Origin of the sequence: Halobaculum rarum (assembly GCF_040025155.1) — an archaeon.
Classification (GTDB): domain Archaea; phylum Halobacteriota; class Halobacteria; order Halobacteriales; family Haloferacaceae; genus Halobaculum; species Halobaculum rarum.
The window spans coordinates 57,672-168,512 of sequence record NZ_CP157275.1; the positions used below are offsets into that span (position 1 = coordinate 57,672).

Below are 110,841 nucleotides of genomic sequence, written 5' to 3' on the forward strand. Positions count from 1 at the left end.
GACGAGCGGATGTCCCCGAACGCTTCGTCGGGGTCGACCGCGACGATCTTCATCGGGCGCGACTCCCGGAGCTCCACCAGACCACGGTCCGAGAGGCTCCGGACCGTGTCGTACACGCGCGGCTGCGGGATGTCGGTCTCGGTGGCGATCTCCGACGCCGTGAGTTCGCCGTGCTCCAACACCGCGAGGTAGGCGTCGATCTCGTACTCTCCGAGATTGAACCGCTCGCCGACCCGCTCCATCGTCGTCCTGAGATCGTCGGTCATACCTCCCTGTTTGCATCCGTCCCTAAGGGTTTTACTGAAGAACGAGTAGTACCCGTTTTCGAAAGGAGGTATGTTCGTGTCGGTCGGAGCACGGCATACTCCCCGGGTGGCACCCCGACTACATGAACATCCGGTCGGCCGGCTGTTCCTCGTCGGCGTGTTCCTCGAGTCGTTCGGCGAGGGTCCGGTAATACTCGCCGATCTGGTACGCGAACGCTTCGAGGGGACCGGTGTCGACGCCCAGCTCGTACACCTCCTCGACCGCCTCGACGAGCCGGACCGCTGCGTCGACGTCCGGGACCTGGGGGTGAACGGGCGTGACGTACACACAGCCGCGGAGATCGGACTCCATCGATCGAGCCATCAACGCCGCGTTCGTCCCGTCGAGAAAGCCGTTCGTCATCGGTTGGACGGTACCCGGATCCGCCGTGTCGGGCGTATCTGGTGCAGCAACTTCGGCGGGTTCGTCACCGGCGGCGGGATCCTTACTGGCGGCGGGTTCGTCACCGGTGGCGGGATCCTCACTGGCGGCTGGGTCCTCACTGACGGCGGGTTCGTCGTCGGGGAAGTGTTCGGCCCGGTAGTCGTCGCTGGCGACGTAGAACGCGCGGTGTTCCGCCGGGCCGTGCGGGAACGGCGCCCCCGACAGGACGGCGATCTCGTCGACGTTCGCCCGTTCGGTCCAGTCAAGGATGGTTCGCGAGAACGGCTCCGCGAGCGAGTTCGGAACGAACAGTTCCCCAACGAGGAACGTCACGTCGAGATCATCCCGGGAGAACAACCGTGTGGGATGTCGTGGGCGCCCGTTCTCGAACGGCGTGATCGTCGGGAGCCCCTCCGCGCCGAGGTGTCCGGTCTGTTCGAGTTCGAGGTGGTCGACGAGGAAGTCGGCGGCGGTCAGGCCCGCGAGACCGTACTGGGAGAACCCCGCGATGACGGTGCTTGCGGGCTCGCGGTCGGTCGCGACGTGGAACGTCGTCGGCTCGGTGTGACGGCTCATGTCACTGGATACGGTCGATTCCGTGTTAGCAGTACCGGGCATTCCGGCCCGGAGTCGATCGGTCACGCGGCGGTCGCCGCGCCGATCACGTGAGGGGAACGCTTTTTCGGGCCGGCGCCGACCCCCGCGGTATGCACTCGGGGACGACCGCGGTGATCGCGACCGTGACGCCGCTCGCGTCGGCCGTCACGAACCTGTTGGACGGGCTAGCCGACGCGTACCAGTCGGCGCTCGCCGTTCCCGGGGTCGCTATCGCCGTGGTCGTCCTGTTCCTCGCGTTCGGAGCGGTCGTCTCCACGTACGCCCTCCGCCTGCTGGGACGGCCCGTCGCCCGCCGGTTCGCACGCGAGTCGGTCGCGCACGTCGTTCTCAGGGGGATCCGCTTGGTGGTCATCCTGCTGTTCGGCGCGGCGGGCCTCTCCGCGGCGGGCGTGGAGTTGGGCAATATCGTCCTCTCGGTCACGGTGTTCTCGGCTGTCGTCGCCGTCGTCCTCGCCCCGATCGTGGGGTCGATCATCAGCGGCGTGTTCGTGCTCGCCGACCAGCCGTTCGAGATCGGCGACATGGTGGAACTCCCGGACGGAACGCGGGGCTTCGTCGACGACATCACCCTCCGCTACACGAAGGTGTTCACCGTCGACAACACCTTCGAGGTGATCCCCAACTCCTACATCCGCGACCATCGCGTCACGAACCTCTCGGCCGAGGACGAGCGCACGCGGCTCACGCTCCCGGTCGTCGTGACCTATGAGTCCGACATCAAACGCGCGCGGAGCCTGATCGAGCGCGCGGGCGCGTCCTGTGAGACGGTCATCGAGGGCGGACCGGACATCCGGATCGGCGTCGCGCGCTACCCCGCGAGGCCGACCTGCTACATCGACGCCTACGGCGACCACGGCGTCGAACTCAAGCTGCGCTACTGGGCGAAGAACCCGTTCAAGCCGCTGACCGTCCGGTCGCAGGTCCAGACCGCCGTCTGGGACATCCTCGAGGCCGACGACTCCATCGACGTGGAGTTCGCCTACCCCCACAGCCACCTCGTGTTCGACGACACGAGCGGCGTCGCACAGGTGGCGATGCGCGACGAGGGCGGCGTCTCACACGAGCGCGCAACCCACGAGTCACACACCGCGGCGGGGGAAGGCGGCGCCGCCGACGGCGCGGGCTCGGGACCTGAAGAGAACTGAGCGTCCGCGGGCGTTACTCCTGCAGTTCGAACGCGACCACGACCTCCGCCTGATACTGTCGCCCGTCCACGGAGGCGACCTCGACCCCGAACTCCTCCACCTCGACCCAGTGGACCTCGTCCAGCGTCTCCTCGGCGCGGTCGATCGCGTCGTCGGTGGCATCGTCGAAACTCTCTGTGCTCCGGCCGATCAGCGTGATCTTCTTGAAGACCATCTCACACGTCCGCTCTCCGCCGGGGCCCAAAAAAGTATCCGCGAGCGCGGTTCGCCCCCGAGGAATCCGGACCCAGACACACACCGTACCGGCGGCGTCGCGCCGGATCGTCCCGTCAGCGCGTACCGCGACGCCGGTCGATCCGCTCGGTCACCGCGCCGGCCACGTCGGTGAGGTGGGCGGTCCCCCAGACGGCGACGATCACGGCCCCGACCAGATCGAACACGAGGTCGTAGATCGTGTCCTCCAGCCCGTACTGGGTGAGCACGCTCCCGGAGCCGAGGGCGGCCGCGGCGCCGCCGATAGCGAACTCCAGCACTTCCCAGAACACGCCGAACGCGGCGACGAAGACCAGGATGAACACGAACATGAACCGCGGCGGGAGGTACACGTCCTCGGTGTGTTCGTCGATGGCCCGGGCGACGGTGTAGCCCACCGCCGCGACGACTGACGCCGACAGCGCGTGGGTGATGTGGTCCCAAAACGGGATCGGACTCCCGTCGGCGTAGAGGTTCCCGGTCAGTCCCGGCACCCCGGCGACGCCGAGCGCGTGTAGGAAGACGGCCGAGGTGATCCACAGCGTCAATCCGGCGTCCATCGGGAGGTCGTACTCGCGCTCCAGTGCCGCCGGGAGGAACGTCACCCCGAGCGCGACGAGGCCGTTGACGATCAGCCCCGTCGAGCCGCGCTCGATCCCGATCCCGAGGAACATCACCATCAGCACTTGCATGGCCCGGGTCGCTTGCTCCTGTCGCTCGGGTGATATCCCGACCAGGTCGCGGACTTTCACGCCTTGGTCACCTCGACGTCGACCCGATCGGCCCCCGCGGCGCGGCGACGGAAGTAGTACTCGAACAGCAAGCCGGCGAGGACGCCCGCGACGGTGGCCGCGACGAAGTCCCACATCATCGCCGTCTCGATCGCGTGTTCGGGACGCCCGTCGAGCATGTGCCGGGTGCCCAGAAGCGTGTCCGAAAAGTACCTGACGACCGCCCACACGCCCGCCGCGGCCATTGTCGCGATAGTCACGAAGAAGACGGCGAACGAGTGTGTCATGCGGACGGGAGTGAATACGTTCAGCTCGACGGCGACGATGAGTGCGACCGTCGCCACCGCGAGATACGTCGTCACCCGCCCGGAGAACGTGATCCCGCCGACGGTCTCCCCGACGATCAGCGTCCGGCCAACCGCCGGGAGCGATGCAAGCGCCAGCACCTCCCACGGCAGCATCGCGGTCGCGTTACGGAACACGACCGGAGGCACGACGGCGACGGCAACCAGCGCGAGCACGAGCGCTCCCCACACCTGTTCCCCCGAGACCAACTCTATCGCTCCGCTGACCGCGATGAACGCGAGGACCGCCCAGCCGATCACCGCGTTCGCCCGCCGGTCCTTGACGACGGTACGGAGTCCCGACTGCGTCATGGAACCCGCTATGCGGTGGCGGGGTGTAAAAGGGTCGACCCGCGTCTCGGGGTGGAGCCCCCTCCTCCGGATGCTCAGGCGATGCCCGCGAGGTACGCGAGCAGGTAGCCCAGCCACGCGAACGTCACCGCGGTCAACCCGGTGAACAGGGCGCGCTCGGCACCCGGGCGGGCGAACTCCGGCGAGAGCGCCGCGCGCCCCCGGCGGCGGATCCGCACCGGCGCGATCCCGACCGCGCCGACAGCCAGCACCGAGAAGACGAACGGGTACGAGAGGTCGAGCGTCGGCGCCGGAATGAGGAACGCGCCGGCGGCGTAGCCCGCGCCCGCGACGGCGAGCGGGTCGACCCGACGCGGAATATCGAGCACCCGGTTCGGCCGCCCGTCTCGTTCGGCACGGAGGCGGCTCCACACCAGCGCGGCCGCCCAGATGGTCGCCAATTCCAGCGCGAAGGTGCCCAGCAGATGAAGCGTCGGGTCCGCCGACAATGCCACCCGGGCGGTCACCACGTCGGCGGAGAGGGGGTAGAGGAACGCCGGCGGCTCCCCGGTGAACAGGTCGCCGAAGGGATGTGAGGCGAGGCCGGCGAGCGCGAGCGCGAACGTCGCCCGCGGCGTCAGGTCGGTCCGTCGCCGGACCCCCTCCGCCAGCGCGAGCGCGGTGGCGACGAAGGCGACCGTGACGAACGTGCCCAGCGCGCCGCTGACGGTCGCCGTAACCGCGACCAGCCCGGCGACGAGCGCGAGCGCGACAGCCCTGGCGCTCGCGCGGCCGTCGACCCACGCCGCGGCCGCGAGTGCGACGACGGGGGCGACGACCAGCGAGTGGGTCACCGCACGGTGGACGAGGTTCCCGGTCGACCAGAACGACTCGGCGAGTCCGAGCGCACCACCGCCGGCGCCGAACCCGGAGACGACGCCCACGAGCGCATAGCCGATGTCGACGTCGGGCGCGGCGGCGAACAGCGCCGCGACGACGCCGAACGTGAGCGCACGCGCGGGTCGCTCGCCGAGTCGGCGAGCGACGAGCGCGACGAGCGCGAACGCCGCAAGCGCGTGTCCCACAAACATAGGGAGTACTACCACCTCATCGGATTTAAACTCGCGGCAGAAACCATGACATGGTAACACGGCACAACTCGCCGAAGAGCTGATCGCGGCCGGGGCGACGATCGAGCCTCCCGTCACGCTCCGTCCGGAGTCGGCTCGGTCAGTCGCCCGCGGGTGACGGAGTCTCCTGATCTGTCACGGTATCGCCGATCTTCGTCCACTTCTTTTCGATCTCGGCGTTCCCGCGGACGACGGTGTCGTCGTCGACCGTGAGACGGGTCTTGCGCAGCTCGATCGACTGTACGACGCCGGTCGTACCGCCGATGTCGACGGTGTCGCCGGGGTTGAAGTCCACGTCACGCAGGAGATAGACGCCGGCGACGGCGTCGGCGATCATGTTGGAGGTGGCGTACGAGACCCCCAGCGCGAGAAAGCCCGCGGCGGTACCCAACGAGGTGGCGATGCCATCGAGCCCCACGACCGAGAGGAACGACAGCCCCACCCCGAACCACAGGAACACGGCGACGATGGTCGCGACGAACTGCCGGTAGACGGGCGACTCACCCGGCACCGTCCGTCGCAGCGCCGCACGCACGAGGGTCATGATCACCTTGACGCCGACACCGGCGATCATCAGGAAGACGATCCCGGCGATGATGTCCGGGAGCGCCTCGGAGACGTCCGCCACGAAGCGGTTGAGCGCCTCGGTGACGAGTCCGCGGGGCGACTGAAGAGGAAGCGTCGTCGACATGGGGCCGAATCCGGCCGGACGGGACTTAGTAGCCGCGGCAGTGCGACGGCGACGGTCGCCTCGGGGACGCTGTTCTTCTGGGCGGCTCGCCCACAAGCTCGCCGTCGTCTCGCTCCCTTCGGTCGCTTTGGGGACGCTATTCTTCTGGGCGGCTCGGCCCATAGACCTCGCCGCCGTGTCGCCGTCGTCTCGCTCCCTTCGGTCGCTCGACGACGCTACTCGTGGGCGGCGTCCCACTCATCGGGCTTGCGCATGTTGCCGCACTCGTTGCACTCGATGCGCCCCATCGAGTCCATCGCGTTGTTCACCGTCTCGCAGTTCCCGCAGAAGTATCCCCATCTGGTCTCGCCGGCATCGTCGACGTACACGTGGTAAAACGGTGCCTTCGAGCCGCGCTCGCCGCCGGCACGGTTGACGTACAGCTCGCCCGCGGCCGTTTCGACGGGATCGAGAGTCATACCCTACGGAGGCGACGCCGGCTGTTAAACCGTCTGGGTCGATCCTGACCCGGCAACGAAGGAGACCCGACCGGGCAGTGATCGGTGTCGACGCTGCTCGCGATAGCTCTACGGGCAGTCGAGGCGCTTCACGTCCGGAACGACTCGCCGCAGCCGCACTCCGCCTCCACGTTCGGGTTCTCGACGGTGAAGCCCGCCGCCTGCAGCCCGGACTCGTAATCGAGCGTCGACCCGCCGATGTAGTTCATCGACGCCGGGTCGACGAACACGCGCAGGCCGTGCTGTTCGGTCACGCGATCGTCCTCCTCGGGCTCGGTGTCGAAGCGCATGCCGTACGACAGTCCCGCGCAGCCGCCCTGCTGGACGAACAGGCGCAGGCCGCTGATATCCACGTCCATACCCTCGCCCTCCATGAGCGAGACCGCCTCTTCCGCTGCTGCCGGTGTGACCGTGACGGCGGTGTCGAGCTCGCCCCCTCCGGACGCGTCAGTACTCATGTGTAGTGGATCCCGGTACTCGGGTAAAACCTTGACGCCGACTCACACGGTTCGCCGGAATCGTGGTCGACACCGGCGCGTTATTCCCCGTCCTCGAAGCGCGTCCGGACGCTCTCGGCGTGCGCCTCCAGCCCCTCGGCCTCCGCGAGCGTCGTCACCGTCTCCGAGAGGTCGCGAAGGCCGTCCTCCGAGAGCCGCTGAACGGTCGACGAGCGCAGGAACGTGTCCGTCGACAGCCCGCCGAACGCCTTCGCGCCGCCGTTCGTCGGCAGCACGTGGTTCGTCCCGGAGGCGTAATCGCCGGCGGCGACGGGCGTGAAGCGGCCGAGGAACGCCGAGCCGACGTTCGATATCCGGTCGAGCAGCGCCTCGTCGTCGTCGGCCTGGATCGAGAGGTGTTCGGCGGCGTACTCCTCGGCGAACAGCACCGCCTCGGACATCGAGCGGGCGACGAGCACGCCGGAGGCGTCGTTGTCGAGGGCGGATTCGATCGTCTCAGTCCGCTCTCGCTCGGGCGTCCGCGCGTCGATCTCCGCACAGACGGCGTCGGCCGTGGCCTCGTCGTCCGTCACCGCCACCACGGAGGCGTTCGGGTCGTGCTCCGCCTGCGCGATCAGGTCGGCGGCGACCGCCGCGGGATCGGCCGTGTCGTCCGCGAGCACCAGCACCTCGGAGGGACCGGCGAGGAAGTCGATCTCCACGTCGCCGCGGACCTCTGCCTTCGCCGCGGTGACCCACTTGTTGCCCGGGCCGACGACCTTCCGCACGCGTGTCACCGTCTCGGTGCCGTACGCGAGCGCGGCGACGCCCTGGGCGCCGCCGACGGAGTAGACGGCGTCGGCGCCGGCCTCGTGAATCGCCGCCAGCGTCGCGGGGTTGATCTCCTCGGCGGGCGGGGTCACGACGGCGACGTGGTCGACACCGGCCACCGTCGCCGGCACGACGCCCATGATCGCCGACGACGGGTACGCGGCGGTGCCGCCGGGGACGTACACGCCGACGCGGTCGAGCGGCCGGAAGCGCTTGCCCAGCACGCGACCGTCGTCGAACTCGCGGGTCCAGTCCTCCGGCAGTTGCGCCTCGTGGAACTCGCGGACGTTCGCGATCGACTCGCGGATCGCCGCGAGCACGTCGTCGTCGACGGCGTCGACCGCGCGCTCGGCCCCGTCGGTGATGTCGATGTTCGCCACCTCGACGCCGTCGAACTCGCGGGAGAACTCCCGCACTGCGGCGTCGCCCTCGTCGCGGACGCGCTCGACGATGTCGCGCACGTCCCCGCGGACGGCGTCGACGCCGGCGTCGCGCTCGAAGAACGCCCGCCGCTCGTCCGGCGAGAGGTCGGCGACCTGTCTCGGATCCATGTGCGTGTTCTGGAGGGCCGGGGGTAAACCGTTCCCGGAACGCGTATCCGGGTCGCGCCGGCTGGTCGAGGTATGAGCGACGATCACGCCCCGGCCGCCGGCGACCTCGGAGTCGGTCCAGCGGGGGATCGCTCCGCCCGGGATCGAGCGCTGAATCAGGCGCCGGGATCGGGGTCCGGCCCGTCGCTCTCGGGCGGTCCGTCCGACACTTCTTCGGGCTCGGCCGCCTCGCTCACGTCGCGCCAGTAGAAGCGCGGCCCGAGGACGAGGTAGCCGAGCGCGAGAAACAGCAGGGCGAACGCGAACGACTCGCCGGCCATCCCCGCGAACAGGATCGCGCACGCCTGTACGACCCCCATCACGAGCGCGTCCTGCGGGTGGAGATCCGGGTACCGAACCGGCGTCACCATCAGCGGCGCCGACACGGCGGCGAGGCCGAGCACCACTGCAGGCGAGTCCAGCCCCGCGAGCACGGACGCGGCGATCACCGTCGCCGCGAGCGTCGTCTGGACGCCGTGGGTCGTTTTTGCCCCTTCGTCCTCGACGGTATAGACGGCGAGCCGGATCACCGCGAGCGCGACGTACGCCGCGGGCACGAGCATCCCCGCGACAAACAGGACGGGCGACGAGTCGAGCGGGTACGCGGCGGTCACCGTCGCGGCGACGATCAGCGCTGGGGCGACGCCGAAGGAGGCCACGTCCGCCAGCGAGTCGAGGTGGGGCCCGATCGCGGTCCCGCCGTACCGGCGCGCGAGCACGCCGTCGAGGCCGTCGGCGACCGCCCCGAGGAGGACCAGCCGCGCCGCCAGCGTCGGATCGAACGCCACCGCGGCGGCCGCGAGTGTTCCGAGGGCGGCGTTCCCGGCGGTGACGGCGTCGGCCAGCCCCAGCCGGGAGAGGAAACGCGGCCGGTCGGTCATGGTCTGGTCGGGCCGACGGCATCGCCGGTCGTATGGCTTTCCATCCGATTCGAGGCCCGGACCGATCGGCATAAAGCGATCCGCCCCCACCGTTCGATTATGGACCGACGCCGCTTCCTCGCGACCGCGGGTGCTGCCGCGTCGCTTTCGCTGGCCGGTTGTGCGGCCGTTCTCCCGGGATCCGCGAGCGACGACTACGACGTCGGCATGACTGCCGAGGCGTTCCGCCCGTACGAGATCACGGTGTCCGTCGGCGACACGGTGGTCTGGGAGAACACCTCGACGCGTGCCCACTCGGTGACGGCGTACGAGAACCAGATTCCCGAGGATGCCGACTACTTCGCCACCGGCGGGTACGACTCCGAGGCCGCCGCCGTGGACGCGTGGGACGGGAATCAGGGAGCGATCTCCGCGAACGAGCGCTTCGAGCACACCTTCGAGGTCCCCGGCGATTACACGTACTACTGCATCCCGCACGAGCAGGCGGGAATGATCGGTATCGTCCGCGTCGAGGGGTGACGCTCCGGGTCCGACGTTCCGGACTGCTGTTCCGACGTGACGGTCAACTGTGCCGATCGAGTCGAGAGACCGATCCGGCACAACGTGTTTATTCTATCGTGGCGATTGTTAACACGACTATGTCGATCGGGATCGTCGACCGTATCGCCACCCTGCTCGCGCCCGAGCGTGCGGACGTGTACCGGTGTCGCGGCTGCGACGAGCGTGTGAGGGCGCCGGTCGGCGCCGTCGTCGACGAATGCCCGAAGTGCGGATCAGCGGATGTCGCGCTCATCACCCGTCACGTGGCGCTGTGACCCGCGCACGTGGCGCGTGATCGAACGACGCACCACTGACCGGACTACGTGGCGCGTGATCGAACGACGCACCGCCGCGGCCGGACTAGGCGGCGCCGCGATCGCACGACGCATCGCTGTCCGAAGCGTCTCCGGCGGTGAAAAACGTCGATGGTCGGTCGCTTACTCGTCGACGGCGACGTCGTCGTCGTCCACGTCGACGGCGGTCTCCTCCTCGGCGGCGATCTCCTCGGGTCGCGCCTCGAGCGAGAGCTTCTGGATCTCGACGCGGCGAAGCGGGTACACCGTCTTCGCCTCGCCGTAGATCGCCGACGAGAGGCGACCCTCGACGACGGAGTCGATGAGCTCCGAGAACGAGCGGTCCTCGGCGGCCTGCTCGACCAGGTCGATCATGATCTGGCGGATGGCCTGCTCCTGCGAGCGGTCGGCCTTCTTCGTCGTGAACGCGACCGGGCTGACGCGGACGCGGTAGTCGTCGGTCGTGCGCACGGTGATGTGCAGGTCGATCTTCGAGGCGCCGCGGCGCACCATCGAGCGGAGGTAATCGCGCGTGAGTTCGTGCTGAATGAACTCGGTGTACGCGGCGTCCGACCCGACGTCCGTGATCTTGAACGTCAGCTTGACGTTGTCCTGTCCTTGGTCACCGGTGATCTCGCCCAGCGTGGTCTCGACCGTGCGGCCGACGACCTGATCGGGCTCCTCGGCCATCGTGTCGCCGAGCTCGGCTCGGTCGAACTGCTCGGGCGCGAGGACGGTGTACCAGCGTTTCCCCTGTCGTTGTCGTGAGACTGATCGTTCGCTCATGTGTCGTGTGTGTCTGCGTCTGCGGTGTCGCGTGTCTCGGCTGTGTCGCGGATACCGTCCGCGTCGTTGGTGTCGCGGATACCGTCCGCGTCGTTGGTGTCGCGGATACCGTCCGCGTCGTTCGTGTCGTCCTCCGTCCCCCGTCCCGTCGCGACCACGTCGTCGGCCACGCCGAGGTTCACGAGATAGTCGTCCACCGAGGCGAGGAAGCCGCCGGTCGTGTCCCGCGTGACACGGGTCGCGACCGTCGCTCCGTCCGCCTCCGTCCGGATGTCGTCCGTGTTGTCCGGCGAGATGGCCGCCGCGATCGTCGCCGCGGCCTCGGCGTCGGCGTGCGTCGTCTCGACAGTCGCAGTGCGCGCGAGGTCGTCCCCCGTCATCGCAGGGCCTCCCTGAACGCGCCGATGAACGCCTGCACGTCGCCGCCGGCGAAGCGCGCCTCGCCGAGCCTGTCGTCGCCGATGACATCGACCGACTCGTCGGTGTTGTCGATGTCATCGGTGCCGTCCGAAGCCGTCGTCGCCTCGACACCGGCTCGGAGCGCGGCGGTCACGTCGGCCGTCCCGTCGCCGGCGGCGGCGGCCGCGTCGTCGGAGACGACGAGTGCGACCGGCTCCGGCGAGGCGTAGCCGCGGACGAGTCGCGCGGCGGTGGCAAGCGCCGGCGCGTCGGCCGGCGGGGCCTCCACGCGGGCGACGAACGCGCCGTCGTACCGGCCCGTCGTCGGGTCCGCGAGCGCCTCGTGGACGCTGGCGGCGTGGTCGCGCCACGTCGCCAGCGCCGCGTCGGTCACGTCCGCGCCGAGCGCGAGCGCCACGCCGAGTCCCGGGCGCTCGCGTGCGAGCGCGTCGAGCACGTCGGCATAGCCTCCGAGCGTGGCAAACGGCCCCGTCGGCGTCTCGAACGGGCGTAGCGCCCGTTCGACGGCGGACACCGCGCGGTCGGGCGCGTCGGCGGTCGCGTCGAGCGCGACCGCGGAGGCGAGTCGGCGATGGTCGTCATCGTCGACCTCGTCTGGCCTGTCGGCCTCGGTGTCGATACCGAGATCTGCAAGCAGCGCGCTTGCGGCGTCCACGTCGCCGGAGTACGGCGTCCAGATCCGCGTCGAGTGCGCGAGCCCGTCGGCGAGATCCGCCGTGGGGACTGCCACGCCCGGGCGTCGATCAATGACGCCGCGGCGTTCGGCCTCCTCCAGCAGGCTCCCGCTGCCGCCGTCGCCCGGGACGGTCCCGGCGGCGACGACGCCCGCGAGCCCGACGATCGGGTCCGGCTCGATGCCGAGCGTGTCGACGACGGCGGCAGCGACGACCGACACCGGCCGCGAGCCGGGTTCGATTCCGGTCGCGTTCGGCGCAGTCCAGCCCAGCGCGAGCGCGGTCCCGTCACCGTCGGGGACCGCGCTGGCGCGTGTGGCGCGAACCTGGAACGGCGTGCCTCGCGCGTCGAGCGCGCGAGCGAGTACCCCCGCCGCGGCGAGCGCGTCGCCGGTGGGTCGGGGGTAGATCCGGACGAACTCCGCCGCCGCCAGCGCCGAGGCTACCCGTTCGGGGGTGGCCTCGGTCGGCTGGTCGGCAGCGGTGGACATTGGTGTGGTTCGTGGGTGGGGTCGGGTGTCTTACCGGTCGTCCGCGAGGAGGTCGACGGCGACGTCGTAGCTGTACCGGAAGTCCTCGTCGAGTTTGTCGCCGCGGTAGTAGTCCGCGAGGCGACGGATCTTGGACTCGGTGTTCTGGAGCGCGCGCTTGTTCTGCGCGTCCTGCTGGTTCTCCGCCATGTGCTCACGGAGGCGCACCGCGCGCTCCATGAGGTTGCGGATGTCCTCGGGCAGGTCGTTGCCGGCGTCGTGCTCCTCGAGGATCTCGGTGACCTTCTTGCCGGTCGCGAGCTTCACGTTCGGAACTGGCGTGCCCTTCACGCCCTCGTCGCGCAGTTTCAGGCCGATGACGCTCGGGTCGTGGCCCTGCTCGGCGAGTTCGACGACGCGTTCCTCGACGTCCTCGGTATCGACGGCGCTCCACTCCGGGGGTTCGTCTGCCGCGGGGTTGTCCGAACCGGACGACCCTCGACGGCGGGTATGCATTCGTGCCATTGTCTGAAGTTGGAACGTCGGCCGCAGAAGCGAGCCACCGCCGGCTGTCGCTCCCGAGCGCGCCTCCGGCGCGAACGGGCAGTCCGACGGGGGCACATCCGCAATCCCAAGCCCAACGCGGGCGAGTCAGAGTTGCGGCCGTGCTGTTCCCATCACAAGGGTCTCAGTCGCGGGCCTAAGGGCTTTCTATCCGTCTCTCGACCGTGGTGATCGGTAGCGGGGACGTGCGCAGTCGAAGCCCTTAACTATCGAACCGCGATATCAGGTAGTGCAGGCGGGCTCGTAGATCAGTGGTAGATCGTTCCCTTGGCAGGGGAAAGGCCGTGGGTTCAAATCCCACCGAGTCCACTCGGAATTTACTTCCTGGAGCGGGAGCAGTATCCCAGGGGATGGCAACTCTCAGGCCCACTACCGGAAGGGTTCTTGTGAGGGCCGCCCATCACGCGAGCGAATACCCTTCGGTTTTGGGTTCGGGTCGACGTAGTCCGTCGATCGTCGCAGGGGAGGTGTTCGCCGTGAGCTACTGTCCGAACTGCGGCACTCGACTCGTTACTCGGACACCGGCAGGAAGCGGGATCCCGCGTCGTGTCTGTCCGTTCCTCGTCGCGCTTCATCACGGGGACTCGGAGACGATGTGAACACGACATTTGCCTCGCGAGATCGTTCGGCTGTGCGTTCGAGAGCGGTACTCACCTGGAACAAAGCGACCCCCGATCTGGAACGATCCTATAAATATCAGATATGATTACTGAATCGGTCCACTTATGGTATGACGAGTCTACTCGCGTCCTGTACAGTACTGCCGGGGGGCGACTCCCTTCGGGGAGGACTGTGGAACAAAACAATGGATTTCAACGCACTCTTCGACGACGACCGTGCAGTCAGCCCGGTGATCGGCGTGATTTTGATGGTTGCGATCACGGTGATCCTCGCGGCTGTCATTGGTTCGTTCGTCCTCGGCCTGGGGAACAGCGTGCAGCAGACATCGCCGAACGCGAACTTCCAGTTCGACTACTCCGCGACTGGGGATAACTACGACGTTACAGCCACTCATACTGGGGGAGATACGATCCCCGACGGTGATACGCTGAATCTCACGGACGGTACTGATACCAATACGACGCCGTTCTCGAGTGGAGCCATGTCAGCCGGTGATTCGCTCAGTATCACTACGACTCCGGACACGACTGTCCGTGTCATCTGGACATCCGAGAGCGGCGACTCCTCGCAGGCGCTCGCGACCGGCGAGACGCCCTCGTAACGTCGCCGAACAACTTTTTCCGTTTTTCCCGGTCGGTACCGACTGGATCGACTACTCGCCCGATTACAGCGACTTCATCCCTGATACCACGGAACCAACCCTTATGCCCCTCCTATCCCTCCACCGAATGATGCCTACTTGGGGGGGTAACGACCAACGGGGGCAGGGCGACGTGATCGCCCTGATGCTCCTGCTCGCGATCACCGTCGTCGGCGCGTCGGCGATCGTCGCGTTCGGTGGGGACGCTATCGGCGGGATCCAATCGTCGGCGACCACCGGGGCCGCCGAGCAGTCGATGACGCAGTTCGACTCGAAGGCGAGCCTCGTCGCCCACGGCGACAGCGACGCCCAGCGTGTCCGACTCACGGGGAGCGGCAGCGCCACCCGGGCGGTCGAGGCCGACGCGGGGTGGATGAACGTCACGATACGGAACACGACCGACGACGAGGTGACGACGGTGTTGACGAACACGACGCTCGGCGCCGTCACCTACCGCGACGGCGACACGGTCGTCGCCTATCAGGGCGGCGGCGTCTGGCGCCGGACCGGCGGCGGAAGCACGATGGTGTCGCCGCCGGAGTTCCACTATCGCGGCACCACGCTGACGCTGCCGCTCGTGACCGTCTCCGGCGACGCCCGACTCGGCGAGTCGGTGCGCGTCACACGCTCCAACGACTCCACCGCCGTCTACCCGGACCCGAACGCGACGAACCGGACGAACCCGCTCGACGAGGGGAAGGTGGTGATCGTCGTTCGCAGCGAGTTCTACCGGGCGTGGGGGCAGTTCTTCGCCGAGCGGACCCGCGGGAGCGTCTCGATCGACGACGCCAACGGAACGGCGACGATCGAACTGCAGACGCCGACCGACCTGGAGCCGGTCCAGGCCGCGCTCACCTCACGGGCCGTCGGCGACGAGATCACCCTCAGCGGGACCGGAAACAGCAACGTCTGGATCGACAGCTACAACTCCTCAAACGGGCCGTACTCGGACTCCAGTAGTACGAACGGCACCGTCGTCACGGCCGGGAGTATCGACCTCTCAGCGAACGGGAAGATCCTGGGGAACGTCCGCTCGGGCGGGTCGGTGAACCTCCAAACGTCGAACGGCAACATCACGGGCACCGTCGAGCACACGACGGGATACAGCGCGAACAAGAACGCCGAGCCACAGCCAGACTCCGACCGGGTCTCACAGATCGACGGCGTCGCCGCCGGCGACGACCTCTCCCCGTTCGTCAGGTCCCGGCTCGACGCCATCGAGTCCGACAACGACAACGGGGACACGTCGGCGATCGCCGAGAACGGCGGCGAGTACTCGCTCAACTTCAGTGCGGACGACACCGCCACGCTCTCCGGCGAGGACGGGACGGACTACTACCTGTCGGACATCGACATGAGGAACGGCGAGGAGCTGGTGATCGACACGGCCGACGCCAGCGAGGTCGAGATCGCCGTCGGTCAGCGCGTCTCGCTCGCCGGGACGAAGATCCGGATCGAGGGGGGCGGGGTCGTTCGGTTCTACGTCACGGGCGACATCACGCTCGACGGCGCGAACGTCTCGGTCCCGAACGAGCGGTCGCGGCAACACTGGATGTACGGCACGAGCAACACCGACGTCGACATCTCCGGCGGAAGTCGGTTCGTCGGCGTGTTGTACGTCACCGGCGACGACGGCGGCGACAACGCCTTCACGATCAAGCAGTCCGACGTGTACGGCGGCGTCGTCGCCGGCGGGATGGACATCGAGAACGGCGGGACCGTCCACTACGACCGGGCGCTCGGCGTCGAGCAAGTCGTTCCCGTCGACGCCGACATCCCGCGGATCACGTACCTCCACGTGTCGATCACGGAGATCGAGGTCGACGACTGATCGGGCAACTGGGGACGACCGACGAAGCCGTTCTACCGTTCGAGTCTCACCCTGATCGTCGTCCTGGGGACGACTACGCGGTCGACCTCAACCTGGTAGGTTACGCTGTCGGCGCTTCCGTCCTCGGTCCCCTCGATGACGGTGCCGTCGTCGAGCGACTCGAAGTACCGCTCCCACGCGTCCGCCCGAGGCGACTCGACGGTGACGTTCACCCGGATCGGACCGTCCGATCCCGCGTCCAGCTCCCTCGCGATCCCGCGGGAGGTCGCGTCCATCGCGACGAGAACGGTCGAACTTCCGCCGATCGCGCTCCGGCTTCCCGGCCGCGTCGTGACTGTCAGCGGAAGCACCGCGCGTTCGTCGTCGACCAGCCAGCCGGGTCCGTCGCGCATCACCGCCGCGTCGCCGTCGCTTCGGATCACCGTGCCGAACGACGCGGCCACGGTCGTGTCGCCGTCGCTGTACGTGATCGGACGGGTAGCCGCGGTGACCGTGAAGTTCTCCGCGGTGTCGGATGTGTTCGTCGCCTCGACGGTCACGTTGGCCCGTCCCTCGACGGCGAGCGTCCCGCCGTTGAGCTTGATCTCCGTCGCGCGCCCCGGCGCGCCGTCGCGGACGATGTCGTCGACGTTGTCGTCCAGCACGTCGAACGCCCGCTCCATGTTCTCCAGCTGCTCGCCCGTCCTGAGGTCCGTCAACGCCGTGAACCCGGTCGCGTACACCGCACCGATCGTCAACGCGATGAGCGAGAACACGAGCACGAACCCGATCGCGTCGCTCTGGGCGCGGTTCACGCGGACCGCACCTCCAGTTGGTCCCCGGCGTACACGATCTCCACGTCGCCGCCCGAGAGGCTCGCGTTGGCGACCGTCTCCGTCGTCGCCGCCGTCACCGTGACGCTCACGTCGGTCACCGTCGCGCTCAACACGACCGTCGGTGGGGGCCCGGACCTGACCGCGATCGAGTACGTCGACCCGGCGACGCTGCGGGGATAGGAGCCACGGACGACCACGTCCGTCCCGTTCGCGCCGACGAGTCGATCGGCCGCCATCAGCCGGGCGGTCAGCTGCTGACCCACGACCTCCAGCGCCTCCCGAGTCGTGTCCTCCCGCTGCTGTTCGACGGTGTTGCCCGCGGCGATGAGCAGGCCGCTGATCAACAGCGCGGTGATACCGAGGGTGAGCACGTACGACAGCGCGGTCGCCGTCGCCCGGTCGCGATCGGCGTCGCCGGGAGTCCCTCGAGCGCGCCGCGACCGCGGGCGCTCACGCATCGCGCTCACCCGGAGCGACCCGGACGGTCGTTCGGTACTCCAGCTCGTTCGTCTCATACGTGATCGGGAGTCTAACGGCGTACACCGCGGGCACGTAGTACGGCGAGTCGGGGTCGTCAGTCGCCGTTCCGTTGTTGAGCGAGGACGTCTCCAGTATGTCCCTCGTTCCCCGGACGGTGAGGTTGTACGTCCCCCGTGCGTTCGACCCGTTCCGGTACTTCAGATCGTAGCTGGTCGTGACTCCCTCCCGCCAGTCGAGACCGGGACACGACTCACCCCCGAGTGACCCCTCGGTGAATCCGAGCGTCGCGTTCGCGGCGTCGACGGAACACACCTGGGTCGCGCTGCTCTCGCCCGCGGACCGCACGGCGACCGCGATGTCGCCTGTGGAGTCGTTCTCGTACACGTATGCCCGCCAGGCCTCCGTCGAACTGTTGCTCGCGACGACGACGGTGAACGCGCCGTCGACGGCGCTCGCGTTCGTCGTGGCCAGCGAGGAGTTCTCGACCGTCGCCTCGAACGCCCGAGTCCGGTTCGTGTCGTACAGGAGCGTCCAGTCGGCAGGTCCCGCCGCTGAGTCGAACTCCCGGCTGCCGTTCGTCTGCCGGACGAGGACACCGCCGGTGTACGTTTTCGCGGAGCGGTTCACGGTCGCGCTCGCCGATCGGCGCGCCGCCGACTCGCGCAACAGCGAGTCGAGTTCCGCCACCCCCGCCGAGACGTTCGCCTTCAGCGCCGCCCGGTCGTCGTACTCGGCGGCGTTCTCCCGGTCGACGATCCCGCCGACGCCGTCGACGACCGCCGCTCGGTAGCCCAGCGCTTCCGTCTCGCCGACGCCGTCGTCCCGGGTAGCGAGGTTCTCCGTGTAGATCGCCGTGTTCGTGACCAGTACCAGCGCGACCAACACCACCGCCAGCGCGAGTCCCGCAACGAGCACCAACTGTCCGCGGTCGCGGTCGCCTCCGTCGGCATCGCTCGCGTCGGATCGGTCGTCGCCCGCGGGGATCGTGTCGGTCATATCCGCCATACGACGATGCGCACCTCCATGACGCCGAACAGCGGGCCGTCCGGGTCCGAATCGTCGGCGTAGAAGCGGTCGGCGTCCGCGGCCGCGGAGACGTTCCCCGACCCGTCGGCCAGCGGGTCGTCATCGTAGAGCACGACCGACCGCGTCGCGGCGACGGCGTTGTCGCTGGGCGACCCCATGTACACCATTCGGGTGCGTCCCCGACTCCCGTCGGCGCGGCGATAGCCGACCTCGACGTTGAACGCGATGCGATCCTCACCGAACGTCTCGTTCAGCGTCGCCCCGAACGGGAGCGGCGGTCCTCCGGCCGCGTACACGCCGTCGTCGCCGCTGTGGTCGAACCGCTCGGTGGTTGTGTTCCAGTACAGCACTGCGGGGCGAAGCGTGCCGTTCGCCTCCGCCGCAGCCAGCGTCCCCTCGGCGACGGCCCCCTGCTGGTTCTCGATGTGCTGGTTCGACGTACTCGCCGTCAGTGGCGTTACCGCCGTCGCCTGAAGCGCGAACAGCACGCCGCTCAACAGGACGATCGCCGCCGCGAATCCCTCCAGGGTGTGGGCCTGTCCGCGCATGCTCACCACACCCTCACGAACACCGTCCAGTCGCGGTCGTCGAGCAGTACTGCCCGACGCGAGACCGACACGTCCGTCCCGCGCGACGGATCGGGCCCCACTGCCAGCTCCGTCCCGTCGAGCGTCCGGCTCCCCGCTCCGTCGACGATCGTCACGTTCACCGACCGCGTCGGGGAACCGATCCCGAGCGCGCCGTCGAGGTCGCTGGCGTTGGCGTCGTACCGGCAGCCGTCGACCGTCACGCTGTCGTCGAAGAAGCCGACGGTGCAGTCCGCGTCGAGCACCGACGGTCGCGTCGCGTCAGCGACGAGCAGGTCACGAGTCAGCCGGTCGGCCGCCCGGTCAGCTACGACTACCGCGTCCGTGGCGTCGTCGGTGAACGGGGTGATCAACGAAGGCACGAACGCGAACACGAACGCGACGACCAGTAGGAACACGCTCACACCGATGGCGTAGTCGATAGTTGTCTGCCCGCGGTCGCGGTTGCGGTTGGCGGCGTGGCCGGCTGCAGCGGTCGTTGTCGGGCCAGCGTCGTCGCTCACGCCACCACCACCCACACGCCGAGTGCGACGGTGAGCAACACGACGACGAATTTCATCCCGCTCACGATGTCGGCGCTGCGGATGTAGCCCGCGATGATCCCCGACAGCACCGCCTGGATCGTCACCGCGTGAAAGAACAGCACCGACAGGCGGTCGACGTCGACGCCGCCGCCGAACCCGCCGGAGCCGAGTCCGCCACCCCCGCCTCCGCCGGTCGCAGCGCCGCCCCCGCCACCGCCCGCCTGCGCGGTCAACCCTGCGAGCACGTCGAGGAACCGGAGCTTCAGGATGGCCATCACCGCAAGGAGCGTGAGGTACGTCATCAGGATGATCGCAACCTGCATCCGGGTCCGGGAGATCCGCTCGCGATCGATGTCGTCCTGGTTCTCCGAGGCCTGTGCGGCCGTCGTCAGCACGTCGGTGATCTGGCTGGACGCCTGCTGAGCCTCCGAGATGAGCTTCACCGTCCGCGCGAGCCGCGGGATATGGTATTTGTTGTTGAATTCAACCATGGCCTCCCGGAGGCTCATCCCGTAGTTCACCTTCGCGTACATCACCTCGAACTCCTCGGCGAGCTTCCCGCTCGAGGTGTCGGCGGTCGTTCGGATCGACTCCAACAGCGTCTGCCCGGTGTCGTTGGCCGAGGAGAGCTTCCGGAGGTTGTCCGAGAGCTTGCTGGTGATCCCGCCGCGTCGGATCTGGTGCCACTCGTAGAAGATCACGAGCGGGATCAGCGTGACGTACGCGGGCACGTACACCCACACGAACGTCGACCACACCGGGTTGTCGACGAACCCCTGAAACGTCAGCGGCGCGTTTCCGGAGGCGACCCCGAACCCGACCAGCACGAGCGCGGCGGGCCCGGTGAGCGCGAGCGTGAACAGGGGGTTATCCCGGAAGAACAGGTGCGGCGCCTTCAGCAGCTCCCCGGTCTTGTACGTCCCCTCGCGCGATCGGATCCGGTCGAACAGCGAGAACTCGCCCGTGAACGCCTCGACGAGCCCGAGGTGGAGCAACCCCTCGCGCTGTTGTTCCGCGAAGTGTTCGTCGATGCCGCCCGGGTCGAGGTAGCCGTCGCCGACTTCGTCCTGCTTGACCGTCGAGACGAGCACGAGGAATCCGACCCCGATGAGCGGCGTGAGGAGGTAGACGGTCGCCGTCAGGAGGAAGTCCTGTCCCTGTCCGAGCATCGACATGATGACGAGGATGATGATCAATAGGAGGGGAAACAGCGACAGCGTCATGTACATCTCGCCGAACAGCTCCAGTGTCTCCAGCGACAACTCCTGCTGCTGTTTCGACGTGCGGAGGTGCTTCTCCTTTTTGTCGTAGAGGAACCGTTCCATGTCGCCGCCGGAGTTGATGATCGACAGCATGTCGGTGAGGAACTGCGAGAACTCCTCGCTTGGCGTCTCGATGGACTGCTGGCGAACCGCGTTGCGGTAGTCGGTGCCGAAGTAGCTGGTCTCCTGCACGATGCTTTGGAACTCCTTTGCCACCTCGCCGTAGGTGTCGTCGGCCTCCGCCATCGACTCGAAGATCTCCAGTTGGTTCAGGCCGCCCACCGAGAGGGCGTACATGAACGAGACGGCGTCCGCGAGGAGCATGTTGATCTCGCGCTTGCGCGCGTTGGCCCGCTGGTAGGGGATCGCGAGCAGCGTGCCGAACCCGAGGCCGAACCCGATGCTCCCGAACACGACGCCGCTGACAAGCACGGCCGCAGGCTCGGTGAGCGACTCCAGCAGTGCCGCCTGTTCGGGGGAGCTCGCCGGGATCCCGAGTCCGATCGACTCCGCCTGGACGATCCCGAACGCGAACAGACTCCACCCCAGCAGCATCCCGACCACCCACAGCGTCAGCCCCACGAGCACGCCGACACCGAGGGCCTTGGAGACGTACAGCTCGACGGGCTGATTCATCCGCGCTTGGGTCAGCTTCGTATCGACGGTGTCGACGAAGTCCCCCTCCTGATCGAACACCCGCAGGAACAACGGATAGAACGCGTCCGCGAACCCCCGCGCGCTCCCGAAGCTCGTGTCGCTGTCGAGACTCATCTACTCCTCCTCTTCCCCCGCGTCGTCGTCGGCCGACGCCACTTCCCCGAATCCCCAGTCGTCGATCACCTCCTCGTCGGGGACTGTTTCCTCGTCGGGAGCGGGCTCGTCCAACGACGCGTCGCTTCGCGAGTGGTCCCCTTCGGAACCGGTTCCGGAAGGGTCGTCGTCGAACTGGTCGATCGCGTCGAACGGGTCGGCGGCCTCGCCGTTCGGGTCGGTCCCGCTGTTGTTCGCGTCGGCCTCGGTAGCGCCGCAGTCAGCGTCGTCATCGACGAGCCCATCGGCCGTGTCGACCGACCGGTCGATGTCGAGCGGTTCCGGGCCGATGCCGTCGAACGGCGCGCCGGTAGCGACGCCGTCCGCGTCTACACCCGCGTCGCCGGCGAGGGAATCCCCCACTCCGGGCTCGGCCGCGACATCGCCTGTCGGTTCGACCGTGCCCAAGGCGGCCGCCACGCCGTCGGTGCGCTCGCCGCGGAACTCATCGAGGATCGAGTCCGCCTCCTCGAGGATCGACTCCGCCTCCGCCGCCTGCGCCTCGGAGGGTTCCGGACGGGGCACCATCTCCTCTTTGTCCTCGTCGACGTCGATCAGCACCGACTCCATCTCGCGGAGGTCGTCGAGGCTCGCCTCCAGTCGCTCGTTTGCCATGAGCGAGAGGATCGTCTCGGGGTCGTTGATGAACGCCTGCAGCGTCGCCGCCACCTGCGTGTACGTGTTGAGGCCGCGGTCGATGAGGTACGCGATCACCGCGCGGCGCTTGAGCATTTCCTCCTCGAGCGTACCGACGCTCCAGCCGCGGTCGAACATGATCTCCTCCAGTGTGTTCGAATCCCCCATGTGGAGGAACTCGTCCGTCTCGGCCTGCCACTGGTACACGTCCTGGACGTTGATCTCGTCGTTCTCGGCGTCGTAGTGGTTGATCTCCGTGAGCGACTTGTTCCGGCGCACCTTCCGGCCCTGCACCCGCGTCGACGTCTGCACCGACACCAGGTCCAGCGCCGTGAACATCGTCTTCGAGACGTTGATCGGCTCGGTCGTGAACCGCTTGAGCACCTCCCCGACGTTGTCCGCGTGGAACGTCGTGTAGGTGGTGTGCCCGGTCGACATGACCTGAAAGAGGGTTCGTCCCTCCTCGCCGCGGATCTCGCCCATGACGATGTAGTCGGGGCGCTGGCGCAGCGCGGCCTCCAGCAGGTCGAACTCGTCGACGTCGCCGCCGTCGTCGTCGGCGAAGGAGGGACGGGTGACCGAGGCGATCCAGTTGCGCTGGGGGAGTTCGACCTCGCGGGTGTCCTCGATGGAGACGATCTTCGAGTTCGAGGGGATGAACAACGAGACGGCGTTCAGGCTCGTCGTCTTCCCGGAGGCGGTACCGCCCGCGAAGATCAGCGACTTGTGGTTCTCGATACACAACCACAGGAACGCCATCTCGTCGAGGCTGAACGTGTTCCAGTTGATGAGGTCGATGGGCGTGAAGGGGACGTCCTTGAACTGCCGGATCGTGTAGTTCGTCCCGTGATCCGACACCTCCTTGCCGAGGGTTAACTGCGCACGAGAGCCGTCGGGGAGCGTGGCGTCCACCTGGGGGCGACGCTTGGAGATCCCTTTTCCGGAGCGCTGTGCGAGCTTGACGACGAAGTCGTCGAGCTCCTGCTCGCCGTGGTACACGTTCGAGATGATCTGCTCGTAGTCGGAGTGATAGACGAAGACCGGCGAGTTGTAGCCGTCGACGGAGATGTCCTCGACGTTGATGTCGTGTTTGATGCCGTCGATGCGCTCGTAGCCGACGAAGTCACGTTCGAGGTAGTACAGCGCCTTCGTCACGGTGTACTCGGTGAGCGTATCGGGGTCCTCCGCGAGGACGGCCGGTTCGGGTCGCGCGGCGATCCCCTCGATCCCCCCGTCGGAAACCGCCGGTGCGACGCCGAGCGCACGGATCAGCCGCCCCGCGGCACCCTCGTCCTCGACATCAACACCGAACAGGTCCGCGAGCTTGTCGCCGAACTTCGGGCCGCCGTCGCGCGTGTAGAGGTCGTAGCGGTCGAGCAGGTCGTACGTCTCCTCGCGGATCGTCAGCTTGCGGTGGTCGTCGTCGGCCGCGACGGCCCCCTCGTCGGCGTACTTGATCGCCGAGCGCAGTTTCCCTTCGAGAAACTCGAAGAGGTCCGTCTCGATGGCGTTGCGGTACGGCTCGACCACGTAGTATTTCTTCTCGTTCTCCTTCGTCGAGTGGAAGATGATCACGAACGAGTACGGCTCGTTCACCCAGTAGCGCTCGACCTCGCGGAAGTGGCGCTTCTTCGGCATCGGAACCGCCTTCTCCAGATCGTAGCGGTTCGCGACCGTCGTCATGCCCGCGGCGTCGCTGAAGAACGCGTCCTCGTCGATGTCGTCGGCGATGTCGACGGTGCGCTCGTCGATCACCTCGTCCAGTTCAGGCGCGCGCTTCGCGAGGTGACCGAGCGTCTCCTCGACGCGGTTGGGGTCGAACCCGAGCGCCTCGGCCTTGTCGGCGTCGGTGAACTCCAGCGGTTCGTCCTCCTCATCCGTCGGTGGGTTCCCCTCCTCGTCGAGGAAGTACTCCTCGCGGTAGTCGTCCCACGTGTAGATGTCCTTCCAGACGGGGGTCTCGTCGTAGGCGAGCAGCGGGGAGCGATCCGCGATGGACTCGCCGAGCGCGCCGGCCGCACCGACGGTCGGCGACACGTCGCCGGGGTCCATGCCGAGCGCGTCGGCGGCGACCTCGGTGACGCCCAGCGCCGCCAGATCCTCCGCTGTCGCGGCGCGGACCTCGATCCGGACGATCTCCTCGCCGTCCTCGTCCTCCTCGACGACTTCCGTCCGGAGGCGCTCGGCGAGTTCGTCGGCCGCGTCCTCGCGACCGTGATCTCGCAGGAAGTCCGGCCACGTGTACTCCCCGACGACGACTGCATCCCCCGAAGCCGCCGCGGACACGGATTCGTCGTCGAATCCGGCGGCCGCGTCAGCGTCGTCGGTAGCCATTGAGTTGACTCAATCCGGGCGCCACGTTAAATGCTTGCCCTCCATATCACCGGTGAGAAAGTCCCCATAAAGTCGTGAGAGACCCGTCGTACCGGGAGAGATGTGACTCTTGTGTTCGGTTTGTACTGAACTTCTCAGCCTCGGAATCAATCCCTCGCTCGATCGAAACTCGTGGTCACGGGTCATGATGACGAGACGGTGCAGCAGTCTCGACTCACGAACGAGACGGGCGTGACGGGAGTCACGCGAGCGAACGCAGTGAGCGAGTGTGACTACGTCGCGGCCGTGAACGAGCGAAGCGAGCGAACGGGCGTGACGGGATTCGAACCCGCGATCTAGCGGTTAGGAACCGCTCGCCGTATCCGCTTGGCCACACGCCCCGCGGTGGGGAGTGCTCGGCGCGCAGGGAAAAGCGGTCCGGGACGGCGCCTTAGTTCTTCTCGGCGTCGGTCTCGAGAGCGGCGTTGTCAGTGTCGCCGGTCGAGTCGGCGTCGACGGTCGAATCGGTGTCGACGGTGGAGTCAGCGGCGATCTCGTCCTCGTCCTCGCGCTCGCCCTCCTGCATCTCCTGGAGTTCGTCCTCGACCTGCTCGCGGCCCTTCTTGAACTCGCCCATCGCCTGCCCGGTCGAGCGGGCCAGCTTGGGGATCTTGTTCGCCCCGAACAGCAGCACCAACACGAGCAGGATAATGAGCATCTCTGGACCGCCCGGGATGGCGCCGAACAGGGGTAGAGTGGTAGGCATCTCTACTCCGGGGTTACCCGGTGGCAATTATAGGCTTTTTGCTCTTCCGAGGTTCGCATTGTACGGCGGCTCACGACGCCGATCACGCAGGGAACGGGTCCCGAATCGGTCCCGGATCGGTCCCGGATCGGTCCCGGATCGCTTCCATTCGCCTTCGCTCGTTCCCAACGTACCCTTGAGTACGATCACACTTGCCACCGAATACGTCCGATCCGAACACGCGGCCGGCGCCGCTCGGTCCGATAGGCTGGCCGAGGCCTTTTGCGGTCGCCCCCCGTCCGCCGTGGTATGAGCGACAACGCCGGTTCGACGGGAACGGCTCGGGACGACCGACAGGACGACGACCCGAACGGGATGAGCGTCCAGCAGTACGACCCCGACGCCGAGCACGCGTTCCCCGACGAGCGCGTGAACGAGGTATTGGAGGTGATCGAATCCGACCCCGAGATCCAGACGTATCTCCGCGCGCAGAACGTCAACGCTGTCACGCGAAAGGGGTACAACGACCACGGGGCCAAGCACATCGAGATCGTCCGCAACCGGGCGCTGCGCCTGTACGAGCTCCTGAAACGCGGCGGCGTCGAATTCAACGGCGCGAGCCAACAGGGACTCGACGAGGCCGACGAGCCGGTCATCGTGGCGCTCGCGGCGACGCTTCACGACATCGGCCACGTCGTCCACCGGGACGAACACGCCTACTACTCGATCCCGCTGGCCGCCGACCTGCTGGATCGGTTGCTCCCCCAGTTCGACTACTACGGGACCGGGGAAACCGTCCGGGTGAAAGCCGAGATACTTCACGCCATCCTCTGTCACCACACCGAGGAGACGCCGCTCACCCGCGAGGCCGGCGTCATTCGCGTCGCCGACGCGCTCGACATGGAGCGCGGTCGCTCACGCATCCCGTACGAGAAGGGCGGCCGGGGCATCAACACCCTCTCGTCGCGGGCGATCAGCAACGTCGAACTCAAGCCCGGCAGCGAGGCGGACGGCCACGACGGCGACGCGATGCCTGTGCTGGTCGAGATCGAGATGGTGAACGCGGCGGGCGTCTATCAGGTCGACAATCTCCTGAAGGAGAAACTGCGCGACTCGCTCATCGAGGATCTCGTGCGGATCGTCGCGATCAACACGAAAAGCGATGACCAGCTCGTCGAGCGGATCGAACTCTGACGCCGTCGAACCGCGTCGCCGGCTGCCGGGAGCGCGCAGTCCCCGTGTGAGAACATCTCGTAGCTGGCCGGGATGAGGGAATTTAAGCGCCCGCTGCGTATTTCGGAACGTAACAGTGGTGCAGTTCGGCAACTCCGTCGCCCTCCTGCGCGACAAGGAGTTCTCGGCGCTGGCGGGCACGGCGTTCGCGCGGAGTCAGGCGTACTCGACGCTGCTCATCGCGCTGGCGCTGTACGCCGAGGACTTCGGAACGACCGGGACGGTCGAAGGACTGTTCGGCACCGCCTTCGCCGTCGTCCAACTGCTCATCGTCCTCCCGCTCGGCCGGAAAGTCGACACGAGTAACGCGAAACACTGGCTCCTGCTCGGGCTCGCGATCAACGTCGTCGTCTTCTTCGGGTTCATGCTCGTCGAGAGCGCGACCCACGTCATCCTCGTCCGGGTGCTTCAGGGCGTCGGCGCGTCCGTCCTCTGGATCACGGGCTCGACCGTCGTCGGTCACATCGCCCCGGACAACGAGAACGGGCGGTGGCTGGGGTCGTACAATCAGGTCGCGGCGTTCTCCAGCCTCGCGGGCGACGTGGTCGGCGGCTACCTCCTGTTCGCCGAGGGCTACACGTTCACCTACGTGGTCCTCACGGGGGTCACGATCCTCGCGTTCGTCCTCGTGCTTCTCAACCTCCGGGACGACCCCGGCGGCGGCACCGAGAACGACGCCGGCGGCGGCGTCGCGACCTTGAAGGCGCTGCTGGACCTCCCGATGATCCGCGCGCTCGTCGTCTTCCGGCTCGCCTTCTCGGTCGGCAAGATGGCCGTCATCATCTTCCTCCCCATCCTCGCGCGCACCGAGTTCGGCACGACCGCGTTCGCCATCGGCTGGATCCTCGCGGGCGGGAAGCTCACGAAGTCGATCACGCAGGGGTACGTCGGCGACCTCTCCGACCGCGTCGGCAACAAGGAGTACTTCGTCGTCGCCGGTGCGTTCCTGTACGGGATCGGCACCGCGCTCATCCCGCTGAGCTACTACTTCGAGGGAACGATCGACCCCGTCCGGTTCGTCGCGTTCGGGGGCGAGCAGACGCTCGGCGGCGCGTTCTTCAGCCTCTTCGGGGCGTACATGGTGCTCGGCATCGCCGACTCCATCCGCCTGCCCGCGTCGATGTCGCTGTTCGTCGAGGAGGGCGAACGGTACGACTCGGTCGCCTCCGCGATGAGCCTCCGGTCGATCTCGTGGAAGGTCGGACAGGTCGCCGGGCCGGTCGGCATCGGCGCCATCAAGCAGTACGTCTCGACGAGCGCCGCGTTCTACACGGCCGCGGGGTTCATCGTGGTCGCGTCCGGCGTCTTCTGGGTCGTGTTCCGCCGCGCGTCGGCACGGGAGGCGGCGCTGGCCGATGCGAACGCTGACCCGGCGGACGACTGACCGCGGCGCCGTCGCTGGCGGGTTGCGGTCCGGAAAACCATGCGCCGGCGGGGATTTGAACCACGCCCGGACGTGCTCGCTCCGCTGTGCGCGTCCGGTCTACTATCAAATCCCCTCGGGGGATTTTCGCCTCACTTCGCTCGGCAGAACATGCGCCGGCGGGGATTTGAACCCCGGTCGTTGGCTTGGAAGGCCAAAGTCATACCAGCTAGACCACCGGCGCGCTCGTCACTGCGTTCCTCGCGCGCCGTACCTCGCGAATCCGTCCGGATTCGCTCACCACCGGCGCACCGAGGGTACTCCCACGTACTCGGTGGGGGAATAAGGGGTTTACCGTTTCCGTCGGCGCGGACCGACGCGGGGCGAGGGAGAATCAGTCGTCGGCCGCCGCCTCGTCGCTCGCCACGTCCACGGCGTCCTCGCGCGGCCCCCCGGCGTGGCCCTCGTGGGCGACGGCGGTCGCCATGAGTTCGGGGGAGATGGCGGGCACCTCGGAGCCGTCGACGGGGCCCAGTTCGGCGATCTCGTCGGCCGAGCGCGGGAACGCGCGCATGTCCATGTGGATCGCGATGCCGCACTTGGCGCCCTCGCCCATCGCGACCGGGATCTGGTTGTGGCCGGGCGTCAGGTCGCCGACCGCGTACACGCCCTCGACGGAGGTTCGGCCGTGGTCGTCGACGGCGACCTCGCCGGAGTCCTCGCGATCCAGCCCGAGCGCGTCCGCGAGTTCGGCGTTGTAGTCGGAGCCGTACATCGGGAACCCGCCCTTGTACTCGCGGACGGTGCCGTCCTCGAACTCGAAGCTCTCCAGCCAGCCGTCGTCGTCCTTGTTCATCCCCGCGATCTCCTCGTGGATCACGTCGACCGGGTGGTTCTCCAGCAGCTCCGCGGTGTCGTCGGACCACTCGGGCTCTGCGCCGCGCAGGAGGACGTCCACCTCGTCGGTGAAGTTGAGCATGATCATCGCGACGTACGCGGCCGAGTCGTCCGTCCCCATCACGTACACCGACTCGTCGACGAACATGTAGGCGTCACAGTGAAGGCAGTAGTGGAGTCCCATCCCGGTCTGCGGCAGCGGCGGGTCGGGACGCCCGTCGGAGAAGCCGGTCGCGAGCACGACGCGGCGCGTCGTCAGCTCCTCATCCGCGGTGTCGACACGGAACCCGACGGCATCCTCGTCGCCGTCGTCGTCGCCGTTGCCGTCGACGTTGCCCCCATCGAGCGCCTCGATATCCTCCACGAAGCCGCGGCGGTACTCCCCGCCGTAGCTTTGCACCTGCTCCTGTGCGGTCTGGAGGAACTCGTTGCCCGAGGTCTCCTCGGTGACGCCGATCACGTTGTGCGTGTCACGCATCATCGCCGCGCGGCCGCCGCCGCGGTTCACGACGAGCGTATCGAGGCCGAGCCGAGTCGCGTACAGCGCGCTCGTCAGTCCCGCCGGGCCGCCGCCGACAACCGTCACGTCGTAGTCGAACTCGTCGTCCGTGGTCATCTATTCCGGTGTTGGGCCGGCCCCCGTATAAAAACGCGTCCGGTCGTGCGGCCGGCGTATCCACCCGGGAAGCGTTCACATACCGCTGTTCGCGTGCCGGGTTCACGGACCGTCGGATCGCTCGGGCTCGACGACCGCATAGCAGTTGCCGCTGGAGACGACCGAGTCGACGATCCGGAGGTCGCTCGCGACCAGATCGGCGTCGAACTCCCGCGGCGCGTAGATGTGGTAGAACCGCGGCACCGTCTCCCCGCCGGGAAGGGTCCAGTCGACCGTCGTGTCGAACCCGACCTCGGCGTCCGCGTCGGCGTCGAAGCGGTCGTGGGCGGTGCTCCACGCGCTCACGAGCGCCCGTCCGTCGGGTGCGAGCGCTCTGGCGAGTTCCGACAGCGAGGCGACGCGTCGCTCGCGCGGTCGGAGGTGATGAAGCGCGGCGACGTACACAGCCAGATCGACTCGGTCGTCGGCGACGGGGAGCGCGGCGGCGTCGCCACGGACGAACGAGACGGCCGGGTCGTACCCGCGCTCGCGGGCTCGTGCTCGCGCCTCACGCAACAGTCCCTCGCTCACGTCCACGCCGACCACCGCTTCGACCCGATCGCCGAGCGGCTCGCAGTGACGACCGTTCCCGCAACCGACGTCGATCCCGACCCCCCCGGAACGCCCGTCGAGGAAGGACTCCACCTCCGGCCAGGTGTGCTCGCGCGTCTTCGAGAAGTGGCCGGCGATGCGGTCGTACGTCGACGCGGTCGTCCGCGTCGTCGAGTCCGGATCGTCCCGCGTCATCCGACGATCACGAACGTGAGGTGCGCGAGCAGGAGCATCACGGTCGCGTGTTTCACGCCGTCGCTGACGCTTCCCTCGCCTAACTGTCCGGCGATGAGCCCCGACGCGACCCCCTGGATCGCCGCGGCGTGATAGAACAACAGGACGTAGCTGTCCGTTTCGACGCCGCCGATCCCCTCGAACACGCCGGTCGAGACGCCGGAGACGCCGCCGGGGGACGACAGCTGTGCCCCCTCGACGGCCGGGATGAACGCGACCGTCAGCGCCGCGATGATCCCGAGGAACACCGCAAAGGAGACGTAGATCACGAGCAGGTACGTCACCATGACCTGTCGACGCTCCCTACGGAGCCGCCGGGTCGAACGCGCCTCGTCGGCCGCGATCGCGAGCACCGGCGCCACGTCGCCGCTCGCCTCGACGGCGTTCGTGACGAGCGCGACCGCCCGCGACACCATCGGCGAGCGGATCCGCTGGCGGAACCGATCGAGCGCCGTCGTGACGGTCGCCCCCCACTCCACGTCCCGCCAGGTCCGCGCGATCTCCGGTGTGAGGTCGTCGAGGTCGGAGTCGGTGAGCCGACGCAGGCTCTCGATGATACTCATGCCGGCGTCGTTGATGCTCGCCATCCGATCGAGGAAGTCGGGGACCGCGCGTTCGATCGCCCGTATCCGCCGTTTCTCTATCTCGTAGGCGAGGCCGTAGGCGGCGAGCACCACCAGCGTCGCTTCGATCACCGGCGAATCGACGGCCCGGACGAACGGGAGCGGTTGGAGCGGCAGCGCCGGCGTCCGCATCCACACCCACCACAAGCCGGCCGGAACGGTGATACCCGCGGTCAACTCTGGCCGCTGGAGGAGGAGTTCGGCGGGGCGGTTCGCGGCGTCGAGCACGGCTTCGATCCGGTCGTACGCGGCCAGCCGTTCCCTGCTTAGGCCCCACCGATCGGTGTCCACGGCTGCGCCGTCGAGGCCCGCCGCGCCGCCATCCGCTCTGGCGTCCGAGGCACCGCTGAATCCGGCGACGCTCGACGGCGTCACCGCGAGAACGCGTGCGTCCCCCACCGGCTGCACCGATACGAGTGTGTCGCTCGTCGACCGAGTGATCGAGTCGATATAGACGACGAAGCCGAAGCTCGCAAGCGGGACCCCGAGGTAGACGACCGCGCGCAACACCGGGAGCGTGTCCGAGAGGACGATCCCGATGACGACGAGGATCGTGATGAAAAACAGCGGCCCCGCGACGAGCACCGTCACGTACGCCTCCGCGAACGTCGAGACGAGTTCGAGGTACTGCTCCTGCTGAGATTCGGCCTCCTCCTGGTACCGCTCGTACTGGTCGTGCAGGAACGCCGAGAGCTCCCGGCCGCTGCCGAGCACGGACGCGAGGTTCTCCCCGAACTCGGCCATGTTCTGCGAGGGCGTGCGTTCGGCCATCCGTTCGAGCGCGGTGATCACGTCCGTCCCGAACGTATCCATGTCGCGAACGGCGACGCCCAGCTCGCGGGCGGCCTCGCCGTACACGTCCTCGTTGCGCGACAGCGTCTCCAACACTGCGGGTAGCTCCATTCCCGAGCGCGACAGCGCGTACACGAACGCGACCGTCCGTGGGAGCGTCGCTTCGATCTGCGTCGCCCTGGCGTGGGCGCGCTGGTCGAGGATCTGCCACCGGAAGAGGTACACGCCGGCGGCCGACCCGATGCCCACCGTCGCGGAGGAGACGAGCAACAGCGGGAACAGGTCGGCGACGCCGAGCTCGCCGATTCGCGTGAGGTCCGCCAAAAAGCCCAGTGCGGCGGGCAACGCCGCCCGAATCGCTTCCCCGCCGATCCGAAGCAGCGCCAGCGCCCCCGCGGCAACGTACACGCCGAGGACGCTCCCCGAGACGCCGGCGACGGTAGCGTACAACAGTGTCTTCGACGCGTATAACCGGTGAGTGACGCCGACGTGTGCGGCCCGTAGCCGGTCGCGTTGGCGGCTCGCACGAGAGTGGTCGGCGACCACGTAGTCGCCGAAGGCGTGGACAGCAACCCGGGTGACGGCGAGGTCCGCCTCCCGGCTCACCGTCCCGGCGAGAACCGGCGCCAACAGGAGGAGCGCGCCGGCCAACGGGAGGAACGACAGCACCACCACTCAGCCCTCGTCGCCGAAGTCCGGATCGTCGGTGTCCTGGTCGTCCGATATCGTTTCGTCGGGGACGCTCTCGTCGACTACCGTCTCGTCGTACGCCGTCCGGTCTTCCGCATCGCGTTCGGCGGTCTCGATCCGATCCATCACGCGATCGGAGTCGGCGTAGTACTCGTTGACGAGTGCGGTGAAGCGACGATAGTCAGTGACGCCGTGGTCCTGGAGGTGTGCGAGGAACCGTCGCCGATCGCGAAGCTCCGACAGCAGCTCCGACCGGCTCCACCCTCGATCGGACTGGATCTCATCGAGCAGCGCCGAGTCCCGGCCGGTGAAGGTATCAGTTCCGGCGTCCCATTCGTACACCGAGGAGTAGTCCAGTTCCCCGGTCCGCTGGTCGATCCCGCCGATCTCGCCGACGGTCTTCGCGCGGCGCACGCGTCCGCCGTCGAAGCGGGCGAGCGTCTGGACCGACAGCAGGTCCAGCGATCGAACCATCGCCCGCGGGACGTTGATCGGTTCGTTCTCCAGGCGGTTGATCACCGTTTCGATGGAGTCGGCGTGCATCGTCGAGAACGTTGTGTGACCCGTGTTCATCGCCTGAAACAGGGTGAGCGCTTCGTCCCCGCGAACCTCGCCGACGATGATGTACTCCGGCCGGTGCCGGAGCGCGGAGCGCAGGAGGTCGTACATGTCGATGTCCTCGCCCTCGCCCATCTGCTCGCGGGTCACCGACGAGAGCCAGTTGTCGTGGTACAGCGACAGCTCGCGGGTGTCCTCGATGGTGAGCACCTTCGAGCGCGGCGGGATGAACATCGACACCGCGTTCATCGACGTGGTCTTCCCGGATGCGGTGCCGCCCGCGAAGATGAGGCTCTTGTTGTGCTCGATGCACAGCCAGAAGTACGCCATCTGCTCGATAGAGAACGTCCCGTACTCGATCAGGTCGATCGGCGTGAACGGCTCCTCCGCGTACTGGCGGATGGTGAACGCCGAGCCGCGGGGCGTGACTTCCTCGCCGAGCGCGAGCTCGGCGCGCGACCCGTCCGGCAGCGTCGTCCCGACGACCGGGTCGCCGACGGAGATATGCTGGCCGGACCGCTGGGCCAGTCTGATCACGAAGTTGTCCAGTTCGTCCGGCCCGAAGACGACGTTCGTCTCGATGTCGGTGTACGTGTCGTGATAGACGAATATCGGGAGGTCGTAGCCGTCACAGGAGATGTCCTCGATGTGGCGGTCCGACAGCAGGGCGTCGATCTTCCCGTATCCCCTGAAATCGCGCCGCAGATAGTACAGCAGACTGTGAAACGTCCGCATCGACGCGTCGACGCCGTACTGTTCGAGCAGCGCCGTCAGCTCGTCCCGAAGTTGGTCGTCGTCCGCCTCGCCGGGATCGTCGCGGTACAACAGCGGGTCGCGAATGTCGTCGACGACGCGCTGGAGCAGGTCGAACTCGAAGTCGTCGAGTTCGGGCTCGACGACGTGGTATACGTGGTTGTCCGACTCCGTGTCGTAGGTGACGACGACGTACGCGTACGGGGCGTTCACCCAATAGCGCTCGATTTCGTCGTGGTCGGCGGGCGGGTCGAACGACGCCAGCGGCCCGTCCTCTCCGGGAAGGAACGGCCGGACCTCGAGGTCGGCGCCGCGGAGCACCTCGAGCGTTCGCGCGAGGCGCCGCCTGAGCGTCGACAGGGGGCGGTCGTCGGCCGTCGTATCTGCGGCGTCCCCCGACATCGGTTACTGCAGGCCGTAGGGAAGTCCGATACTTAAGTTCACCACCAAGCGCCACAGTGGCGGGACCGCGCCAGACCGCCACAGCGGCTCGATCTTCGGCGACGCGCTTGCCCGGGGGGTCGACGCGCGCTCAGCTCACCCGCTCCGCGCGCAGGAGCACGCCACCGAGCACGAGTTGGAGGACGGCGCCGACCGGCAGTGACACGCCCGGGAACCCGCCGCCGACGCCGAAGCCGATCCCGAAGAAGCGCTCGGGGAACAGCACTGAGGCGACGAGAAACAACAGCGCGGAGACGACGAGCAGGCCGCCCAGCACGTCGACCGGGTCGGCGGTCCATGACTCCGCACGCTCCTCCTCGCGGTAGTAGTACACAGAGACCCCGAGCGCGACGAGGTACACGGCCGCGCCAACGAGCCACGCGGCGTACGCGATCTGGACGGAGGTCCCCGACTGCAGCAGGTACGCCGAGACCGGCGAGGAGACGCTCGTCGCGCGAACGAACGGGAGCCCGAACGCGTAGCGGATCTGAAACAGCGGGAAGCGGACGAACAGCACCGAACCCCCGGAGACGGCGCCGTAGAACACGTTCCACGGAAGCAGTGCCGCGACCCACGTGGACAGGACGGCGAGTTCACCCGTGTATTCCGACCGAACCCAAACCATGTTCCCCGGAGCACGGCGCGTCGGGATAAATCGATTGGACCGACGACTGCGGGTGCCTGCCGGTCCGTCGCCGCCGGGGGCGTTACGTACTTACACACCGATCCCCTACGGTCGTACACGGAATGAGGCGCGACTACTTCGAGTTGACTGTGGAGGACATCGATTGGGTCGAAACCGACGCGGATCCCGCCAAGCCGCACGTGTACATCGAGTTTCACGGCGCGGCGGACCTCCTCCGGGAGCGCCTCACCGGGACCGACGACGAGCTGCTCGACGCCGGAGAGACCGACGTGGCGTTCCGCCTGCAGTCTGATCACGAACACGACCCCGAGGCGACCGGCGTCGTCGGCGTGACGAACCGTCACACGGGCGATTTCGTCCTCGAGCTCAACGAATCCGCCGACGACGTGCTCCGATTCATTCGTGCGGCCCGCGAGTACGGCCGAGCCAGCGACGGCGACGGTCGCTACCGCGTCGAGATCGACGTCGACGGCGAGCCGCTGGTCGCCTACGAGAAGGAGACGTTCCTCGTGTACGACGCCGAGGGGAACCTGCTTCGCCACGAGAGCCTGATCCCCTCGGGCGTCGAGCTGTAGCGAGTCGCTGACCGTCGCAGACAGTGAATATGTCGCTGCCGTCCCCGTTCGGTCTGTCCTCCCTTCGACCTGTTCGGAAGCCACGCGATCGGGACCGAAACCGGTTTGCCCCGCTCGCGCCCAACAAGGTGCCGTGAAGAACGTCACCGACCGCGTGTCGAATCCCTTCGGACTGTCTCCCGAGTGCGATCGGTTCGTCCCCGGATACGGCGACGCGAACGCCGACTTCCACGTCATCGGGGATCATCCGGGCGTCCACGGCGGGCTCGAAACCGGCGTTCCGTTCACCGGCTCGGCCGCCGGCGAGCGCGTCCTCGACGCGCTGGTCCGCGCCGGACTGCTGGAGACGGCCGGCGACGCGCCGACGGTCGACTCGACGTTCCTCTCGTATCTCCACATGTGCGAGGCGACGGACGATCGACTCGGCCCTGACGGAACGCCGACGTCGGCGTCGTACGACGACATGGAGCGGTTCTTCGACGCGGAGGTGCGCGCCATCGCGGCTCACGTGCTGCTCCCGGTGGGCGAGCGCGCCACCCGGCACGTGCTGGAGCAGTACACCGCGCAGGCGCACAAGACCCAGATCCGGATGGACGACCTCCACGGCCGCGAGATCCGCGGCTCCGGCTGGCTCGTCCTCCCGATCAAAGACCCCGCGGAGTGGACCGAAACGAAAGACGCGACCGACGGCGGCGACGCCTCCGGCTCCACGGACGCGGACCGGCTGGTCGACGCGCTCGCGACGCTTCGCGCCACTGACTACCGTCGCGAGTCGGATCTCGGGCGGTTCATCGCCGGCTCGGACCCGTACCTCGTTCGGTGAACGCCGCTTCGGCGGGTACCGCTTCATTGCTCGCCGGGGCATCCGCAGAACGCTCACAGGTTCGGCTACTCCGTCTCGGTTGGCTACTCCACCCGGTTCGCTACTCCGGCGGGTCGGCGGCCGGGAACTCCACCGTGACCGCCGTCCCGGTCTCGTCCACGTCGAAGGAGACTCGTCCGCCCGACGCCTCCGTGATCCACACGACGAGCCACAGCCCCAGTCCCGACGAGTGGGTGACCGCCGTCTCGGCTTCGGTCTGGAACGTTTCCAGTTCCTGACTGGGGATCCCAGGGCCGTCGTCGGCGACCGTTACGGCGACACAGTCCGCCGACTCCGTGACGGTGATATCGATGGTCGGGCGCTCGTGGTGGCTGTGTTCGATCGCGTTTTCGAGGAGGTTATCGAACACGGTGTCGATCAGTCCGGTGGCGGTTATCCACGCGGAGTCCGGGGCGTCGACGGTGACCTGCGGGTCCACGGAGCGATAGTCCATAGCCAGTCCGTCGACGTGCGCGCGAACCAGCCCGACGACGTCGAGACGTGTTCGCGCCGACCCGTCCGTATCCAGGGTCGCCTCGACGTGACGGACGGTCTCGGCGCGGTCGAGCATCGTCTCCGCGGCGCCGGTGATCCGATCGAGCGCGGTCGTCGCCTCGTCGTCGGCCCCCGGGCCCCCCGGATCGGCCAGCTTCCGGAGCCGCTCATCGATCAGTTCGGCGTATCCAAGGACGACGTTCATCTCGTTCCGGAGATCGTGTCGAAGCAGCCGGTTCAACACGCCGATTCGTCGGCGCAGTCGATGCCTGTCGGTGACGTCACGCAGCGTGATGACCCGTCCGTGGAGTTCGGGTCGGTCGAACGAGCTGACCTGAACCTCGTAGTGGCGTTTTCCCTCGTTGGTTATTCGGGTGAGACGCGTTGTCCGTCCTGCATCTCCGGGTGCTTCGGCTGTCCCGGTCGCGCCTGTCCCGCCGATCGCGTCGTCCGTCACGAGTCGCTCGGGCTCGGAGGCGTTCACGGTAGCCGACCGTCCGCTGTCGGCGACCGAGTCTTCGATCAGGGCGGCCAGATCCGAGTCGAGTGCCTCGATCGGTTCGCCAACGGCGGCGTCCCGCGTGCGACCCAGCGCGTCGGCGGCGGCCGGATTGCAGTCGATGACGATGCCGTCCCCGTCGACGACGATCAACCCCTCCGTCGCGGCGTCGACCGCGACCTCGCGCGCGACTGGCGGGGCGGCTGCCCGCGACGGCGCGTCGTCGTCGCTGTACCGAACGGCGGCGGCCGACGCCCACGCGCCGACCGACGCCAAGGCCGCGGCGACTGCGTCCCTCGCGCGGTTTCGAAGCCGGCCGGGCACGAGCCCCAGTTCCAGCAGTCCGACGACCCCGCCGGCCAGCACGACGAACACCAGTCGACCGGACTGCCACGTCATCGACTTACCCCGCAGTACTCGACTGCGGCGCCTCGAACGGACCGGACGCGGCGAGAGCCGACGCGCTGTTCGGGGGACACTCGCGAGTATGTACGGAGTTCGCGTTGATGAAAACTTGTATGACGCGGCGAAGCTTCCGAACCGCGCGTACGTCGTGGCCGTCGCGCTCCGAGTCGGAAGGGTTCTTGCCACCCGAGGCGCATCGGTCGGTATGCAGCGGATCCGTCTCACGAACACCGTTTTCGAGGGGCTCAACAACGTCTACGTGCTCGACGGCACCGCCGACGGCGCCGACGCCGACGAACTCGTCCTCGTCGACGCCGGCGTCGCGCTCCCGGCCGTGCGCGAGCAGTTGGCGTCCGGGCTCGCGGATCTCGGCCACGACCTCGCGGACGTCGACCGCGTCCTCCTCACTCATTGGCACGCCGACCACGCCGGGCTCGCGGGCGCCATCCAGGCGGCCTCGGGTGCGACGATCCACGCCCACGAGGCCGACGCCCCCCTCGTCGCGGGCGACGAGGACAGCCTGCTCGAGGAGCAGCGGCTCCAGCGCGAGAAGTTCCGGGAGTGGGGAATGCCCGAGGAGACCCGCGCCGAACTCGTCGAGTTCCTCAACGATCACGGCGACCTCGGCGGCGAGCCGTGCGACGTGGAGTCGTTCGTCGACGGCGACGCCTTCGAGGTGAACGATCGGACCCTCGAAGCCGTCCACCTCCCCGGCCACGCCGCGGGGCTCACCGCCTTCCACGACGCCGCCGGCGACGAGGCGTTCGTCGGCGACGTGATCCTCCCGAAGTACACGCCGAACGTCGGCGGCGCCGACGTCCGCGTCGAGGACCCTCTCGGACGCTACGTCGAGAGCCTGCTGGACCTGATCGACCTCGACCCCGGAACGGCGTGGCCCGGTCACCGCGACCGCATCGACGACCCGGCTGGACGGGCGGCGACGATCCTCCGGCACCACGTCGAGCGCACGGAGAACGTCGTCGACGCGCTCGCCGATCTCGGCCCGTCGACGCCGTGGGAGATCAGTGCCGCGCTGTTCGGCGACCTCCACGGGATTCACGTGCTCCACGGTCCCGGGGAGGCGTACGCCCACCTCGATCACCTCGCGGGCGCCGGCGTTGTCGAACGTGACGGGTCCCGCTACGCGCTCGTCGACGCCGACCCCGACGTTGCGTCGCTGTTTCCCGACCCCGGGATCGACCGCGTGGTCCAGTGGACCGGCGAGTGAACGACACAGCTCCCGAGTGACCGCGACGGCGGGCTAATTCGCGGAACACAAGCTTGAAACGCGCCTGCGGCGAACGCTCCGGCAATGGAACTTCGCGTCATCGACAAGACGGACGAGGAACTCCGCATCGAGATCGCGGGCGAGGACCACACGTTCATGAACGTCCTCAAGGGACAACTGCTCAACACCGACGGCGTCGCGGCCGCGACGTACGACATGAACCCCGAGCAGTCCGGCGGCCAGACCGAGCCGATCCTCTCGATCAAGACCGAGGACGGGCTCGACCCCCTCGATGCGCTCGAACAGGCTGCGACGGGTATCTCGGACAGTCTCGAAACGCTCTACGACCGCGTCGAGGCCGCCTTCGACGACGCCGCGGCCGCCGAAGCCTGAGGCGGCACGCGCCCGCCAGGCCGTCATCTACACCGCTTTCCCACACCGTTCTCCCCGTCGCTACTCGTCCGACAGCGTCTCGCCCGCCGGGATCTCCACGTCGAGCCAGTTGCCCATCGGGACGAGCGGGCACTCGTAGGCCTCGCTGTACGCGCAGTAGGGGTTGTACGCCTCGTTGAAGTCCAGCACCCAGTCGCCGTCGTCGGTCCGGGCGTCCGGATCTTCCAGATCGAGGTACCGCCCGGCGGGGTACGTCCACTCGCCGTTCGTCTCGTCGCGGAACGGCACCCACAGGCGGTATTCGTCGCCGGGCGAGCGGTACGCCTGGACCGTCACGTCCTCGCCGTCGACGGTTATCCGGAACTCGCCGACGTTGTCGTACTCCCGGGCGCCGTCCTGGGTCGTCTCGACGGTGATCCGTTCGGGGTCGTCGTGCTCGTGCAACGTCGCCTCGAATCGGTACGCGGGATCCGGGTCGAAGTAGTTCAGGCCGGAGAACCCTGCCCGCTCGGACTGCGGGACCGGCGAACGCGGGTGTTCGGCGAAGAACTCGTCTTTCTTGCGGCGGTCCTCGCGAACGCGCTCGGCGTAGGCCTCGGGGTCGATGTCGGTGTCGCTGTCCGTGCTCATACTCAGCCCTTCGCCGGCCCGCGTGTTCAACGTTCAGCGGTCGTGTCCGATCCGCACAATTACGGGGGACCGGGACCGACGGTGGCCGCCGCCCGGCTCAGAGCCGAACGGGAAGCCCGTGTTCGTCGAGATAGCGCTTCACCTCGTCGATGCCGTACTCGTCGAAGTGGAAGATACTGGCCGCCAGCGCGGCGTCGGCGTTGGCCTCGACGAACACTTCTCGCATGTGCTCGGGACCGCCGGCACCGGAGGACGCGATCACCGGCGTCGACACGGCGTCGCACACCGCCTTCGTCACCGGGATGTCGTAGCCGTCCTTCGTCCCGTCGGCGTCGATGGAGTTGACGAACAGCTCCCCCGCGCCGCGCGCTTCGGCCTCCGTCGCCCAGGTGACCACGTCGAGGCCGGTCCCCTCCCGGCCGCCCTTGACGGTGCACTCGAACCAGCACTCCTCGGTCGTGCCGTCCTCGCGTTCGACCTCGACGTAGTGGTCGCCCTCGTCGTCGAAGCGTCGCCGCGCGTCGACGGAGATGACGATGCACTGGCTGCCGAAGGCGTCGGCGCCCTCGGTGATCAACTCGGGATTTTCGATGGCGCCGGAGTTGATCGACACCTTGTCGGCGCCCGCCCGCAGCGTCTCCTTGATGTCGGCTTTCGTTCGGATGCCGCCGCCGACGGTCAGCGGGATGAAACACTCGTCGGCGACTGCGGATACGGTGTCGAGCATCGTCTCACGCCCCTCAGCGGAGGCGGTGATGTCGAGGAAGACGAACTCGTCGGCGCCGGCCTCGTTGTACTTCTTGGCCATCTCGACGGGGTCGCCGGAGTACTCCAGGTTCTCGAAGTTGACGCCAGTGTAGACGGCGGCGTTCCCGTCGTCGTCGATATCGACGTCGATGCACGGGATGATCCGCTTCGTGAGAGTCATACGTTCGATAGCCCCGAACCGGGTTTCATCGTTTCGCCTGTCCGCGCGGGCGTCGCCACACCGGTCGCGGCGGCGACTACGCTCCCTTCATCGGTCGTCGGTTCACCTGGGTTCGGCTCTCCCGTTCACTGCTTCCAGCCGGCGACGGTGCCCCCGCCGTACAACCACGCTCGGATGCGGGTCACGACCGAGTGCAGCAGGACGAACAGCACGAACACGTACCCGAGGCCGACGACCGCCTGCGCCATCGGCTCGACTCGCGCGGTGACCGCCGGGAGGACGTACCGGAAGTAGAGGTATCCCCCGCCGACGACGCCGCCGAGGCTGATGCCGGCGACCGTGACGGCGTAGCACGCGAACACAGCCCACCAGATCCCCTCGGCGACGTACTCGTTTCGCTGTGCGGCACGCTGGACGCGTCGGAGGAGGGTCGTTTCGGTGTCGGAGACCATACCACGGGTCGTTCGCGGACGCCACTTAGCCGTTCGGGGGACGGGAGCGCTCACCGCCCGGTCACTGCAGCAGGTATACTCGCGCCTCCCACGGGCGGGCGACGTACGCCCCGACCGTGCTGGGTGACGGCGACTCCGGGTAGTTCGATAGCGCCAGCGTCGCCCCCTCGCCCGCCACGGCAGCGGGCGGGTCCACCTCGACGCGGTCGCCGCTCCAGTTGAGGGCGACGAACGCACGGTTCCGGCCCTCGGCTCGCGGGAGCGTCCGGCTGTAGGCCCACACCCGCTCGTCGTCGGGAGTGTGGTTCTCGTACTCGCCGTACACGAGCACGTCGTGGTCGTCGCGGAGGTCGATGAGCCGCCGGTAGTAGTGCCACACGGACTCCGGGTCCGCGCGCTCGACCTCGACGTTAACCGACTCGTGGTCCTCGTGGAGCCGGATCCAGGGCTCCCCGTCGGTGAACCCCGCGTTCGGCCCGGCCGTCCACTGCATCGGCGTCCGACTCGTGTCGCGGCTGTGGGCGTTGAGTCCCTCCCGGACCTCCTCGAAGGAGCCGACCTCGCCCGACTCGATGGCCTCCTCGACCGCCCGCACCGTCTCGACGTCGCGGAACTCCGAGAGCGACTCGAACGTCGGGTTCGTCATCCCCAGTTCCTCTCCCTGGTAGACGTACGGCGTCCCGCGGAGCGTGTGCAGCAGCGTGGCGATACACGTGGCCGACTCGGGGCGGAACTCGCCGTCGTCGCCGAACCGCGAGACGACGCGCGGCTGGTCGTGGTTGTTGAAGTAGAGGCTGTTCCACCCCCTCCCGTACAGGCCCTCCTGCCACCGGTCGAACACCGACTTGAGGTCGGTCAGCGACCAGTCGGTGCGGTCCCACAGGCGCTCGCCCCGGCCGATCCCGACGTGGTCGAAGTGGAAGATCATTCCCAGGCCGTCGCCGTCGGGGCCGACGTACCGGGCGGCCTCGTCGACGGAGGTCTCGCCGATGCACTCGCCCACGAGGAGCAGGTCCTCCCCGGCGAACGCGCGGTCGTGGAGCTCGGAGACGTACTCGTGGATGCGCGGGCCGTTCGGAACCGACAGCAGCGTCCCGCGGTACGGCCAGTCCGGGTCGCCCGACGGGAGGCCGTCCGGCTTCGAGAGCAGGTTCACCACGTCGAGCCTGAAGCCGTCGATCCCCTCGTCGACCCAGAACGCCATCTCGTCGGCGACCGCCTCGCGGACGGCCGGCTCCTCCCAGTTGAGGTCGGGCTGTCTGCGGTGGAACAGGTGGAGGTACCACTGGCCGCGCTCGGGATCGTAGCTCCACGCGGGGCCGCCGAAGAGGGACTGCCAGTTGTTCGGCGGTGCTTCCCCGTCCGGCCCGTCCTCGGCGTCCCATGCGACCTCGTCGGCGTCGACGCCGTCGCGCCAGTGGTACCAGTCGGCGGTCCGCCCTCGGCGGCGCGAGGCCTCGAACCACTCGTGCTCGTCGGAGGTGTGGTTCGGGACGAAATCCATCACGAGCCGGATGTCCCGCTCGTGGAGGGTGTCACGCACGCGTCGCCAGTCCGCCATGGTCCCGAACGTGTCGTCGATGGCCCGGTAGTCGGCGACGTCGTAGCCGTTGTCCGCCATCGGCGACTCGTAGACGGGGTTGAGCCACACCGCGTCGACGCCCAGATCCGCCAGGTAGTCCGCCCGCGACGCCAGCCCGGCGAGGTCGCCGACGCCGTCGCCGTCGCTGTCGGAGAAGCTCCGCGGATACACCTGATACACGGTCGCCTCCTTCCACCAAGCGCGGCGCTCGTCGTTCATACCCACACCACCGAGCCCGACGGGATAGGTGTTTTTTTGCCCCGCCGTCGCCGACACCAGCACATGGCCGACCACCACGACCACTACAAGGAGTTCGACTACGAGCGCGTCACCTCCCCGATGCAGGAGATCACGACCGGGCAGGCGGTCACCGGCGCGGTCATCGCGCTCGTCGGCATCCTCGTTGCCTTCGGACTGCCGCTTCTGCTGGTGTAACTGCGGATCACCCGCTTCCGTTCACGCGGACGGTGACCGCTCCATCGCGCCCGGACGCCGACGCGCGCGTCACGAACCGCTCGTCACCGAGCAGTAGCACGACCGTCTCCGGCGCGGGGCGCACGAGCCGGACCGTCGACGCGTTCGCCGGTCGAGCCTCGCGCCACGTCTCGAACGCCGCCGCGAACGCCGTCGCGTTGGCGTCGTCGTCGAATCGGATCGCCCACGCGTAGCCGGTTCGCGTCGACCCCGCTCCGTCGGCCGCGACGAATCGCCGTCGCACGTCGTTCCCCCAGCCGTGTGCGGCGTCCGCCGCCGTCGCCTCGCCGACCCCCGTTTCGAGCGTCACTCGGACGAACAGCTCCCCGTACGTGTCCGTCGCATCCGCACCGCTCGTCCAGTCGTCCCTCGGCGCGTCACGGACGGTCAGGGGGGCGACGGGTTCGCTCCCCGGCGGCCGGTCGTGGAGCAACTCCTCGGCGGTGCGCGGCGGGTCGTCGTACACCGCCCGCACCTCGCCGGGATCGGACACGCGCGCGTCGACGTATCGCGCTCCGGCGAGGTACGGCGCGACGCCGAGCCGCTCGGCGGGCGACCCGTTGGCCGTCCGTGTTCGCAGCGACTCGGTCGGCGACGCTGCCCCCGGCGCGTATCGGCGGACGTACTCCCCCTCCACGTACGTCGCCGACCCCTCGACGATCGCCGCCTGCAGCAGCCGCTCGGCGGTCGACCCCGACGGCGCCGCCGCGGTCCCGGCGAGCTGCTCGAACGCGCCGGTCCGGTACTGAACGACGTGGACCGACTCGTGAGCCAGCGTCGACTCCGCGCCCGCCTCGTCCGCGAGGATCGCCTCGTTGACGACGACCGCCTCGGGCGTCGCGACGTACGCCGCCGCGGTGAGCGCGCGCTCGCGATCCTCGCTCACGCGGAAGCCGAGCAGTCGGTAGAACTCGGGGTATTCGGCCCCACCCAACCCCATCGACTCGGTCGGCTCGATACGGACGACCGACGGCGGTTCGGCCGTCGGTCGATCCATCGCCACCGCCACGCGGGCGAACACCAACCCATATTCGACCGGGAGCGATCCGCCAGCGACGCGAACGTCGTACTCCTCGGCGAGCACCGGGGGCGACACGGAGGGGTCCGACGTGGTCGTCTCCGGTTCGCTCGTGCGTGGCGACGGCTGCGTCGACGGCGTCGAAACCGGTGTCGATTCCGTCGACGGTTCCGCAGAATCCCGCTCCGTCACCGCAGGCGACGGCCCGACAGGAGCCGCACAGCCGGCGACGACCAGCAGGACAGCGAGGAGGAGCGGTCGGAGGGACACGGTTTACTGTCAACGGAACAACGAAAAAGCGTTCGTTCGATTCTCACGGTTTCACACCCCTGGAACGGCCGGGTTCGCGACCGTGACCGTCAGTCCAATTCGTGCTCGATGACCGCCCGGCGGTCGCGGATCGACGCGGCGTCGTACTGGAGTTCAGTATCGCCGACTGTCAACGAGAGCGTTCCGTCGGCGGTCGCCTCGCCGAGCGTCTCGACCGGCGCGACGCCCTCGAAGGCGTCGCGAACCGCGTCGGGATCGGTCGTCTCGATCACCGCGCGGCCGGGGGTCTCGTCGAACAGCGCGAGCGCGTCGTCGAGCGCGACGTTCGCGCCCGCCTCGCCGGTCACCATCTCGGCGAGCGTGACCGCGAGGCCGCCGTGGCTCACGTCGTGGACCGCGAGGGTGCCGTCGCGGTCGGCGACGGCCGCGAGCGTCTCCACGACCGCCGGCGCGTTCTCCGGGAGCGCGGGGAAGCGGTCGCTTCCGCCCGCCTGTGCGAGGAACTCGGAGCCGCCCAGCGCGCCGCCGGCCTCGCCGACTGCGAGCACGGTCCCTTCCCCGTCGAACGCCGCCGGCGGCGCCGAGAATCCGGCCTTCGTCCCGATGACCGCCAACGTGGGCGTCGGCGGGATCGGGCCCGCGACGGAGTCGTTGTACAGCGAGACGTTACCGCCGACGACCGGAACCGAGAGGTCCGCGCACATATCCGCGAGCCCGTCGACGGCGGCCGCGAAGCCGCCGTACACGTTCGGTTTCTCGGGGTTCCCGCCGTTGAGACAGTCGACCGCCGCAAGCGGCGTCGCCCCCTTCGCCGCGAGGTTCGTGGCGTTCTCCAGTGCAACCGCGCGTGCGCCCTCGTACGGCGCCGCCTCGGTCCACCGGGGCTCGGATCCCGAGGACAGCGCCAGGCCGAGCGGCTCGCCCGCGTCGGTTTCGGCCTCGCGGATCGCCATCACGGCGGCGTCGTCGCCCGGGAGTACCGAGGTTCGAACGCCGACCTCGTGGTCGTACTGCCGGTATACCCAGCGCTTGCTCGCGGTGTTCGGGTGGCCGACGACAGCCTCGAACGCCTCGGCGAGCGCGTCGTCGTCGACGGTTCCGCGCGCCCCGTCGTCCTCACCACCGTCGCCGTCGCCGGGATCGACGAGCGTCGGAAGGTCGCGCTCGGGCTGACTCGGCTCCTCGCGGTCGAGGTCGTTCATCGGCGCGCCGTCGGCGAGGTACTCCGCGGGAGCGTCGACGACCGTCTCGTCCTCGAACGTGCACACGTAGTTCCCGTCGGTCACCTCGCCGATGACCGAGCAGCCGAGATCGAAGCGGTCGGCCAGCTCGGCGACGTGGTCGGTGTCCTCGGGTCGGACCTCGTACACCATGCGCTCCTGGCTCTCCGCGAGGAGGATCTCCATGGCGTTCATGTTCGGCTCGCGCTGGTGGACGCGGTCGAGCGCGATCTCGGCCCCGAGGCTACCTTTAGCGACCAACTCGGAGGACGCCCCGCCGAGCCCGGCCGCGCCGAGGTCGCGGGCGGCCACGAGCAGACCCTCGTCGACGAGGGCTTCGTTGCATTCGATGAGCCGCTTCTCGGCGTAGGGGTCGCCCACCTGTACCGCGGGGCGGTCCTCGGTCTCCGCGTCCTCCGCGAGGTCCTCGCTGGCGAAGGAGGCGCCGCCGAGGCCGTCCCGGCCGGTCGCGTTGCCGACGAGGACGAGCTTGTTGCCGGGTGTCTCGGCGGTCGCGGTGACGAGTCGGTCCGGCGTCGTCAGCCCGACGCAGGCGACGTTGACGAGGGGGTTCCCCTCGTAGCCGTCGTGGAACGCCACGGAGCCGGCGACCGTCGGGACGCCGATACAGTTGCCGTAGTGGCTGATTCCCTCGACGACGCCCTCGAACAGGTACTTCGAGTGCTCGCGGTCGAAGCCGCCGAAGTACAGCGAGTCCGCCAGCGCGATGGGATACGCGCCCATCGACATCGTGTCGCGGACGATGCCGCCGACGCCGGTTGCGGCGCCGTCGAAGGGGTCGACGTACGAGGGGTGGTTGTGGCTCTCGATGCCGAGTGTGGCGTACGTCTCATCGTCGAGCGCGACGACGGCCGCGTCGTCGCCCGGACCGATCACCACGTCGTCGGACTCGCTCTCGAAGGCGCCCAGCAGCGGACGCGACGAGCGGTATGCACAGTGCTCGCTCCAGAGGTTTTCGAACAGCGCGGACTCGGCCCGGGTCGGCTCCCGGCCGAGTTCCGCCTCCACCAGTTCCCGATCCGCGTCGGCGAGGGGCATTCACATGTGCGGTCAACACGACCGGCAAAATGGCTTTCTATATGCACGGTCGTGCCTATTCGCGTCGGCGTTGGCGGTGACTCCGATCGGACCGGGTCCCTTTTCTACGGTCCGCGAGTACGGTCGACTGTGCTATCGGTCGAGCTGCACAGTCACTCCGCGCTCTCGCACGACGGGCGGGACCCGGTCGATATGCTTCTCGAACAGGCGGCCGCCGTGGGCCTCGACGCGCTCGCGGTCACCGACCACGACGCGCTCGACGCGAGCCTGGAGGCTGCCGAGTTGGCGGACGACTACGGACTCGTCGGCATTCCCGGAATGGAGATCACGAGCGCCGCCGGCCACGTGCTCGCGTTCGGTATCGAGGAGCTGATCCCCGCCGGACTCGATTACGACGAGACGCTCGACCGGATCCACGAACAGGACGGCCTCGCGGTCGTTCCCCACCCGTTCCAGAAGTCGCGCCACGGCGTCGCGCCGCACATCACCGACGACCAACTGGCGAACGCGGACGCAATCGAGGTGTACAACTCGCGGCTGCTGACGGGGCGGTCGAATCGACAGGCGGAGTCGTTCGCGGTGGACCACGGGGTTCCGATGACGGCCGGGAGCGACGCGCACATCGCGGAGATGGTCGGACAGGCCGTTACCGAAGTCGGCGCCGAGGACCGCTCGGTCGACGCGATCCTCGACGCGATCCGCGACGGTCGCACGAGCGTCGTCGGCAAGCGGACGCCGTGGTACATCTCCTTCCGGCAGGCCGCCGGCGGCGCCAAGCGGCGTATCGGCCGCTGCGTCGACGAGCTCCTGTGAGCCGCGAGCGTCGACCCGAGGCGACGGACCTCGACGGCGACGTCGCCGATCCCGCCCTCGTCCGCGCCGCGATCGCGGCCGGGGACCCCTTGCCCGGAACTGGCGGGTTCGCGGGAATTCTCGACGGGACGCTCGTTCGGGACGTCCTCGGTCGACGACCCCTGTTCATCGACCGCGACGACCCCGACAACTGGAGCCGTACTCCTACCGACTTGAACCGTCCGCGCTCGTTGCCCGCGGGGTATGTGCTCGATGCTGACGGCGAGCGATGCGTCTGGTCGCTGCCCGATCCCGAGCCGTCTGCGGCCGAGCCCGCGCTCGGATCGGTCACCGACGCCGTCGAGACGAGCGTTCGCGCGGTCGACCCCGACGGGCTCGCGGTCGCGTTCTCCGGCGGCGTCGACTCGGCGGTCGTCGCCGCCGGCGTCCCCGAGGCGCCGCTGTACGTCGCCGGCTTCGAGGGCGCACACGACGTGGCTGCCGCTCGTGCGGCCGCCGAGGCGATGGACCGCGACCTGCGGGAGGTGTCCCTCTCGCACGCCGACCTCGAACGCGCCGTTCCCGAGATCGTCGCGGCGACCGGGCGGCGCAACCCGATGGATATCGCTATCGCGTTGCCGCTGTATATTGTCGGGGAACGCGCGGCCGTCGACGGCTACGACCGCCTCGCGGTCGGGCAGGGCGCCGATGAACTGTTCGGCGGCTACGCGAAGGTGGTCGCCCCGGCTGACGAGCATCGCGTCGAGGCCGACACCGTGCGCGGGGCCCGCCGCGAGACGGTCGCGACGCTCCCCGACCAACTGGAGCGTGACGTACTCGCGCTCCGGGCCGCCGGCGTCGAACCGGTCGCGCCGCTGCTACACGACCGCGTCGTGAGTTCCGCGTTGGCGCTGCCGGAACGCCTCCTCGTCGCCGACGGCGAGCGGAAGGTCGCGCTTCGCGCGGCCGCCGAGGGACTCGTCCCCGACCGGGTCCGCTCGGCGGAGAAGAAGGCGGTCCAGTACGGCACCTACGTCTCGCGCGAACTGGACCGCCTCGCGCGGCAGGCGGGGTTCAAGCGTCGGATGGACGACCACGTCGGGCGCTACATCGCCGATCTCTGCGGCGACGCGTACGGCCCGCGCGACGAGCGATAGCGCACGCTGGCGAAAGCAGTCGCTGGCAGAGGGAGTTTGCTGACAGGCGACACTGCCTCGCGGGCTCGCGCGGCCGACGCGGTGTCGCGCTCCCGCTGAGCGTCGGCCGTTCCCGGCTACTCGATGGGCGGCAATGCTCCCGGTTCGGTACCTAAAGATTCGGGAGGGGTTCGACCTCTCGGGCAGTTATCGGTCGGTGGCCGCACGAACCGTCCCGATCGCCTCGATCCCGATCTGCGTGGTGTCGCTGTCCACGTCGCTCCCGCGGAGATCCCCCGGCGTGTACCACGCCCACGCCTCGGCGCCGACCTCGTCGTCGCCGTCGGGATCGATCCTCCGGCCGTCGACGGCGGCGAAGTACACGTGGTCGATGTGCTGGTGGCCGACCGTGCCGTCGTCGTGAACGTTGATGTCGTACAGCATCGTGTGCCGGGGCGCGGGAAGCGTCTCGCCGGCCGGGGCCTCGATGTCGCGGGTGTCGTCGACGAGCGTGGGGTCGAGCCCGGTCTCCTCGCGGGCCTCCCGCAACCCCGCCTCGTGAGGGACTTCGCCGCGGTCGACGTGACCGCCGGGCGGGATCCGGATGCCGAGTTTCGGGTGTTCGTGTAGCGCGGTCGCGCCGTCGTGGACGAGATAGACGGTCGCGGTGAAGTGGCGCGTGGTCTCCATACGCGTGGCTGGTGGGTGCGTGGCTTCGGCGTTACGAAAGCGATGTCTCGCTCGAATGGCCGATCCGGATCAGCCGAGCTGTACCTGCTCTTCGGCTTCGAGCAGCTCGTGATACCGGTTTCGGATGGTGACTTCCGAGATGTTCGCCACCTCGCTCACCTCGCTTTGGGTCACCTTCTCGTTGGTGAGCAGCGACGCGGCGTAGACGGCCGCGGCCGCGAGGCCGACCGGCGACTTGCCGGAGTGGATGCCCTCCTGCTTGGCGCTCTGGAGGAGCTGGCGAGCTCGTCGCTCGGACTCGTCCGACAGCTGTAGGTCCGACGCGAACCGCGGGACGTAGCTCTCGGGGTCAGCCGGCTGGATCTCCAGCTTGAGCTCACGGACGACGTAGCGATACGTCCGTGCGATCTCGTCTTTCTCGACGCGCGAGACGTTCGCGATCTCGTCGAGGCTCCGGGGAGTTCCGGCCTGTCGAGCAGCCGCATAGAGGCTCGCGGTGGCCACGCCCTCGATGGAGCGGCCCGGCAGCAGGTCCTCATCGAGCGCGCGTCGATAGATGACCGAGGCGGTCTCACGGACGTTGTCCGGGAGGCCGAGCGCCGAGGCCATCCGGTCGATCTCGCCGAGCGCCTGCTTGAGGTTGCGTTCCTTGGAGTCGCGCGTTCGGAACCGCTCGTTCCACGTGCGCAGCCGCTGCATCTTCTCGCGCTGGCGGCCGGATAGCTGGTTACCGTAGGCGTCCTTGTTCTGCCAGCCGATGTTGGTCGACAGCCCCTTGTCGTGCATCATGTTCGTCGTCGGGGCGCCGACGCGGGACTTCTGATCTTTCTCCTTGGAATCGAACGCGCGCCACTCCGGCCCGTGATCGATCTCGTCCTCCTCGACGACGAGGCCGCAGTCACGACAGACTGTCTCGCCGCGTTCGGAGTCGTTCGTCAGCTTCCCGGCACATTCCGGGCATTCGAGCTGTTCTCCCCCCGACTCGGACGCTGTCTCGTCCTCGTCGGCGGTGGTGGTGCGCGATCGGTCGTCCGTGTAACTTCGGACGTTCTCACTCATTGTTAGGATGGATTGAAATCGGAGACTCAAGGCTCCGATGGGGGGTTCGCCGTACCAACTACACGGGCGGAAGCAACTTATATCTGCTGGCGGATTTCGCCGTCTTCGGGCGCGAATTCCGCCTAACGACGCCGGTTTGCATCTCGGATAGAGTCGGTACACAAGCGGTATCGAATTGTGGGAGCCGAGACGGAACGAACTCGAGACGATCCCAAAAACAGGGAGGCGACCAGCGTCGAGGAGGCCGAGGAGTCGGGGGTATCGAAACCCTTACTCGCGGTCCGGGGCACTCCCCGTACATGACAGCGACGGACGAAGGCGCCGAGTCGGAGGCCGACGCCGGCGTCGTCGACCCCGACGAGGTCCGCCACGTCGCCGACCTCGCGCGGGTCGACCTCGATGACGAGGAGGCGACGGCGTTCGCCGAGCAGTTCGCGGACGTGCTCGACTACTTCGCGGCGCTCGACGAGGTGCCCGAGGTCGAAGACGAGCCGGATCTGGTGAACGTGATGCGGGCCGACGAGGTCCGCGACGGCCTCTCCCAGGAGGAGGCACTCGCGAACGCGCCCGACTCGGAGGCGGGCTTCTTCAAGGGGCCGAAGGTCTCATGAGCGCCGACGACGCCCCCGACGCCGACGCGACCGATGACCTGAACGCGTTCGTCACCCGCGAGACCGTCGAAAGCGACGCCGACGGTCCGCTCGCCGGCAAGACGGTCGCCGTGAAGGACAACATCTCGACCGAGGGGATCCGCACGACCTGCGGCTCCGCGATGCTCGAGGAGTACGTGCCGCCGTACGACGCGACGGTCGTCGAGCGCCTGCGCGAGGCCGGCGCGACGATCGTCGGCAAGGCGAACATGGACGAGTTCGGCATGGGCGGGACCACGGAGACGTCGGCGTTCGGACCGGTGAAGAACCCCGTCGACCCCGAGCGCGTCCCGGGCGGCTCCTCGGGCGGCTCCGCGGCCGCCGTCGCCGCCGGCGAGGCGGATCTGGCGCTCGGCTCCGACACCGGCGGCTCGGTCCGCAACCCCGCCGCGTTCTGCGGCGTCGTCGGCATCAAGCCGACCTACGGGCTCGTCTCGCGGTACGGCCTCGTCGCGTACGCCAACTCGCTGGAACAGATCGGGCCGCTGGCGAACACCGTCGAGGACGCGGCCGCCCTGCTCGACGCCATCGCCGGCCCCGACGAGCGCGACGCGACGACTCGCTACGACGCCGCCGAGGGCGGCGCGCCCGGGGCGACCGACGTTCCGGACGACACCCATCCCGCCGACGCGACCGAGTACGCCGCGGCCGCCGACGGCGACGTGGAGGGCATGACAGTCGGCGTCCCGACGGAGTTAGTCGAGGGCGCCGACGACGAGGTCGTCGAGGTGTTCGAGGACGCGCTGGCTGAGCTGGAGGCGAAGGGGATCGAGACCGTCGAGGTGTCGCTCCCTTCCGTCGAACACGCGGTGCAGGCGTACTACGTCATCGCCATGTCGGAGGCGTCCTCGAACCTCGCGCGCTTCGACGGCGTTCGGTACGGAACTGAGGGCGGCGAGGGCAACTGGAACGAGTCGTTCGCGGCTGCCCGCGAGGAGGGCTTCGGCGACGAGGTGAAGCGCCGGATCCTGCTGGGGACCTACGCCCTCTCGGCGGGCTACCACGACAAGTACTACAAGAAGGCGCAGGACGCCCGCGCCTGGGTGAAGCAGGACTTCGACGAGGCGTTCACCGAGGCCGACGTGCTCGCGACGCCGACGATGCCCGTGCTCCCCCCGAAGCGCGGCGAGAGCCTCGACGACCCGCTCTCGCTGTACTTGATGGACGCGAATACGGTGCCGGTGAACCTCGCGAACCTCCCGGCGATCTCCGTGCCGGCGGGCGAGGCGGAGGGTCTCCCCGTCGGGATGCAGTTCGTCGGCCCCGCCTTCGGCGAGGAGGCGGTCATCCGCGCGGGCAGCGCCGTCGAGGAGTAGGAAACCTCCACCTCGACGCCGTGAAGCGTCGCCAGCGGATCGTGGTATTCTCGCGGCACCGTACGCGTTCGTTTCCCCTCAGATTCTCGTTCAGCTTCGGCGAGGGCGGCCTCTCGCGTCTCACCGCCGCCAGTACTCCGGCGTGAAACAGACGAGCACCGGGATGATCTCGAGGCGGCCGATCCACATCAGGAACACCATGTAGAGACGGCTCGCCTCGGTGAACCCGAGGTAGCTCCCCATCGGCCCGACGACCCCGAACCCGGGACCCACGTTCCCGAGGGTGGCCGCGACGGCGCTCATCGTCTCGAGGACCGAGAAGCTCTCCGGGAGCCGAGTGCCGTCGAGGAACAACAGCAGCGTCGAGATCAGGAACAACACGAGATACAGCAGGGTGAACGCGAAGATGCCGCGCACGCCGCGCTCGTCGAGGGCGCGGCCGTTGAGCCGGAGCGGCCGGACGGCGTCGGGGTGGGCCGTCGTGAACAGCTCCCGGCGAAGCGATTTCAGGATCACGACCCACCGGATCACCTTGATCCCGCCGCCGGTCGATCCGGCCGACCCGCCGATGAACATGGCGAACAACAGCGCGTACTGCGCCGGCGCGGACCAGGTGTTGAAGTCCATGCTCGCGTACCCGGTCGTCGTGACGATCGAGACCGTCTGGAACACCGCGTGTCGAAGCGAGGGTTCGAGGTTTCCCGAGATGGCAGTCGTGACCGCGGAGAGGTAGGCGGCGTCGTACGTCTCGCTCGCGGGGGCGACGGCGACGAACGCTCCGGCGAACAGCAGCGCCGTCACCAGTGCGGCGATCACGCCCATCGCCCCGACGTACGTCCGGAACTCCACGTCCCGGAGCATTCGCCGCGGGTCGCCCGTGATGACGCCCCAGAACAGCGCGAAGTTGACCCCGGCGGCGACCATGAACGGAACGATGACCCACTGCACGGCCGCGGAGAACGCCTCGATCGAGCGGGCCTCCGGCGAGAACCCGCCGGTCGGCATCGTCGTCAGGCCGTGGGCGACGGCGTTGTACAGCGTCATGTTCGGGGCGAGACCGGGCATCCCGAGCGCCGGGCCGGCGAGGTGCATCCCGTACAGGAGGAGGATCTCCAGCGCCGTGATCCCGGCGTAGACGCCCCACAGCACGCGGGCGGTCTCGGCGATCCGGGGCGTGAGCTTCTCGATACCCGGTCCAGGGGCCTCGGCGTCCATGAGCTGGGCGCCCCCGACCGACAACTGGGGGAGGATCGCGACCGCGAGGACGACGATCCCCATGCCGCCGAGCCACTGGGTGAGCTGGCGCCACAGCATGACTCCGCGGGTGTGTGATTCGAAGGAGATGTCGCCGAGGACGGTCGCCCCGGTCGTCGTGAAGCCCGACATCGCCTCGAATAAGGCGTTCACCGGGTTCGCGAGCGTCGACTCGGGATGGACCGCGGCGACGAGGCCGGGGATCCCGTGTGCCTCGATGAGATACGGGACGGACCCGACGACTGCGACGGCGAGCCAGGTCGCCGCGACCATGAGAAAGCCCTCCCGGGCGCCGATGTCCGGGTCGGGATCGAGCCGTTCGAGGCCGGTGCCGACGAGGACGGCGAGGAGGATCGTCGCGGCGAACGGCGCCACCGACTCACCGTAGTACAGCGAGACGACCAGCGGCGCGAGCAGGGGAACCGAGAGATAGCGGATGACGGTCCCGACGAGGCTCAGACTCGCCCGATACTCGACGCGAAGGTTCACTCTCGAAGCGGGCGGGCGCATCCAAGTTGAACGTACCGCTTCGATCGGCACACGGCGTAGATTCGGTCGGCACGAGGCGCGCAACCGTGAAGTCGCCGCGGCGTCACGCGTCGGTATGGACGCCCTGCTCCACGTCGCCCCCGGCGCCCACGGGGTCGCCTACGCGGTCGTCATCGCCCTCGGCGGCGTCGCCGGCGCGGGACTGCTCGGGCTCGGACTGGCGGCGTTTCTGCGCCGTCGGTCCCGGTCGTATCTGCTGGTCGCGCTCGCGCTCGGCGCGCTCGCGGCGCGGGCCGGTCTCGCGGCGGGCGCCGCCTTCGGCCTCGTCGGTATCGACGCCCACCACTTCGCCGAGCACCTCCTCGACGTGGTGATGGCGGCGCTCGTCGTCGCGGCGGTGTACTACGCGCGGACGGTCCGGACGGAGGTGTCCTCGTGACCGGCTCGGCCGAGCCGACCCGGGAGCGCATCGCCGGGTACGTGGCGACCAACCCGGGGATCCACTTCAACGAACTCGTCCGCAGGCTGGATCTCGCGCCCGGACAGGCCCAGTATCACCTCCGTCGGCTTGGCCGCGCCGACCGCGTCGTCGGCGAGGAGGTGTCCGGTCGAACCCACTACTTCGACCCCGCAGTCGATCCCACGGAGCGTCGGCGCCTCGCGCTGTTTCGCCGGGAGACGGCCCGCGACGCCGTGATCGAACTGCTCGACGGTCCTGCCGCCCCCGACGCGGTCGCGACCCGCATCGGCGTCGCCCGGAGCACGCTGGAGTGGCACCTGGACAACCTCGTCGCCGCCGGCGTCGTCGAGAAACGCCGGGACGAGCGCGGCCGCGTCACGCTCGCGCTCACGGACCCGGAGGCGACCGCCCGAAGCCTCCGGCGGATCGAGCCGTCGCTCCCGGATCGACTGCTCGACCGCTTCACGCGGCTCGTCGACGCGCTGCTGGAGTAGTCCGGACCACGGTCCCCGGCCGAACAGTTTTTGCCATCTCCGGGTCGAACCGGGCGATGTGCCCTCCGACGTAGCGCTCCGCCGCCGTGTACCGTCGGCGCTCCTCGCCGTGACCGTGTTCGTCGCCGCCGCTGTGGCCGCGTTCGCCGCCGGACTGCTCGGACTCGCCGTCCGTGGTCTGCCGGTCGGCGTCCTCCCGGGTGCGGTTCTGGCCGCGACGCTCGGGCAGTATCTCCACGCGCTGCTGCCGTTCGCGTTCGTCGCGCTCGCGTTCCGCCGTCGCGACGTGCAGCTCCCCTCGTCGGCCGGCGCCATCGCCGCCGGGTCGATCGTCGCCGGCATCGTCGGTCGGTACGTCGGAACCGCGATCGGCGCGCTCGTCCGCGGACGGGGCATCCCCTCGCCGCTCGTTCTCGCCAGTTCCGCCGACTTCGCAGCCCGGAGCTTCGGCCCGGTCCTGTGGGCCGCGGCGGTTCTCGGAGTCGTCGCCGCCGGGCTGTGGGCGCTCCTCGGCGCGTTCGCCGGGGTCGGGCTCCTCGGGATGACTGGACGGGTCGAGTGACCGTCACCGCGTTCGACGCCCGCACCACAACCCCCTTTTTCGCGACCGCGCTAGGGCGGGTATGACCGACACGGACGCCGGCGACTCCGCGGCCGCCGATGACTCCGCGGAGCCGTCACTCGACGGGCTGTCGCGGCGCGAGGCCCTCAAGGCCGCCGTCGCCGTCGGCGGCGCCGCCGGCCTCTCGGCTTGCGTCGACCGCCTCGACGGCGAGGAACCCGTCCCGGCCGGCGACGGCGCCGACGCTCACCCGGCGCGGCAGTACGCCTGGAACGACCACGTCCGGACCGACGACGCCGGGAACTGGCAGCTCCCTCGGCATCAGACGCTCCTGTACCTCTCGCTACCGGGCGATGGCTCGCCGAGTGCCGACGACCGTGAGACGGTCCGGGGCGCGCTCGACGCGCTCGACGAGGCGTTCGCCTGGAGCCACGAGGGGCTGCTTCACTCCGCGGCGTACTCCCCGTCGTACGTCGACCGCTTCGAGGCGGATCTGGCGGTCCCCGACGACGTGTCGCTCCCGGATCCGACGCCGCTCGCCGACTTCGAGACCCCGGAGTTCGACACGCAGGACGTGCTCGTCCACCTCGCCTCGGACCGGCCGGACGCGCTGTTGGCGGCCGAGGAGGCGCTCCTCGGCGAGGCGGGCGAGGCCAACGGCGTGTCGTTCCCGTCGGCGGTGACCGACGCGCTCGAACTCGACGACCGCCGGACGGGCTTCTTCGACCCGGGGATGCCCCACGAGAAGGCCGACGACCTCTCGGGGGTTCCCGAGCCGAACCCCGTTCCCGAGGACGCACCGCTGTTCATGGGATTCGTCGCGGGGTTCCGCGGGAACCAGGCGACCGAGGACGCGGTCGCCATCGGCGAGGGCCCGTTCGCCGAGGGGACGACCAAGTCCGTCGGCAACTGGCGACAGCGGCTCGACGACTGGTACGGCGAGCAGGACTTCGAGCAGCAGGTGATGGAGATGTACTCGCCGGGGCACGCGGCCGAGAACCTCGTCGAGGGGGTGGGCGCGAACCTCGGCGACGACTCGGGGATCGACCGCTTCCTCGACTCGGTGGTCGAGGACGCCAAGGAGTACGGCCGCGTCGGCCACGCACAGAAGGCCGCCAGGGAGAACCGCGACGCCGACGGGAACCCGCTGTTGCTTCGCCGCCACTTCGAGTCGGCCGACGACGACATCGCGAGCCTGCACTTCCCGTCGCTCCAGCGCTCCATCGACCAGTTCGAGACCGTCAGGCGGTCGATGAACGGCGTCGACGCGACGGACGCGACCCCGGCGGTCCGACAGCGCGTCAACAACGGCATCCTCGAGTACATCTTCCTGCGCCACCGCGGCTACTTCCTCGTCCCGCCGCGGTCGCTGCGCGCGCTGCCGACGCCCGACGGCAGCGAGGGGTGACCCCTCTCGGGTCGAACGCGGGGGCCGGCGCTGTGGACCGTTTCCCTCAGAGGAGGACGAACGCGACGATCGCCCCGATCGCGGTCAGTGCGGCGCCGACGGCGACGCCGACGCTGCGCGTGCGGTCGGTGACCGTGCCCTCGCGGGCGAGCAGCAGCGCTCCGGAAACCAGCAGCAGCCCGGCGAGTCCGATCCCGAGCCCGGTCGGGGACGCCCCGGCGAGCGGGCCGCTCGGGGTCGCAGTTGGGTGGCCCGGATGCGCGAGCGCGCGCCGGGGGAGCGACGCGACCGCGACCGCCGCCGCGAGCGCGGCGGCGAGGGATCTCCGTCTCATCGTTTGACTCGACAGTGGGCGCGCATAACACGGTTTCGACCCCGGATACCGTCGACGGTAGCGAGCGTTCGCCTCAACGACGGCGTTCGACGGCCTTGCCGGCGATCCAATGGCCGTGCCTCCGATTCGACGGCCGTACCAGAACCCCCTTTCGTCGCCGTCACGGATCCGGGATATGGACAGACGAACGTTCCTCCGGAGCGCGGCCGCGGCCGGCGCGGTAGCGGGCGCGGGGGGCCTCTCCGGGTGTCTCGGCTTCGAACTCTCCTCGAGCGACGGGATCGCCGGCGAGCCGCCGCTCGTCGAGGATCGCCCCGACGGCGTCTACCTCCCGAGTCACGTCGAGGGGATGACCATGGCCGGGATGGGCGAGGCCGGCGACTACCGCGTCGGCGTGTTCTACTCGTACGCACACCGGTTCTGGAACGTCAACGGCGAGTCGGTCGAACGGACGGACGTCGGGTCGGACGACGACGTACACCTCATGGCGAGCGTCTGGGACCCCGAAACGGGGACGGTCCTGCCCGAGACGGGGGTGTCGATCGAGATATCGAGGGACGGCTCGCTCGTCTCCCAGGAGGTGATCTACCCGATGCTCTCCCAGCCGATGGGCACCCACTACGGCGGGAACTTCGGGCTCGACGGCGACGGCACGTACACCGTCACCGTCTCGGTCGGAGGTGTCCGCACCCGCCGGACGGGCGCGTTCCGCGACCGATTCGAGGAACCGGCCGATATTCCGGTCGAGATGGGGTACAGCCAGTCGGAGCGCGACGAGATCCCCTTCCGGACGCTGGAGAACGCGGGCGAGCGGGACGCCGTCGACCCGATGGAGATGGAGACGATGCCCGACGCGACGGCGCCGCCGGTCGAGGAGCTGCCCGGCATGGTCCTCGGCGAGGTGAACAGCAACGACGCGGTCCTCGTCGCGACGGTCCTCGAGGAGTCCCCCGGGGGGATCGACGCCGACGGGCCGTACCTCGCGGTGTCGGCCCGCACGCCGTACAACCGGATGCTGATCCCGGCGATGGGGCTGGAGGGGACGCTGTCGCGCGACGGGGAGGACGCGTTCTCCGGGGAGCTCACCCGGACGCTCGACCCCGATCTGTCGTACCACTACGGCGCCGCGCTCGGCGACGCGAGCGTCGAGTCCGGCGACGAACTGACGCTGACGCCGACGGTGTGGCCGCAGATCGCCCGCCACGAGGGGTACGAGACGGCCTTCGGCGCGCTCATGGGCGGGATGCCCGAGCGAACGCTGACCGTGAAGTAGAGTCGACAGCGCAGGTCGACTGCCCGCCCAGATTACAGCTTCTCCGCGACCTCGTCGACGACGCGCTGCTCGAAGAAGACGACGACGTGGTCGCCCTCGCGGATCACGGTGTCGCCGCGGGGCGTGATGAGTTCCCCGCCGCGGGTGATCGCGCCGATGACGAGACAGGGCGGGAAGTCGTGGATGGACTCGCTGATCGGTCGGTCGACGAGCAGGGAGTCGGCGTCGATCTCGACTTCCATCACCTCCGCGCGGTCGTCCTCGATGAGCGCGACGTTCTCGGCGCCGCTTTCCTGAGTGAACCGGGTGATCTCCTCGGCGACGACCGCCCGCGGGCTGACGCCCACGTCGATGCCGACCGTCTCGAACAGGTCGACGTAGGCCGTCTGATCGACGACCGCGACGGTTCGCTCGATGCCGAGACGGGTCGCGAGCAGACACGAGAGGAGGTTCTTCTCGTCGGAGTCGAGCGTCGCGATCAGCACGTCCGCGTCGCCGACGCGTTCGCGTTCGAGGAACCCAACGTCCGTCGCGTCCGACTGCATGACGACCGTATCCGGGAGGTCCTCTGCCAGCTTCCGGGCGCGGTCCTCGTCCTGTTCGATCAGTCGGGGGGAGAAGCCCCGCTCACCCAGCAGGCGAGCGGTGTGGTAGCCGATCTCCGACCCGCCGACGATGACGACCTCCTCGCTGGTCCCGACGTGCTCTTCTGGCGCCACGTCGGCCGCGAAGCCGCGGACGCTCCCCGGTGACCCGATGACGACCGCCCGGTCGCCCGCCTCGATCGTCGTCTCGCCGCGCGGGATCACGACCTCGTGCTCGCGGATGATCGATGCGAACGTCAGCGAGTCGAACCGGTCGGCCTCGCTGACGGTCTGGCCGACGAGCGGGCTCTCCTCGCTCACCACGAACTCCGCCATCTGTACCTTGCCGTCGGCGAAAGGATCGACGTCGCGGGCGGCGGGCAGGCCGATGACCCGAACGATGGACTCGGCGGTGAGCAGGTTCGTACACACCATGAAGTCGATCCCGAACGCCTTGCGGGACCGTTCCCACGTCCGGAGGTACTCGGTGTGTTTGATCCGGGCGATCGTGAACGCGTCACAGACCGCCTTCGCCGTGGAGCAGGCGACGATGTTCGTCTCGTCGTCGTCGGTCGAGGCGACCACCATATCGGCGTCCCCGATCCCAGCCTCCTCCAGCGTCGAGACGGCAGTGCCGTCGCCGTTGATCGTCAGCACGTCCAGCGAGTACGTCAGCTCCTCGCAGCGCTCGGCGTCCCGTTCGACGATCACCACGTCGTGGGTGTCAGCTAGGTCCGCCGCGATGCTCTCGCCGACCTGTCCCGCGCCGATAATTAGGACTCGCACGGCGCGACCACCTGTTGCATAACCGCCCCTGTTCGTCGGAGGGGAATGAGCGTTCCGGAGTCTCGGCAGGAACGCGAACGGCGTATCAGCGCCGCTTACGGCGATTCCCGCGGGTACGGCGCCGCTACATCCTTCAAAGCGAGTCCGTGTGGTTGTGAACGTCGAGGCGCACGTCGCGCTCGCGGCCCTCCAGATCCGCGACCGCCCGGCGGACCACGCGCTCGGCCTCCTCAGTGACGAGGTCCTTCACCTTGTCCAGCACCCACCCGAACGAGACCAACGGCGGCAGCGACACCGACGAGGAGTCGGCCGAATCCGCGTCGAAGTTGATCTCCAGCGTCACTCGACACCCCTCCTCGGCGTCGTCGGGGGCGTCCGCCGGGAATTCCTCCAGCGGTTCGATCTGCCACGAGCCGTGCGCGCGAATGTCCTTCACGATCCGCCAGTCGATCCGCGTCGGCGGGTCCACATCGGTCACCTCCGAGCGGGCAGTGTAGGTGAGCTTCCACCACGCGAACCGGAGCGCGTAGCGGGATCCCGGGCCGCCGTCCCCGCGGGTGCGCGAGACGCGGTCGAGGTACTCGGTGTATCGTTCATAGCGTGGGAAGTCCGCGAGGAACTCGTACGCCTCCTCGGGGGCGACGTACACGTCCGTCGAGACGACGAGCTCGTCCATGCCACCGGATCCGCCGGCCGAGAGGTAAGGGTTCGGGCTGTGCGGGCGGCCGCCCGACGAGGTCATCAACGAGGAGCTCCTCCGGGACGTGTTCGGCGTGGAAGCCGAGGTCGGATTCGGCCCGAACGGCCCGCGCGTCACCCCGCGACGGGCGATCGACGAGTAACCCGCGGCGGCGGCCGAGGCTGTCCCGCCTCGCTTAGAACGCAACGGTAAACCGTCGCCACCGCGGAGTTCCGCCGACTCTCGTGTCCGTCGCCTCGAACCTCGCGTTCATGCTCGCGCTGCTGGGCGTGGGCGCGTCGCTGGTGCTCGACGGCGTCTCGATCGACTACCCGACCGTCGGTGCGGTGACTGGGACGAAGTTGCTCGCGATGCCGTCGATCGCGTTCGCCGTCTTCTCTGCACTCGGCGGCTCTCCCTCGACGGTCCGCGCCGGCGCCGTCATGTTCACGATGCCGACGGCCGCCTCGACGTTCGTGTACGCCAGCGCGCTCGGCGGCGACGACGGCCTCGCGTCGGTCAACGTGTTCGCGACGACCGTCGCCTCCGCGGGGACGCTGTTGCCCGTGCTGTGGCTGGTCTGCCCCTGATCCGGGCGGCGGCGGATCGGAACCGGACCGAGACGTCCGGGGTCGAACCGGGGACCGGACACCGGTTCGCCTAAGTCGCCCGCGTGGGTTTCGAATCGTAATGAGCGCCGAGGAGGAGAGCGCCTTCGACGTGTACCGTGACCGCGTCGACCGGCCGCTGTATCGCCTGTTCACCGAGTACGGCCTCGACAAGTGGCCGTGGCTCCTCGTCGGCATGACCGCGAACGTTATCGCCCGCGGCGCGAGCCTGCTGCCGCCGCTGGTACTGGGCGTCGCCATCGACGCCGCGTTCACCGGCGACCAACCGTACACGCTGCCGCTGGTGCCCGCGGCGTGGCTCCCGACGACCGCGCCGGACGTGGCGCAGTTCTGGTTCTCCGCGTGGCTGATCGTCGGCTCGTTCGCCGTGACCGCGGCGCTGACGTGGGTGTACGGCGTCGCCGCGAACAACTTCGCCCACCGCGTCATGCACGACGTTCGGACCGACTCGTACGCGAAGATGCAGGACCTCGACATGACGTTCTTCGACGACAAGCAGACCGGGGAGGTCATGTCCGTCCTCAACAACGACGCGACGAACCTCGAGCGGTTCCTCGACGACGCGCTCCAGAACTCCGTGCGGCTCGGCGTGATGCTGCTCGGGATCGGGATCGTCCTGTTCGAGCGCAACGCGCAGCTCGCGCTCGTGACGCTCGTCGTCGTCCCCGGGATGGTGCTGTTCACCTACTGGTTCATGAAGGCGGTCGAGCCGCGATACGCCGCCCAGCGCGAGGCCGTCGCCGACCTCAACACGCGACTGGAGAACGCCCTCGGGGGAATCCAGCTCGTGAAGACTACCGGCACCGAGGAGTACGAAACGAGCCGGGTCGAGGACACCTCCTACAACTACTTCCAAAAGACGCTCTCGATGCTGCGCCTGAACTACGTGTACCGCCCCGGGATGGAGCTGTTCGCCGGGATCGCGTTCGCGACGACGTTCGTGGTCGGCGGGCTGTGGATCGTCTCCGGAACGGCGCCGGGTCCGCTGACTGGCGAACTGCGCGCTGGGACGTTCGTCACCTTCCTGTTTCTCACCCAGCGGTTCGTCACGCCGCTTGCGGAGGTGTCGAACATCGTCTCGCAGTACGAGAACGCGAAGGCCTCCTGTGAGCGCGTGTTCGGCCTGCAGGACATCCCCGCGTCGGTCACGGAGGCGCCCGACGCGGTCGCCCTCGACGACGTCGACGGCGAGATCGAGTACGACCACGTCGACTTCGGGTACGAGGGCGAGGACGACCTCGTCCTCCGGGACGTGGATTTCGCCGTCGAGCCCGGCGAGACGGTCGCGCTCGTCGGACCCACCGGCGCCGGCAAGTCGACCCTGCTGAAGTTACTCATGCGTCTGTACGACGTGGACGACGGCGCGGTTCGCGTCGACGGGCACGACGTGCGCGAGGTGACGCTGCGGAGCCTCCGCGAGTCGGTCGGCTACGTCAGCCAGGACACCTACCTCTTCGACGCGACGGTTGCCGAGAACGTTCGCTACGGCCGCTTCGACGCGAGCGACGAGGCGGTTCGGGAAGCTGCGAAGGCCGCGGAGGCCCACGAGTTCATCGCGAACCTCCCGAAGGGGTACGACACCCGGATCGGCGAGCGCGGCGTGAAGCTGTCGGGCGGGCAGCGGCAACGCCTGTCCATCGCCCGCGTCGTGCTTCAGGATCCGGACGTGCTCGTCCTCGACGAGGCCACCTCCGCGGTCGACACGGAGACCGAACTGCTGATCCAGCGGAGCCTCGACCGGCTCGCCGAGGATCGGACGACGTTCGTCATCGCCCACCGGCTCTCGACGGTGAAGGACGCCGACGAGGTGCTCGTGTTGGAGGGCGGCGAGGTCGTCGAACGCGGCGGCCACGGGGAGCTGCTTGCGGCGGACGGGCTGTACGCGAAACTGTGGGGCGTGCAGGCCGGCGAGATCGAGTCGCTGCCGGAGGAGTTCGTCGAGCGGGCGCGCGAGCGGCAGGCCGAGACGCTCGCGGGGTCGGGGCCCGCGACGGACTGAGCCACGGCGGTGGCCGGCTCGTGGCGGCGTCGACGCCGACGATCAGAGGTCCTCGACGAGTTCGCCCATGCGCTCGATCGGGACTGCGCGCATCGTCTCGGTGTCCAGCCCGTGTCCCTCGATGGCGATCGCGATCTGGAGGGCCGCCTCCTCGTCCTCGACCTCGAAAGTGAGCTGGAAGTCGTACCTGCCGACGAGCGCGTAACTCTCCCGGAGTTCGCCCCCGAGGCGCTCGATGTCCTCGCGGACGTCGCCCCAGATCGATACCAGCTCCTGCGGGTTCTGGAACTGCGCCTCGTTCGCGTTCGCGAGTACGGTGTACGTAGGCATACCTCACGATAGTGGGTTCGCGACGAAAGGCCTTCCCACGCTCCCATCGGCGATGGAATCCGCCCACGACGGGACGGATCGTGGTACTGAAGCCGGCGTGAACTGACCGGTCGGCCATGACCGACACGACGCTCGACACGGACGCCGACTACGACGCGCTCGTCGTGGGCGGCGGCGTCGCCGGCCTCACCGCGGCGACGTTCCTCGCGCGCGCCGGCCTCGCGACGCTCGTCGTCGACGGCGACGAGTCGATCCTCCGCCGTAACGCCCACCTGGAGAACGTCCCCGGCTTCCCCGCCGGCGTCAACGCCCGGCTGTTCGCGGACATGCTCCGCGATCAGGCCGAGCGCAACGGCGCGGAGATCCGGACCGGGTTCGTCGAGGGCGTCACGGGCGAGGTCGGCGAGTTCACCGCCGCCGTCGACGACGAAACCGCGGTCACGGCCGCGCGGGTTGTCGCGGCGTCGTGGTCGGACCTCGACTACCTCGACGGCCTCGGCGTCGAGGCTCGCGACGCCGGAAGCAAGCGCTACGCCGCGGAGCACGCCCTCAGTCGCACCTCCGTCGACGGCGTGTACGCCGCCGGCCGGATCGCCGAGCGCTATCACCAGGCGGTCGTCGCCGCGGGCCACGGCGCCGAGGCGGCGATCACCCTGCTGCACGACGCCGAGGTGCCATTCTATCACGACTGGGTCGTCCCGGAGGGGTACTTCACCGACCGCGGACGGGAGGTGCCGCCCGGCTGTGAGGAGATCACGGCCGCCGAACAGGAGCGCCGCGCTGCCGAATCCCGGGAGACGATGCGGGCGTACTTCGCCGAGGAGCATCCCGAGCGGCAGCGTACTCACCCGAGCCTCGTCGACGACGATCTCGGCCGCGTCGACCCCGAGTGGTACGATGATGGCGGCGGTGGGGACGGGGGCGGGGATGACGACGTGGACGGCGGGGGCAACGGGGCCGGCGACGACAGCGGCGACGGGCCGGTCGAGAGCGACGACTGATCCTCCCGAGGCCGCCCGCGCGACACCGCGAGGATTTACCACCCGTACCCGCCAATCCACCGCCAATGAGCGATCTCCTCGTCGACACGAACGTCGCGCTCGGCGTCTCCGGCTCCATCGCGGCCGTGAAGGTGGTCGAACTCGCCCACGAACTCCGGCGCCACGGCGCCGCTGTCCGCGCGGTGATGACGGACGCGGCGACCGGGATCATTCACCCGTGGGCCGTCGAGTTCGCGACCGAGCACGACGTAGTCACCGAGATCACCGGTCGCGTCGAACACGTCGAGCTGTGCGGCCGCGACGGCTGGGCGGACGTGCTGCTGCTCGCGCCGACGACCGCCAACACCGTCGGGAAGGTCGCCGCCGCCGTCGACGACACGCCGGTCACGACCTGCGCGACGACCGCGCTGGGGGCGGGGGTGCCGGTCGTGTGCGCGCCGGCGATGCACGAGCCGATGTACGACCATCCCGGGGTGCTGGACGCGATCGACCGCGTGGAGTCGTGGGGGGTCGAGTTCGTCGACCCGCGGATCGAGGAGGGGAAAGCGAAGATCGCGACCGAGGACGCGATCGTCACGGCGACGGCGCGCGCCGCCGGCGATCGACCGCTGGCCGGGGAGCACGTCGTCGTCACCGCCGGAGCGACGAGCGAGGCCGTCGACGACGTTCGCGTGCTCACGAACCGCTCGTCCGGGCGGACCGGCCGAGCGGTCGCCCGCGCGCTCGCGGCCCACGGCGCCGACGTGACGCTCCTGCACGACGCGGACGCGGTGCGGGGCGCGGGCACCGCGGAAGACCTGCCGTACGCGGACGTGGTGGACGTGGAGTCGGCCGCGGAGATGACCGACGCCGCGCTCACGGCGTGCGCCGACGCCGACGCGCTGATCTCGGCGGCCGCCATCGCGGACTACACCGTCGCACAGCACGAGGGGAAGATCCGGTCGGGCGACGCGTCGCTGACGCTGGAGCTCTCGCCCACCCCGAAACTGCTGGACACCGTTCGCGAGGAGTACCCGGACCTCCCGATCGTCGGCTTCAAAGCCGAGCCGGGTGGCGATGACGAGACACTCGCCGCGAAGGCACGCGAGACCCTGGACCGGGTCGACCTCGCGTTCGTCGTCGCCAACGACGCCGCCGTGATGGGTGCCGCCGACACCCGCGCGCTCGTCGTCCGTCGGGACGGGTTCGACGCCTATCGGGGATCGAAGCTCGGGCTCGGGCTCCGTGTCGCCGACGAACTCGCGACCGTGGTGAGGGAGGAGTAGATCGGAACCGTTGCCGCGCTCTCGCATACGCGGGATCACAACGGTTTTGATCCGCTCATTCCAACGACGGGACAAGAGCCCGTGATATCAACCAGCTACCGCCGACGCATCCGCCGCGATCGGGACGGCTGCCGCAAGCCGGGGGGGACGCCGTGACCGACGGGGATACCGAACCCGACGGCGACGCTGCTCCCATCGGCGACATCGTGGTTCCCGTCGAGGAGTCGAGCACGCTCCGCAACACGGTCGGGTACGTCGTCCGACAGGCCCTCGAGTCCGGCGAGCCGTCGACGCTGCACTTCGTGTACCCGCTGTCGAGCCGCGGGACGGTCGGCGACGAGTACGACCGCGCCACCGACTTGCTCGAACGGATCGAGCTGTGGGTCGAGGAGGATCGGGAGGAGAACGGCGACCTCGTGTCCGTCGAGACGGCCGTCGTCGCCGCCGACGAGTACCTGTTCAGCCCCGGCGACTACGCCGACGCGATCGCCGAGTACGCCGACACACGGGACGTAAGCCGAGTCGTGCTCGACCCCGAGTACCGGCCGACCGGCACGACACCGCTGCTCCCGGCGCTGGAGCGGGAGATACGCGGAACGGGCCTCGAGGTCGAGGAGGCGCCCGTCGAGCGGGAGACCCGCCGGGCCCAGATCGTTCGCCGCTCCGGTGTCGGCCAGTTCCTCCTGTTGTTCGCGGTCTCGGCGGGGTTCTACCTGTTTCTCTCGGGGTGGTCGCTCAAGCCGTACACGATCCTTACCGGTGTGGTGTCGGCCGGGGCGGTCGCCGCCACGCTGTGGCACGTCTCGTTTACCGGCGCGATCAACCCGCGTCGGTTGACCGCCCAGTTCGGGCGACTGGGCCTGTACGCGGTGTTTCTGTTGTGGGAGATCGCGAAGGCGAACCTCCAGATCGCGTACGTAGTGCTTCATCCGTCGCTGCCGATCGACCCGAAGACGGTCGAGTTCGACGCGGACGTGTGGTCGACCGTCCCGGCGGCGACGCTGGCGAACAGCATCACCCTGACCCCGGGGACGCTGACCGTCGACGTCGAGCGGCGACACTTCACCATCCATTCGCTGACTGCCGGCGCTCGCGAGGACCTCCTCGACGGAAAACTCGAACGGGCCGTCCGGTACGTCTTCTACGGCCGAGCTGCCGCCCGGCGTCCGACGCCGAGCGAGCGTGAGGAGGTGGAGGAGTGAGCCTCGTCGCCGACGCCCTGCTGACGGCGGCTGCGGGTTTCATGCTCATCTCGGTCGTGGTGCTGTACCGCGCGGTGAAGGGCCCGACGATGCAGGACCGCGTCATCGCGGTGAACGTCGTCGGCTCGAACACGGTGGTGGTCGCGGCGCTGATCGCGGCCGCGACCGACACGCCGGGTGCGCTCGATATCGCGCTCGTGTACGCGCTGCTCAACTTCCTGATGAGCATCGCGATCTCGAAGTTCACCGTCGAGCGCGGGGGGGTGCTGTAGATGGTGACCGTCACCGAAGCGGTCGTGATCGCGCTGCTGTTCGGCGGTCTCTTCTTCGCGTTCGTCGCCGCCGTCGGCCTGCTCCGGCTGCCGGACCTGTACACCCGGGCCCACAGCGCCTCCAAGAGCGACACGCTCGGGGCGGTGCTCACGCTCGGGGCGGCCGCGCTCGCGCTCGATACGGGCGTCGACACGCTCAAGCTCGCGTTTCTGATCGTCTTCATGTTCATCACGAATCCGACCGCCGCCCACGCGATCGCGCGGGCGGCCGCAGACCAGGGCATCGAACCGTGGACCGCGGACGACGCCGAATCCGACGGACCTGCTGACGGCGATCCGGTCGACGGCGACCCGGCAGACGGGGACCCGGACGGCGCCGTCGCGGACGGGGGTGACCGCCGGTGACGCCCGTCGAGTGGACGGTGCTCGCGTTCGTCCTCGGGAGCGCGCTCGCGACGGCGCTGCTTCGCGACGTGCTCGCGTCGATCATCGCGTTCGCGGCGTATAGCCTCGGGATCGCCGTCATCTGGCTGCTGTTGCGCGCGCCGGACGTCGGGCTGACCGAGGCCGCCGTCGGCGCAGGCGTAACGACGGTGCTGTTCCTGTTAACGATCGCCAAGACCGTCAGACCCGCCAGCGACGACCTGTTCGTCGACGTCGACCTCACGGCGGCCGGCGTCTCCGCGCTGCTCGTAGCCGCGCTGGCGACGACGCTGGCGGCGCTGCCGCCGGTCGGCTCCTCGTCGACCCCGGTGGCGACCTCGCGGGTAACGAACTACTACCTCGAGAACACCTACACCGAGACCGGGGTCGAGAACGCCGTGACGGCGGTGCTTGCGGCCTACCGCGGGTTCGACACCCTCGGCGAGGCGGTCGTCGTGTTCGCCGCGCTCATCGGACTGCTGGTCGTGCTCGATCGGGAGGTGCTGGCATGAGTTCCTCGTCCACCGGCGACGGCGACGACCAGTTCACCGTCGCGAACGGTCCCGATCGACCGTACGTCGAGAGCCCGATCATCATGGCAACCGTCCGTATCGTCGCGCCGTTCGTGTTCACGCTCGGCGCGTTCGTGATGTTCCACGGCGCCGACTCCGCGGGAGGCGGCTTCCAGGGCGGCGTCATCGTCGGGACCGCGATCTTGATGATCGCGATCGCCTTCGGCGTCGGGCCGACCCGCGACTGGCTCTCCGCGTCGATGATCACGGTGCTCGTAGTCTTCGGCGTCGCGCTGTTCATGGGGATCGGCCTCGCCGCGGTCGCCTCCGGCGGCGCGTTCCTCGAATACACGGCCATTCCGGTGGCCCACTCCAGCAAGTACGGCATCGAACTGGTCGAGGTCGGGATCGGGGTCATCGTTTCCGTGACCGTCGTCGGGCTGTTCTTCGCGCTGGCGGCCGGCCACTCGAACGAGGACGACGAGGAGGTGGAGGAGTGATCGACGCGCTCGTCGACCGGGCGTACTTCGTCGTCGCGTTCCTGTTGCTCGGGATCGGCGTCCACATGGTGATCGGGGATCGAAACCTCGTCAAGAAGGTGATCGGGATGAACGTCTTCCAGTCGGGGATCTTCCTGTTCCTCATCGCCTCGGCGTACGTGACCGGCGCGTCCGCGCCGCTGTTGTCGGAGCCGGGGCCGTACGTGAGCCCGCTGCCGCACGTGCTCATCCTGACTGCCATCGTCGTCGGGGTGAGCCTCACCGCGGTGGCCCTGGGGCTCATCGTGCGAATCTACGGGGAGTACGGAACGCTCCGTGCGGACTTGATCGCGGAGGTGAACGACAATGAGTGACCTTCCGGCGCTGCTCGTCGTGCTCCCGATCCTCGGGGCGCTCGTGTCGCTGCTCGCGGGGATTCGGTGGAACCGCTCCGGGTGGTACGTCGCGGCGGCGACGCTTTCGGTGCAGGTCGCCGGCGCGGTCGCGTTCGCCGCTGACGGGCTCTCGGGTGCCCCCGGGAGCTACGCCGTCGGGGACTTCACGATCCCGTACGGGATCGAACTCCTCGTCGACGGGCTGTCGGCGACGATGGTCGTGCTGGTGGCGGTCGTCTCGCTCGGCGTGCTCGCGTACGCGCGTCACGCCGGGCCGCGCTCGAACCAGTTCTACTCGACGTATCTGCTGCTCGTCACCGGGCTCACCGGGATGTCCGTCACCGGCGACGCGTTCAACATGTACGTCTTCCTTGAGATCACCGGGCTGACCGCCTACGCGCTCGTCGCCAGCGGCGAGGGCGGCCGATCGGCGGTGGCCGGGCTGAAGTACCTCCTCGTGGGGACGTTCGGCGCCTCGCTGTACCTGCTGGGCGTCGGCTACGCGTACGTCGCCACGGGGACGCTGAACATGGCCGACCTGTCGAACGAGATCGCCGCCGTCGGCTACGCGTCGCCGCTCGTGCGGGCGTCGTTCGCGTTCGTCGTCGTCGGCCTGTTCGTCAAGGTCGCGATGTTCCCGCTGCACACCTGGCAGCCGGAGGCGTACGCCGGCGCGCCCGACTCGGTGAGCGCGCTCATCGCCTCGCTCGTGTCGACGGTGAGCGCCTACGCCCTCGTCCGGATCGTCCTCACGGTGTTCACGCCGGAATTCCTCGACGCGGTGGCGTTCGCGCGCCCGCTGCTAGCGGCGACGGCCGCCGTCAGCATCGTCGTCGGGAGCGGGCTCGCGGTCGCGCAGACGGAGATCAAGCGGATGCTCGCGTACTCCTCGGTGTCGCAGTTCGGGATCGTCGTCGCCGCGCTGTCGGTGACGAACGCGACGGCGCTGGTCGGACTGGCGGTCCACCTCGTGGGCCACGCGGTGATGAAGGGCGGGCTGTTCCTCGCGGCCGGGGTGGTCGCCACCGGCGTCGGCGGCCGCTCCGTCGCCGACTTCGACGGGCTCGGGTCGCGGATGCCCGTTGCGGCGGCCGCGTTCGGCGTGCTCACGCTCGGTATGGTGGGTGTGCCGCCGGCGATCGGCTTCTTCGGAAAGTGGTACATCGTCGTCGGCACGCTGGAGGCGGGCGCGTGGGGGCTCGCGGTCGTCATCCTCCTGTCGACGCTGTTGACGCTCGCGTACTTCGCGCGCCTGCTCGAACGGATGTTCTTCCGCGAAACGCCCGCCGGGGACGAGACCGGCCCGGCCGACGCCGCCGTGGCTGACGGCGGCGACTCCTCGGCCGACCGCGGCGTCTCGCTGGGAATGGTCGCCGCCGTCGTCGCGGCGGCACTGCTCGCCGTCGGCCTCGGGGCGGCCGTTCCGGCGTACGAGTCCGCGCTCGCCCCGACCGTCGAGGTGCTCCTCTCATGACCGATATCACGTCACTCAGACCGCTCGCGGCCGTGCTCGTCTCCGCCGTCGCCATCGCACCGATCCTGCTGTCCGGGAGCCGACCGAACGTCCGCGAGTCATGGACCGCGGTCGCGGCGCTCGGCAAGTTCGGGATCGTCGCCAGCATGGTTCCCGGCGTGCTCGCCGGCGACACGTACGTCACCGACCTGGGGTCGTTCCTCCCGGGCGCCCGCTTCGCGCTGGAGGCGGACGCGCTGGGCGTCCTCTTCGCGCTGTTGGCGAGCTTCCTGTGGATCGTCACCAGCAGCTACAGTATCGGCTACATGCGCGGGCTCGATGAACACGGCCAGACCCGCTACTTCGCCGCCTTCGCCGCCAGCGTCTCGGCGGCGGTGGGCGTCGCGTTCGCGTCGAACCTGCTGGTGATCTTCGTCTTCTACGAACTGCTCACCGTCGCGACGTACCCGCTCGTCGCCCACGACGAGACCGACGAGGCGCGCTCGGCCGCGCGGAAGTACCTCGCGTACACCTTCGGCGGCGGCGTGGCCGTCCTCGCCGGGACCGCGCTCGTCTACTGGCTCACCGGAACCGTCGCGTTCACCCCCGGGGGGATCGAGGGGCTCGCCTCCGCGGACCCGCTGTTCGCCCGGTTGGCGTTCGCGCTGCTCGCGTCCGGGTTCGGTGTGAAGGCCGCGCTGATGCCGCTGCACTCGTGGCTGCCCGACGCGATGGTCGCGCCGACGCCCGTCTCCGCGCTGTTGCACGCGGTGGCGGTCGTCAAAAGCGGCGTCTTCGGCATCGCGCGCATCGTTCTCGACGTATTCGGGCCGGAGACGGTCGGGGACCTCGGGATGGGACTCCCGCTCGCGGCGGTCGCCGCGTTCACGCTCGTGGTCGCCTCGGTCATCGCGCTCAGGCAGGACAACCTCAAGCGCCGGCTCGCCTTCTCGACGGTGAGCCAGCTGTCGTACATCGTGCTCGGGCTGGCGGTGCTGGCGCCCACGTCGCTGGTGGGCGGCCTGCTGCACATCCCGGCCCACGGGTTCATGAAGATCACCCTGTTCTTCGCCGCCGGCGCGCTCCACGTCGAGACCCACACCGACGACATCTCCGACATGGCCGGCATCGGGAGACGGATGCCGCTGACGATGGCGGCGTTCGCCGTCGCGGCCGCCGGGATGGCCGGTATCCCGCTGGTCGCCGGCTTCGTGAGCAAGTACTTCCTGCTCATCGGGTCGATCTCGGCGGGCCAGACGCTGTTCGCGGTCGCGCTGCTCGTCTCGGGGGTGATGAACATCGGCTACTTCTGGCCGGTCGTCTACACCGCGTTCTTCGAATCGCCCGAGGAGACCGACGAGAAGCCGCTCATCGGGGGACCGCTCGGTGGCCGGCTGTCGTGGGGTCGCGCGGCCGTCGCCGATCCTGATGCCGACGCCGACACCGACGCGGTCGCGGACGGCGGCGACGACGTGACCGACCGTGACGACACTGACGAACCCAACCGGGGTACCGTCGACGCGCACGGGCACGACGATGACCACGGTCCCGACGACGCCCACGGTCACACTGACGCCCACGGCCACGGCGCCGGCCACGCGGGCGGCTGGGAGCGCCGCAAGTGGACCGGCGGAGAGTCGACGTGGTTCATCCTCGCGCCGATCCTCGTCACCGCCCTCGGCTCGATCGTGCTCGGGATCGTTCCCGACGGCGCGGTGTTCCTCAGGATCGTCCGCCTGATCGTCACGGGCGCGACGGGGGTGAGCGTCTGATGGTGACGGTCGAGCCCCTGATCCCGCCGTTCCTGTTCGTGCTGGCGGCCGCGCTCGTCGTCCCGCTGCTGGGCCGTCGCGCGGGGCACGCGCTGGGCGTGCTCGCGACGGCGGCGGTCGTCCCGTACGTGTGGCTCGTGCCCGGCGGCGAGCACCTCCCGACGCTGCTGTTCGGCTTCGACGCCGTCCTGTTCAACGTCGACGGCTTCTCGCGGCTGATGGGCGTCATCTTCGGCTTCATCGGCGCGATCGCGGTGCTGTACTCGTGGGCCAGCGGCGCCGACGGGCGCCAGACCGCCTTCGCGCTGGGCTACGTCGGCACGAGCCTCGGCGCCGTCTTCGCCGGCGACTGGCTCACGCTGATCCTCTTCTGGGAGCTGATGGCCGTCACCAGCACGCTGCTGGTGTGGCACTACGGCGGCCGCGCGGTGCGGGCGGGCTTCCGGTACGCCCTGCTGCACGGCGTCGGGGGCACGCTCCTGCTGGGGGCGATCGTCTGGCACTACGTGGCGGCGGGGACGTTCCTGTTCACCGGCGACGGGCTCGCGGGCGTCGTCGCCCCCGTGCTCGCCGCGGTGGGCATCGGCGTCAACGTCGGCTTCATCGGGCTGCACGCGTGGCTGCCGGACACGTACCCCCGGCCGCACATCGCCGCCAGCGTGTTCCTGTGCGTGTACACGACGAAGACCGGCGTGTACGGGATGTTCCGCGCGTTCCCCGAGGGGGAGATCGCGGTGGCGTACATGGGTGCGCTGATGGCCGTCTTCGGCGCCGGGATGGCGCTGTTGCAAGGGGACATGCGCCGGCTGCTCTCGTATCACATCCAGTCGCAGGTCGGATACATGGTCGCCGGCGTCGGGCTCGGGGGCGCGCTCGCGACCGCCGGCGCCTTCGGCCACGTGTTCAACCACATCCTCTACAAGAGCCTGCTGTTCATGACCGTCGGCGTCGTCATCTACCGCACCGGCGAGGAACACCTCGAGAACTTGGGCGGCCTCTGGCGGCACCTCCCGCTCACCGCCGCCGCGTTCCTGATCGCGGCGCTGTCGATCGCCGGCTTCCCAGGGTTCAACGGCTTCGTCTCGAAGGGGATGGTGCTCGGGGCGGCACACAAGAAGCACTACGACGTTATCTGGTACCTACTGCTGGCGGGGGGCGTCGGCACGTTCCTCTCGTTCATCAAGCTGGGCTACTACGTGTTCCTCCACGGCGAGTACGACGGCGACGTGCGACCGGCGAACGTCGGCCAGAAGGTCGCCATGGTCGCCGTGGCGGTGCCGTGCGTCGTGCTCGGCGTCTACCCGCCCGCGCTGTTCACGGTGCTGCCCGACACGGGTAGCTACGAGTACACGACGTACACCGTCAGCCACGTCGAGGAGGGGCTGATCCTCGCGGCGCTCGGCGTGATCGGCTTCGTGATCTTGAAGAAGCCGCTCTCGAAGGTCGGTCGCGTGCCCGACGTGGACGCGATCTACAACCGTGTGGGCTTTTACGGCACCCGCGCGCTCGTCGTCGGCGTAACCGAGCTGTACGCGGCCGTCGACCGGGCGGTCGTCGCCGGATCGAGTGCCGTCGCGGGGGTCGTCCGGGATCCGGAGGGAACGCTCGACCGGATCGACGCGGTCGGCGTGATCGCCGGCGACGACGCGTTGACCAACGGGGCACGCGAGCGGACCGAGGTCGACCTCCGCGCCGGGTTCGGGACGAGCGTCCTGTTGGTCGTGTTGTTGGTCATCGTCGCGCTACTGTTGCTCGTCTGACCGCGCCGAATCCGTCCGGGCGATGCCCGGACGGATTGTGCGGGCCCTGTTCTTGCTGTGTTCGCCAGCGCGATCGATAGCCGGTTGGCGGGATCTCCGCCCGGACCGACGTCGTGGCCTCGCGGACTGCTGTGGATCGACACAGATGACGCGGATCGACGCGGATCGACGACCTGCCCCGCCACGGTTACCGTCATCTGGACGGGTCAGGACACCTCGCGAAGATTAGTGGTATCCAATTCGTTGCTATTCGAGTATTAACCTGCTACATTCGGTCTATAACAAACCACAGCTGGCGTCCACCGGGAAGCGATGGCAGCGCGGCGGCGACGACCGCCGATCGCGTTACGGCCGACAGCGGCTCCACCAAGACAGATGAACCTCGCTTCCCTCATCCCACAATACAGTACAGAATCGACAACGCACGACCGGGCCGTCTCGCCCGTCATCGCAGTGATCTTGATGATCGCGATCACGGTCGTCCTCGCGGCGGTCGTCGGGTCGTTCGCGCTCGGGCTCGGCGACGAGATCAGACAGGTCACGCCGACCGCGAGCTTCGACTTCGAGTACGCCGAGACCGGCGACGGGACGTACGCGGTCACCGCGACCCACCAGGGCGGCGTCGCCGTCTCGTCGTCGAACGCGCAGTCGCTCATGTTGACGGCCGAATCCGGTCAGTCGACGGAGTTCGGGTTGCCCGTCGCCGCCGGCACGTCCGCCACGTTGGACGGGGACGACACGGTTCCGCCGGACACGACGGTGCGCGTGATCTGGACCGCCGCCGACGGCGACAGCTCGCAGGCACTCGCGACGGGGACGACGCCGCCGTAGCGACCGAACCATGCCGCTGTAGGACGACTATGCCGCCGTAGCGACCCGGCTGACGGAGTCGGCCGGACCCCCGCGTGATCGGACGCTCGTGACCCGAATGCCGCGTGACCGGGCGTGCGTCACCGTACCGCGGGATGCATACTCGACCACTGCCGGGATCCGCCGCGCTTTTCACCTCGCTAGCGGTACCGGCGACATGGACCGCCTGCGCCAGTCCCTGCTGGAGGCGCCGATCATCGAGAAAGGCGAGTACCAATACTTCGTCCACCCGATCAGCGACGGCGTTCCGATGCTGGAGCCCGAGCTCCTCCGGGAGATCGTCATCCGGATCATCCGGAAGGCCCAGATCGAGGACGTCGACAAGATCGTCACCCCCGCCGCGATGGGGATCCACATCTCCACCGCCCTGTCGCTGATGACCGACATCCCGCTGGTCGTCATCCGCAAGCGCGAGTACGGCCTCGACGGCGAGGTCGCGCTCCAGCAGGAGACGGGCTACTCCGAGGGCGAGATGTACATCAACGACGTGTTCGAGGGCGACCGCGTACTCGTGCTCGACGACGTGCTCTCGACGGGCGGCACGATGAAGGGCATCCTCGACGCGCTCACCCACATCGGCGCGGACGTGGTCGACGTGGTCGCGGTGATCAAGAAGGCCGGCCCGAACAAGCTCGACGACACCGACTACTCGGTGAAGACGCTGATCAACGTCACCGTCGAGGACGGCGAGGTCGTCGTCGTCGACGAGGACGGCGACGGCTGAGGCGGCCGGCTCCCGCGTGTTTTTCACGCCGGCGCGCTCAGAGACAGGCATGGTCTCGACTCGCTTTCTCGGCGTGATCTCCACGGCGATGCTCGTGGTCGGCGCCCTCTCGATCGGACAGGCGTTGCACCTCTCTGTCGTCACCGGCGAGGTCGGCGTGACCTCGACGCCGGTGGTCGTGTACAGCGTCGCCGGCGTCGTCGCGCTCGCGATCGGCTACCGCGCGCGGAAACCGATCGCCGAGGAGTACGGGCTCACCAGCGACGCCCGCGAACGCGGCGAACACGAGCGGTCGCGCCGCGACCGCGCTTCCTCCGCCTCGACGGGGTCGACGGGGACCCGCTCCGAGGCGGACGCGGACGCCGAGGAAGCCGCCGCCGACGGCTCGCAGTTCGACCCTGCGATGAGTCCACTCGGCGACGCCGAACCCGGGGACGCCGAACGCGACCGACGCGACGGCGGCGACGAACGCGGCGATCGATAGCGACCCTGCGGCCTGACGGCCCCACTTCGACCCGTCCTATGCCACTGCGTAACGGGGGAATTAAGACCCGCGAATCCGCTATCAGCACATACGAATGTCCGTGAGCAATCGTGTCCCCGACACCCTCAAAGGTCCGCTCGGCGCCGCCTCGCTCGGCGTGATGCTCGTCGGGCTCGTTGTGGGGTACATCTTCACCATGCTTGGGATCACGCTCGTTCTGGGTCTGAACGGGATCGAGGGCATCTCCGACATGGAGGCCCTGATCGTGGTCGCAACCGGACTCGCGTGTATCGTCGCCGGCTACCTCGGCTGGAAGGGATTCATGGGGTTCGCGTACTGAGATGCAGTACGATATCCGCGAACACCCGCAGGCACCGCCGGTCGAGGAACTGCGCGAGTTCACGATGGTACCGGTCTCCCGCGAGGAGATCCTGTCGCGACGCGAGGAAGGCGCGACCCTGAACGAGGTGAACCTCCGCGAAGCGCGCGACGACGTGCACATCGAACTGGAGCCGGACCCGACCGAGCGCGGCAGCTACGACGATATCGGCACCGCCCTCTACCGCCTTGTGCAGTTGTTGGGCACGCCGAACGTCCCGGGATACGACGCCGGCGACGACCTATCGGAGCGAACGGACACGACGTTCAAGTACCTGATTCGCGTGATCAACGACTCCGACGCCGACGAGCGTACCCTCCCCGACGAGTGGTTGATCACCGTGTACGACTACCACGTCGAGTTAGGCGTCGGGATCGCCGCATGGGACGACGACGCGACCGACGCCGGCGAGTACGACGATGCCGTCGAGATCGTCTCGATGGCGCTGGCGACGAACGTCGTCACCGAGCCCCTCCAGTGTGTGTACGAGGACAAGTGGTTCTGAGAACGGTCGCGGCCGCGCCGTAGGCCGCCCTTCGACGTTCAGTTCTCCCGTCTCGCTTCTTTGAGTCCGGCGCCCGCATCGGCGGGCGACCGGACTTTCACCGTCCGGTCGTGTAGTGCATCACCGCGAACACGCCGGCCACCCCCGCGACGAGCAGCCCCGCGAACGCGAGGACGACCGTCGACTCGTCGTAGAGGCCGACCCAGTAGCCGGCGTACGCGAGCGTCACGAACGCGGGCACCGACAGGAGGAAAAACAGCGACGAGAGATACGACGCCAGCGTCGGGTCGTTGCCGTCGTTGGCGTAGGTCCCGCGCTCGCGCACCGACTTCTCCTCGGTCGGGATCTCCTTCGGCATGACTCTCCGTATCCGTCACCGACTCAAAGACTTGTCGTCGCCCGACGCCCGCACTCAGGCGGTCGCGCCGTCGTAGACGATCGCGATGAGATAGCCGAACAGCAGCAGGGGGACCTGCCCGAACACCAGCAGGGTGATCACGTCGCGAAGTTCCGGCAGCAGCGCGATCCCGCCGAGCGTCCCGATGTCCAGCAGGAGGTACGGGGCGACCGCAGCAGCCGCCGTCAGTGTGGCGCCGGCGACGACCGCGACCGACAGCGCGAGCACGCTCGTTTTGAGGTTCTGGCACAGTAGCTTCACCAGCACGCCCGCCGCGAACACGAGCGATCCCATGACGGTGTCGCCGGCCCATCCGGGCGCGAGCGACCCCTGCCACAGCGTGTACGTCGCCATCGCGGCCGAAAGCCCCGTGAGCAGCCCGACCGCGAGCGCCGAGGCGAGTCGCTCGCGGCGCGACCCGTAGGAGGCACGGGCGGGGTGCGTCAGCGCCGACCACAGTCCGGAGGTGCACTCAGACATTCGCCTCGAAGCTCCGATCGCGGACGGTCACGGCGAACGTGCCGGACGTCACCGCGCGCCCGGAGTCGATCGCCGACTGCGCCTGTTCGACGGTGTCGGGGGGAACCGACGCGGTGAGCGTCACCGTCGTCGTCGCGCCGGCGGACACCGTCGCGTCCCTGTCGCCGGCGAGCCGCTCGCTTCGCGGTACTGTCAACGCCTCGCCCGCCGCGGGGTCGCCGTCGTACACGACCAGCGAGCCGGCACGGAACCGCGCGTCGACGCTCGTCGGGTTCCGCACCTCCATGGTCACCCGCAGCTGCGGGTCGTCGCCGTCGACGAGCTCGTAGTCGGTGGGCTGGAACGCGATGGTGTCGCGCTGTTGCCACGCCAGCTGCGCGCTCGCCGTCGCGACGAACGCGGCGGCGCTGAGGACGAGCACGACGGCGAGACCGGCGAGGAGGGCGCGCTGGGTTCGCGAGGACCGAACCACCCGTCAATCCTCCGCGGGGGCCGCGTTGAGCCCGCCGTCGGAGCCGCCGATCGCTCCGGCGTCCCCGTCGTCATCCCCGTATCGGTGACACGCGACCTTGCGCGTGCCCGACGGGAGCGGTCGGGGCTCACGGGACGCACACGGCGTCGTGATGACGTCATCGAGCGCCGAAACGGCGGCTTCCGCCTCGCCATCGAGCAGTGCCTCGGCGGACTCATCGAGCGCGGTCCGAGCGTCCGACGGGAGATCGAGCGACGACACGTCGACCCGGTGTCCGCCGGTTTCGATCTCCGTCTCCGAGCGGTACTCCTCCGGTACGTCCAGTGTCAGCCCCTGCTCGATGATCGACTTCACCGGATCGCCGTCGTCGCTCGCGGCCTCGGCGTCGAGGTCCCCGCGTTCGACTTTCAGTCTGAACTGGTAGGCCCGTCGGAACGCCTCCTGACTGCCGCCCCAGCCGTCCGGCGGGATGATGTGGGCACATCGCGGGTGGTACTGACAGCCGCTCGGCGGGTTGCGCGGCGAGGGAACCTCGCCGGTCGCGTTCGCACGCCGCCGGTCGTCGCCCAACTCCACGTCCGGAACCGCGTCGAACAGCGCCTCCGTATACGGGTGCTTGGGGTCGTCGATGACGTCGTCGGTGGGGCCCTGTTCGACCATGTTGCCGAGGTACATGATCCCGGCGCGGTCGCACATGTAGCGGATGAGCGAGAGGTCGTGGCTGATGAACAGGTAGGTGAGGTCGTACTCGTCCTGCAGGTCCTGCATCAGGTTCAACACGCCCGCGCGGATGGACACGTCCAGCATCGACACCGGCTCGTCGCAGACGATGAAGTCCGGGTCGACGACGAGCGCCCGCGCGATCGCGACGCGCTGACGCTCGCCGCCGGACAACTCGTCGGGGAACGCGTCGAGGTACACCTCGGCGGGCCCCAATCCGACGTCCTCGAGCACCCGCTTCACGCGTGCGCGTCGCTCGTCGTACCCGTCGACCATTTCGTTGATCTTGAGCGGCTCGGAGACGGTGTCGTACACCGTCATCCGCGGGTTGAGCGACTCGAAGGGATCTTGAAAGATCATCTGGACCCGCTTGCGGAACTCGCGTTCGTCCTCGCGGGTCATGCCGGTGATCTCCTCGCCGTCGAAGCGGATCGTCCCCTCCGTCGGCTCGTACAGCTTCACCAGCAGCTTCCCGAGGGTCGTCTTCCCGCAGCCCGACTCGCCGGCGATGCCGACGGTGTCGCCCGGATAGATATCGAGCGACACGCCGTCGACGGCGCGGACCGGCTGCGGCTCGCGGCCCAGGACGGTGTCGACGATGCCCTGTGACTGGTCGAAGTGCTTCCGCAGCCCCTCGAGCTCTACTAACGGTTCTCGATCGTCTGATCGGTCCATGTGGATTCGTTGAGTGCGTCGGTTCGGAGCTGTTCGAGGTCGTCGATACGGTAGCAGGCCGTTCCGTGTGCTCGCCGGTCGGTCACCTCGACCGACCGACCGTCCGCGTCCGCGGCGGCGACGTCGTACATCGGCGGGTGTGCGGCGTGGCACTCCTCGACGGCGAACGGACACCGTTCACGGAAGCGACAGCCCTCGTCGGGGTCCCGTAGCGTCGGCGGCGTGCCGGGGATGGAGACGAGGTCCTGGTCTTTCGAGGTGATCGTCGGGAAGGAGTTCTTCAGTCCGAGCGTGTACGGGTTCGCCGTCTCACTGAAGATGTCCTCGGTGCGTCCCGACTCCATGACCTTCCCGCCGTACATCACGGCCATCCGGTCGCAGATCTCCGCCATCACCGAGATGTCGTGGCTGATGACGAGGATCGAGACGCCGAACTCCTCCTGGAGCGCCTCCAACTCCTCGAGGATCCGGTCTTGAATGATCACGTCGAGCGCGGTCGTCGGCTCGTCGGCGATCAGCAGGTCGGGGCTACATGCCATCGCCATCGCGATAACCGCCCGTTGTTTCATCCCGCCGGAGAACTGGTGGGCGTAGTCGTCCGCCCGGTCCGGCTCGATTCCGACCCGCTCGAGCAGGTCGCGCGCCCGTTCGTGTGCCTCCTCGGCGGTCGTCTCCGGTTCGTGTCTGAGGATCGCCTCGACGATCTGGTCGCCGACCTTGTACACCGGGTTGAGCGCGTTCATCGCCGACTGCGGGATGATCGCGATGTCGCGCCAGCGGATGTCGCGGATCTGTTTGCTGTTGAGCTGCGCCAGATCCGTCTTTCCGTCGGCGCGAACCGGCTTGTCCGGGTCGTCGATGACCGACTGTTTCGGGTCGCCGTTCTCGTCGGCCCACTGGGGAAGCGTCGTTTCGAACCACACCTCCCCGTCCTCGATGTACCCGTTGTCGTCGAGCAGGTGGACGAGGCTCTTCGCCAAGGTCGTCTTTCCGCAGCCGGACTCGCCGACGAGCCCGTAGGTCTCCCCGGGCTCGACCGAGAAGTTCACGTCGTCGCTGGCGTGAACCGACGAGCCGTCGTCGACCGCGTATCGGATCGAGAGGTCGTTTACTTCGAGTAGTGTCATTGAATATCAGATCACCGCTGCGGGTTGGTCACGTCCTCCATCGAGAAGCCGATGAAGTAGAACGATGCGGCCATCAACATCAGCGCGATACCCGGCGGCAGCAGCCACCACCAGGCGTCGAAGATGTACCCCTGCGATTTGATGTTCTCGAGCATGATCCCCCAGGAGTTGGCGGTGAAGTCCGCCAGTCCGAGGTATGCCAAGGACGCCTGCGCGATGACCGCGCCAGCGGCGTCCTGCGCGAGGAACACGAACGAGATGGGGAGGACGTTCGGCATGATGTGTCGGAAGATGATCCGCGTGTCCGAGGCTCCGGCGACCTTCGCGGACTCGACGTACGACCGCTCCTTCAGCGAGAGCGTCTCCCCGCGGATCGTGATGCAGTTGTTGAGCCAGGAGGTGACCGCGATGCCGATGATGATGTTCGTCGTCGTGATCCCCCGGATGGCGACGAGCACGATGAGGAACGGCAGGAACGGCAGGCCGTACATGACGTCGACGAACCGCTGGATCGCCTCGTCGATCCACGTGTCGCCGTAGAACCCGGAGATCAGCCCCAGCGGTACGCCGACGAGGCTGGATAGCAGGCCGGCGGCCAGCCCGATGTACATGGCGTTGCTCGCCGAGTAGATCACCAGCGAGAGGATGCCGTTCCCGTTCGCGTTCGTCCCCAGCGGGGCGAAGAACGGATCGCCGAACGCCGGCGGATGCGGGAGCGAACGGACCTGCTCGGCCGTGAGGCGGCTTTGGATGGGCGGTTCGCCGAGGAACGCGATCCAATCGGGCGAATGCGGCGCGAAGACGCCCGGAATCACCGCCCATAGGCTGAACACCGCGAGGATGACGAGCCCGAGGACCCCGATGTTGTGCTCGGTGTATCTGCTCCACCCCCGCTTGAGTCGCTCGAGTCGCGGCTCCCAGCGCCGCGTGTACGATTCGCCGTCGGTGTCGGTGTCTCCTTGTCCGGTTGCCATTATTCACCCTCCCCGAACTTGATCCGGGGGTCGAGGTACGTGTACACCACGTCGGTGAGCAGCCGCATGATGACGACCAGTACGGCCAACAGGAAGAACGTGGCCTGCGCGACCGGGAAGTCGCGGTTGAGCACCGACGTGACGATGATCTGCCCCATGCCCGGCCAGTTGAACACGTTCTCGATGATGATCGAGCCGTCGATGAGGAACGCCAGTCCGACGACCGCGCCGGTCGCGACCGGGATGAGCGCGTTGCGTGCGGCGTGTTTGATCATCACTGTCCGCTCCGAGAGGCCCTTCGCACGCGCGAGGAACACGTAGCCCTCGTCGGTGACTTGGTTCATCGTCGGGCGCATGATGAGCATGGACCCCACCCAGCCGATGAACGTGAGGCTCATGATCGGCAGCGCGATGTGATACAGCACGTCGCGCATCACGGTGAAGGCGGTCCACTGGAACTCGGGGAACTGGGTGAACATGTACGCGCTCGGCAACCACCCGAGCTCGTAGTTAAACACCCAGATGAACAGCCACGAGATCCAGAAGCTGGGCATCGAGTACAGCAGCAGCGAGGTGCTGAAGATGGACTTGTCCTTCTTCGACCCGCGCCACCACCCGAGGTACATCCCGACCAGCGGGCCGATGATGAAGCCGATCAGGAACGTCGAGCCGAACAGCACCATCGTACGCGGCATCCGCCGGATCATCAGGTCCGCGACGGGGGCGTTGTACGTCGGCGACCGGCCGAAGTTGCCGGTCTGGTAGTTGATCATGAAGTCGAGATACTGTCTCCACAGCGGTTCGTTCAGTCCCCACGTCTCCCGGATCCGTTCGATCTGTTCTGAGGTCATCCCGGAGCTTATCATGCTCGTGATAAACGAGCCCGGCATGCTCCGCAGGAGGACGAACAGCAGCGACATGATCACGAGGAGCGTCAGGTACGAAACGACGATCCGCTTTGCGAGGTATTTTCCACTGATTCTGGTCATGCGTTTTGTGGGACCGTTGCGCGTACTACGTTGTCACGAAGGCGGCCGTTTGAACCTGTTGAATCGTCCGATACCCGACGGGCGACGCCGTCAGGGACCCCGACCCGACCCGATCGCAAGCGGGCGATGAGGGGTGCCCGACGTCGCGCGTCAGTCGGACGCGACAGTCGTGTTTCGAGTGCGTTACTCGCTCTGGTGGATCTGCATGATCTGCGTTCCGAGGTACGTCGAGCCCGGACCCGGAATGTTCTCGAGCGCACCCGACCACTCGGTCGAGATCGGCCACTTCGGCACGCCGTAGTCAACGATCATCGTCGGGAAGTCGAGGTAGATACGCTCGACTGCCTGGCGGGAGATCTGATTGCGCTCTTCTGCGTCGAGGGTGGTGCGCGCCTCGTCGATGAGGTCGTCTGCGCCGGCGTCGTCGAACACTCCGTACCCCATCGCGTTGTTGAGCAGCGTCGAGGTGTTCTCGTCGTCGCCCTCCGTCTCCGCGACCGAGTGGTCGTCGGCGTTGTCGGAGTGGAACAGGCTGTACAGCGTGTTCGTCGCGAACGGCGAGAGGTTCACCCAGCCCATGCTGAACGCGTCGTAGCTCTCCTCGCCGTACGCCCGCGTGACGCGGGTGTTGAACGAGACGACCTCCCGGTCGATCGGGATCCCGATCTGCTGGAGCGAGGAGATCCAGTCCTGGATCATCTGGGCCGACTGGGGTGCCTCCTGTGCCGGAGACATCAGCATCGTGAGCGGGCCGTCGTTGATCGAGGTGATCGTCTCGCCGTTGACGCGGATCTCCTGGTCGGGTTCCTGGTCGGAGTTGGCGAGTACCTCGGACTCGACGGGGCCCCAGCTGTAGTCGTGCTTGGCCTCCGTCTGGGCCGCGGTGACGCCGGTGAGGCTGCCGGGGTACTCCTGCCCGACGAACGTTCCCTCCTCGCCCGTGATCATCTGGCCCTCAGTGAGGAACGCGCGGATGTTCTCCACGTCCGGGACACTCGGGCTCGACTGGCGGAACGAGAACGCCTGCGTCGACGGTCCATCGAGCAGTTCCTGGTCCGACCCGGTCTCCGGGCGGACAGCCGTGTAGCCGGGCGGCATCACGAAGTCGCCCTCCTGGGCGTAGCCGCGCTGGAGCTGCTGGGTCCACAGGACGTCGTCGAACGCGAACCCGAGCACCTGCCGGAACGGCAGGTCGTCGAGCGGCGTGTTGCGGAGGTTGAACGAGTAGTGGCCGTAGCCGGTGTCGAAGCCGTCGAGCAGGTTGATGTTCTCGTTGTCCTGTGCGTCCTGGATCCGCGAGGTGCGGACCGCCTCGTACAACGAGTCGATGTCGCCCTCGAACAACGCCTGGTGGAGCGCCGACTGCGAGGAGTACACGCGGATCCGCATGGCGTCGATGAAGGGACCGCCCGGGATGACGCCGGGGACCTCCTCGCGCCAACTCAGATCCGCGAGGTTGTATTCGCCCTCGCGCTCGGCGAAAGAGATCTCGACGGACGTGTCGGGGTCGTACTGGGTGACGACGGCCGCACCGAGTCCCACGGGACCGAAGTCGGTGTCGGCCGGTTCGTAAGTGTTGTAGTCGTCGACGTCCTCCCAGCGGTGCTGGGGGAGGATCGGGAGACCGAGCTGGTCGTACGCGAACGTCCCGTTCGGCTGGTTCAGCGTCATCACGCAGTCCCAGTCGCCGTCGTGCTCCTCGACGCTGACGATGGGGTTGAGGGACGCGGCGTAGCCGCCGGGGTTCTGATCCATCAGGTAGTTGTACGAGAAGATCACGTCGTCGACGGTGAACTCCTCCCCGTCGTTCCAGGTGAGCCCGTCCGTGCGGACGTCGAAGTACACCTCGACGTTCGGCTGGTCGGTATCGCCGGTCTCGTCGAGCACCTCGTAGTCCCAGTCGGTGAAGACGTTGGGGTGCATCTCGAAGTTGACCGGGTCGATCGCCGCGCCGGACTCGTAGATCCGGTCGGTGATGACGCCGACGTACGCGGAGGAACTCGCCAGCACGTTGAGGGTGTTGGGCGAGGTCCCCATTCCGAAGCTGAAGATCCCGCCGGTCGGGATGTCGTCCGCGCTCTGCTGGTTCTCGGTCGGCGTCTGATCCGGCGTCGGAGTCGAATCGTCGCCGGAGGTTTCGGTGTCGTCGCCGCCGTTGCCTGAGCAACCGGCGAGACTAGCCGAGACCGCCGCGACGCCTGTTCCTTGGAGGAATCGACGCCGGGTGGATCCGGACTGGTTGTCTGACATACGAACGTTCGTTATAGAATACCGAACTTAAGCATGTGGGATCCTCGCATATCGGAACAGATCACTGAAATAAGTATTTCAGCTACTTACCTTGCTGTTCTCACATGTTTGTGGCGTATGGTTTACGAACGTCGACTAGTTTCCCGGATCGTTCGACGTTCGGGACCTCGCGAAAACAGCCGGAAACGAAAGAAGGATTTATTATAGTTTCAGCGACACGCTCGTCAGGCATCGGGTCGAGTGAGACCCTCACTCGCCGCGCATGAGGGCTCGCGCGCGCATCCCGAAGTACATCGCGAGGGTGACCGCGGCCATCGCGCCCGAGAGGTAGGTCGTCTCGGGCGTCGAGGCTCGCCCCATGCTCGCCAGTTCCATGCCGAGGAGCGCCCACGCGGCAGCGGTCGCGAATCCCAGCGCCATCACCGCGTAGCCGGCGCTTTCTCGCTCAGTCGCGTGGAGGTACACCCCCACTGTCAGCACGACGCCGCCGAGGAGGGCCAGCACCGTCCGGGTACCCACTGCCATTGAGTCCTGTTGTCGGGGGACCGGGATAAGCGACCCGGGAGCGGCCGGTCGGACCGCCGCGGGAGGTCGGGGTGCCGCGGGAGGCCGGCTCGTTCACCGACGCCGGTTCCGCCGACGACACGTTTTCCGGCGCCCGGGCCCACCGTTTGAGCGCATGAGCGACACCACGGCGCTGTTCGTCGTCAGCGAGGAAGGGTACTGGGCCGAGGAGTGTATCGAACCGCTCACGACGCTCGACGCCGCCGGCGTCGACGTGACCGTGGCGACGCCCTCCGGATCGCCGCCGGTCGTGGACGAGCGTTCGCTCGATCCCGAGGACGTGGGCGAGGAGACGGTCGAGCGCTACCGTGAGGTTCACGAAACCGACGACCGACTCCGCGACCCCGAGCCGGTGGCCGCCGTCGAGGCAGCCGACTACGACGCCGTCGTGTTCCCCGGCGGTCACGGCACCGTCTGGGACGTGAACCAGGACCGCCACGCCCGGACCGCGCTCCGGGAGACGGTCGCCGGCGACGACGGTGTCGCGCTGGTCGTCTGTCACGCCGTCGGGATCCTCGGGTTCACCCGAACCTCGGACGGGGAATTCCTCGTCGACGGCCGCGACGTGACCGGCTTCCCGAACGAGTGGGAGGAGGGGATCGTCGACGAGTACGACCGCATCGAGGGACGCAAGCTTCCCTACTGGGTCGAGGACGAGGTCATCGCGGCCGGTGGGAACTTCGACGCCGAACTCGACGACGACACGTCCGTCACCGTCGACGGCGACCTGATCACCGCCCGCGGGCCCGGATCGTCGAGCGAGGCGGCGGAGACACTTCTCGCGGAACTGGACGTCGAGGCGACCGCATAGCAGTCGCTGCTTCCGCTCGTCGTCAGGCGGACTCGATCACGAACTGTGGCTCCTCGACGCTTTCTCCCTTGCACGAGGGACACCGCGAGGGGACGTTCACCGGCTCGTCGAAGTCGTCAAAGCCACAGTCGCGACACGTCGGCGGCGCGACCAGGAACTGCTCGCCGTCGGGCAGCGACTGCGCGACGTGGTTCAAATGGTCGTACACGACGGAGCGAGGCACGTCGAATTCGGCGGCGAGCGCGCTGCCGGAACACGCCCGCTCGCGTAACGTCTCGGCGATCCGCTCTCGGGTCGTCCGCTCGGGCATATCGGCCGTAGGTCGCCGGCGCAGGAATCGGTTTCGGGCGACCGCGTCCGGCCCGCCCCCGTCGAGAACCTGTCGAACCAGTGGGACGAGAGAGGAAAAGCCCTTGTCGGTCCGGCGTAACCGTGGTCGCATGAAGGCAGTTGTGCTCGCAGGCGGATACGCGACGAGGCTCTGGCCGATCACGCGTCATCGGCCGAAGATGCTGCTTCCGGTCGGTGACGGCACCGTCATCGACGAGATATTCGGCGATCTCGAGGCCGACGACCGGGTCGACGAGGTGTTCGTCTCCACGAACGAGCGCTTCGCCGGGGAGTTCGAGACGTATCTCGCGGGCACCGACTTCGAGAAGCCGACCGTCTCCGTCGAGGACACCAGCGCCGAATCCGAGAAGTTCGGCGTGGTCGGCGCGCTGGCGCAGCTGATCGACCGCGAGAACGTGGACGACGACCTCGTCGTCGTCGCCGGCGACAACCTCATCTCCTTCGACGTCTCCGAGTTCGTCGACTTCTTCGCCGAGAAGGGAACGCCGGCGCTGGCGGCCTACGATGTGGGCTCTCGCGAGCGCGCCAAGAGCTACGGGCTGGTCCAACTCGACGGTGACCGCGTTATCGACTTCCAGGAGAAACCCGAGGACCCCAAGAGCACGCTCGTGTCTATCGCCTGCTACGCGTTCCCCCAGGAGACGCTCCCGGACTTCGAGGAGTACCTCTCGGACGGCAACAACCCTGACGAGCCCGGCTGGTTCATCCAGTGGCTCCAGTCGCGCCAGCCCGTCCACGCGTTCACCTTCGAGGAGGCGTGGTTCGATATCGGCACCCCAGAGAGCTACCTCGACGCCGTCTCGTGGTACCTCGACGGCGAGTCGGTCGTCCATCCGGACGCGACCGTCGAGAACTCCGAGATCGGCGAGAACGTGTACGTCCTCGCGGGCGCGGAGATCGTCGACTCCTCGCTGGAGTCGTCGGTCGTCTTCGAAAACGCGATCGTCCGCGACGCCGACGTGCGCCGCAGTATCATCGACGAGGAGACCGTCATCGACGGCCTCGACCTCTCGGGGGCGCTCATCGGCGCCCACTCGCGGCTGACGAACGAGGAGGACTGACCCGACGCGGGACGGGTAATATCGGCCCGTCGTGAGTCCCTCGGCTCGCTTCTCTCGTCTCGCGGCGGCGTTACTCCACGAGCCGGGCGTCCGTCACCCGGATCCGCCCACGTGTGCCGTCCCATTCCGTGTCGTACTCCAGTTCGATCCGCCGGTCCATGTGCGGCCCGTCGGTGACGAACGTCTCGAACTCGCCGCCCTCGCCGAGCAGGTGCACGCCGTACTCGTCGTTGAGCCGCTCCAGCTCCGCGAGCGCCTCGCGATCGATGGTGCGACCGAGCCACGACTCGTCGAGCCCCGCGGCCGCGACCTGGATGATCCGGATCTCGAACCCCGCATCGAGCATCTCCTCGGCGAGCGTCCGCGGATCGCGCTGCCACAGCGGCGCGAACAGATCGATCCCCAGACGGCCGCACATCGCCTCGATCCGGCTCGTCTGGAACTCCGACTCGACGGCGCCAGCGGTGACGCCCGCGAGCGGCAGCTCGTTCGCGAGGTCGGTCAGCGCCGCCTCCATCGGCTCCAGCTCGCTGTCGCCCTGGGCGCCAGAATCGGTCGTCTCGTCGGCGCCGAAGTCCTCGGGTTCCACCTCGATGAGCGGGACCCCGATGCTCTCGGCAGCCAGCGCGGCCAGCCGGGTCTCGGGGACGTGGTACATGTACGAGTCGCCCGCGGGATGTACGGTTAGGAGACGCTCGACCGGGAATCCGCGCTCCAGCGCCCGGTACACCGCCCACGATGAGTCCTTTCCGCCGGAGAACAGCCCGACGTAGGCGCCGGTGTCCGGGGTGTCCGGGGCGGCCGTGCCTGCGTCGCCGTCAGCGTCGTCGCTCATACCCGCCGTAGGCGCCGGCCCGGTGTTACCGTGACGGTTCGTCCGGGGTGGTTCAGTCGGCTGGGATGGTTCGGTCGGCCGGGCCGGTTTTCCCCCGGCGGCGCGTATTCCGCCGTCATGGACCGACACCGCGTCCCGCCGATGAGCGGAGCGGCGTTCGAGGTCGACGCCGGCGCGACGTTCGCGGTCGTCACCCCCGAGCCGCGGCAGGTGGCCGACCTGGTCGCGTACGACCGCGAGGACCCCGCGGTCCACTTCGAGCAGTCGTACACGCGAGACCTGAACGGGACGGTTCGGCCGACGACCGGCGACGTCCTCGTCGCGACGGACGGCGACCCCCTGGCGACGATCACGGCGGACGACTGCGGCGTCCACGACATCATGTTCGGTCCCTGCACGGGGTGGATGCTCACGGACCGTCCGACCGCCGACGGCCGGCAGGACGAGCCGGGCGGCTGCCGCGAGAACCTCTCGCTGGCGCTGTCCGCCTACGGGCTCGACGTCCGCGTCCCCGACACGCTGAACCTGTTCCAGGCGTCGACCGTCGCTGAGGACGGCGCGTTCGACGTCGCCGAGAGCGTCGCTGCGGCCGGCGACGCGGTGACGTTCCGGGCGGACCGCGACGCCGTCGTCGCCGTCTCAGCCTGCTCGGCGAAGGGGGTCGCGAGCGGGACGACGCTCACCCCGATCGACCTCCGCGTGCCGCCGGGGACGGACGTCGCGATCGCGTCCGTCCACGACGACCCCCCGGGCGACGGAGACGGGAGCCCGCGGTAGCCACGTCCGCCCCCGAACACGCCATCGTGGGAACCCGCGCGGGGCTATTTAGCCTCGGACCGCACCGATCGATCAGATGAGTACCATCCGGACGAGGGCCGACATCGAGGCGGCGATCGAGGACGGCTCCCTCCCCGACTGGGAGGCGCGCCGCTATCGCTCGTTCGACCGGACGATGACGGACGAAGAGTCCCCATATCCCTGTTACTTCGCTGTCGACGCCCACGAGGCGGGCGACCTCCGCTACCTGTTCGCCCCGCCGGTCGAGACCGAGGCCGGCGGGGCGGCCGTCGCGGACGGGCTCGCCGACTACCTCGCGGCGGCCCCCGACATCGCGGATCTCACCGCGCTGGCGGTGTTCTTCGAGCCGTCCGACGGGGCCGACGCGACGGTCCCGGAGGTCCGCGCGGACGTGTGGGGGCTGCTCCGCTATCTCCGCCAGCACGACCCCGAACCGTGGCCCCAGGACGTCCCCGCGGACCCCGCAGATCCGGAGTGGGAGTTCTGCTTCGCCGGCGAGCCGATGTTCCTCGTCGCTCGCGCGCCCGCGTACGAGCGGCGACACAGCAGGTACACCCCCCACGGCATCGAGCTGACCGTCCAGCCGCGGTGGGTGTTCGACGACTTCGGCGGCGACACCCCGGCCGGGAGGGCGGCGCGCGAGCGGATACGCGAGCGGCTCTCGGCGTACGACGACGTGCCGGTCAGCCCCGAGGTCGGCGACTACGCCGACGAGGACAGCCGCGAGTGGAAGCAGTACGTCCTCCCGGACGGCGACGAGCCCCACCCGGACGAGTTCCCCGTCGACGGGTGGACAACGGACCCCTGACCGGCCGGCGGCGCCGCCAGTGGGGTGAGTCGACGGTGTCCTGGGCGAGGGACGAAAAAAACGGGTGTTCGGGCGGCGTGACGACGCGGTCGGTGCGGGCTAGCGTACCGTCGTCACATGTAGCCGAGGTCGCGCAGGCGCTCCATCAGGTCCTCCTTGTCCTGGGCGCGGCCGGCGCGCTCGGTCGTGTTCTCCATGTCCTGCAGCCAGGCGGGCTCCTCGGCGGACTTGTCCGTCGAGATCTCCGAGCCCAGCGAGCGGAAGCCCGCGAAGTACTTCGGCGAGACCGGGATGTCCTCGATCTCGATTCCCTCCGGCAGGTCGTCGAATCCCTGCGGGACGTAGCCGTCCTCGGGGTAGCCCTCGACGGTCTCGGGAACCACGAAGTACCAGAAGGCGTCCCACACGTCCGCCTCCTTGAACTGCAGGATCGGCTGGATGCGGTCGTGGGGCGGGTAGATGTCCGGGTCGTGGCGCGGCGAGAAGAACGTCTCGTCGGCGCGTGCCTCCTGCTCGTCCCAGCGGATGCCCGAGATGATGCCGTCGATCTCCTCGGACTCCAGCGTGTCGTTGAGCGCGACCGTCTTCAGCAGGTGGTTGCCGACGTACGTGTCGAGCAGGAACGGGAACGTCTCCTCCTCGTACTCGAGGATGTTGCGGATGTGGTGCTGGTTGTGCTCGGAGAGCGCGTCGACGGGGATGTCGTCGCCCGGCTCCAGGTCGTTCTCCTCGACGTAGTCGCCCACGTCCGTGTTGCGGGCCCAGACGACCTCCAGGTCCCACTCGTCGGCCCAGTGGCGGACGAAGTCCATCAGCTCGTCGAAGTGCTGGTAGTGGTCGATGAACACCGTCACCGGCAGTTCCAGCTCGTCGTGTTTCTCGACGACCTCCTTCACGAAGTACAGCGTGAGCGTCGAGTCCTTCCCGCCGGTCCACATCACCGCGGGGTTCTCGTACTCGCGCAGGCCCGTCTCGACGACCTCCAGGGCCTTCTCGAGCTTGTGCTCGATGCTCGGATAGTCGCCGGGCTCCTCGCCCTCGCCGTCCGTGTAGTCCACGTCCAGATAGTCCGGGAACTGCTGCTGTGAGTTGGCCATGCCTGGTAATGAAATATAATTAGACGACTAAAGTTCTTGTGACCGTAACCGTCGGTCGGAACCGTCGGGTCGGCGTTATCGGACGGCTATCCTGATGCACGAATCGTTTTCCGGAGACACACGACGAGTCTGTCGACGCGTGTCGGCGGCCGCGACGCCGGTCCCGTGGTGGGTCGACGATCGCGCCGGCGACCGGACCGGCGGTCCGCGCTCGGATCAGCTAATGAACTTATTGTCCCGCCACTCGACGCCGCCCTTCTCGGCGTCGCGGTTCGGGGTTTCGACGACCTCGACGCTGGCGGGGCGCTCCTCGCCCTCGACGATGCGGTGCGCGCGGAGTTCGCTGTCGACCTCGGTGATGGCCGTGAGCGTTCCCTTCTCCGACAGCAGCGCGATCTCACGGAGCACGAGGAACATCGGGTACTGGAGCGCGGTGTTCTGCAACACCGTCTCGCGGTCGCCCTTGAAACAGGCGAACTCGACGAGTTCGGAGGGGATCTCTTCTTCCTCCTCTTGCATCCAGCCGCCGCCGGTGCGCGGCGGCTCCTCCTCGTACACACGCGTCTCGGAGACGCTCGCTTTCAGCTGCGCGGTCGGGGTGTACTTCCCGATCGATTCGTCGTTCGATACCGCCTTCAGGATCAGCGTGTTGTTCCGGCGTGTGATGTCGACGTCCTCGACGCCCTCCGGGAGTTCCGGGTCGGACGCGAAGTGGTCCTGCAGGTCTTCCAGTGGCAGTTCGAGCGTCGAGTGAAGTCGGTATACGCGGCCTGACATGTGTGGGGATGGGGGTGGGTTGCGACGAGGAAGCGCCGCGGCGTCCCGCGGTCGCCGTCCGTACGACCCTACTCGCCGGTATCTACGCACCCGAGGCGTAAAACACCTGTCCCCGGCCGCCGCCATCCCGGTTCTCCCAGCCACTCGCCGGTTCACCGCGTCTACGCGTCGACTCCGAGAGTTTCGGCCAGTTCACCACGCTCGTCCAATTCGGCGAGGATGTCGCTGCCGCCGACGAACTCGCCGTCCACGTACGTCTGCGGGATCGTCTCCCACCCGCCCACCTCCTCCAGCGCCGCTCGGTACTCCGGCAGGGCCGGGAGCACGTCGACCGTCTCGAACTCCTCGACGTGCTGGGAGATGAGCCCGAGCGCACGCTTCGAGTAGCCGCACTGGGGCATGAGTCGGTTCCCCTTCATGAACAGCACCACCTCGTTCTCCGAGAGCACCTCCTCGACGCGCTCTGCCGCCTCCTCGGCCGTCAGCTCGCTTTCGGGTTGGAATGCCATACGAGAGCCTAGGCGACTCCGGTTGATAGACGTTGTGACGGGAGCGGGTTGGGCGGACCGGTCGAGCGGATCGGGCGGACCGATCGGCTTCTACCCGGCGTACGCGTACCACCCGAACACCACGGTGACGGGGAGGGTCATGAGCACGAGGATCACGACGAGCGGCCGGACATCCGGCGGCGCGATCACGTAGACGCCCCCGGCGAGCACGAGCGATCCGGCACCCATCACCGCGGCCGTCGCCTTGACCGCTGTCGGCGCACCGTCACGTTCCCCACCGGAGGACCGAGTGCACGGCGCAATCACTGGTTCGGCGACGGCGAACGCGTCCCGCGAGAACGTCGGCAACCGATGAGCCCCCGCATGTCCGGCGTAGTACCGGACGAACACGACCACGCGGTCGCCGATCTCGACCGGGCGGATCGACTTGATCGACTCCACTGGGAGTTCGCTGTCGACGTACTCGACCGTCCCCGTACTGGTGTCGACCGTGCCCCTCCCGGAGACGACAGCCGCGACGACGAGCAACGCGAGCCCGGCGGCGACCAGCACACCCGAGAACCACACCCCGTCGAGAACGAGAACCCCCGCGACGTGGAGGAGTCCGCCCCCGATCAGCGCGACGGCGACGCCGCCGCGTCCGAATCGGGAGCCGAACCCGGCGTCGGGGAGCGCACGTATCGCGGCGAACACCGCGCGATTCACGGCGATCGCGACGATGACCAGCGCCGCGGCGGCGACGAGTGGAACGATGTCGCCGCCGATCGCCGCGCCGGCGACGATCACGACGCTCCCGAGCAGTGGACCGACGAGGACGCCCGCGATCAGCCCGATCGCAGCAAGCACAAGTCCACCGGTACCGCGGTCCTCGCGCGCCGAGAGATCCCACGTGACGATCTGGTCGTCCTCCGAACCGGGGGTGGAGGGCACCGACTCGGGTTACTCGCGGCCGACGCCGACGACGTTGATCAGCGAGTGGACCGGAACCCCGTTGACCTCGTCGAGCCCCTGCTTGTCGACGATGACGACGCAGGCCTTGGGCTGGCCGCCCTCGGCCTGCACGGCCTCGACAGTCTCCGTGAGCGTCGTCCCGGAGGTGACGGTGTCGTCGACGACGTAACACTCTCGCCCGCGGATCGTCGCGAAGTTGCGCGAGAAGCCGCCGCCCACGTCGTCGATGTCGCCCTCGTCCCACTGGTGTTTCGCCGGCGCGTACGCCGCCAGGTCCGTGTCGAGTTCCCGTGCGATCGTCGTCGCCAGCGGCGTCCCCGCCTTCTCGATACCGACGGTGAGGTCGACCTCCTCGCCCTCCTTGAGCAGGTCCGCCATCGCGCGGCCGACGTGGGTGAGCCGCGTGGAGTCGCGCCCGACCGCAGACCAGTCGACGTGGATGTCCTGCGGGCCGGACGGTCCGGTGGCGTCGGCGTCTCCGCCCGCGTCAGCGGGCGTGGCGCCCGACCGGTCCACGAGCCAGGAGGCCGTCTCGCGGGAGACGTTCAGCTCGTCGGCGATCTCGCCCTTCGAGAGTCCGCGCTCGGCCAGCTCCGCCGCCTCGTCGATGAGGTCGTCGACGTTCTTCATCGTGACCCGAATTCCACGGCCGTCTTGATAGTGGTGTCGTCGTCGTCGAACGCTCGCTCGAACTCGTCGAGTCCGTACACTCCGGTCACCAGGTCCTCCGTGAACCACTCGGGCAGCGCGGCGACCGATTCGACGCCGCGCTCGAAGTGGCGGACGTTCGAGTTCACCGAGCCCACGAGCGCCTTGTTGTGGAGGACGAGTTCGCGGTGGAGCGTGCCGCCGTCGACCTCGAACTGCCAGTCGCCGGGCACGCCCAGCAGCGCGCCGACGCCGTTGGGCGCCAGCGCCTCGATCGTCTCGAAGGCGTGTTTCGCGTAGCCGGTCGCCTCGTACACGAAGTCCATCGGCTCGTACGCTTCGGGCACCTCGTCGACGGGTGTCTCCCGGGAGTCGACGTACGTCGCGCCCAGCTCGTCGATGATGTCGATCGTCGGATCCGGGCGGTCGCGTCGACCCAGGCAGTAGAGGCGGTCGAACGACTCCTGCAGCATCGCGACCGTGAGCAGCCCGAGGCTGCCGTTGCCGAGCACGAACGCGGACTCCGGCGACCACTCGAACGCCGACCGACTGGCACGGGCGTGTTCGATCGCCTTTTCGGTGATCGACGCGGGCTCCACGAGGAAGCCGAGCTCCGCGAGCTCGGGCGGACAGTGCACGAGGTGCTCGGCGGGACTGGTGAAGTACTCGGACATGAACCCGTGCGCGCCGTCGATACCGCGCTCGTGGTACTGCCCAGCCGGCGCCATATCCGGCTCCCCGCGTGCGAAGTAGTCGTTCGACCCGTTCGGCCGCCGGCGAACGGTCGGTACGACCACGTCACCCTCGGACACCCCTGTTCCGTTCGGGTCGACGACGACGCCGACCGCCTCGTGGCCCAGAACGATGTGGTCCTCGCCCTCGGGGGAGCCGCCGTGGCTCCCCGAGATAACCTCGTGGTCGGTCCCGTCGACCCCGACGCGCAGCGTCCGGACGAGCGCCTCCCCCTCAGCCGGGTCCGGTCTCGGTTTCTCGAGTACCGACAGGGTTTCCTCCCCGCGGCGAACGGCGATAGCTTTCATGACCGGGCGTACCACGCGAGCGGGCAAAAGGCTTATTCTATAATGAGTAAATAGTTGTGTCCACGACGGCGACCCACGGAGCCTCACCGGCCAGCATACAGCGCTCCATCGTCCGTCACCACAGTACTGTCACCACGCCTGGGGGTGCCGTCGCGTTCCGTGCACGTACCCCTCCGCACCGACGCCGTGCCTCCAGCGCGGCGTCGCGGACCGAGTGTCCGAGACCCGGTCCTCCGAGCCGTCACTCCACCCGGCGGTACATTCCCTTCGACGCCGGCCGCGTCTCCGCGTAGCCGGCGCGCTCGTAGAAGCCGTCCACGTCCGCCATGAGGTTCACGTAGGAACCGGGTGGCGCGTCCTCGTCTATGAACCGGTCGACGGCGCGAAGCAGGTCGCTTCCCAGCCCGCGTCGCTGGTGATCCGGATGGACCGCCATATCACAGACGTGATACACCGATCCTCCATCGCCGACGACGCGGGCCATCCCGACGACCTCGCCGTCATCGACGCTCGCGTCGTCAACCGGAACCGCGGCCGGATCGGCCGCAGTGTCGACGATCCGGACGGCGTAGCGACTGTTCGGGAGCCCCCGCTCGACGCCCGTTCGTGGCCGCTCGCTCATACCGGCGACCGTGCGCAGTCGCTGAAACTCGTCGACCGTGGGTGCGCCGTCCCGGAGCTCGTACCGGTCGTCGTCGCGCATACCCGCGAGTCGAGGGTGGCGGTGAAAAGCGGTCCGCCGGCGCCCGGAGTGACGTGTCGACCCGGGCGACTCGCGGTCGGCGCGTGGAGCCCGTTACTCCTCGGTCGCGTCGTCGTCCTCGTCCGAGGCCGCCTCCTCGTCGGCGAGGTAGCCGAACTCATCGAGATAGCCCTCGACCGAGGCGGCGTCGTGGTCGACGTACTGTGGGTCGTCGACGTGGATCGTCCCGAGGCCGACGCCGTCGGGTTCGAGCCCCTCGTCGTCGCCGGACTCCGCCAGCGCGGCGAGTGCGAGTTCGATCCCCTCCTCCATCGTGAGGTCCTCGCTGTACCCCTCCTCGAGGTGTTCACGCACGTCGGCGCGGTTCGCGCCGATCGAGAGCGCCTTCCACTCGTAGGGCGTCCCCGACGGGTCCGTCTCGAACAGGCGGGGCTCGCCGTTCTCGATACCGCCGACGATGAGCGCGACGCCGAACGGGCGCGCACCCCCGACCTGCGTGTACTGCTGGATGTGGTCGGTGACGGTCTTCGTCAGCGTCTCGATGCCCATCTCCTCGCCGTAGCGCAGCCGATTCACCTGCGCCTGTCGGCGGGCGAAGTCGATGAGCTGCCGGGCGTCGGCGACGTGGCCGGCGCTGGCGATACCGACGTGGTCGTCGATCTTGTGGAGCTTCTCGACGGATTCCGGCTCCATCAGCTCCGACCGCGAGCGCTTGTCCGCGGCGAGCACGACGCCCTCCGCCGTGCGCACGCCGACGCTCGCCGTGCCTCGTTTGACTGCCTCTCGCGCGTACTCGACTTGATAGAGGCGACCGTCCGGGGAGAAGATGGTGATCCCCCGGTCGTACGCCTGCTGTTGGGCTTGTCCCTGCATCGTGTCTCAGTGTCAGTGTTCGTCCGAGGCCGCGTCGTCGACCGGGTCGGACCGCCCCGGGCGGGAAGTGTCTCCGTCGGTCGTACCCACGTACCTCGACGGCGTCGAAACGTCGACCGCGCCGTCGCGGCGACGGCGACCGGGTCCGCTCGCGCCGTCGACGGTGAGCTCGACCGTACTCTCGTCTCCGAATCCGCCCGCGCCGCCTAAATAGCTTTCCTCACCGGCCCGTATCGTCCCCGAGACGCCGCGAACGCGCACCCCGACCGGGTGACCGTCGACGGCGTCGACGCACGCCAGCGCCGCTCGCCCGCGGTCGAGGTCCCCGCGGCGAACGCGAACGATCGCCGCGCCGGCTCCCGCCTCGAACCGGAACCGCACGACAGTCAGGTCGGCGTCCGCGCTCCCGGGGTCGCCGAGGAGGTTCTGGGCGGCGTACCACACCTCGCGCTGGAACGGTCCCCGCGAGAGGTCGGCGTCGGGCCACGACTCCAGCCCGACGACGAGGTAGCGCCACCGCGGGCGGAGGTGTTTGGGCAGGTGCTTCACGGACGCTCGCGGACCGCGTTCGACGCGGTCGCGACTCGCTTCGGTCCGGTCACGACTCGCGCCCGCCCGAGACGACGCGCTCGGCGGTGATCACGCCGACCTGGTCGTGGACGCGGTCGACCTGCGTCACGGCGTAGCCGGCGTCGGTGAAGTAGTCCACGAGCGTGCCGACGGTCGCCGGATCGTCCACCTCGGGGCTGTAGAACGGCTCCTCGGGGTCCGGCTCCCCGAAGAACATCACGTCTCCGAGGACGATCCGTCGCGGGCCGACCGTGTCGGTCCGGCTCGGCGTGACGCCGCCGTCGAGGCCCGCCCACGTCTCGATCGCCTCGCGCTTCTCCTCGTCCGCGAGGTGGTGCAGCGCGAAGTTCGAGGTGACGATCTGCGCCTCGCCGTCGTACCCGGGCGCGCGGAACTCGCCGTAGCCGAACTCGACGTTCTCGGTTCCTCGCTCGGCGGCTTTCTCCCTCGCCTGCTCCAGCATCCCCTCGCTCACGTCGCGGCCGACGACGCGGCCGGCGTCCTCGGCGAGCGCCAGCGCGATGGCGCCGGTTCCGGTGCCGAGATCCAGCACCGTGTCGGTCTCGGCGGGCGCCGCGCGACGGATGACCAGCCCGGCGCACGCTTCGTACTCCTCGCTGTTCTGGTCGGTATCGTAGTCGGCGGCGGCCTCGGAGAACCGCGCCGCGTGTTCAGCGATCGTCTTCTTCACACCGGTCCACTCGGACCCCCGGGGAAATGAACTCCGCGGACAGGCGCTCGCGGTTGCGCGCCGCGAGCCGTCCCCACTCGGTCAGCCCCGCACGCAGCCACGACTCGTCGAAGCCGAGTTCCGACCCCAGCGCGACCAGCTCCCGCGGGGATCGCAGTTCGAGGTGGGAGGTCGGTCGCGCGCTCACCACGTACGGCGCGTCGTAGTGGCCGACGATCTCCCGGAGCTTCCGGAGCCCCTTTAGCGCGCGTACCCGCGTGCCCCCGGACTCGCGCAGCGCCGGCCCGAGGTCGAACTCCACGCGCGTGCCGTGGGTCGCGGCAGCCTTCGCGAGCACGTGGTTGAAGCTCCCGTCGCCCGACAGCGGCGCCGCGAGCACGTCGACGCGGTCCTGCTCGACGGCGAAGCGGTTGAGCGCGTCCGTCCCGCCGCGCACGAGCACCAGCGGGTAGTCCGGCCGAAAGTTGCCGACCGCGCCGCTGGCGGAGGACGGTTCGTCGGCGGCGACCTCGACGGCCGGCACGACATCCACGTCGTAGCGCTCGCGGAGCGCCTCGGCGTCGTAGTCGGCTTCACGCGTGCGTATCACGAGCCCGTCGTAGCCGTACCGGCGGGCGGTCTGTGCGAGTCGGGCCGGGGTCGCGTCCCCGTCCGGGTAGGCGTATGCGGCCTCGTAGGGGGGTGTGGACCCCTCGCCGGCGGCGTCGCGCTCGGTCACGCGTCCTCCCCGTTGTCGTCGCCGGCGTTGTCCTCGGATCGTCGCACATCGAACCCCGACGGGTCGGTCGCCGCCGCGGCGACGCGGACCGCCGCGACGTTCTCGGCGGCGTCGTGCACGCGGACGATGTCGGCGCCGTTGGCCGCCGCCAGTGCCGTCGCAGCGACGGTGCCGTGGGGCGCGTCGCCGGCGACCTCGCCGGTCAGCTCGAACATCGACTTGTGGGAGTGGCCGAACAGCACGGGACACCCGAGCGCGTCGAACTCCCCGAGGCGGCCCAGTAACTCGAAGTTCTCCCGCCTCGACTTCCCGAAGCCGATGCCGGGATCGACGATCACGTTCTCGCGTGCGATCCCCGCCTTCTCCGCGAGCAGGACGCGCTCGCCCAGCTCCGCGATCACGTCCTCGACCACGTCGTCGTAGTCCGGGTCGCGGTCCGGGTCGACGGGCGCATCGATGCTGTGCATCACGATCACCGGCACGTCGCGCTCGGCGGCGAGGAAGCGCATCTCGGGGTCCTCCAGTCCGGTCACGTCGTTGAGGATATCCGCGCCCGCGTCGAGCGCCGCCTCCGCGACGGCCGCCTTCCGCGTGTCCACGGAGATCAGCGCGTCGACGTCGGCGATGGACTCGATCACCGGCTCGATGCGCGCGATCTCCTCGTCGGCGGGCACCGGATCGGCGCCCGGGCGGGTCGACTCCCCGCCCACGTCGATGATGTCGACCCCGGCGTCGACGAGTGCCTCCGCCCGCGCGAGCGCGTCCGCCTCGTCGAAGAACTCCCCGCCGTCGTGGAACGAGTCCGGCGTCACGTTCAACACACCCATCACCGCGGTGCCCTCGGTCCACGGGTACTCGCGTGTGGTCGGGGGGGCCGCGTCCGCGATCCCGACCGCCTCACGCAGGTCCGTTGCCACGCCGGAGAGGCCGTGATCGAGGTCGTCCAGCGCCCCGGTCAACTCGGCGAGTTCGGCGCGCGACCCCGAGCAGACGACCTCCGCGAGCTCGCCGCCCCCGACGCCGCTGACGCCGCAGGCGGCGCCCGCTCGCGCGGCTTCCCGGCGCAGGTACGTCGCCTGCGTCTCCGAGACGCGCGTCTTCACCGTCTCGTGGACGCTCTCGTCGGCGACCTCGCCGATCTCCGCGACCGGGACGCTCGCCGCCGCGAGCGTCTCCCGCGCGGCTGGCTCCCCGTCGAGGTCCTTCGGGACGAACTGCCGGGTCCACGTCGTCCGCGCCTCCGCGACGCAGAACAGCGAGCCCGTGAGGAGCACGCAGTCGTCCGGGTCGGCCGCCGCGCGCGCCGCCGTGAGCGCGTCGGCGACCGACCCCCCGGCGGTGACTGTCGCGTCGGTCTCCCGATCGAACACGCGCGCGAGCACTTCCGGGTCCTCCGCGCGGTCCAGCGACGGGGCGCAGGTGTGGACCGTCGCCGGCGCGGGCAGGGCGGCGGCCATCTCGCCGTGGTCCTTGTCGTGCATCGCCCCGAACACGAGGTGGAGGTCGTCGTAGTCGAGTTCCGCGAGCGTCTCCCCGAGCGTCTCGCAGGCGGCGGGGTTGTGCGCGCCGTCGAGCACCACCAGCGGGTTCGATTCCATCACCTCGAAGCGCCCCGGCCAGTGGGCGTTCCGGAGGCCGCGCGCGAGGGTCGCGCCGTCGTCGACGCCCAGGGCTCGCACGAGCGCGGCGGCGACGCCCGCGTTCGTCGATTGATACGCGCCCAACAGCGGGATCCGGGTCTCGACGGCCCACCCGTCGCCGACGAGCGCGACACGCGATTCCTGCGGACTCACTGCGCCCTCGTACGTCGCCGTCAGGTCCGCCTCGGCGGGCTCCGGCCCCCCGGTCGGCCCGGAGACCGTGATCACCTCCGCCTCGGCGTCCCCGGCGACCTCCCGAACCGTCGCGAGCGCCTCGCCGTCGGTCGCCGTGATCAGCGGGCCCTCGGCGGGCGCGACCTTCGCTTTCGTGCGCGCGATCTCCTCGACCGTGTCGCCGAGGACGGCTGTGTGCTCCAGCGAGACGTTCGTCACCGCGGCGGCGACGGGGTCGACGACGCTCGTGGCGTCGAATTCGCCGCCCATCCCGACCTCCAGCACCGCCACGTCCACGTCCGCGCGGTCGAACCGCCACAGCGCCAGCGCCGTCACGACCTCGAAGAACGTGAGCGGCTCGCCGCCGGCCGCGCGGTCGACGAGCCACGGCTTCGCCGCCTCGACGAACGCCACGACCTCGGCCTTCGGGATCGATCGGCCGTCCACGCGCACGCGCTCGCGGACGTCCTCGAAGTGGGGCGAGGTGTACAGGCCGACCCGACGGCCGTCCTCGCGGAGGACGGACTCCGTCATCCGGGCGACGCTTCCCTTCCCGTTCGACCCCGCGACCTGGACGAAGTCGATCCCCTCGTGGGGGTCGCCCAGGTGGGCCAACAGGTCGCGCACCGACTCGGTGCCCGGCTTGACCTGGAAGCGCCGGAGGTCGAAGAGGAAGTTCGCCGCCTCGTAGTAGCGCATACTCGGAGGGACTTGCGGGGCGCGCTTATGGCTAACGGAGCGGTCGGGTCGCCGTCGAGTACGGCGAGCGTACCCACCGCGTGGCACTGTATAACAAGCACCGATAGACGAGAATCGACGGACGGTGGATACACCATGGTACACCAGATCGTCTGTGAGGACGCCGGGATGGACTGCGCGTTCGTCGTCCAGTCGGAGTCGGACGACGAACTCGTCGAGATGGCGAAACGACACGGCGAACGGGAACACAACGTGGAGATGGAGGACGGCGACGTCCGCGACCTGATCAAGCCGGCCTGATCCGGTCTGAGTTGGGCTGATCCGGCCGGGCCGGCAGGGCCGACCGTGGGGAGCACGCCGGTCGTTCAGTCGTGCCGGAACGCGCGGTCGCCGGTGAACACCATCGCCATGTCGTGGTCGTTCGCCGCCGCGATCACGTCGTCATCGTTGACCGAGCCGCCGGGCTGGATCACCGCCTCGATGCCCGCGTCGGCGGCCTCCTCGATGGCGTCCGGGAACGGGAAGAAGGCGTCCGAGGCCATTACGGCGCCCTCGGCGGACTTGCCCTCGGCGTCCTTTTCGGCCTTCATCGCCGCCAGCGTGACGGCGTCGACGCGGCTCACCTGTCCCATGCCGACGCCGACCGTCTCGGTGCCCGTCGCGAACAGGATGCCGTTGGACTTGACGTGTTTCATCACCCGCCACGCGAACAGCATCGTCTCCACCTCCTCGTCGGTGGGCGCGCGCTCGGTGACGACCTCCAGGTCGTCGCGCTCGGGCGCCTGCAGGTCGCGCTCCTGGACGAGTCGCCCGCCGACGATAGGTTTCTCGGTGAGCGCCTCGGTGCGCTCGCCGAAGGAGTCCTCGTCGCCGACATCGAGCACGCGGAGGTTGTCCTTCTCGAACAGCGCCTCGAGCGCGTCGTCGGCGTAGCCGGGGGCGACGACGACCTCCTTGAACGAGTCGACGATCAGCTCGGCCGTCTCGGCGTCGCACTCGCGGTTGAGCGCGACGATGCCGCCGAAGGCGGACTTCGCGTCCGTCGACAGGGCGTCGGCGTATGCGTCCGCGAGCGTGTCTGCCGTCGCACAGCCCGCCGGGTTGGTGTGTTTAATGACGGCCGCGGCGGGCTCGTCGAACTCCTTCACGAGGTTGAGCGCGCCGTCGGCGTCGTTGTAGTTGTTGTACGAGAGCTTCTTGGCGCCCTCGTTCAACTGGTCGGCGGCGACGACGTTCGCCTCCTCGCAAGTGGTGTCGGCGTACAGCGCGGCGTCCTGGTGGGGGTTCTCGCCGTAGCGAAGCTCCCGGACGCGGTCCTCGCTGGTCGTCCGCCGCGCGGGGAACCGCCCGTCGCCGTCGTCGTCGCCGTCGACGTGCACCTCGTGGGCGTCCACGTCGACCGTCACGCGGCCCTCCGCGAACCACTTCACCGCCCGCGGGTACGCCGCGAACTCCGCCTCGTACAGGACGCGCTCTTTCAGGTCGGACACGTCGTCGCCCTCGTAGACCGGCACCGTTTCCTGGGTGACGATGGGACCGCCGTCGACCTCCTCGGTGACCACGTGGACGGTGCAACCGGTCTGGCGCACGCCCGCGTCGAGGACGCGCCGGTGGGCGTCGTTGCCCGCGAACGACGGGAGCAGCGACGGGTGGACGTTCAGCGTCGTCGGCGCGGCGTCGAGGAACGTGTCCGTCAGGACGCGCATGTACCCGTCGAGACAGACGATGTCGAAGTCGTAGTCGGCGAGCGCGTCGAGGAGCCGCTCCTCGTGGCTCGCGCGCTCCTCCCCGTCGTCGCGCTCGACGACCTCGGTCGCCACGCCGCGCTTCGCCATCGCGTCCAGTACCGGCGCGTCGGCGTCGTTCGCTAGGACGACCGACAGCTCGGCGCCGCCCGGCGCTCGGTCCGCGATGTTCCGAAGGTTGCGCCCGCGATTGCTCGCCATGCCCGCGATCTTCATGATCGGACGCTCCCGCGCCGCCGGAAAGAGCGTTGCGGTCTCGCGAGGAGGGATATCCACGAACTCGCATCGAACTCGCGCCAACACCCATCACAACCGCCAGTCGTATGCACAGACGTGGTGGTCGAGGGGCATCCCGACCGAAACCGCTTTGCCGCAGGCGTCGGGAGCGCGGGTATGGACATCCCACGCGAGGACCCCCTGGCAGCCGTCTCGCCGCTCGACGGTCGCTACGCCGGTCGGACCGCGCCGCTCGTCCCGTACGCCAGCGAGGCCGGCCTGATCCGCGCCCGCACCGAGGTCGAGGTCGAGTACCTGCTCGCGCTCGACGACGAGCCGGGCGTCGACCTCGATCTCTCGACCGAGGAGCGCGCCGACCTCCGGGCGGTTCTCGAGGAGTTCTCCGCCGAGGACGCTCGCCTCGTCAAGCGTCTGGAGACCGAGGGCACCGAGGGGTACGCGGCGACGAATCACGACGTGAAGGCCGTCGAGTACTTCCTGCGCACGGAGACGCCCGAGCGTCTGCACCCGTGGATCCACTTCGGTCTCACCAGCGAGGACGTGAACAACCTCGCCCAGCGGCTGCTCGTCAAGCCCGCAGTCGAGGATGTACTGGTGCCGGAGCTGCGCGAGATCCGCGACACGCTCGCCGAGGAGGCGCGCAAGCACCGCGACGTGCCGATGCTCGCGCGGACGCACGGCCAACCGGCGACGCCGACGACGTGGGGGAAGGAACTCGCGGTCTACGCCGCCCGGCTCGCAACGGCGATCGGACGCGTCGAGGCTGCGACCGCCGAACTTTCCGGGAAGCTCGCGGGCGCATCAGGGACCTACGCGGCCCACCGCGCCGCCTACCCCGACGTGGACTGGCGGGCGTTCTCCCGGGAGTTCGTCGGATCGCTCGGGTTAGAGCACACCGCGCTGGCGACGCAGGTGAACTCCTGCGACGACCTCGCGGCACTGTTCGATGCCCTCCGCGGCGTCAACAACGTCCTGCTCGATCTGGATCGAGACGTGTGGCTGTACGTCTCGGACCGCTATCTCGGACAGGAGGCCGCCGCCGGCGAGACGGGATCCTCGACGATGCCGCACAAGGTGAACCCCATCGACTTCGAGAACAGCGAGGGCAACCTCTCGAAGGCGAACTCCGATCTCACGTTCCTCGCGGACTACGTCACCACCTCGCGGCTCCAGCGCGACCTCTCGGACTCGACGGTCAAGCGCAACATCGGCGCCGCGCTCGCGCACTGTCTCATCGGCTACTCGAAGGCCGCCGCGGGACTCGCGAAGGTCGTCCCGAACGAGCAGGTGATGCGCGAGGAACTGGAGAACACCCCCGAGATCATCGGGGAGGCAGTCCAGACGATCCTCCGACGCGAGGGCGACACCGCCGCCTACGAGCGCGTGAAGGAGCTGACCCGCGGCAAGCGCGTCACCATCGAGGACTTCCGCGACCTGTTCGACGACCTCGACGTGGACGAGTCGGTTCGGGAGGAAATGCACGCGCTGACGCCCGCCGGCTACGTCGGCTACGGTGGCGACCTCGTGGACGAACTGGACGAAGGGGAGTAGTCGCCGGCGACGGCGACGACCGAGGCACTCGAGAGGAATCGGGCGACAGCGTGAGCGCGGTCGCTATCGGGGACGAACCGACGCGAACCGCTCGTCGTCGAGGTACACCGCGCCGTCGCGCACCTCGACGCCGACTGGGTCGAGTTCCTCGCCGACGCACGGCCCCCACGTACACAGGCCGTCGCCGCACTCGAAGCGCGCGCCGTGCTCGTGACAGACGATCTCGTCGCCGTCGACCCGGGCGCCGCGGCCGGGGTCCAGCGGAACCTCGGGGTTGTGCGGGCAGGAGTTGCGCCACGCGAACACCTCGCCGGAGTCGGCGTCCCGCCGGAGGATGACCCCGACGCCGCGGCGCCCGTCCGGGCGCATCGCCGTCCGCCGGATCGTGGAGTCGGACGGCACGCCCGCAAGCGGCGCGACGAGCAGCGGATCGCCGTCGGATCGGTCGCCGTCCCCGTCCGGGTCGCCGTCATCGCCGACGCTGAACCGGAACGTCGCGCCGCCGGCCTCGACCTCGCCCTCCGAGTCGAAGACCTGCTCGCTGGTCGACTCGTCGGGCGTCTCGACGGTCACGCGTATCCGCTCGTCCATTCTGACTGCAGTAGCCGAAGAACGCGGATATGCGTATCGCTCCGGTCGCGGGCGGCGACCGACGACGCTCATCAGTCGACCACGAGAGTGGGGGAAAGAGAGGGTGCCGCGGACCCGGTTCGGGTTCAGTACTCCTCGTACGCGAGGTTCATCAGCCACTGCGTGAACGCGTCGGAGTTCGGGTCGATCTCCTCCTCGCCGATGAACGGCGAGAGCATGTCGCCGGCCATCATCAGCGAGAAGTTCAGGTCCTTCGCCGTGGGGGCCAGGAAGTACGTGTTGTGGCCGTTGTAGACGGCGTCCTCGCGCTGGATGAGGCCGAGATCCTGCAGCTTCTCTGCGATGCGGCTCCCCTTGCGCGAGGAGACGTCCAGTTCCTTCCAGAAGTCCGATTGGTGGATGCCGCCGGTCTCACGGACGAGTTCGAGGCCGGCGAGCTCGTCCTCGGCGAGGCTCGCTTCGGCGTCGGAGGCGCTCATACACGCTCCAAGAACGGCGTCCCCGTTTACCCTTTCCCTTTTATTTCGTCCGCCGGGAACGCCGAGGGGTCTCGTCCCGGCGGCTCGGGGTCTCGACAGGTATCGTTCCAGCGGCGAGGAGCGGGCCCTCCGTCAACCGTCGATCTCGACCGGCTCGTACGCCGCCTCGCAGGGCGGTCCGTCCGCGTGGTCGTACCGTATCGACCCGTCGGTCCCCGACCTGATGAGCGTCGACGAGACCGTGCCGAACCCGCGCGCCTCGTCGTGGACGCAGACGCCGAACTCGTGATCGCCGAGCGCCGCGCCCGCACGGTCGAGCCACGCGTCGGCGGACTCCCCCCGTTCGGGCGCGAGTTCTCGACGGAGCCGCGTCGCGTTGCGCGCCTCCTCGGGGCCCGCTTCGGGTCGCGCCGGCGGTTCGAAGTAGTTGCCGTCGTAGCCGGTGTTGCCGACGACGTGGACGCCGGGCTGCAGGTCAGTCACCGTTAGATAGCCGTCCCACTCCAGCAGGACCGCCGCCGCCGCGTCCGCGAGCACGAGATTGAAGCCGTCGTACTCGTGCTCGCGACACGACTCCGCGACGTGACTGGCCGCGGCCTCCGCGGACGCCGCGTGCAGGCAGTCGTCGACGAGCAGGCCGCGCGAGCGCTCCCCGGCGAGCCCGTCGACCCAGCGATTGGTGATCCCGACGAACAGGCCGTCCCGGGTGACGCCCACCCACGTCCCGCCCGCCTCGGCGTCCCGCGGCGCGATGACCCCGTCGCCGCGGACGGCGGGCGGCTCGGAGGGTCGGCCGTACAACTCGTCCCGGTTGGCCGCCACGACGACCGGAGCGTCGTCGAACACCCGCCAGGCCAGCGTCAGGGTACACATGCCCCGCAGTACCGTCCCGGTGACCAAAGCGGCGGCGGTCGATCGAACGACCCGGCCGCGCCCGGGTGACGTAGCAGGGCCGTCCCGGGTACCCTATCCGAGCAGGGAGTCGAGCGCGCGCCGAACCGTCTCGGCGGCGTCGCGGACGCGGTCGACGCGGACGTACTCTCGTTCGCTGTGGGCGACCGCGCCGTCCCCGTCGGCGAGGTGTCCCGGCCCGAAGACGACCGTCGGCGCGGGCGCGAAGTACGACGCCTCCGTCGCCGCGCCGAAGGGCCGGACCTCGCAGTCTGTATCACCGCCGACCGCCCGAGCCGCGTCGCTGACGGCCGACACCAGCGCGTGGTCCGGGTCGGTGTCGAACGCCTCCAGGAACGGCGTCGGGCGCTCCGTCAGTTCGAACTCGACCCCGACGGCGTCGTCGACGGCCGCGCGGACCGCGGCCTCGAGATCCGCTCTGAACCCCTCGGCCGTCTCCGGCGGAACCGACCGTCGGTCGAGAGTGATCGTCGCCTCCGACGGAACCTGATTGGTCGCCTCGCCGCCCGTCACGCCCGTCGGAACGAGCGTCGGCGCGCCGAGCATCGGGTGCGCCTCGGCGTCGTCGTCGAACCGGCGGACCGCCGCGAGCGCGTCCTCCAGCGCGGCGACCGCGTTGACGCCCGAATCGGGCTCCGCGGCGTGGGCGGCGGAGCCGGAGAGCGTCAGCGTCCCCTCGAACCGGCCGCGAGCGGCGACGCACGCGTCGCAGTCGGTGGGCTCGCCGACGAGGAACAGGTCGCCGTCGACGGGCTCGACCGGGCCGTCGGAGTGGTCGGCGCCGCGACCGCGCACGAGCGCGTCGGCGCCCGTCGACAGCGTCTCCTCGTCGGGCGACACCGCGAGCGAGACCGCGCCACGTGTGGGCTCGACGGCGAGAAAGCCAGCGAGCAGCGCCGCGAGCGGTCCCTTCGCGTCGCAGGAGCCGCGGCCGCGGAACACCTCGTTCCCCCCGTCGTCGGTTCCTTGCTCGAAGGGCACGTGCGGCGGGACGGTGTCGATATGCGTGTTGAGCACGAGATGCGGGCCGTCGTCAGCGGAATGATCGCCCGCGGCGACCTTCGTCGCTCGAACGTTCCCCGCGTTGTCGACCCACGGGTCCGCGCCGTGGTCGGCGAGCGTCTCCACGAGGAACTCCCGCATCCCGTCGACGGACTCGTGGGACGCGATCGGAACCGCCTCGGCGAGGAACGCGACCGGGTCGAACTCGGTCGTCTGCGCCGCCACGTCCCCGCGCTCGGCGTCGCTCATTCGCTCTCCCCCTGGCTCGACTCCGGAACGGGGAGATCCACGTCGAACTCCCGTGCGGCCGGGCCGGTCAGCGTCGCCGGAGCGCCGTCCGGGACCGTGATCCGCAGGGTGCCGCCCGGTGGCGACACGGCGAGGTCGGTTCGATCGGTGATCCCGAGGCGGCGCGCGACCGCCCCGACGGCGACGGCGCCGGTGCCGCACGCGAGGGTCTCGCCCTCGACGCCGCGCTCGTAGGTGCGCTGATCGAAGGTTCTATCGCCCGTTCGGGCGGCGAGCGTCACGTTCGCGCCCTCGGGGAACACGTCGGCGTGGCGAACGTGCGGCGCGACCGCGTCGAGGTCGATCGCGTCCACGCCGCCGGCGTCGCCGGCGTCACCGCCGCGGTCGACGAACGCGACCGCGTGGGGGACGCCCGTGTCGACGGCGGTGACGGTCAGTCCCTCCACGTCCTCCTCGATCAGCGGCTCGTCGCGGTCGTCGGCGAGCGGAACATCCGCGGGCGCGAACGACGGGTGGCCCATCTCCACCTCGACGGTGACCTCGTCGCCGGCGGCGGCCTCGTCGGTCCCGTCGGCGTCGCTTCCGTCCCCGTCGCCCTCGCTGACGACCGCCCGACGGGTTCCCGCGGGCGTCTCTAGGTCGACCACGTCCGCCCCGGTGCGTTCGCGCACCCACGCGGCCGCACAGCGCGCGCCGTTGCCGCACATCTCCGCGATCGAGGCGTCCGGCTGGACGAGCGTCATCGTGGCGGTGACCGGACCGTCGCCGCCGACGGTCGCCTCCTCGATGTCCATAAACAGGACGCCGTCGGCACCGGTCCGCTCGGCCCCCTCGACGCCGGTCTCGCGGTCACAGTGGTGGACCGCGAACGCGCCGCGGTCCGGCACTCGGCCGTCGGCGTCCGCGGCGTCGACGACGAGGAAGTCGTTGCCCGTCCCGTGGTACTTCACGGCCGGCACCGTCAGCGGTCCAGCGGCTCCGGTCGATCCCGTCGACTCGCTCATTCGCTCTCTCCTCCGCGCTCCAGCCGGGTAACTCCCGCGAGCGTCTCGCGCTCGCGAAGCACGTCTCCCGTGCGGCTCACCTCGGCGGGGCGCGGCCGGGAGTTGTACGTCGAGGCCATCTCGTAGCCGTAGGCGCCGGCGTTGCCGACCCCGAGCAGGTCCCCCCGCTCCGGAATCGGGAGGTCGCGTCCGTCACAGAAGGTATCGCCCGTCTCGCAGATCGGACCGGCGACGGTGACGGGTCCCTCGGCGCTCCCCTCGGACGCATCGAGGTTTCGGATCGCGTGGTAGGCGTCGTACATCGCCGGGCGCAGCAGGTCCGTCATCCCGGCGTCGACGCCGGCGACAGTCGTCTCGGGTGTCGGCTTCACCGTGTTCACCGTCGTCAGGAGGACGCCGGCGTCGGCGACGACGTAGCGCCCGGGCTCGACCGCGAGCGTCGCGTCGACCTCGCCGAGCGCCTCGCGGGTCGCGTCGGCGACGGCGTCCAGATCGAGCGCGGGGTCCGCCTCACGGTACGGGACGCCGAATCCGCCGCCCACGTCGACGAACTCCAGTGTCTCGTCCCCGACGTCGCGCGCCAACTCGCCCATCCGGGCGACGAGGTCGCGGTGGGCCGCTAGGTCCTCCTCGCCGTGGATCCCCGACCCGGCGTGGGCGTGGATCCCGACCACCTCGAAGCGGTCGCGCGCGTCGGAAAGGGTCTCCGCGGCGCGATCGTACGGGACGCCGAACTTCGGCGCGGCGCCCGTCCGGACCTTCTCGTGGTGGCCCGCGCCGACGCCGGGGTTGACGCGGACGCAGACCCGCCCGTCGTAGCCGCGCTCGGCGAGACGGTCGAGCGTGTCGCGCGCGCCGACCGTGATCGTGAGTTCGGGGTGGTCGCCCCACCACTCGACCACGCTATCGAGGTCACGTGCGGGCGGATTGACCGCGGTGTAGTCGACACGCTCGCCAGGAAACCCGGCATCGAGCGCGCGGCGGACCTCGCCGGCGGACGCACATTCGGCGTCGAGCCCGAGATCGCGGACCGTCTCCAGCACTGCGCGACCCGTATGGGCCTTCACGGCGTATTTCACGTCCGCGTCCGGGAACGCGTCCCGCAGGCGCGCGCAGTTCTCCGCGACTCTGTCGAGGTCGGCGACGTAGAGAGGGGTGCCGTGCTCGCCCGCCAGTTCGCGGAGGCGGTCGGCGTCCCAGTCCGCGAGCCGCCGGATCGCCGGACCGCCCCCGCTGGCGACCGCACGTCCCTGCTCCGTCTCGGGCGACTGCTCGCCGCTCATTCGCGGAGCGCGTCCTCGCGCCGCGTCGCCTCCAGCGTCTCGGTCTCCACGTCGGTGGCGACGACGGCGGGCTTGTACGCGCCCCCCTCGAACATGTCGTGGTCGCTCACGCTCGACTCGACGAACCGGGTGAACGCCCGGCGGTTCTCGGGGAGGTGCCCGTAGACGACCTCCTCCTCGACGAGGTCGTACACCGGGATGCGCGGCGTGAGCAACGTGTTCTCGCCGACGATCGAGTTCTCGCCGACGCGGAACCCGGAGGTGACGCGACAGC

Annotated in this window: 119 protein-coding genes and 3 tRNA genes (2 of these 122 running past the window's edge); 47 read left to right on the forward strand and 75 right to left on the reverse strand. The window is 68.9% G+C overall.

Going from position 1 to position 110,841, the window contains the following annotated elements; genetic code table 11:
* Both trmB and ABJD39_RS00340 read right to left on the reverse strand, forming a co-directional pair.
* Positions 1–266: the beginning of an HTH-type sugar sensing transcriptional regulator TrmB gene (trmB, locus tag ABJD39_RS00335; RefSeq protein WP_348610597.1), read on the reverse strand. 772 nt of this gene lie to the left of the window's left edge; only the first 266 of its 1,038 coding nucleotides appear in the window; it begins with the start codon at positions 264–266; its stop codon lies off the left edge, out of view.
* A gap of 118 nt (positions 267–384) precedes the next feature.
* Complete coding sequence (locus tag ABJD39_RS00340; protein ID WP_348610600.1) at positions 385–1,266, reverse strand: proteasome assembly chaperone family protein; 882 nt, start codon at positions 1,264–1,266, stop codon at positions 385–387.
* A gap of 131 nt (positions 1,267–1,397) precedes the next feature.
* Here ABJD39_RS00340 and ABJD39_RS00345 point away from each other — a divergent pair, with 131 nt between their 5' ends.
* Positions 1,398–2,453 (forward strand): mechanosensitive ion channel family protein, encoded by a 1,056-nt coding sequence (locus ABJD39_RS00345; RefSeq protein ID WP_348610603.1) that lies wholly within the window; start codon positions 1,398–1,400, stop codon positions 2,451–2,453.
* Positions 2,454–2,466: 13 nt separating this feature from the next.
* Here the strand turns inward: ABJD39_RS00345 and ABJD39_RS00350 are convergent, their stop codons facing one another.
* From ABJD39_RS00350 to ABJD39_RS00390, 9 genes are all read right to left on the reverse strand, one after another.
* The gene (locus tag ABJD39_RS00350; protein WP_348610606.1) at positions 2,467–2,667 is read right to left on the reverse strand and encodes a dodecin; all 201 of its coding nucleotides are present in this window, start codon (positions 2,665–2,667) and stop codon (positions 2,467–2,469) included.
* A 115-nt stretch (positions 2,668–2,782) separates the two neighbouring features.
* On the reverse strand, positions 2,783–3,457 hold the full coding sequence (locus tag ABJD39_RS00355) for a hypothetical protein (RefSeq protein WP_348610608.1): 675 nt from the start codon (positions 3,455–3,457) through the stop codon (positions 2,783–2,785).
* Entirely contained in the window at positions 3,454–4,092 is a 639-nt protein-coding gene (locus ABJD39_RS00360; RefSeq protein ID WP_348610611.1) for a hypothetical protein, read from the reverse strand. Before ABJD39_RS00360 ends, ABJD39_RS00355 begins: the two co-directional genes overlap by 4 nt.
* Positions 4,093–4,166: 74 nt before the next feature.
* A complete protein-coding gene (locus ABJD39_RS00365; RefSeq protein WP_348610614.1) occupies positions 4,167–5,162 on the reverse strand; it encodes a metal-dependent hydrolase in 996 nt (331 codons plus the stop codon).
* A gap of 139 nt (positions 5,163–5,301) precedes the next feature.
* The gene (locus ABJD39_RS00370) at positions 5,302–5,892 is read right to left on the reverse strand and encodes a mechanosensitive ion channel domain-containing protein (RefSeq protein ID WP_348610617.1); all 591 of its coding nucleotides are present in this window, start codon (positions 5,890–5,892) and stop codon (positions 5,302–5,304) included.
* Between the two features lie 215 nt (positions 5,893–6,107).
* Positions 6,108–6,350: a DUF5816 domain-containing protein gene (locus tag ABJD39_RS00375; RefSeq protein ID WP_348610620.1), complete on the reverse strand. Its 243-nt coding sequence runs from the start codon at positions 6,348–6,350 to the stop codon at positions 6,108–6,110.
* A gap of 128 nt (positions 6,351–6,478) precedes the next feature.
* A complete protein-coding gene (locus tag ABJD39_RS00380) occupies positions 6,479–6,847 on the reverse strand; it encodes a HesB/IscA family protein (protein ID WP_348610623.1) in 369 nt (122 codons plus the stop codon).
* A gap of 80 nt (positions 6,848–6,927) precedes the next feature.
* Positions 6,928–8,208 (reverse strand): histidinol dehydrogenase, encoded by a 1,281-nt coding sequence (gene hisD, locus ABJD39_RS00385; protein ID WP_348610625.1) that lies wholly within the window; start codon positions 8,206–8,208, stop codon positions 6,928–6,930.
* Between the two features lie 155 nt (positions 8,209–8,363).
* On the reverse strand, positions 8,364–9,128 hold the full coding sequence (locus ABJD39_RS00390) for a protein sorting system archaetidylserine synthase (protein ID WP_348610628.1): 765 nt from the start codon (positions 9,126–9,128) through the stop codon (positions 8,364–8,366).
* A gap of 99 nt (positions 9,129–9,227) precedes the next feature.
* Between ABJD39_RS00390 and ABJD39_RS00395 the strand changes: the two genes are divergently transcribed.
* Together ABJD39_RS00395 and ABJD39_RS00400 are read left to right on the forward strand one after the other, a co-directional pair.
* A complete protein-coding gene (locus ABJD39_RS00395; protein ID WP_348610631.1) occupies positions 9,228–9,647 on the forward strand; it encodes a plastocyanin/azurin family copper-binding protein in 420 nt (139 codons plus the stop codon).
* A gap of 119 nt (positions 9,648–9,766) precedes the next feature.
* On the forward strand, positions 9,767–9,943 hold the full coding sequence (locus ABJD39_RS00400) for a hypothetical protein (protein ID WP_348610634.1): 177 nt from the start codon (positions 9,767–9,769) through the stop codon (positions 9,941–9,943).
* A gap of 162 nt (positions 9,944–10,105) precedes the next feature.
* Here the strand turns inward: ABJD39_RS00400 and ABJD39_RS00405 are convergent, their stop codons facing one another.
* From ABJD39_RS00405 to ABJD39_RS00420, 4 genes are read right to left on the reverse strand one after another with little or no spacing between them, the layout of a single operon-like run.
* Positions 10,106–10,747, reverse strand: a complete 642-nt coding sequence (locus ABJD39_RS00405; protein WP_348610637.1) for a 30S ribosomal protein S3ae — start codon at positions 10,745–10,747, stop codon at positions 10,106–10,108.
* A complete protein-coding gene (locus ABJD39_RS00410) occupies positions 10,744–11,127 on the reverse strand; it encodes a KEOPS complex subunit Pcc1 (protein WP_348610640.1) in 384 nt (127 codons plus the stop codon). Before ABJD39_RS00410 ends, ABJD39_RS00405 begins: the two co-directional genes overlap by 4 nt.
* Entirely contained in the window at positions 11,124–12,332 is a 1,209-nt protein-coding gene (locus ABJD39_RS00415) for an exonuclease RecJ (RefSeq protein ID WP_348610643.1), read from the reverse strand. Before ABJD39_RS00415 ends, ABJD39_RS00410 begins: the two co-directional genes overlap by 4 nt.
* Before the next feature lie 30 nt (positions 12,333–12,362).
* Complete coding sequence (locus tag ABJD39_RS00420; RefSeq protein ID WP_348610646.1) at positions 12,363–12,836, reverse strand: 30S ribosomal protein S15; 474 nt, start codon at positions 12,834–12,836, stop codon at positions 12,363–12,365.
* A 276-nt stretch (positions 12,837–13,112) separates the two neighbouring features.
* Here ABJD39_RS00420 and ABJD39_RS00425 point away from each other — a divergent pair.
* From ABJD39_RS00425 to ABJD39_RS00435, 3 genes are all read left to right on the forward strand, one after another.
* A tRNA-Ala gene (locus ABJD39_RS00425) sits at positions 13,113–13,184 on the forward strand.
* A 496-nt stretch (positions 13,185–13,680) separates the two neighbouring features.
* Entirely contained in the window at positions 13,681–14,097 is a 417-nt protein-coding gene (locus ABJD39_RS00430; protein ID WP_348610649.1) for a type IV pilin N-terminal domain-containing protein, read from the forward strand.
* Between the two features lie 130 nt (positions 14,098–14,227).
* Positions 14,228–15,967, forward strand: coding sequence for a DUF7289 family protein (locus tag ABJD39_RS00435; protein WP_348610652.1), 1,740 nt, complete (start codon positions 14,228–14,230; stop codon positions 15,965–15,967).
* 32 nt (positions 15,968–15,999) lie between these two features.
* Here the strand turns inward: ABJD39_RS00435 and ABJD39_RS00440 are convergent, their stop codons facing one another.
* From ABJD39_RS00440 to ABJD39_RS00470, 7 genes are read right to left on the reverse strand one after another with little or no spacing between them, the layout of a single operon-like run.
* Positions 16,000–16,761, reverse strand: coding sequence for a DUF7289 family protein (locus tag ABJD39_RS00440; RefSeq protein ID WP_348610655.1), 762 nt, complete (start codon positions 16,759–16,761; stop codon positions 16,000–16,002).
* Positions 16,758–17,240, reverse strand: coding sequence for a DUF7266 family protein (locus ABJD39_RS00445; RefSeq protein ID WP_348610658.1), 483 nt, complete (start codon positions 17,238–17,240; stop codon positions 16,758–16,760). Before ABJD39_RS00445 ends, ABJD39_RS00440 begins: the two co-directional genes overlap by 4 nt.
* Complete coding sequence (locus ABJD39_RS00450; RefSeq protein ID WP_348610661.1) at positions 17,233–18,267, reverse strand: DUF7261 family protein; 1,035 nt, start codon at positions 18,265–18,267, stop codon at positions 17,233–17,235. Before ABJD39_RS00450 ends, ABJD39_RS00445 begins: the two co-directional genes overlap by 8 nt.
* Positions 18,255–18,836 (reverse strand): DUF7288 family protein, encoded by a 582-nt coding sequence (locus ABJD39_RS00455; protein ID WP_348610663.1) that lies wholly within the window; start codon positions 18,834–18,836, stop codon positions 18,255–18,257. The genes ABJD39_RS00450 and ABJD39_RS00455 overlap by 13 nt, the downstream gene beginning before the upstream one ends.
* Positions 18,837–18,838: 2 nt before the next feature.
* Entirely contained in the window at positions 18,839–19,378 is a 540-nt protein-coding gene (locus ABJD39_RS00460; RefSeq protein ID WP_348610664.1) for a DUF7287 family protein, read from the reverse strand.
* Positions 19,375–21,432 carry a type II secretion system F family protein gene (locus ABJD39_RS00465; RefSeq protein WP_348610667.1) on the reverse strand — a complete coding sequence of 686 codons (2,058 nt, stop codon included), beginning with the start codon at positions 21,430–21,432 and terminating at the stop codon, positions 19,375–19,377. The genes ABJD39_RS00460 and ABJD39_RS00465 overlap by 4 nt, the downstream gene beginning before the upstream one ends.
* Positions 21,433–24,441 carry an ATPase, T2SS/T4P/T4SS family gene (locus ABJD39_RS00470; protein WP_348610670.1) on the reverse strand — a complete coding sequence of 1,003 codons (3,009 nt, stop codon included), beginning with the start codon at positions 24,439–24,441 and terminating at the stop codon, positions 21,433–21,435.
* Positions 24,442–24,639: 198 nt separating this feature from the next.
* Here ABJD39_RS00470 and ABJD39_RS00475 point away from each other — a divergent pair, with 198 nt between their 5' ends.
* Entirely contained in the window at positions 24,640–24,780 is a 141-nt protein-coding gene (locus tag ABJD39_RS00475; protein ID WP_348610673.1) for a hypothetical protein, read from the forward strand.
* On the opposite strand, the gene ABJD39_RS00480 is transcribed toward ABJD39_RS00475, so the two are convergent.
* Together ABJD39_RS00480 and ABJD39_RS00485 are read right to left on the reverse strand one after the other, a co-directional pair.
* Positions 24,749–24,821: transfer RNA gene (locus ABJD39_RS00480), tRNA-Arg, on the reverse strand. The genes ABJD39_RS00475 and ABJD39_RS00480 overlap by 32 nt on opposite strands.
* A gap of 50 nt (positions 24,822–24,871) precedes the next feature.
* Positions 24,872–25,186 carry a Sec-independent protein translocase subunit TatA/TatB gene (locus ABJD39_RS00485; protein WP_348610676.1) on the reverse strand — a complete coding sequence of 105 codons (315 nt, stop codon included), beginning with the start codon at positions 25,184–25,186 and terminating at the stop codon, positions 24,872–24,874.
* Between the two features lie 288 nt (positions 25,187–25,474).
* On the opposite strand from ABJD39_RS00485, the gene ABJD39_RS00490 reads away from it, so the two are divergent.
* Entirely contained in the window at positions 25,475–26,359 is an 885-nt protein-coding gene (locus ABJD39_RS00490; protein WP_431357857.1) for an HD domain-containing protein, read from the forward strand.
* A gap of 115 nt (positions 26,360–26,474) precedes the next feature.
* Positions 26,475–27,782, forward strand: a complete 1,308-nt coding sequence (locus ABJD39_RS00495) for an MFS transporter (RefSeq protein ID WP_348610679.1) — start codon at positions 26,475–26,477, stop codon at positions 27,780–27,782.
* Between the two features lie 151 nt (positions 27,783–27,933).
* Here ABJD39_RS00495 and ABJD39_RS00500 read toward each other — a convergent pair.
* The 6 genes from ABJD39_RS00500 to ABJD39_RS00525 form a co-directional block, all read right to left on the reverse strand.
* Positions 27,934–28,005 (reverse strand) — tRNA-Gly (locus tag ABJD39_RS00500).
* A gap of 150 nt (positions 28,006–28,155) precedes the next feature.
* Positions 28,156–29,274, reverse strand: coding sequence for an NAD(P)/FAD-dependent oxidoreductase (locus ABJD39_RS00505; protein WP_348610682.1), 1,119 nt, complete (start codon positions 29,272–29,274; stop codon positions 28,156–28,158).
* Between the two features lie 102 nt (positions 29,275–29,376).
* The gene (locus ABJD39_RS00510) at positions 29,377–30,060 is read right to left on the reverse strand and encodes a class I SAM-dependent methyltransferase (protein ID WP_348610685.1); all 684 of its coding nucleotides are present in this window, start codon (positions 30,058–30,060) and stop codon (positions 29,377–29,379) included.
* Entirely contained in the window at positions 30,057–32,183 is a 2,127-nt protein-coding gene (locus ABJD39_RS00515; protein WP_431357889.1) for a type II secretion system F family protein, read from the reverse strand. Before ABJD39_RS00515 ends, ABJD39_RS00510 begins: the two co-directional genes overlap by 4 nt.
* Positions 32,184–32,189: 6 nt before the next feature.
* The gene (locus tag ABJD39_RS00520) at positions 32,190–33,917 is read right to left on the reverse strand and encodes a type II/IV secretion system ATPase subunit (RefSeq protein ID WP_348610688.1); all 1,728 of its coding nucleotides are present in this window, start codon (positions 33,915–33,917) and stop codon (positions 32,190–32,192) included.
* 130 nt (positions 33,918–34,047) lie between these two features.
* Positions 34,048–34,581, reverse strand: a complete 534-nt coding sequence (locus tag ABJD39_RS00525; RefSeq protein ID WP_348610691.1) for a DUF7549 family protein — start codon at positions 34,579–34,581, stop codon at positions 34,048–34,050.
* Positions 34,582–34,703: 122 nt separating this feature from the next.
* Between ABJD39_RS00525 and ABJD39_RS00530 the strand changes: the two genes are divergently transcribed.
* On the forward strand, positions 34,704–35,177 hold the full coding sequence (locus ABJD39_RS00530) for a DUF5793 family protein (RefSeq protein WP_348610694.1): 474 nt from the start codon (positions 34,704–34,706) through the stop codon (positions 35,175–35,177).
* 133 nt (positions 35,178–35,310) lie between these two features.
* Positions 35,311–36,000: a uracil-DNA glycosylase family protein gene (locus ABJD39_RS00535; protein ID WP_348610697.1), complete on the forward strand. Its 690-nt coding sequence runs from the start codon at positions 35,311–35,313 to the stop codon at positions 35,998–36,000.
* Between the two features lie 100 nt (positions 36,001–36,100).
* Here the strand turns inward: ABJD39_RS00535 and ABJD39_RS00540 are convergent, their stop codons facing one another.
* Entirely contained in the window at positions 36,101–37,432 is a 1,332-nt protein-coding gene (locus tag ABJD39_RS00540; protein ID WP_348610699.1) for a sensor histidine kinase, read from the reverse strand.
* 211 nt (positions 37,433–37,643) lie between these two features.
* On the opposite strand from ABJD39_RS00540, the gene ABJD39_RS00545 reads away from it, so the two are divergent.
* A complete protein-coding gene (locus ABJD39_RS00545) occupies positions 37,644–38,666 on the forward strand; it encodes an MBL fold metallo-hydrolase (protein WP_348610702.1) in 1,023 nt (340 codons plus the stop codon).
* An 84-nt stretch (positions 38,667–38,750) separates the two neighbouring features.
* Positions 38,751–39,059: a DNA-directed RNA polymerase subunit L gene (locus ABJD39_RS00550; RefSeq protein ID WP_348610705.1), complete on the forward strand. Its 309-nt coding sequence runs from the start codon at positions 38,751–38,753 to the stop codon at positions 39,057–39,059.
* A gap of 60 nt (positions 39,060–39,119) precedes the next feature.
* On the opposite strand, the gene ABJD39_RS00555 is transcribed toward ABJD39_RS00550, so the two are convergent.
* The 4 genes from ABJD39_RS00555 to ABJD39_RS00570 all read right to left on the reverse strand — a co-directional run bounded on the left by ABJD39_RS00555 (position 39,120) and on the right by ABJD39_RS00570 (position 42,870).
* Complete coding sequence (locus ABJD39_RS00555) at positions 39,120–39,689, reverse strand: DUF1684 domain-containing protein (RefSeq protein ID WP_348610708.1); 570 nt, start codon at positions 39,687–39,689, stop codon at positions 39,120–39,122.
* A 97-nt stretch (positions 39,690–39,786) separates the two neighbouring features.
* Positions 39,787–40,617, reverse strand: coding sequence for an imidazole glycerol phosphate synthase subunit HisF (gene hisF / locus ABJD39_RS00560; RefSeq protein ID WP_348610711.1), 831 nt, complete (start codon positions 40,615–40,617; stop codon positions 39,787–39,789).
* A 125-nt stretch (positions 40,618–40,742) separates the two neighbouring features.
* Positions 40,743–41,069 carry a hypothetical protein gene (locus ABJD39_RS00565; protein WP_348610714.1) on the reverse strand — a complete coding sequence of 109 codons (327 nt, stop codon included), beginning with the start codon at positions 41,067–41,069 and terminating at the stop codon, positions 40,743–40,745.
* A 61-nt stretch (positions 41,070–41,130) separates the two neighbouring features.
* Positions 41,131–42,870 (reverse strand): alpha-glucosidase, encoded by a 1,740-nt coding sequence (locus ABJD39_RS00570; RefSeq protein ID WP_348610717.1) that lies wholly within the window; start codon positions 42,868–42,870, stop codon positions 41,131–41,133.
* Positions 42,871–42,933: 63 nt separating this feature from the next.
* Between ABJD39_RS00570 and ABJD39_RS00575 the strand changes: the two genes are divergently transcribed.
* Positions 42,934–43,086: a DUF7550 family protein gene (locus ABJD39_RS00575; protein WP_348610720.1), complete on the forward strand. Its 153-nt coding sequence runs from the start codon at positions 42,934–42,936 to the stop codon at positions 43,084–43,086.
* A 7-nt stretch (positions 43,087–43,093) separates the two neighbouring features.
* On the opposite strand, the gene ABJD39_RS00580 is transcribed toward ABJD39_RS00575, so the two are convergent.
* Both ABJD39_RS00580 and purL read right to left on the reverse strand, forming a co-directional pair.
* Complete coding sequence (locus ABJD39_RS00580; RefSeq protein WP_348610723.1) at positions 43,094–44,413, reverse strand: hypothetical protein; 1,320 nt, start codon at positions 44,411–44,413, stop codon at positions 43,094–43,096.
* Between the two features lie 89 nt (positions 44,414–44,502).
* The gene (gene purL / locus ABJD39_RS00585; protein WP_348610726.1) at positions 44,503–46,692 is read right to left on the reverse strand and encodes a phosphoribosylformylglycinamidine synthase subunit PurL; all 2,190 of its coding nucleotides are present in this window, start codon (positions 46,690–46,692) and stop codon (positions 44,503–44,505) included.
* Positions 46,693–46,821: 129 nt separating this feature from the next.
* Between purL and ABJD39_RS00590 the strand changes: the two genes are divergently transcribed.
* Together ABJD39_RS00590 and ABJD39_RS00595 are read left to right on the forward strand one after the other, a co-directional pair.
* Positions 46,822–47,505, forward strand: coding sequence for a PHP domain-containing protein (locus tag ABJD39_RS00590; RefSeq protein ID WP_348610729.1), 684 nt, complete (start codon positions 46,822–46,824; stop codon positions 47,503–47,505).
* Complete coding sequence (locus tag ABJD39_RS00595) at positions 47,502–48,641, forward strand: asparagine synthase C-terminal domain-containing protein (RefSeq protein ID WP_348610732.1); 1,140 nt, start codon at positions 47,502–47,504, stop codon at positions 48,639–48,641. Before ABJD39_RS00590 ends, ABJD39_RS00595 begins: the two co-directional genes overlap by 4 nt.
* Before the next feature lie 186 nt (positions 48,642–48,827).
* Here ABJD39_RS00595 and ABJD39_RS00600 read toward each other — a convergent pair whose 3' ends face one another.
* Positions 48,828–49,310: an NUDIX hydrolase gene (locus ABJD39_RS00600; protein ID WP_348610735.1), complete on the reverse strand. Its 483-nt coding sequence runs from the start codon at positions 49,308–49,310 to the stop codon at positions 48,828–48,830.
* 69 nt (positions 49,311–49,379) lie between these two features.
* On the reverse strand, positions 49,380–50,369 hold the full coding sequence (locus ABJD39_RS00605; RefSeq protein ID WP_348610738.1) for a transcription initiation factor IIB: 990 nt from the start codon (positions 50,367–50,369) through the stop codon (positions 49,380–49,382).
* A 299-nt stretch (positions 50,370–50,668) separates the two neighbouring features.
* On the opposite strand from ABJD39_RS00605, the gene gatC reads away from it, so the two are divergent.
* Positions 50,669–50,980 (forward strand): Asp-tRNA(Asn)/Glu-tRNA(Gln) amidotransferase subunit GatC, encoded by a 312-nt coding sequence (gatC, locus tag ABJD39_RS00610; RefSeq protein ID WP_348610741.1) that lies wholly within the window; start codon positions 50,669–50,671, stop codon positions 50,978–50,980.
* Positions 50,977–52,335 (forward strand): Asp-tRNA(Asn)/Glu-tRNA(Gln) amidotransferase subunit GatA, encoded by a 1,359-nt coding sequence (gene gatA / locus ABJD39_RS00615; RefSeq protein WP_348610744.1) that lies wholly within the window; start codon positions 50,977–50,979, stop codon positions 52,333–52,335. Before gatC ends, gatA begins: the two co-directional genes overlap by 4 nt.
* A gap of 120 nt (positions 52,336–52,455) precedes the next feature.
* On the opposite strand, the gene ABJD39_RS00620 is transcribed toward gatA, so the two are convergent.
* Positions 52,456–54,078 (reverse strand): TrkH family potassium uptake protein, encoded by a 1,623-nt coding sequence (locus ABJD39_RS00620; RefSeq protein ID WP_348610747.1) that lies wholly within the window; start codon positions 54,076–54,078, stop codon positions 52,456–52,458.
* A gap of 115 nt (positions 54,079–54,193) precedes the next feature.
* On the opposite strand from ABJD39_RS00620, the gene ABJD39_RS00625 reads away from it, so the two are divergent.
* The 4 genes from ABJD39_RS00625 to ABJD39_RS00640 all read left to right on the forward strand — a co-directional run bounded on the left by ABJD39_RS00625 (position 54,194) and on the right by ABJD39_RS00640 (position 57,002).
* Complete coding sequence (locus tag ABJD39_RS00625; protein ID WP_348610750.1) at positions 54,194–54,517, forward strand: DUF7471 family protein; 324 nt, start codon at positions 54,194–54,196, stop codon at positions 54,515–54,517.
* A complete protein-coding gene (locus tag ABJD39_RS00630) occupies positions 54,514–55,032 on the forward strand; it encodes a winged helix-turn-helix transcriptional regulator (RefSeq protein WP_348610752.1) in 519 nt (172 codons plus the stop codon). Before ABJD39_RS00625 ends, ABJD39_RS00630 begins: the two co-directional genes overlap by 4 nt.
* Before the next feature lie 58 nt (positions 55,033–55,090).
* Positions 55,091–55,594: a hypothetical protein gene (locus tag ABJD39_RS00635; RefSeq protein ID WP_348610754.1), complete on the forward strand. Its 504-nt coding sequence runs from the start codon at positions 55,091–55,093 to the stop codon at positions 55,592–55,594.
* Between the two features lie 61 nt (positions 55,595–55,655).
* Positions 55,656–57,002, forward strand: a complete 1,347-nt coding sequence (locus ABJD39_RS00640) for a DUF7405 family protein (RefSeq protein WP_348610756.1) — start codon at positions 55,656–55,658, stop codon at positions 57,000–57,002.
* Between the two features lie 46 nt (positions 57,003–57,048).
* On the opposite strand, the gene ABJD39_RS00645 is transcribed toward ABJD39_RS00640, so the two are convergent.
* Positions 57,049–57,336 (reverse strand): hypothetical protein, encoded by a 288-nt coding sequence (locus ABJD39_RS00645; protein ID WP_348610759.1) that lies wholly within the window; start codon positions 57,334–57,336, stop codon positions 57,049–57,051.
* Positions 57,337–57,511: 175 nt separating this feature from the next.
* Between ABJD39_RS00645 and ABJD39_RS00650 the strand changes: the two genes are divergently transcribed.
* Entirely contained in the window at positions 57,512–58,609 is a 1,098-nt protein-coding gene (locus ABJD39_RS00650) for an iron transporter (protein ID WP_348610762.1), read from the forward strand.
* A 32-nt stretch (positions 58,610–58,641) separates the two neighbouring features.
* Here the strand turns inward: ABJD39_RS00650 and trkA are convergent, their stop codons facing one another.
* Positions 58,642–59,979 (reverse strand): Trk system potassium transporter TrkA, encoded by a 1,338-nt coding sequence (gene trkA / locus ABJD39_RS00655; protein WP_348610765.1) that lies wholly within the window; start codon positions 59,977–59,979, stop codon positions 58,642–58,644.
* A gap of 133 nt (positions 59,980–60,112) precedes the next feature.
* The gene (locus ABJD39_RS00660; protein ID WP_348610768.1) at positions 60,113–60,655 is read right to left on the reverse strand and encodes an SRPBCC family protein; all 543 of its coding nucleotides are present in this window, start codon (positions 60,653–60,655) and stop codon (positions 60,113–60,115) included.
* A 248-nt stretch (positions 60,656–60,903) separates the two neighbouring features.
* Between ABJD39_RS00660 and ABJD39_RS00665 the strand changes: the two genes are divergently transcribed.
* Positions 60,904–61,248, forward strand: a complete 345-nt coding sequence (locus tag ABJD39_RS00665; protein ID WP_348610770.1) for a hypothetical protein — start codon at positions 60,904–60,906, stop codon at positions 61,246–61,248.
* A gap of 100 nt (positions 61,249–61,348) precedes the next feature.
* The gene (locus tag ABJD39_RS00670; RefSeq protein WP_348610773.1) at positions 61,349–63,286 is read left to right on the forward strand and encodes an ABC transporter ATP-binding protein; all 1,938 of its coding nucleotides are present in this window, start codon (positions 61,349–61,351) and stop codon (positions 63,284–63,286) included.
* Positions 63,287–63,328: 42 nt separating this feature from the next.
* On the opposite strand, the gene ABJD39_RS00675 is transcribed toward ABJD39_RS00670, so the two are convergent.
* A complete protein-coding gene (locus tag ABJD39_RS00675; protein WP_348610776.1) occupies positions 63,329–63,616 on the reverse strand; it encodes a GYD domain-containing protein in 288 nt (95 codons plus the stop codon).
* Positions 63,617–63,732: 116 nt separating this feature from the next.
* Between ABJD39_RS00675 and ABJD39_RS00680 the strand changes: the two genes are divergently transcribed.
* The 16 genes from ABJD39_RS00680 to ABJD39_RS00755 all read left to right on the forward strand — a co-directional run bounded on the left by ABJD39_RS00680 (position 63,733) and on the right by ABJD39_RS00755 (position 77,112).
* The gene (locus ABJD39_RS00680) at positions 63,733–64,617 is read left to right on the forward strand and encodes an NAD(P)-binding protein (RefSeq protein ID WP_348610779.1); all 885 of its coding nucleotides are present in this window, start codon (positions 63,733–63,735) and stop codon (positions 64,615–64,617) included.
* A gap of 65 nt (positions 64,618–64,682) precedes the next feature.
* Positions 64,683–65,882, forward strand: coding sequence for a bifunctional phosphopantothenoylcysteine decarboxylase/phosphopantothenate--cysteine ligase CoaBC (gene coaBC / locus ABJD39_RS00685; RefSeq protein ID WP_348610782.1), 1,200 nt, complete (start codon positions 64,683–64,685; stop codon positions 65,880–65,882).
* Between the two features lie 152 nt (positions 65,883–66,034).
* Entirely contained in the window at positions 66,035–67,084 is a 1,050-nt protein-coding gene (locus ABJD39_RS00690; protein WP_348610785.1) for a monovalent cation/H+ antiporter subunit E, read from the forward strand.
* A gap of 41 nt (positions 67,085–67,125) precedes the next feature.
* Entirely contained in the window at positions 67,126–67,356 is a 231-nt protein-coding gene (locus tag ABJD39_RS00695; protein ID WP_222917787.1) for a monovalent cation/H+ antiporter complex subunit F, read from the forward strand.
* A 3-nt stretch (positions 67,357–67,359) separates the two neighbouring features.
* A complete protein-coding gene (gene mnhG / locus ABJD39_RS00700) occupies positions 67,360–67,761 on the forward strand; it encodes a monovalent cation/H(+) antiporter subunit G (RefSeq protein WP_431357890.1) in 402 nt (133 codons plus the stop codon).
* Complete coding sequence (locus tag ABJD39_RS00705; protein ID WP_348610791.1) at positions 67,758–68,291, forward strand: DUF4040 domain-containing protein; 534 nt, start codon at positions 67,758–67,760, stop codon at positions 68,289–68,291. The genes mnhG and ABJD39_RS00705 overlap by 4 nt, the downstream gene beginning before the upstream one ends.
* Complete coding sequence (locus tag ABJD39_RS00710) at positions 68,288–68,791, forward strand: MnhB domain-containing protein (protein WP_348610794.1); 504 nt, start codon at positions 68,288–68,290, stop codon at positions 68,789–68,791. Before ABJD39_RS00705 ends, ABJD39_RS00710 begins: the two co-directional genes overlap by 4 nt.
* Positions 68,788–69,144 carry a cation:proton antiporter subunit C gene (locus ABJD39_RS00715; RefSeq protein WP_348610797.1) on the forward strand — a complete coding sequence of 119 codons (357 nt, stop codon included), beginning with the start codon at positions 68,788–68,790 and terminating at the stop codon, positions 69,142–69,144. Before ABJD39_RS00710 ends, ABJD39_RS00715 begins: the two co-directional genes overlap by 4 nt.
* On the forward strand, positions 69,137–70,639 hold the full coding sequence (locus tag ABJD39_RS00720; protein ID WP_348610800.1) for a monovalent cation/H+ antiporter subunit D family protein: 1,503 nt from the start codon (positions 69,137–69,139) through the stop codon (positions 70,637–70,639). The genes ABJD39_RS00715 and ABJD39_RS00720 overlap by 8 nt, the downstream gene beginning before the upstream one ends.
* Positions 70,636–72,390: a proton-conducting transporter membrane subunit gene (locus ABJD39_RS00725; protein WP_348610803.1), complete on the forward strand. Its 1,755-nt coding sequence runs from the start codon at positions 70,636–70,638 to the stop codon at positions 72,388–72,390. Before ABJD39_RS00720 ends, ABJD39_RS00725 begins: the two co-directional genes overlap by 4 nt.
* 2 nt (positions 72,391–72,392) lie before the next feature.
* A complete protein-coding gene (locus ABJD39_RS00730; protein WP_348613674.1) occupies positions 72,393–74,150 on the forward strand; it encodes a Na(+)/H(+) antiporter subunit D in 1,758 nt (585 codons plus the stop codon).
* Between the two features lie 462 nt (positions 74,151–74,612).
* Positions 74,613–74,981, forward strand: coding sequence for a type IV pilin N-terminal domain-containing protein (locus ABJD39_RS00735; protein WP_348613675.1), 369 nt, complete (start codon positions 74,613–74,615; stop codon positions 74,979–74,981).
* Positions 74,982–75,177: 196 nt separating this feature from the next.
* The gene (gene hpt, locus ABJD39_RS00740; RefSeq protein ID WP_348610806.1) at positions 75,178–75,744 is read left to right on the forward strand and encodes a hypoxanthine/guanine phosphoribosyltransferase; all 567 of its coding nucleotides are present in this window, start codon (positions 75,178–75,180) and stop codon (positions 75,742–75,744) included.
* A gap of 49 nt (positions 75,745–75,793) precedes the next feature.
* Entirely contained in the window at positions 75,794–76,228 is a 435-nt protein-coding gene (locus ABJD39_RS00745) for a hypothetical protein (RefSeq protein WP_348610809.1), read from the forward strand.
* Positions 76,229–76,322: 94 nt separating this feature from the next.
* Positions 76,323–76,568 (forward strand): hypothetical protein, encoded by a 246-nt coding sequence (locus ABJD39_RS00750; RefSeq protein WP_348610812.1) that lies wholly within the window; start codon positions 76,323–76,325, stop codon positions 76,566–76,568.
* A gap of 1 nt (position 76,569) precedes the next feature.
* On the forward strand, positions 76,570–77,112 hold the full coding sequence (locus tag ABJD39_RS00755; RefSeq protein WP_348610815.1) for a hypothetical protein: 543 nt from the start codon (positions 76,570–76,572) through the stop codon (positions 77,110–77,112).
* Positions 77,113–77,209: 97 nt separating this feature from the next.
* Here ABJD39_RS00755 and ABJD39_RS00760 read toward each other — a convergent pair whose 3' ends face one another.
* From ABJD39_RS00760 to ABJD39_RS00800, 9 genes are all read right to left on the reverse strand, one after another.
* Positions 77,210–77,470 carry a hypothetical protein gene (locus tag ABJD39_RS00760; protein WP_348610818.1) on the reverse strand — a complete coding sequence of 87 codons (261 nt, stop codon included), beginning with the start codon at positions 77,468–77,470 and terminating at the stop codon, positions 77,210–77,212.
* Positions 77,471–77,524: 54 nt separating this feature from the next.
* Complete coding sequence (locus ABJD39_RS00765) at positions 77,525–77,989, reverse strand: hypothetical protein (RefSeq protein WP_348610821.1); 465 nt, start codon at positions 77,987–77,989, stop codon at positions 77,525–77,527.
* A complete protein-coding gene (locus tag ABJD39_RS00770) occupies positions 77,982–78,461 on the reverse strand; it encodes a hypothetical protein (protein WP_348610824.1) in 480 nt (159 codons plus the stop codon). The genes ABJD39_RS00765 and ABJD39_RS00770 overlap by 8 nt, the downstream gene beginning before the upstream one ends.
* 3 nt (positions 78,462–78,464) lie before the next feature.
* A complete protein-coding gene (locus ABJD39_RS00775) occupies positions 78,465–79,856 on the reverse strand; it encodes an ABC transporter ATP-binding protein (protein ID WP_348610827.1) in 1,392 nt (463 codons plus the stop codon).
* Positions 79,826–80,983 (reverse strand): ABC transporter ATP-binding protein, encoded by a 1,158-nt coding sequence (locus ABJD39_RS00780; protein WP_348610830.1) that lies wholly within the window; start codon positions 80,981–80,983, stop codon positions 79,826–79,828. Before ABJD39_RS00780 ends, ABJD39_RS00775 begins: the two co-directional genes overlap by 31 nt.
* Positions 80,984–80,994: 11 nt before the next feature.
* Positions 80,995–81,957, reverse strand: coding sequence for an ABC transporter permease (locus tag ABJD39_RS00785; RefSeq protein WP_348610833.1), 963 nt, complete (start codon positions 81,955–81,957; stop codon positions 80,995–80,997).
* Positions 81,957–82,946 carry an ABC transporter permease gene (locus tag ABJD39_RS00790; RefSeq protein WP_348610836.1) on the reverse strand — a complete coding sequence of 330 codons (990 nt, stop codon included), beginning with the start codon at positions 82,944–82,946 and terminating at the stop codon, positions 81,957–81,959. The genes ABJD39_RS00785 and ABJD39_RS00790 overlap by 1 nt, the downstream gene beginning before the upstream one ends.
* Positions 82,947–83,129: 183 nt before the next feature.
* Positions 83,130–85,196 (reverse strand): ABC transporter substrate-binding protein, encoded by a 2,067-nt coding sequence (locus tag ABJD39_RS00795; protein ID WP_348610839.1) that lies wholly within the window; start codon positions 85,194–85,196, stop codon positions 83,130–83,132.
* Positions 85,197–85,445: 249 nt separating this feature from the next.
* The gene (locus ABJD39_RS00800) at positions 85,446–85,721 is read right to left on the reverse strand and encodes a hypothetical protein (RefSeq protein ID WP_348610842.1); all 276 of its coding nucleotides are present in this window, start codon (positions 85,719–85,721) and stop codon (positions 85,446–85,448) included.
* Between the two features lie 154 nt (positions 85,722–85,875).
* On the opposite strand from ABJD39_RS00800, the gene ABJD39_RS00805 reads away from it, so the two are divergent.
* Entirely contained in the window at positions 85,876–86,571 is a 696-nt protein-coding gene (locus ABJD39_RS00805; RefSeq protein ID WP_348610845.1) for a type 1 glutamine amidotransferase domain-containing protein, read from the forward strand.
* Between the two features lie 22 nt (positions 86,572–86,593).
* Here ABJD39_RS00805 and ABJD39_RS00810 read toward each other — a convergent pair whose 3' ends face one another.
* Positions 86,594–86,881, reverse strand: a complete 288-nt coding sequence (locus ABJD39_RS00810) for a transcriptional regulator (RefSeq protein WP_348610847.1) — start codon at positions 86,879–86,881, stop codon at positions 86,594–86,596.
* A gap of 130 nt (positions 86,882–87,011) precedes the next feature.
* On the opposite strand from ABJD39_RS00810, the gene ABJD39_RS00815 reads away from it, so the two are divergent.
* Positions 87,012–87,983 carry an NDP-sugar synthase gene (locus tag ABJD39_RS00815; protein ID WP_348610849.1) on the forward strand — a complete coding sequence of 324 codons (972 nt, stop codon included), beginning with the start codon at positions 87,012–87,014 and terminating at the stop codon, positions 87,981–87,983.
* A 70-nt stretch (positions 87,984–88,053) separates the two neighbouring features.
* Here the strand turns inward: ABJD39_RS00815 and ABJD39_RS00820 are convergent, their stop codons facing one another.
* Positions 88,054–88,818, reverse strand: coding sequence for a diphthine--ammonia ligase (locus ABJD39_RS00820; RefSeq protein WP_348610852.1), 765 nt, complete (start codon positions 88,816–88,818; stop codon positions 88,054–88,056).
* Positions 88,819–88,935: 117 nt separating this feature from the next.
* Here ABJD39_RS00820 and ABJD39_RS00825 point away from each other — a divergent pair, with 117 nt between their 5' ends.
* Together ABJD39_RS00825 and ABJD39_RS00830 are read left to right on the forward strand one after the other, a co-directional pair.
* Positions 88,936–89,595 (forward strand): urea carboxylase-associated family protein, encoded by a 660-nt coding sequence (locus ABJD39_RS00825; RefSeq protein ID WP_348610855.1) that lies wholly within the window; start codon positions 88,936–88,938, stop codon positions 89,593–89,595.
* 76 nt (positions 89,596–89,671) lie between these two features.
* Positions 89,672–90,424 carry a YqcI/YcgG family protein gene (locus ABJD39_RS00830; RefSeq protein WP_348610858.1) on the forward strand — a complete coding sequence of 251 codons (753 nt, stop codon included), beginning with the start codon at positions 89,672–89,674 and terminating at the stop codon, positions 90,422–90,424.
* A 113-nt stretch (positions 90,425–90,537) separates the two neighbouring features.
* On the opposite strand, the gene ABJD39_RS00835 is transcribed toward ABJD39_RS00830, so the two are convergent.
* The 12 genes from ABJD39_RS00835 to folP form a co-directional block, all read right to left on the reverse strand.
* A complete protein-coding gene (locus tag ABJD39_RS00835) occupies positions 90,538–91,521 on the reverse strand; it encodes a phosphoadenosine phosphosulfate reductase family protein (RefSeq protein WP_348610861.1) in 984 nt (327 codons plus the stop codon).
* Between the two features lie 216 nt (positions 91,522–91,737).
* The gene (locus tag ABJD39_RS00840; RefSeq protein ID WP_348610864.1) at positions 91,738–92,298 is read right to left on the reverse strand and encodes a DUF7110 family protein; all 561 of its coding nucleotides are present in this window, start codon (positions 92,296–92,298) and stop codon (positions 91,738–91,740) included.
* A 161-nt stretch (positions 92,299–92,459) separates the two neighbouring features.
* Positions 92,460–92,807 (reverse strand): glutaredoxin family protein, encoded by a 348-nt coding sequence (locus ABJD39_RS00845; protein WP_348610868.1) that lies wholly within the window; start codon positions 92,805–92,807, stop codon positions 92,460–92,462.
* Between the two features lie 90 nt (positions 92,808–92,897).
* Positions 92,898–93,737 carry a hypothetical protein gene (locus ABJD39_RS00850; protein ID WP_348610871.1) on the reverse strand — a complete coding sequence of 280 codons (840 nt, stop codon included), beginning with the start codon at positions 93,735–93,737 and terminating at the stop codon, positions 92,898–92,900.
* Between the two features lie 9 nt (positions 93,738–93,746).
* Positions 93,747–94,388: a transcriptional regulator GfcR gene (gene gfcR / locus ABJD39_RS00855; RefSeq protein WP_348610874.1), complete on the reverse strand. Its 642-nt coding sequence runs from the start codon at positions 94,386–94,388 to the stop codon at positions 93,747–93,749.
* A complete protein-coding gene (locus ABJD39_RS00860) occupies positions 94,385–95,446 on the reverse strand; it encodes a glucose 1-dehydrogenase (protein ID WP_348610876.1) in 1,062 nt (353 codons plus the stop codon). The genes gfcR and ABJD39_RS00860 overlap by 4 nt, the downstream gene beginning before the upstream one ends.
* Positions 95,447–95,687: 241 nt before the next feature.
* Positions 95,688–96,149: a GNAT family N-acetyltransferase gene (locus ABJD39_RS00865; RefSeq protein WP_348610879.1), complete on the reverse strand. Its 462-nt coding sequence runs from the start codon at positions 96,147–96,149 to the stop codon at positions 95,688–95,690.
* A gap of 93 nt (positions 96,150–96,242) precedes the next feature.
* The gene (gene psmA / locus ABJD39_RS00870) at positions 96,243–97,022 is read right to left on the reverse strand and encodes an archaeal proteasome endopeptidase complex subunit alpha (RefSeq protein WP_348610882.1); all 780 of its coding nucleotides are present in this window, start codon (positions 97,020–97,022) and stop codon (positions 96,243–96,245) included.
* Between the two features lie 12 nt (positions 97,023–97,034).
* On the reverse strand, positions 97,035–97,571 hold the full coding sequence (locus tag ABJD39_RS00875; protein ID WP_348610884.1) for an Rpp14/Pop5 family protein: 537 nt from the start codon (positions 97,569–97,571) through the stop codon (positions 97,035–97,037).
* A gap of 49 nt (positions 97,572–97,620) precedes the next feature.
* Positions 97,621–98,283, reverse strand: coding sequence for a class I SAM-dependent methyltransferase (locus ABJD39_RS00880; protein WP_348610886.1), 663 nt, complete (start codon positions 98,281–98,283; stop codon positions 97,621–97,623).
* The gene (locus tag ABJD39_RS00885) at positions 98,264–99,001 is read right to left on the reverse strand and encodes an RNase P subunit p30 family protein (protein ID WP_348610888.1); all 738 of its coding nucleotides are present in this window, start codon (positions 98,999–99,001) and stop codon (positions 98,264–98,266) included. Before ABJD39_RS00885 ends, ABJD39_RS00880 begins: the two co-directional genes overlap by 20 nt.
* Positions 98,998–101,514, reverse strand: a complete 2,517-nt coding sequence (gene folP, locus ABJD39_RS00890) for a dihydropteroate synthase (protein WP_348610890.1) — start codon at positions 101,512–101,514, stop codon at positions 98,998–99,000. Before folP ends, ABJD39_RS00885 begins: the two co-directional genes overlap by 4 nt.
* 135 nt (positions 101,515–101,649) lie before the next feature.
* Here folP and ABJD39_RS00895 point away from each other — a divergent pair, with 135 nt between their 5' ends.
* A complete protein-coding gene (locus ABJD39_RS00895) occupies positions 101,650–101,814 on the forward strand; it encodes a DUF1059 domain-containing protein (protein ID WP_222915737.1) in 165 nt (54 codons plus the stop codon).
* A 65-nt stretch (positions 101,815–101,879) separates the two neighbouring features.
* Here ABJD39_RS00895 and purH read toward each other — a convergent pair whose 3' ends face one another.
* On the reverse strand, positions 101,880–103,475 hold the full coding sequence (purH, locus tag ABJD39_RS00900) for a bifunctional phosphoribosylaminoimidazolecarboxamide formyltransferase/IMP cyclohydrolase (protein ID WP_348610894.1): 1,596 nt from the start codon (positions 103,473–103,475) through the stop codon (positions 101,880–101,882).
* Between the two features lie 177 nt (positions 103,476–103,652).
* Between purH and purB the strand changes: the two genes are divergently transcribed.
* Entirely contained in the window at positions 103,653–105,047 is a 1,395-nt protein-coding gene (gene purB, locus ABJD39_RS00905; RefSeq protein ID WP_348610897.1) for an adenylosuccinate lyase, read from the forward strand.
* A 63-nt stretch (positions 105,048–105,110) separates the two neighbouring features.
* Here the strand turns inward: purB and ABJD39_RS00910 are convergent, their stop codons facing one another.
* The 7 genes from ABJD39_RS00910 to ABJD39_RS00940 form a co-directional block, all read right to left on the reverse strand.
* Entirely contained in the window at positions 105,111–105,638 is a 528-nt protein-coding gene (locus ABJD39_RS00910; RefSeq protein WP_348610900.1) for a Rieske (2Fe-2S) protein, read from the reverse strand.
* 125 nt (positions 105,639–105,763) lie between these two features.
* Positions 105,764–106,117 (reverse strand): helix-turn-helix transcriptional regulator, encoded by a 354-nt coding sequence (locus tag ABJD39_RS00915; protein WP_348610903.1) that lies wholly within the window; start codon positions 106,115–106,117, stop codon positions 105,764–105,766.
* 132 nt (positions 106,118–106,249) lie between these two features.
* Positions 106,250–106,990 carry an NRDE family protein gene (locus ABJD39_RS00920; protein WP_348610906.1) on the reverse strand — a complete coding sequence of 247 codons (741 nt, stop codon included), beginning with the start codon at positions 106,988–106,990 and terminating at the stop codon, positions 106,250–106,252.
* A gap of 93 nt (positions 106,991–107,083) precedes the next feature.
* Positions 107,084–108,280 carry a M20/M25/M40 family metallo-hydrolase gene (locus ABJD39_RS00925; RefSeq protein ID WP_348610909.1) on the reverse strand — a complete coding sequence of 399 codons (1,197 nt, stop codon included), beginning with the start codon at positions 108,278–108,280 and terminating at the stop codon, positions 107,084–107,086.
* Positions 108,277–109,284: a diaminopimelate epimerase gene (gene dapF, locus ABJD39_RS00930; RefSeq protein ID WP_348610912.1), complete on the reverse strand. Its 1,008-nt coding sequence runs from the start codon at positions 109,282–109,284 to the stop codon at positions 108,277–108,279. The genes ABJD39_RS00925 and dapF overlap by 4 nt, the downstream gene beginning before the upstream one ends.
* Positions 109,281–110,567, reverse strand: coding sequence for a diaminopimelate decarboxylase (gene lysA, locus ABJD39_RS00935; RefSeq protein WP_348610915.1), 1,287 nt, complete (start codon positions 110,565–110,567; stop codon positions 109,281–109,283). The genes dapF and lysA overlap by 4 nt, the downstream gene beginning before the upstream one ends.
* A protein-coding gene (locus ABJD39_RS00940) for a 2,3,4,5-tetrahydropyridine-2,6-dicarboxylate N-succinyltransferase (protein WP_348610918.1) crosses the window boundary here: on the reverse strand, positions 110,564–110,841 show its 3' portion. Its footprint extends 562 nt past the window's final position; only the last 278 of its 840 coding nucleotides appear in the window; its start codon lies beyond the right edge, outside the window; its stop codon occupies positions 110,564–110,566. The genes lysA and ABJD39_RS00940 overlap by 4 nt, the downstream gene beginning before the upstream one ends.

Coding starts and splice junctions, on each gene's coding strand:
- coaBC (WP_348610782.1), top strand. CDS start 64,683: ATGAGCGATCTCCTCGTCGACACGAACGTCGCGCTCGGCGTCTCCGGC.
- ABJD39_RS00780 (WP_348610830.1), bottom strand. CDS start 80,983: ATGACACTACTCGAAGTAAACGACCTCTCGATCCGATACGCGGTCGAC.
- ABJD39_RS00505 (WP_348610682.1), bottom strand. CDS start 29,274: ATGACCACGGACGACGAGTTCGACTACGACGTGACGGTTGTCGGCGGC.
- ABJD39_RS00470 (WP_348610670.1), bottom strand. CDS start 24,441: ATGGCTACCGACGACGCTGACGCGGCCGCCGGATTCGACGACGAATCC.
- ABJD39_RS00545 (WP_348610702.1), top strand. CDS start 37,644: ATGCAGCGGATCCGTCTCACGAACACCGTTTTCGAGGGGCTCAACAAC.
- ABJD39_RS00375 (WP_348610620.1), bottom strand. CDS start 6,350: ATGACTCTCGATCCCGTCGAAACGGCCGCGGGCGAGCTGTACGTCAAC.
- ABJD39_RS00430 (WP_348610649.1), top strand. CDS start 13,681: ATGGATTTCAACGCACTCTTCGACGACGACCGTGCAGTCAGCCCGGTG.
- ABJD39_RS00435 (WP_348610652.1), top strand. CDS start 14,228: ATGCCTACTTGGGGGGGTAACGACCAACGGGGGCAGGGCGACGTGATC.
- ABJD39_RS00445 (WP_348610658.1), bottom strand. CDS start 17,240: ATGCGTGAGCGCCCGCGGTCGCGGCGCGCTCGAGGGACTCCCGGCGAC.
- ABJD39_RS00765 (WP_348610821.1), bottom strand. CDS start 77,989: ATGTCTGAGTGCACCTCCGGACTGTGGTCGGCGCTGACGCACCCCGCC.
- ABJD39_RS00745 (WP_348610809.1), top strand. CDS start 75,794: ATGGTCTCGACTCGCTTTCTCGGCGTGATCTCCACGGCGATGCTCGTG.
- gfcR (WP_348610874.1), bottom strand. CDS start 94,388: ATGAAGAACGTCGACGACCTCATCGACGAGGCGGCGGAGCTGGCCGAG.
- ABJD39_RS00915 (WP_348610903.1), bottom strand. CDS start 106,117: ATGAGCGCCTCCGACGCCGAAGCGAGCCTCGCCGAGGACGAGCTCGCC.
- ABJD39_RS00510 (WP_348610685.1), bottom strand. CDS start 30,060: ATGACGCGGGACGATCCGGACTCGACGACGCGGACGACCGCGTCGACG.
- ABJD39_RS00400 (WP_348610634.1), top strand. CDS start 9,767: ATGTCGATCGGGATCGTCGACCGTATCGCCACCCTGCTCGCGCCCGAG.
- ABJD39_RS00895 (WP_222915737.1), top strand. CDS start 101,650: ATGGTACACCAGATCGTCTGTGAGGACGCCGGGATGGACTGCGCGTTC.
- ABJD39_RS00485 (WP_348610676.1), bottom strand. CDS start 25,186: ATGCCTACCACTCTACCCCTGTTCGGCGCCATCCCGGGCGGTCCAGAG.
- ABJD39_RS00925 (WP_348610909.1), bottom strand. CDS start 108,280: ATGAGCGACGCCGAGCGCGGGGACGTGGCGGCGCAGACGACCGAGTTC.
- ABJD39_RS00785 (WP_348610833.1), bottom strand. CDS start 81,957: ATGGCAACCGGACAAGGAGACACCGACACCGACGGCGAATCGTACACG.
- hpt (WP_348610806.1), top strand. CDS start 75,178: ATGGACCGCCTGCGCCAGTCCCTGCTGGAGGCGCCGATCATCGAGAAA.
- ABJD39_RS00380 (WP_348610623.1), bottom strand. CDS start 6,847: ATGAGTACTGACGCGTCCGGAGGGGGCGAGCTCGACACCGCCGTCACG.
- ABJD39_RS00465 (WP_348610667.1), bottom strand. CDS start 21,432: ATGAGTCTCGACAGCGACACGAGCTTCGGGAGCGCGCGGGGGTTCGCG.
- ABJD39_RS00805 (WP_348610845.1), top strand. CDS start 85,876: ATGAGCGACACCACGGCGCTGTTCGTCGTCAGCGAGGAAGGGTACTGG.
- ABJD39_RS00395 (WP_348610631.1), top strand. CDS start 9,228: ATGGACCGACGCCGCTTCCTCGCGACCGCGGGTGCTGCCGCGTCGCTT.
- ABJD39_RS00860 (WP_348610876.1), bottom strand. CDS start 95,446: ATGAAAGCTATCGCCGTTCGCCGCGGGGAGGAAACCCTGTCGGTACTC.
- ABJD39_RS00750 (WP_348610812.1), top strand. CDS start 76,323: ATGTCCGTGAGCAATCGTGTCCCCGACACCCTCAAAGGTCCGCTCGGC.
- purB (WP_348610897.1), top strand. CDS start 103,653: ATGGACATCCCACGCGAGGACCCCCTGGCAGCCGTCTCGCCGCTCGAC.
- ABJD39_RS00725 (WP_348610803.1), top strand. CDS start 70,636: ATGACCGATATCACGTCACTCAGACCGCTCGCGGCCGTGCTCGTCTCC.
- ABJD39_RS00600 (WP_348610735.1), bottom strand. CDS start 49,310: ATGGAGACCACGCGCCACTTCACCGCGACCGTCTATCTCGTCCACGAC.
- ABJD39_RS00650 (WP_348610762.1), top strand. CDS start 57,512: ATGGACAGACGAACGTTCCTCCGGAGCGCGGCCGCGGCCGGCGCGGTA.
- gatA (WP_348610744.1), top strand. CDS start 50,977: ATGAGCGCCGACGACGCCCCCGACGCCGACGCGACCGATGACCTGAAC.
- ABJD39_RS00575 (WP_348610720.1), top strand. CDS start 42,934: ATGGCCGACCACCACGACCACTACAAGGAGTTCGACTACGAGCGCGTC.
- purL (WP_348610726.1), bottom strand. CDS start 46,692: ATGCCCCTCGCCGACGCGGATCGGGAACTGGTGGAGGCGGAACTCGGC.
- ABJD39_RS00795 (WP_348610839.1), bottom strand. CDS start 85,196: ATGTCAGACAACCAGTCCGGATCCACCCGGCGTCGATTCCTCCAAGGA.
- ABJD39_RS00710 (WP_348610794.1), top strand. CDS start 68,288: ATGAGTTCCTCGTCCACCGGCGACGGCGACGACCAGTTCACCGTCGCG.
- ABJD39_RS00810 (WP_348610847.1), bottom strand. CDS start 86,881: ATGCCCGAGCGGACGACCCGAGAGCGGATCGCCGAGACGTTACGCGAG.
- ABJD39_RS00640 (WP_348610756.1), top strand. CDS start 55,656: ATGACCGACACGGACGCCGGCGACTCCGCGGCCGCCGATGACTCCGCG.
- ABJD39_RS00605 (WP_348610738.1), bottom strand. CDS start 50,369: ATGAGTGAGAACGTCCGAAGTTACACGGACGACCGATCGCGCACCACC.
- ABJD39_RS00530 (WP_348610694.1), top strand. CDS start 34,704: ATGAGGCGCGACTACTTCGAGTTGACTGTGGAGGACATCGATTGGGTC.
- ABJD39_RS00360 (WP_348610611.1), bottom strand. CDS start 4,092: ATGACGCAGTCGGGACTCCGTACCGTCGTCAAGGACCGGCGGGCGAAC.
- ABJD39_RS00790 (WP_348610836.1), bottom strand. CDS start 82,946: ATGACCAGAATCAGTGGAAAATACCTCGCAAAGCGGATCGTCGTTTCG.
- ABJD39_RS00680 (WP_348610779.1), top strand. CDS start 63,733: ATGACCGACACGACGCTCGACACGGACGCCGACTACGACGCGCTCGTC.
- ABJD39_RS00835 (WP_348610861.1), bottom strand. CDS start 91,521: ATGGCCAACTCACAGCAGCAGTTCCCGGACTATCTGGACGTGGACTAC.
- ABJD39_RS00695 (WP_222917787.1), top strand. CDS start 67,126: ATGCTCATCTCGGTCGTGGTGCTGTACCGCGCGGTGAAGGGCCCGACG.
- ABJD39_RS00760 (WP_348610818.1), bottom strand. CDS start 77,470: ATGCCGAAGGAGATCCCGACCGAGGAGAAGTCGGTGCGCGAGCGCGGG.
- ABJD39_RS00490 (WP_431357857.1), top strand. CDS start 25,475: ATGAGCGACAACGCCGGTTCGACGGGAACGGCTCGGGACGACCGACAG.
- ABJD39_RS00570 (WP_348610717.1), bottom strand. CDS start 42,870: ATGAACGACGAGCGCCGCGCTTGGTGGAAGGAGGCGACCGTGTATCAG.
- ABJD39_RS00540 (WP_348610699.1), bottom strand. CDS start 37,432: ATGACGTGGCAGTCCGGTCGACTGGTGTTCGTCGTGCTGGCCGGCGGG.
- folP (WP_348610890.1), bottom strand. CDS start 101,514: ATGCGCTACTACGAGGCGGCGAACTTCCTCTTCGACCTCCGGCGCTTC.
- ABJD39_RS00405 (WP_348610637.1), bottom strand. CDS start 10,747: ATGAGCGAACGATCAGTCTCACGACAACGACAGGGGAAACGCTGGTAC.
- ABJD39_RS00720 (WP_348610800.1), top strand. CDS start 69,137: ATGAGTGACCTTCCGGCGCTGCTCGTCGTGCTCCCGATCCTCGGGGCG.
- ABJD39_RS00525 (WP_348610691.1), bottom strand. CDS start 34,581: ATGGTTTGGGTTCGGTCGGAATACACGGGTGAACTCGCCGTCCTGTCC.
- ABJD39_RS00370 (WP_348610617.1), bottom strand. CDS start 5,892: ATGTCGACGACGCTTCCTCTTCAGTCGCCCCGCGGACTCGTCACCGAG.
- ABJD39_RS00670 (WP_348610773.1), top strand. CDS start 61,349: ATGAGCGCCGAGGAGGAGAGCGCCTTCGACGTGTACCGTGACCGCGTC.
- hisD (WP_348610625.1), bottom strand. CDS start 8,208: ATGGATCCGAGACAGGTCGCCGACCTCTCGCCGGACGAGCGGCGGGCG.
- ABJD39_RS00920 (WP_348610906.1), bottom strand. CDS start 106,990: ATGTGTACCCTGACGCTGGCCTGGCGGGTGTTCGACGACGCTCCGGTC.
- ABJD39_RS00345 (WP_348610603.1), top strand. CDS start 1,398: ATGCACTCGGGGACGACCGCGGTGATCGCGACCGTGACGCCGCTCGCG.
- ABJD39_RS00775 (WP_348610827.1), bottom strand. CDS start 79,856: ATGGACCGATCAGACGATCGAGAACCGTTAGTAGAGCTCGAGGGGCTG.
- dapF (WP_348610912.1), bottom strand. CDS start 109,284: ATGAGCGAGTCGACGGGATCGACCGGAGCCGCTGGACCGCTGACGGTG.
- ABJD39_RS00365 (WP_348610614.1), bottom strand. CDS start 5,162: ATGTTTGTGGGACACGCGCTTGCGGCGTTCGCGCTCGTCGCGCTCGTC.
- ABJD39_RS00520 (WP_348610688.1), bottom strand. CDS start 33,917: ATGTCGGGGGACGCCGCAGATACGACGGCCGACGACCGCCCCCTGTCG.
- ABJD39_RS00830 (WP_348610858.1), top strand. CDS start 89,672: ATGAGTACCATCCGGACGAGGGCCGACATCGAGGCGGCGATCGAGGAC.
- psmA (WP_348610882.1), bottom strand. CDS start 97,022: ATGCAGGGACAAGCCCAACAGCAGGCGTACGACCGGGGGATCACCATC.
- ABJD39_RS00565 (WP_348610714.1), bottom strand. CDS start 41,069: ATGGTCTCCGACACCGAAACGACCCTCCTCCGACGCGTCCAGCGTGCC.
- ABJD39_RS00420 (WP_348610646.1), bottom strand. CDS start 12,836: ATGGCACGAATGCATACCCGCCGTCGAGGGTCGTCCGGTTCGGACAAC.
- ABJD39_RS00450 (WP_348610661.1), bottom strand. CDS start 18,267: ATGGCGGATATGACCGACACGATCCCCGCGGGCGACGACCGATCCGAC.
- ABJD39_RS00800 (WP_348610842.1), bottom strand. CDS start 85,721: ATGGCAGTGGGTACCCGGACGGTGCTGGCCCTCCTCGGCGGCGTCGTG.
- ABJD39_RS00815 (WP_348610849.1), top strand. CDS start 87,012: ATGAAGGCAGTTGTGCTCGCAGGCGGATACGCGACGAGGCTCTGGCCG.
- ABJD39_RS00555 (WP_348610708.1), bottom strand. CDS start 39,689: ATGAGCACGGACAGCGACACCGACATCGACCCCGAGGCCTACGCCGAG.
- ABJD39_RS00455 (WP_348610663.1), bottom strand. CDS start 18,836: ATGCGCGGACAGGCCCACACCCTGGAGGGATTCGCGGCGGCGATCGTC.
- purH (WP_348610894.1), bottom strand. CDS start 103,475: ATGAAGATCGCGGGCATGGCGAGCAATCGCGGGCGCAACCTTCGGAAC.
- ABJD39_RS00675 (WP_348610776.1), bottom strand. CDS start 63,616: ATGCCTACGTACACCGTACTCGCGAACGCGAACGAGGCGCAGTTCCAG.
- ABJD39_RS00910 (WP_348610900.1), bottom strand. CDS start 105,638: ATGGACGAGCGGATACGCGTGACCGTCGAGACGCCCGACGAGTCGACC.
- ABJD39_RS00390 (WP_348610628.1), bottom strand. CDS start 9,128: ATGACCGACCGGCCGCGTTTCCTCTCCCGGCTGGGGCTGGCCGACGCC.
- ABJD39_RS00550 (WP_348610705.1), top strand. CDS start 38,751: ATGGAACTTCGCGTCATCGACAAGACGGACGAGGAACTCCGCATCGAG.
- ABJD39_RS00840 (WP_348610864.1), bottom strand. CDS start 92,298: ATGTCAGGCCGCGTATACCGACTTCACTCGACGCTCGAACTGCCACTG.
- ABJD39_RS00645 (WP_348610759.1), bottom strand. CDS start 57,336: ATGAGACGGAGATCCCTCGCCGCCGCGCTCGCGGCGGCGGTCGCGGTC.
- ABJD39_RS00350 (WP_348610606.1), bottom strand. CDS start 2,667: ATGGTCTTCAAGAAGATCACGCTGATCGGCCGGAGCACAGAGAGTTTC.
- ABJD39_RS00410 (WP_348610640.1), bottom strand. CDS start 11,127: ATGACGGGGGACGACCTCGCGCGCACTGCGACTGTCGAGACGACGCAC.
- ABJD39_RS00415 (WP_348610643.1), bottom strand. CDS start 12,332: ATGTCCACCGCTGCCGACCAGCCGACCGAGGCCACCCCCGAACGGGTA.
- ABJD39_RS00660 (WP_348610768.1), bottom strand. CDS start 60,655: ATGGACGAGCTCGTCGTCTCGACGGACGTGTACGTCGCCCCCGAGGAG.
- ABJD39_RS00825 (WP_348610855.1), top strand. CDS start 88,936: ATGGACCGACACCGCGTCCCGCCGATGAGCGGAGCGGCGTTCGAGGTC.
- ABJD39_RS00755 (WP_348610815.1), top strand. CDS start 76,570: ATGCAGTACGATATCCGCGAACACCCGCAGGCACCGCCGGTCGAGGAA.
- lysA (WP_348610915.1), bottom strand. CDS start 110,567: ATGAGCGGCGAGCAGTCGCCCGAGACGGAGCAGGGACGTGCGGTCGCC.
- ABJD39_RS00865 (WP_348610879.1), bottom strand. CDS start 96,149: ATGCGCGACGACGACCGGTACGAGCTCCGGGACGGCGCACCCACGGTC.
- ABJD39_RS00340 (WP_348610600.1), bottom strand. CDS start 1,266: ATGAGCCGTCACACCGAGCCGACGACGTTCCACGTCGCGACCGACCGC.
- ABJD39_RS00820 (WP_348610852.1), bottom strand. CDS start 88,818: ATGAGCGACGACGCTGACGGCGACGCAGGCACGGCCGCCCCGGACACC.
- ABJD39_RS00735 (WP_348613675.1), top strand. CDS start 74,613: ATGATCGCGATCACGGTCGTCCTCGCGGCGGTCGTCGGGTCGTTCGCG.
- ABJD39_RS00845 (WP_348610868.1), bottom strand. CDS start 92,807: ATGGCATTCCAACCCGAAAGCGAGCTGACGGCCGAGGAGGCGGCAGAG.
- ABJD39_RS00625 (WP_348610750.1), top strand. CDS start 54,194: ATGGACGCCCTGCTCCACGTCGCCCCCGGCGCCCACGGGGTCGCCTAC.
- gatC (WP_348610741.1), top strand. CDS start 50,669: ATGACAGCGACGGACGAAGGCGCCGAGTCGGAGGCCGACGCCGGCGTC.
- hisF (WP_348610711.1), bottom strand. CDS start 40,617: ATGACTCTCACGAAGCGGATCATCCCGTGCATCGACGTCGATATCGAC.